The organism is Streptomyces sp. NPDC004134, assembly GCF_042874195.1.
Lineage (GTDB): Bacteria > Actinomycetota > Actinomycetes > Streptomycetales > Streptomycetaceae > Streptomyces.
Genome location: NZ_JBIAMS010000002.1, coordinates 1 through 115343 on the forward strand (window position 1 = coordinate 1; position 115343 = coordinate 115343).

The following is a 115343-nucleotide window of genomic DNA, read 5'->3' on the forward strand; positions in this document are numbered from 1 at the left end:
ACCGCCACCAACGACGGCACAACCACGCTGCCCATCACACACCACCCCAAAATCACCCCGGGTCAACAACCCGACCAACCCACAAAAACCACTGCCCGACGAACGTCTCGCCACCGGCGCCGAACTGGAGAACCTGATTCCGCCAGGCACGATGGTGCGCGTCTTGTAAAGTCGCGGCCATGACTCCAGATCCCGGAATTCCGGCTGCGGTTGCCCAACTCGACGCCTACCTCGATGCGGCGCCACGCCCCGACTGCGACGCGGTGGAAGTCGGGCCGTTCACCCTGTTCGTATCCCGGTCGCCGTGGCCGTACTACGCGCGGCCGACCGTGGGTCGCAGTGCTCCGGTCACCGGCGGCGATCTCGACGCGCTCGCCGCCGCCTGCGCCGAGCACGGCGTCGCCACCGAGATCGAGTGGGTGCACGAGGTCCGCCCCGAACTTGCCGGACTCGTCGGGCGCCACGGGCTGGCCCTCAGCTCGCACGCGCTCATGAGGGCGCAGGCCGGGGACGTGACCGCACCGGAGGTCGACGGGGCCACCCTCCGCGTGGTGGAGGCCGGTGACCCGGCTCTGCTGGCCGGGCGCGCGACGGCCGATGTGGCCTTCACCGCCGGGGGCACCGAGACAGGGCCGGAGGGCGCCGCGGAGCGGGACTCCTTCCTGAGCAAGCTCGACCCCGAGATGGCCGCCCATCTGAACGACCGCGCGCGGCGCGGGCTGACGGTCACCGCCGTCGCGGAGGATCCCGCGGGGGGCGTCCTCGCGGCCGGCAGCTACCAGCCGGTGGGTGAGTGCGCCGAGATCATGGCTGTCGCCACCCTGCCGTCGGCCAGGCGCCGGGGGCTGGCCGGTGCCCTCACCGCGCTGCTGGCGCGGCACGCGCACGACGCGGCCGGGGTGCGGACCGTTCTGCTCTCCGCCCAGGACGACGCGGTCGCGCGCGTCTATGCACGGGTGGGCTTCCGGCAGGTCGGTACGGCGCACGCCGCCGAGGCCGCGGGCTGACCTGGGCTGTGGCATCGGTCAGCCCGCCGTTTCCGCCGCCTGCCCCAGGCCCTCGGCGACCAGGGCGGCGAGTTCACCCACGGTGTGTACGGCCATGAAGCGACGTAGGTCGAGCTTGATCGGCAGATCCTGTTCCAGGTTGACCATCAGGGACAGGGCCTTGAGGCTCGACCACTCGTCGATTTCCTCGAACCTGGACTCCGCGGTCAGCCCGTCCGGGTCCAGGCCGGTGATCGGCGCGATCATCTCGGTGATCTGAGTCATCAGCTCGGACATCTGTGCCTTCTTTCTGAGGACGCCTCCCGCCTCGGCCCGCGGGACTACGGTGGGCGGGTTCATCGGGACCGGGTGGTCTCCCCCTCCAGGTCGATCCATGCGGGTGCCGGCCGGGGCGGCGGTTCGAGGGGAAGTTCGTGGGTCTGCCCCGGCTCGTCCACGGGGGTGAAGCCGGCCTCCCGGATGAAGGCCGCCGCCGGGCCGTTGCGCGCGGTGGGGATGAAGTCGGCGACCAGGCGCTGCGCTCCCCGGCTCGTCGCGCGTTCGGCCACGTGGTGCAGGACCGCGAACTCGATGCCGCGGGAGAACACCCGGCAGCTCATGACGAAGTTGTCGATGGTCCACTGCTCCGGTGCGGTCGAGAGCAGGACGGCTCCGACCGCGTCCTCCGAGCCGAAGCGGTCGGCGACGTCGAAGACGAGGACCGTGCGGCGGTCCGACGCCACGGCCTCCTCGATCTGCGCTTCCGTCCAGCGCAGGTTGGTGGTGTTGAACTGGTTGGTGCGGTGCAGGAGTTGGTGGACGCGCGGCACCGCGTACGGGTCGGCGGGGCGGACCCGTACGCGCAGCTCCAGGCTTTCGAGGAAGTCCCGGGTGCCGCCGGCCGCGGCGAAGCCGTCGCGGCGCCGGACCTCGGCCCGGTAACGCCCGGTGCGCTCCAGGTCCGTGTCGGTCAGCCGCACGACGTCGAAGAGACCGGTGCCGAGCAGCCGGGCGGCGTGGTCGGCGGGGTCGCCGTTCGCCCGTACGACGCGGACGTCGGGCAGCGCCTCGCGGACCAGCTCGCATTCGAAGGCGCTGTCGTCGAAGAACACCATGCTGTCGAGTCCCAGGTTGAGGGAGTGGGCCAGCTCCCGCAGGTTCTCGTCCTTGGGCGACCAGTTCACCGCCTGCGCCACGAAGTCGTCGGCCCGCAGCACCATCGCCGGGTGTTCGGCGAAGACCCGGTCGACGGGCTCCGGGCTGTTCTTGCTGCACACTGCGAGGAGCACACCCTGCCGGCGGAGCATCCTCGCGCGCCGCTGGACTTCGAGGTAGGCGTTGCCCGGGTAGAGCGGGCCCAGCTCGATACCCGTGGGCCCGTCGTCGCCGACGACGCCGCCCCAGAGCGTCTGGTCCAAATCCAGGGCGAGGACCTTGCGGGACAGGCCGGTCAGGGCGCGGCAGAACGCCGCCGCCTCGGTCGCGTACAGGTCCTCCACGCCGGGCGACCAGGCCATACGGGCGAAGCGGTAGCGGCGTTCGTCGCGCAGCGCGACGGGTTCGTTCGCGACGAGGGTTTCGAGGTCGAGGACGTGGACCTGCTGTGTCCTCTCCGGCAGGTCGAGCAGCACCAGGTTCGCCCGCCGCCAGGCCCGGCCGAGGGCGGCCCGGCTGCGCTGGGCGACCAGCGACCGGTATTCGAGCACCGAGAGCGGCACGGTGTGCAGCAGCATCGTGGCGCCCGTACGCGCCGCAAAGTCCGCCGCCAGGTCGCCGATCTCGACGGCCCGCGCCGCGACGTGCCGGTCCAGCGCCGCGAGGTCGGTGGGGTCCCAGTCGTGCGGCAGCAGGGCTTCGTCGTGCAGGAGACACAGGACGACGTCGGGCTCGAAACCGGCCAGCGGCGACGCGGGGTCGCCGAGGTCGAGGGTCAGCCGGCCGTAGCCCGTCAGCAGGATCTCGGCGTCGATCCCGGCCGACAGCAGCGCGGTGCGCAGCAGCGGCAGGAGGCCGTCCGCCGTGAAGGTGCCGGTGAGTCCGACCCGTAGCGGTCGGAGCGGCCGGCCCTCGCCGGCGAGGAGCCGGGCGGGGACGCCGGCCAGCAGGCCGCCGACCTTCGCCCGCTCGACCATCCCGGTCAGCTCCCGGATCGCGGGCAGCAGCCCGGGGTCCGGGGCCGCGCCGTCCGCGGTGAGACGGCGCAGCCGGGCGAGCAGGTCCGCCGTGGGTGTGCCGCTCATATGCGGAGCAGGGTGACGGCCCAGTGCATGCCGCCGCCGAGGGTCGTCAGGGCGACGATGTCGCCGTCCTGCAGCTCTCCGGCCTGCGTCAGCCGGTGCAGGCCGAGCATCTGGTCGGCGGAGCCGAAGTGGCCGAGGTCGAGGGCGAGGTCGCCGTTGAAGCGCTCCAGGGGGACGTCCAGCACCTTGGCGATGTCGGCCATGGCCTGCTGGTTGTCGTTGAGGTGGAGGAACCGCTTGATCTCGCCGGGCGCGATGCCCGTACGGGCGCAGACGCGGTCGACCGCCACCCGCATGTTCCCGCCGAACTTGTTGAAGAACTCCAGCATCCGGCGGGCGTCGTTGCCGAGGATCTCCGCGACGCGGCCGAGCGGGTTGGCCTGCTTCTGCAGGTCGTCCTTGTCGCCCGCGCCGTCGACGCCGAAGGGGTGGGCGGTGCCACCGACGTCCATCCGGAAGAAGTTGGCGTACCGGCCGTCACTGATGGTCTCGGTGGCCAGCCACCGGCCCCGGTCGTGGCCGCGCCGTACCAGCGCGGCCACCGCGCCGTCCGACAGGACGCTCGTGCTCGTCTCCATCCGGTTCTGGTACGTGTCGCAGATCCGGTTGGACGCGACGATGAGCGCGTGGCGGTAGTTCTCGTGGGTCGCGAACCGGCCGGCGGCGGTGTCGAAGGCCATCACCCCGGAGCAGCACGCCTGGTTGACCAGGATCGCCTCGGCGTTGACGGCCCCGATCCGGCCCTGCACCGCGGCGGCGGCGTCCCAGCACAGGTACTCGGCGAAGTCCGCGATGGCCAGGACCACCAGGTCGACCTCGGCGGCGTCCACCGCGGCTTCCTTCAGGGCCTGTTCACACGCCTGCACCGCCAGGTCCGTGAGCAGCACCCCGTCCTCGGCCCGGCGGAAGCGCCGGTAGCCCCACGAGCGCACCGTCTCGTGGTTGGTCGTGTACTCCTCGATCACCGAGTCGGTGACCTCCACCGACTCACCGAGAGACTCGCCGATGGCGACGATCCCGTACGACATCTCACTCCCCTGCGATTCTGTTCGAACGAGCCGGTCACATGGACGCGGTCGGGGCGGGCGCCGCCGGTTCGGCGGACCCGGGTTCGGCGGCATCGGCCCCGGAAGCCCCGGTCCCGGTGGGCCCGGCCTCGGGGGACTCGGCCTTCGCGTCCTCCCCCTCGCTGGGCGTGTCCCTCTCGCTGCCGAGCCGCTTGCGCAGCACCGCGGTGGGGATCAGCATGAGCAGACAGCCCACCGCCAGGCCCGCCACCAGCGGTACGCCCTTCCCGACCGGCAGCATGGCGGCGGCCATCGCCGGGCCGAGGATCGAGCCGCCGGTGATCGCGAAGGCGAACAGGGCGTTGGCCCGGCCCCGGACGCGGTCGTCGACGACGTCGTTGAGGAGCGCGGCGAGGACCGGCGTCACCATCACCTCGGCCGCCGCGAAGGGCACGCTCGATACGAAGAGCAGGACGAGCGCCGCCGTCCCGTCGGTCCGCCCGGCCAGCAGCACCAGGAGCCAACTGACGCCCCACAGCAGCCCGGCCGCCCCCAGCCAGGTGGTCCTGCGGACCTTGCCCAGGCGGGGCATCACCACGAACTGGGCGAGCACGACGACCACGACGTTGATGACGAACGCGCCCGAGACCCCGCGCGCGGAGACGGCGTCGTTGATCGTCAGGTATCCCGGCAGCACCGACTCGAACAGCCCGTAGTAGAAGACCGCGGCCAGGCTCATCGTCGCGATGATCAGCATCACCACGGGAGTGCGTAGCACCGTGCGGTACGACGGCTTGGGCACCTCTTCCCCGCCGTCCTCGTCCTTCGCCTGCCGCTTGCCCGAGTCGCTCGTCGCGATCAGCAGGACGACGGCCATGAGGAGGAAGGTGATGCCGTCGATGATGTACAGCGTCTGGTACCGCTCGACGCTGCCGTTCACGAGCGCACCGCCGAGCAGGACGCCGAGCCCGACGGCGCCGTTGAAGATGCCGAACTGGAGCCCGAAGAACACGGTGCGCTCGTGCGCCGGGACCGCCGTGGCGAACATCGTCCGGATGACCGGGCCGATGCCGCCCTGCGCGAGGCCGACGATCAGCGCGGCGGTGATCGCGATCCAGGGCCGGTCGGCGAACGCGTAGAGGCCGGTGCCGACGGCGGCCAGCACCATCACCGTGGGCATGATGATCCGGTGCCGGTACCGGTCGAGCGCCGCGCCCCAGGCCAGGCCCGAGGCGAACGCGGCGACCGCGGAGACCGCGAGCGCTCCAGCGGCGATCCGGATGTTGATGTCGCGTACTTCGCTCAGGTAGATGACGAGGAAGGGCATCACCACGCCGATGCCGAAGGCGTTGACGACATCGGCGAGGAGCAGGACGCGGGCCCGGGCGGGCAGCCGTCTGAGTACGGCGAACACGTTGTTCCCGGGCGGGGTGCCGTCGGATTTCGCGCTCGGAGGCGCGGTGTCGGGGGTCTCGCTCATGGCCGCGGGTCCACTTCGGCGAACCAGATGGTGCGGCCGGCGACCGGGAGGAACCCCGAGGCGGGCAGGGTCCCGGCGAGTTCGCGCTGGCCGTCCTCTTCGGCGACGGCCGTGACCGAAGCCGCGCCCGCCTCGTCGGCCAGGCGGGCCACCGCGGCGAGCAGCGCCGCCGGGACTCCCTCCCCGGCCGCCGCCGCCACGACCTGGGCGGCGAGCACCGAGGCATCCTCGCCGTCGGCGAGCGGGGTGAGTGCCAGCCAGCCGAGGGGCGGGCCCGAGGCACGGCAGACCAGCAGCGCGCCGTCGTGCTCCTCGACCAGGTCCCTGCGGATCTCGTCCGCGTCGGCGGTCATCCGGGCGCCGCCGGGCATCGCGGCCTCGGCTACCGTACGGGTCGCCAGGTCGACGAACTCCTCGACCGCGGCGCTGTCGGCCCGGTCGACCGCGTCGACCGTGAACCCCCCGGGCGCCTCCACGGGAGCGGCGCCCTTGTCGCGCCGGGTGATCAGGTGGTGGCCGAGAGGCCGGAAGCCGTGCTTGCGCACCCAGGCGACCGACGGGTGGTCGTCGTCCGGCGTGCCGGTCACCATGCCGGTCTTGCCGTGCGCCCGGGCGTGCTCGCGGACCTCGCAGAGCAGCCGCTCGCCGAGGCCGCGCCGGGCGACGGCCGGGTGGACGACGATGAACATCAGATGGTTGGTGGGGTCCTCCACGCCCTCCTTGTCGCCGGACTGCGCGTAGGCAAGGAGCTTCTTGCCGTCGCGCACGACGCGGCGCAGCGGGTCGGAGCCGGCCACGAACGCGAGGTCGTCGCCGCCGGCCTTGCGGACCTTCCCGAGCTTGGAGAGCGCGGCGCGCTCCTCCTCGTCGTCGCGCATCGGCTCCGACGCCGGCAGGCCGGGCGCCAGTTCCCGCGCGTAGTGGAGGACGTTCTCCTCCGTACGCTCCAGCAGGAAGCCGGCGCGGCCGAGGACGCCTTGCGCGCCGGCGTTGTCCTCCGTGGTCTTGGCGACGACGCGGCGCACGCCGGACTGGGTGAAGGCCCAGCGGGTCAGCTCGGCCACCGCCTCGGTGGCGTAGCCCTGGCCCCGGGCCGACTCGGCCAGGCTGAAGCCGATCTCCGCGACGCCGTCCGCCGGCGGCCGGTGGAACCCGATGTCGCCGAAGGCGGGCCCGTCCGGCTGCGCCGAAACGAGGTACATGCCGAACCCGAAACGCAGTTCGTCCGGGGTGCGCGTCTGGAAGTTCCTGGCCCCGAAACCGGTGCCGACGAGAGGGTAGTTCTCGACGTATCCGTCGGAGACCGCCTCACCGTCCAGCACCTCCAGCAGGCCGGCCACCTGGGCCGGGGACAGCTCACGCAGGCGGATCCGCTCGGTGGTGAGCACGTTGGCCGCCGCCCCGCCCGGAGCCCGGACGGTCCGCGGTCCTGGCCCGTCCCAGACCCGGGCGATGTGGTCGAGGCACTCCTCCTGGGAGCCCACGAAACCGGTGGTCTCCCACCCGTCGGGCAGCTCCTTCTGGTCCGGCCACGTCGAGTGCCGGCCGCTGTCGTTCGTGACTACCTGGTAGGGCATCGTGGCGCTGTCTCCTAGGCACTGGTGGGAACTGCCGACCGGGATACGAAGTCCCATAGCCGCGACTTGGGGAAGAAACCGGTCTCGACGCCGTGGCCGATCACGACCCGCAGGAGCGCGAGGTCGGGTGCGGGACACGTGAGGCCGGCCAGGGCCGCCGTCGTCATCCGGGTGTCGTGCGAGACCACGGTGCCGGCGGGCGCCGTGAACTGCCGGAGGAACGGTGCCGCCTCCGCGTCCGCCTCGTCGGCGCCCTCCCGGGTGAGCCAGTCGGCGACGCTCTGCGGGTCGGTGAGGATGGCCGGGTAGCCCAGGTCGCGCAGGATCCCGGTCAGCGCGGGCATGGTGAGCTGTTCGGGGTTGAGGACGTGGAACGTACGGCCGGAGTGGGACGGGTTGTCCGACAGCCGGAGTACCGCCGCGGCGGCGAAGTCCACCGGGGTGACGTTCATCGTGAAGCCCGGCGCGTCCGGCACCAGCCCGCAGCGCATGATGGCCCGCACCAACTGGTACAGCAGGTTCGCCCGGGGGTCGGGGAGGAAGGTCCCCGACGTGCTGTCCCCGATCAGCCCGCCGACCCGGTGCACCGTCGCGTCGAGCCCGTCCTTCACGGCCGCCCTGATCACCTGTTCGGCTTCGAACTTCGAGCGCGAGTACGGGTTGTCGAAGTTCTCGCCGCGGTCGAAGTCCTCCTCGCGGACGGTGACCGCCGGGCCGTCGCCGGGTGCGGCGCCCACGGCGGAGGCGGTCGACACGTGGGCCATGCGCCAGCCGTGCGCCAGCGCCAGTTCGGCGAGGAGCCTGGTGGGCGCCACGTTGGCGGTCCGCAGATCCTCGATCCGGCCGAACATCTTCGACTCGGCCGCGGAGTGGACGACGGTCCCGATCCCGGCGATCGAGGTGCCCAGCGTCCGGGCGGTCAGCTCACGCAGGTCGGCTTCGACGACCGTGACCCTGCCGGGCAGTCGGGGCAGGACGTCCGGGGCGTAGCGCGCGACGGCCTCTTCGAGCCGGCTCGTCCCGCCGACGCCGTCGCGCGGCCGGATGGGGCAGACGACCGCGCCGCCGGGTTCGCGCAGGAGCGTGGCGAGCAGGTGCGCGCCGAGGTAGCCGGCCGCGCCGGTGAGCAGGACGTCCCCCCGGGCCGCCGGGGAGCCGGCGGACGAGGTGGCGGTCACGCTCACCGCCGTCACTCGCTCCGCGGTGGCGGCGGTGGACCGGGCGGCGGGCTCCGGTTCCTTCTGCGGCCCGGTCGCGGCGGGCGCCGCTTCCGGTTCGGCCGCCGTACCGCCACCGGCGAGCAGGTCGAGGTGGGCGGCGAAGGCTCCGACGGTGCGGTGGGCGAAGAAGTCCTGGATGGTGGCCTCGGGGAAGCGGTCCTGGATCTCGGCCAGACACGCCAGGACCAGCATGGAGTGGCCGCCGGCGTCGAAGAAGTCGTCGGCTGCGCCGGCGATGTCCACACCGAGCGTCTCCGACCACAGCCCGGCGACGTAGCGCTCCATCTCCGTCATGGCCCTCTCCCCGGCCTCCTCCCCTTCCGCTTGCGGGTCCGCGGCCGGCCGGCCGCCCACCGGGTCGCCCGGCTCGGGGACGGCCGACTCCGGCGCCGCGGCGAGGGCGGCGAGGAGCGCGTCGTAGTCGTCCGCGAGGCCGCGCACCGTCGACTCGTCGAACAGCGCGGGATCGTATTCGAGGTCCAGGCGCAGGCGTCCGTCGTCGGCGGGAGTGACGTACAGCGTGAGGTCGTACTTCGCCCCGAGCCCCGGCAACTCCACCGCGCCGGCCGGCAGGCCGTCGAAGTCGGGCAGGGCGAACTGGTCCGGCATGGTGAACATGACCGAGAACAGCGGGGTCCTGTCCGGCTCGCGGCGCGGGTTGAGCGCGGCGACCAGCCGGTCGAAGGGGAGGTCCGAGTGCCGGATCGCGTCGAGCACCGTCGTCTGCAGGTCCAGGGCGAGCGCGTCGAAGCCCTGCCCGGGCGTGATCCGCGCCCGGAGCACCAGGGTGTTCAGGAACGGTCCGAAGACACGCTGGGCGCGCTCGGAGGTGCGCCCGGTGGCCGGTGTGGCGATGGACAGGTCCTCGGCGCCGCTGCGCACGCGCAGCAGGACCGCGTACGTCGCGAGCATCGTGCTGAAGAGGGTGACGTTGAGCCGGGCCGCCAGCTCCCGGGCCTGGGCGGACTGCTCTCCGCTCAGCGTCCACGTCCACTGCGCTCCCGTTCCCTCGCGCACCTTGGGCCGCGGCCGGTCGGTGGGCAGCGGCACCAGGTCCGGGGCCCCGGCAAGCTGCTCCAGCCAGTAGGCCCGGCTGGCCGAGTCGTCCGTGCGGTCGGCGAGCACGTCGTGGTACTGGACCGGCGCCGGTGCCACCGGGCCGGGAAGCCCGGCGCGGTGCCGGCTGTAGTCCTCGGCGAGTTCGCCGGCCAGCACGCCCATTGACGTGGCGTCGCAGACCGCGTGGTGGGCGGTGAGCACGAGGAGGCTCCTCCGCGGACCGCGTACCAGCGTGCCGCGCAGCGGTGTGCCGGCCCCGAGGCACCGCACCGGCGGGTCGCTCACCTCCCGGGTCCACTCCCGGACGTCGGCGTCGTCGGCGAGCGGGCGGCGGTCCGCCGCGCCTGCCTCGACGACCTCCAGCGCGGCGCCCGGCTCGGGGCGGATCTCGGGTACGAACCGGCCGCCGTCCCGGGTGAACACGGTGCGCAGCGCGCTGTGCCGGACCTGGGCGTCGCGGAACGCGGCGGCCATGGCCGTCTCGTCCACCCGCCCGGGGACCTCGAACGCCAGGGTGACGTTGTGCTGGTTCGAGTCCGGCTGCATCAGGTCGATCATCAGCATGCCCTGCTGGACCGCGGACGCCTGGTACGTGGTGACCTGCTCGGCCGGCTCCGCGGCCGGACCGGGCGCCGGGGCGGGCCAGTGGGCGGCGGCGTCCGGCAGGAGGTTCGCCATCGCCTCGAACGTGCCCGCGTCGAGCAGGTCCGCCAGGCTGGGCGCAGTGCCGAGCCGGGCCTGGATCCGCTGCTGGAAGCGGAGCAGGGTCAGCGAATCGCCGCCGCTCTGGAGGAAGTTGGTCTCCGGCTCGGGCGCCACGCCCAGCAGGTCGGTCCAGAGCGCGGCCAGCGCCTCGCGCGGCGGCAGGGCGGGACCTGCGGGTCCGGCCGGGCCGAGCGCGGCGGCGGCAGCGGGTGCGGCCGGTTCGGCGGCGTGCTGCGCGGGGGCGGGGCGGACGGAGTGCACGCGGCGGTTGAAGCCGTATCCCGGCAGGTGCCGGCGGCGCCCCGGGATGCCTCCGGTGAGGTCGGCGGGGACTCCGTGGCACCACGCCTCGGCGGCGGCGCCGGCCACGGCCGCGGCGGCGTCCTGGTCACGGTCCAGTACGGGGACGAGCGCCGGCGGCGTCGGCAGCCGGCCGGCCAGCGGCAGCAGCACCGGGTGCGGCCCGACCTCGATCAGCACGGTGGCCCGGTCGTCGGCGCACGCGAGCGTGAGGGCGTCCCAGAAGCGGACCGGCTCGGTCAGGTGCTCGCGCCAGTAGCTCGCGTCGGGCGCCTGCGTCATCACGCCGTGCGAGCAACTGATCCACTGCGCCCGGGTGGGCGCCGACCACGTGACGAGTTCCGCCGCCGCGGCGAAGTCGTCGGCCATGGGCGCGAGGAGCCCGCTGTGGAACGCGTGGGAAGTGCGCAGCCGGCGGCACTTCAGCCCGGCGGCCTCCAGGCGCGTCTCCAGTCCGGCGACGGTGCCGGCGGCTCCGCTCAGCACCAGGTCGCGCGGGCTGTTGTGGACGGCGACGCACACGTCAGGGGTCTCGTCGGCCAGCGCGGCCACGGCGTCGGCGCCCCACCCGTCCGCCGGGTCGGCGGCGCACCGTACCGCGAGCATGGCCCCGGGCCGGGTCCGCTCCGCCATGAGCACGCCGCGCCGCGCCACCAGCCGCAAGGCGTCCTCGTCCGAGACCGCCCCGGCCGCGGCGGCCGCGCAGAACTCGCCCACGCTGTGGCCGAACACGGTGTCCGGCGTGATGCCGTACCGGCGGAGCACGCGCAGCAGACCGAGTTGTACGGCGACGATGGCCGCCGCCGCGACGTCCGTACGGTCGAGGGTGCCCGCCAGCTCCGGCCTGAACATGCAGTCGAGCAGTCCGGTCGGCAGCTCGTCCCGGAGCAGTGCGTCTGCCTGGTCGAGCCAGGCGCGGAACTCGGGGTACGCCCGGTACGCGCCGGCCGCCATGCCGGTGTACTGGCTGCCCTGGCCGGTGAAGACCAGGACGGTGCGAGGCGTGGCCGGGGGTGCGGCTCCGCGGCGGTTCGCCGGGCCGATGCCGGGCTCGCGCAGGGCTCGTACCGCGGCGGCGGGATCGCCGGCCACGACGGCGAGGCGGTGCTCGAACCGTTCACGGCCGTGCGCCAGCGTGGTCACGGTGTCGTCGAGGGACAGGTCCGGGCGGTCGTCCAGGAATGCCGCCAGCGCGTCGGCGGTGCCGCGGAGGGCCGTCTCGCTCCGGGCCGAGAGCGGAAGGATCCGGGGCGGCCGCGCCGCGTCGTCCCGCATGCCGTTCTCCGGCGGGTATTCGTCGGTCACCGGCCGGCCTCCGCCCGCTGAGTGGTGGGTTCGTCCTGCTCGGTGAACTCCCTGAGCACGACGTGGGCGTTGGTGCCGCCGACGCCGAAGGAGCTCACCCCGGCGAGCCGTGCGCGGCCCGTGTCCTCCCACTGCTCGGTCTCCGTGAGCAGGCGGAGCCGGTCGCCCGAGGCGATCTCCTCGATCGGCTCGACCGAGTTGGCCGTCCCGGGCAGGACGCGGTCGCGGACCGCGTGTACCGCCTTGAGGAACCCGGCGATGCCGGCCGCCGTGTTGCAGTGCCCGATCGACGCCTTGACCGAGCCGATCGGCAGCGGCGCGTCCCGCTCGCCGACGGCTTCGGCCAGCGCCGTGGCCTCGACCGCGTCGCCCAGCCGGGTGCCGGTCCCGTGGGTCTCGACGAAGCCGAGGTCGCGGCCTTCGACCCTCGCCGATGCCAGGGCGCGCCGGATGACGGAGACCTGGCCGTCGAATCCCGGGGCGGCGTAGCCGGCCCGGGCGCGGCCGTCGTTGTTCACGGCCGAGCCGAGGACGACGGCGTGGACCGGGTCGCCGTCGCGGAGCGCGTCCGAGAGCCGGCGGAGCAGGACGACGCCCGCGCCGTCGCCGCCGACGGTGCCGGTGGCCGACTCGTCGAACGGCCGGCAGACGCCGTCGTCGGCGTAGATCATGCCGGGCTCGTGGACGTAGCCGCCGTCGGCGGGGTCGAACACCGAGACGCCGCCTGCGAAGGCGTAGTCGCTCTCGCCCGACCGGAGGCTCGCGCAGGCCAGGTGGACGGCGACGAGGGACGTCGAGCAGGCGGTGTCGATCACGACGCTCTCGCCGCGCAGGTCGTGCCGGTAGGCGTAGCGCGAGGCGACGAACGCGGGTTGCGACAGGAACGCCGCGGTCAGGTCCTCGTCCAGGCCCGCGGCGGCGGGCGCGGGCGTGTTCGCGCAGCCGACGTAGATGCTGGTGCGATCGCGCAGCCGGTCGAGCGTCACGGCGGCGTCCTCCATGGCCGCCCAGAGGCATTCGTGGAGCATCCCGTGCTGCGGGTCGGTGGCCCGCGCCTCGTCCGGGGTCAGGCCGAACAACTCGGCGTCGAACGCCCGCGGTTCGTCGAGCCGTCCCCACCGGGCTATACGGCGGCGGCCGCCGCCGACCTCGACGATCGCCGCGTCGGCGCCGGCCACGCAGTCGCCGGACAGGTTCCGCCAGAAGGCGCGGACGTCGGCGGCGCCGGCGAAGCGGCCGGCGGTGCCGACGACGGCGATGGGCTCGCAGGACGCCACGGCCGCCGGGGCTGCGGCGCCGTACGGCCGGTCGGCGGACGAGGCCGCCAGGAACTCCGCCTGCGCCCTGATGGACGGGAAGCGGAAGAGGTCTGCGATGCGGAGTTCCGCTCCGGCGTGCCGCTGGAGCGCCGACTGCAGCCGGGCGAGAAGCAGCGAGTGGCCGCCGGCATCGAAGAAGTTGACGTCGTCTCCGGGCGGAACGTCGTCGAGCACCTCGCCCCAGGCGGCGCGCACCGCGTCCAGCGCGCGGGGGGTGGCGGTCGCCCGGGCGGCGGCCGGCGGCGCGGCGCCGGCCGTGTCGGTCGCGTCCGCACCCAGCAGCGCCGGGGCCGGCAACTGCTTCGCGTCCACCTTGCCGTTGGCGTTGAGCGGGAGCGCGCCGACGGGCGCCCAGCGGGTCGGGATCGCGGCGGCGGGCAGGACCCGGGCCAGGCGGTCGCGCACCTGCGTCGGCGTGGCGCCGGGCAGGAGGACGACGTAGGCCGCGATCTCCTTCTCACCGCGCGGGTTCCGCCAGCCGGCGGCGTGGGCCTCGCGGACGGCCTCGTCGGCGAGCAGCGCGGCGCGGACCTCGCCCAGCTCGATCCGCTGGCTGCGGACCTTCAGTTGGTCGTCCCGGCGGCCGATGAACTCCAGCTCGCCGTTCGGGAGCCGCCGTACGCGGTCGCCGGTGCGATAGAGGGTGGCTCCCGGCCGGTCGCCGAAGGGATCCGGCACGAAGCTCGCGGCCGTACGGCGTGGGTCGCCCAGGTAGCCGGCGGCCAGGCCCGTACCGCCGAGGAGCAGTTCACCGGGGGCGCCGACCGGGAGAAGGTCGAACGTGCCTTCACGCACCACGTACGCCTCGGTCCCAGGCACGCAGCGCCCGAGCGGGAGCGCCCGGCTGCCTTCCTCGACCCGGTCGACCGGCGCGAGGACGGAGGTGAAGGAGTTCTCCGTCGGCCCGTACGTGTGCACCAGCACACCCGGTCCGCACCAGGCGAGCGCCCGCGCCACATGCGGGACGGAGGCGACGTCGCCGCCAAGGGACAGCAGGGTGAGGGACTGCAGCAGCTCGGGTGCCTCGGTGACGAGGGAGTGGAAGACCGGGGTGGTGATGATCAGCGCCGTCACCCCGAACCGGTTGACGGCGTCGCGGAGTTCGACCGGGGCGAGCAGCAGGTCCCGGTCGAGGACGACGAGCCGCGCACCGTGGGTCAGGGCGCCCCAGATCTCGAACGTGGCGCCGTCGAAGTTCAGCGGGCACACCTGCGCCACCCGGTCGTTCTCGTCGATCCGCAGCCGGCCGTCGTGGCGCATCAGCCGGGCGACACCGCGGTGCGGGAGCAGAACGCCCTTCGGACGCCCGGTGGAGCCGGACGTGTAGAGCACGTTGAACAGGGTGTCCGGGGTCAGCGTCACGTCCGGCGGCTCGTCGCCCCCGGCTCCGGACTCGGCCTCGGTGCACACCTCCGCCAGGATGTGCGCCGCACAGCCGAGGCGGGCGGCACCGTCGGCCAGCTCGGCCGTGGTGAGGATGCGGTGCATGCCCGAGTCGTCGATGATGCCGGCGAGCCGGGCGGCGGGGTGGCCGGGGTCCATCGGCACGTACGCCTTGCCGGCCAGGGTGATCCCGAGGAAGGCGACGACGGCGTCCGTGCCGCCGGGCATGAGTACGCCGACGGTCGGGGCCGGCTCGTCGCCGTCCGCCGCCAGCAGCCAGTTCGCCACGCGCGAGGCGGCGGCGACCAGTTGGGCGTAGGTCAGTTCCTCCTCGCCGTGGACGACCGCGATCCGGTCGGGGTGGGACCCCGCCACGTCGAGGACCAGGTGCGGCGGCGGCACCGAGACGTCGGCGGGGGTGCCGTTCCGGAGGGCCGTCGCGGTGGTGCCGCCGCCGGCTCTGCGCAACAGGTCGGCCAGCGCGGCGTCGGGCTCCGCGGCCGCGGCCGTCAGCAGCCCGTGCAACTGCGCGAGCAGTGCGCGGACGGTCGCCGGGCGGTAGACGGCGGCGTCGTACTCCAGCTCCAGGACCAGCCGGTCGGGGCCTTCGAGGACCGCCGCCGAGAGGTCGTACTTGACGGCCCCGAGGTCGATGTCCAGACGGGACACCTCGATCTCCGGCAGGACGCGCGCGGGCCGGGGCGCGCTCTCGTGGGCGTACAGGCTGCGGAAGGCCGGGTAGCGGCGGCCCTGCGCGGCTAACGCGGCGCGCAGGGCGGCGGTGTCGACCGCGGACTGCTCGAACGACTCCAGCACCTGGAGGTGGAGCGAGGCCAGATGGTCGCTCCACCGTGTCGCGGGGGCGAAGGACGTACGGACCGGCAGCACCCGGCTCAGCATCCCGAGCGTGTGGTGGGTGCCGGGATCGACGCGGGCGCTGAAGGGCGTGGCCAGCAGTCCCTCGTCCAGGCCGCTCCACTCGTGCAGCATCACCGACCAGCCGGCGAGCCCCACGGTGGACATCGACACCCGGTCCCGCTCGACCATCTCCCGCAGGGCGGCGAGTTCCGCGCCTTCGACGACCACTTCCTCGCGGGCCGCGCGCGGCTCCAGCGCCCCGCGGACGAAGTCCGGAACCGGCTCCAGCGTCTCCGCGTCGGAGCCGAGCAGGTCCAGCCAGTAGTCGACGGCGTCGGGATCCGCGGGGGCGGCCGGCGTCTCCTCCGCCGTGCCGGCGGGCGCCAGGGATGTGCCGTCGACCGCCGCGTCGTAGAGCGCCAGGAAGTCCTCGACGGCCAGCTCGACGGACCAGCCGTCCATGACCAGGTGGTGCACGGTGAGGACCAGTACCGCACCCCCGGGGTGCAGCAGCAGGTCGGCCCGTGCGACGCCGGCGGAACCTAGTGGGATCGGCCGCCGGCCGACCTGCGCGGCCCATGCGGCCCGCGCCCTTCTGTCCCACTCCTCCGGGATACGGACCACGCGCAGCGGGGGCTCGACGGCGTCGGGGATCGTCTGGCGCAGTTGCCCGGCATCGTCGAGGTGGAACGACGACCGCAGGGCGGGGTGCCGGTCGAACAGGCCGTGCAGCGCCGCCCTGATCGCGTCCTCGTCCGGCCGGGCGTGGAAGTCGAGGGCGGTCGGGACGTTGTAGCGCGGGGACTCGAGGTCCTGGCCGGCGGCCAGCCACAGGTCGAGTTGTTCGGATGTGGCGATGCGGGTGGCGTCGCTCATGTCCGGGATCCAGACGGCCGCGGTGCTGTGTTGTGGTGTGCCATCAGTTCGCGCCCTCCGCGGCCAGGCGGGAGGTCCGCTGGTACGTCTCGTCCACGGCCCGCCAGAGGCCGGGGAAGAGCGAGTGCTCGGCAAGGCGCTCCAGCCCGCTGATCGGCGCACCGCGCATGCTCAGCGGCTCGGCGGGGTTCGCCGACCCGTCGCCGGGCCGGGCCGCCGGGTGGCCTCCGATGAGGCTGCGGACCAGGCGCAGGTGGAGCTGGTTCCACTCCATGGTCTTGCAGTCGAGCAGGTGTATGCCGTTGCGGACCTCCGCGAGGGCGGCCAGCCGCTCGCCGGGGGCCGGCGCCTCCAGCCGGCCCAGCTCCTCGATCAGGTCGCGCTGGCCGACGCCGTGCCGCTCCAGCGCGGCTTCGAACGCGCGCCACACGGCCGTGCAGACCCGGCGCAGGTTGCGGCGGCCGGGCGAGTCGAGGCCGGTGGACTCGGGCATCAGCACGTCGCGCATGCTCAGGAAGCTGGCCTGCGAAAAGGACTCCTGGAGTAACCGCACGGTCTGCACGGGGAATTCCCCGAGCCCGACGGTCCGGTTGAGCAGCCGGCCGGCGAGGACGAAGTCGTCCTCGTCCAGGGCGGTACAGACGCGGCAGAGTTCGTGGTGCATGGAACACCACGAGTATTCGCTGATCAGGTGGACCATCTGGAACATCCGATGGTCCGGGTTCAGCAGCTTGGCCTGGGGCACGAGTGCCTGTAAGGCTAACGTGATGCCGATTTCGGCTTCGTAGTCGCTGTCCCGGTCGTACTCGAATCGAAGGAGACGGTCCGGTTCTTCCGGGTTGAGTACCGCCCGTGCTTCGCCGGGTCTCCCGGTTTCACCGCGCGCAACAGCCACCAGCGATCGCCCTCCCCCGTTTGCCGAGACAAGCTGGCCGGAGGAAGCGTATGCCAATCTCCGCCACAGGTGAAGGGCCGGTCTCGTTTACGCACCTTACAGGCGCGCCCCGGAACCCCTTCGACGCTTCGATGCTTTCACATGCATTCAGCGGCCCGACATGCTGGACTTGCAGGTCAGACGGGTCGCGGACGTCCCGATCCCGGTTGCGGAACGGCGGGCGGACAGGGGTACATGACCTCTAAACGGAACAAACACCGGCGTCACCTCCACACCGGTCGATAATCTCCGCACAACCGACTCGGGCAGGTCGCATGAAAGCGAAACCGGTCGTTCCGCCCCCGGTTCTCGCCCACTCCGGCAAGGCTTCGTCCGGCGCGTACTCCGGGCCGCGAACAAGCAGGTCAGTGCGGCACCCGCACGGTGCCCCACGGCATCCGCCCGAAATCGCCGTCAACTGAGGGCCTTCACCTGCAGCGGAGATTGACATAGGCTCCGTCCCACCATCGGGGGAGGGAGATCTCCGAAGTGCTGTTGCGCGCAGTGAATCCGGAAGATCCGGCGGCGAGCCCGCGGCAGGAACCGGGACGCGCACCCTCCGGCCCGATCGAGTACGTTGACTATTTCCGCTGCCCACAAGGCACTCCAGGCAAGGATTTACCAGTCAATGAGCAATGGCAACGGGGAAGCCCAGATCCGCGAAGTACTGTCGACCTTCCACCCGGAGCTCGTGAACATTCCGGCCGACGTGGACTTAATCGATTCCCGGCTGATCAACTCGCTGGCATTCATCACGTTCATGCAGAACCTGATCGACGCCACGGGCCATGAGCCCGACCTCGACTCGGTCCCGATCGGCAAGCTCCGTACCATCGAAGGGCTTACGGAGATCTTCTTCCGCTCGGACGCGCCCTCGGCGCAGGTGGCGGAGTGACACCCGGGCAGGCGGTCACCGCCGGACGGGGACTGGGCTCACTGTCCGCCGAGGAGTTCCGGATCCTCGAGTCCGTGGACGCAATGGTGCTGGAGTGGGCGGCGCGGATCGGCGCGCCCGCCGAGCGGCACGCCGAACTGCTGACCGTCGCGGACCTGTCCCGCATCGACTACTTCGACAGCTTCCCGCAGCTCGCACACCGCGTCACGCCCTGGCTGGACAATCCCGGCGACGACGATCTCGTACTCACCTCCGCGTCCTGCTACGGCGCCTACTTCTCCCGTGCCTGGTCCACCGTCGGGGACCGGACGCTGCTCACCGTGCGGCAGACGTGCCGCCGGCGGGAGCGCGCGTACACGCCGCTGCGCCGGCAGCGGGAGTTCCAGATGCGCGAAGTGGTGATGATCGGCGGCCAGGCCGAGGTCCGGGCGTTCCTGGACGAGGGCCGGGAGGCGATCGGCGACATCGCCGCTTCGCTCGGCACCACCGGTGACTTCCTGATCGCCACCGATCCGTTCTTCAAGAAGGACGACGAGCGGCTGCTGCACCAGAAGCTGTTCCCCACGAAGCAGGAGTTCACAGACGCGAGCGGCCTGGCCATCGCCTCCGTGAACTCGCACCGCAACTTCTTCGGTGAGCGCTGCGACATCAGGCTCGCGGACGGGACGCACGCCTTCACCGGCTGCATCGCCTTCGGTCTGGAACGCTGGGTCGACGCGCTGATCCGCAGTCGGCACGAGTCGGCGTAGGCAAGAGGAAAGGAGTCACATGACCACCACGACCGAATCGTCGGACCGCTTCTCCGCAGTGCTCGCGCGGCTCACCGAGAAGTCCGTCACCGACCACTACAACCCGTACACCCATTTCGACTGGCCGGACTCCCTGCCGGAGAACGCCTACTGGATGTCGCCGTCTCTGCTCAGCATCCACGGTACCGAACTCGAGAACGAGTTGACCGAGTCGCAGAAGATGACGCTCAGCAAGTGGGAGAGCATCAACTTCTACAGCATGAACGTGCACGGCATCCGTGAGCTTCTCAACGAGGTCATCGACCGGATCCACACGCGCGGGTTCGAGGAGACGTCCGAGTTCTTCCACCACTTCATCGGCGAAGAGAACGAGCACATGTGGTTCTTCGCCGAGTTCTGCCTGCGCTACGGCGGCAAGCTCTACTCGACGCTCCGGATCAAGGGCGATTCTGAGAACGAGACCGACCTCGCCAACTTCCTGGTGTTCAGCCGGATCCTGATTTTCGAGGAGCTGGTGGACCACTACAACATGACCATGGCGGGCGACAAACTGCTCCACGAGACCATCCGCGAGATCAACCGGGTCCACCACCGCGACGAGTCCCGGCACATCGCGTTCGGCCGCGAACTGGTGAGCATGCTCTACGAGCGTGCCCGCCCGTCGATGACGGAAGAGCAGCGGGGCGAGGTCGAGTCCTACCTCAAGGACTACATAGCCGTGATCCTGAATTCCTTCTGCAGCTCCGTCGTCTATCGCGACGCCGGGCTCGGCGACATGGCGGGGCTTCGCACCCGGGTGCTCGCCCACCCCGGGCGCAAGGAAGCGGTGCGGCGGGCGGTGCGTAAGCCGATGGGTTTCTTCGTCAAGCAGGGCATTTTCTCCGACAACGCCATTCCCGGGCTGTGACCGCTTCACGCGAGAGGACGGCGGTGCCGTTCAGCGAGATCCGCGACCGGCTCGGCGAACGGCACGCCCCGGCGGAGGTCGCCCTCGCCGAACTCGAGGCCGACCCCAACCCGGTGCTGCGGCGCCTGCGGGAGGAGAGCCCGGTGGCGGTGTGCACCGAACTCGAAGCGCTGCTCGCGCTGCGCTGGGCCGACGTGCAGACGGTGGTCTCCACCGCGGAGTCGTTCCGCTCGGACCAGCCGGACAGCTATCTGACCCGGTTCGTCGGGCCCAACATGCTCCACAGCGAGGGGCAGGAGCACCGCGCCGCGCGGTCGGCGATGCTGCCCGCGTTCCGGGCCGCCGACCCCCGGATGCCGGCCGAGGTCGCCGGGCGTTACGCGGAGCTGCGCGAGTCGTATGCGGACGGCACGCCGTGCGACCTCGCGGCCGAGTTCTGCGTCCCGCTGGTCGCCCGGGCCACCATCGACCTGCTCGGCTGCGAGGACACCGTGACGCCGGCGCAGATGGACCGCTGGGCCCCGCTGGTGAGCGAGGGCGCCTTCGACTTCCGCGAGTTCGGCACCCCCCGGGACGACGTCGACGGTGTCCGCGCCGAGATCCTGGCGATGGTCGCGGAGTACGTCGCGGGCAGACGGCGTGCGCGCCCGGACACGGTGCTGGGCTGTCTGGCGAAAGCGTCGAGTTCGCGGGACGAGACGCGCCGGATGGTCGAGTTCATGATCATCGGGGCGGACGCGGGACCGCGGGAAGGGCTGAGCACGGTGCTGGCGTGCGTGCTCACCGCGGACGGCGAGATGCGCCGGCGGCTGGCGGCGTCGCCGGCCCTGCGCCAGAGCTTCGTGGACGAGGCGTTGCGCTGGGAGTCGCCGATCGGCGGCATCACCCGCGAGGCGCGGGTCGGCACCGAACTCTCGGGCGTCGCGATCGAGGCCGGTACCCGGGTCATCGGGGTGCTGCCGAGTGCGAACCGGGACCCGCGGCGCTGGCCGGACGGCGACTCCTTCGTACCGGACCGCGGCGACCGGGCGCATCTGTCGTTCGGGGCCGGCGCACACGGCTGCATAGGCGCCGCGCTGAGCCGCCGGCTCGCGGACGCGATGGTCCTGGCCGTGGCGTCGGACCCGGCGGTGCGGCCGTACGCCGTCCCCGAGTACCGCGGCTGGTGGTACCGCGGTCCGTCTGCCGTACTCGCGTCCTGGAACTGAGCCCGGGGCTCTCAGGGGCGCGGTTTGCCCGACTCCGCCTTCATGAGCTTCCACCGGTGCTTCCCCTGGCGCGCTCGCTCGGCGGCGAGCCGGGCATCGGAGCGAGCCGCGATCCGCTCGTTCTCGCGTAGCAGTTTGTTGTAGCTCACCAGGCGCCGCGCGGGGAGCAGCCCGTCCTCGATGGCGGCCTTCACCGCGCACTGCGGTTCCGCGTCGTGCGCGCAGTCGTGGTACCGGCATTCGGCGGCGAGCGCTTCGACGTCCGCGAACGTCCGCTCCAGCCCGTCGCCGCCGTACAGGCCGACGCTGCGCAGCCCCGGCGTGTCGATGATGACGCCGCCCGGGACCGCGATCAGCTCACGGGCCGTCGTGGTGTGACGGCCCTTCTCGTCCCGTTCCCTCGTCTCCCCCACGGCCATCACCTCGGTCCCGGCCAGGGCGTTGGTCAGGGTCGACTTCCCGGCGCCGGACGGCCCGATCAGCGCGGTCGTACCGGGCAGGCACGCGCGGAGCAGGTCCATGCCCTCCCCGCTCACCGCACTGACGACAAGGACCGTCACACCGGGCGCCGCGGCCTGCACGTCGTCGGCGTGGCTCCGGTCGTGGGCGACGTCGGCCTTGGTCAGTACGACGACCGGCTGCGCCCCGCTCTCCCAGGCCAGCGCCAGACAGCGCTCGATGCGCCCGAGGTCCGGCTTCGCGGCGAGCGAGGACGCGATCAGCACGGCGTCGACGTTGACGGCGAGCGCCTGCCCGTCCGACGCGGCCCCGGCGCTGTTCCGGACGAGCGCGGTGCTGCGCGGCAGGAGTGCGGCGAGCGCGACCGGGCCCGGCGTACCGGGATCGACCGCGGCCCAGTCGCCGGTGCAGGGGCAGTTGACCGGGTCGGGATCCAGCACGGGCGCCGTCTCGGCTCGGACGGTGTGCACCCCGGCGCCGGAGGGGTCCGGAACGACGACGTCGCAGCGGCCGAGATCGACCCGTGCCACGCGCCCCGGGACGAGCCCGGCCGCGGTGAACGGGGCGAAGTCCGCCTCCCGTTCCCCGGTCCAGCCGTAGGCGGCGAGCGGGTGGCCGGTCCCCTGCGGGGCGTGGTTCTGGTGCGATGTCACGCGTGGGCCTTTCCGGGCGGACACGGCGACGAGCCGGTCTCAGGCGGACGCACTTGCTCGGGTTTCGCAGCGAGCAAGAGTAGTGCAGACGGCAGCCGGTGTGTGCTGATCGGCCGCGGCTCTCCCGCAAGCCGCGCGGGGCGAGCGCGGTGCGTACGCCTGCGCGCGACCAGGCCGCCCACCTGACTCAACTCTTCTCCGGCGGCTCCGCGTTCGTCTGCGGCACGCCGTCCAGATCATCGGCGTAGTGCTCGATCGCCTGCCGGTAGTCCCGCACCCGACGGTCACTGCTGGTGACGGCCAGCGTCTTCAGCAGCAGCCGCACCGCCTCGCGGCCTTCGCCCTCGTTGTACAGCGCCATGGCCAGGAAAGCATGCAGCGCAGGATCGTGCGGGAACTCCTCGAGCCCGTGCCGCAGAGTCCGCACGGCCTCCCCGTAGGAACCCAGGACCCGGTGGGTGCTTCCCAACCCGAGAAAAGCCCCGTGACGATCCTCCACAGACAAGCCCGCACCGCCCAGGGCCCGTTCATAGAACGGGACGGCTTCGTGCTCCAGGCCGAGCACATCATGTGCCCAAGCGGTCTGATAGGCGATCTCGGCATCCTCGGGATACCGCTCGGCCAGCTCCATCAGTCGTTCTCGGGCCGGCCCAGCCCGGCCCTGTTCCCTCAGCCGAACCGCTCGCGCCAGCGCCGCGGTCCTCTCGTGATCACCGCTCATGCCGCCCTACGGTGACACACCGAGGTTCCGTAACCTCCTCCCCAGGAGCTTCCGGGCCGCGCGGATTCCCGGACCCCCAGGAGTTGACGCTGCTGCCTCCTTCGGGACCGGTGTCCGACTTCCTTCTGCACATCGACATGCTGCGGAGGTCACGCGTCGAAGTCGTGGTCGCCGTACTCGACGTAGCCCCGGTCGATCAGCTCGTCCTCCAGCTCGTCCTCGTCCAGGTCCGCAAGGTCGTCCAGGTTGTCGACGGGGCCTTCGCCGAGCAGGACGTAGTCCTCGATGCCGGCGATCTCGCCGACGAGTGACGGGACGGGGACGTTCGCCCAGTCCACGGCGACCTCGAACGCGCCGTCGTACTTGTCCTCGAACAGCCCGTCGGCAAGCGCCATCTGCACCGAGGCGGGGTCGTCCGAGCCCGCGGCGTAGCCGGTCGGCTTGCCCCGCCCCAGGAAGGTGATGTCCGGGTAGCCGTCGATCCGGAGTGTCATGAACGGGTGCAGGTCTATCGACTCCGCCATTGCCCCCTGTTGGTACACGTCCAAGGCCACGTCGGCACCGCTGCTGTAGGCGAAGAGCAGCCAGACGTTGATGGACGCCTCAAGTTCGAAGTCCAGAGCCGACTTGACCTCGTCGAGGCTGCCGCAGATGTGGTGTGCGTCCTTCCTGGCCGCTCCGGGAGACACGCCGAACCTCAGGTCGTAGAAGCTCTTGGGAATCATGCGCGGGAGCGTACCTGTGGGGACCGGCAGCATCCGCGCCGACGTCGAGACGGCGGCCCGCGGTCCCGGAAGGCTAGGCGTCGAGCACCGCCTCCATGACCGCCTTCGCGATGGGCGCGCCCAGTCGTCCGCCGCCGATGTCGGCGCGGGAGATGTCCATGTCCTCGGGGTCGACGAAGACGGCGACCGCGACCGGTGACGTGCCGTCCGGCTGCTTGGCGTACGAGACGAACCAGGCGTACGGGTTCTCGTCGCGGACATCCGCGCCGTGCTGGGCAGTGCCGGGTTTGCCGCCGACCGTCACCCCGTCGATCGCGGCCCCGTCGGCGGTGCCGGCCGTGACAGCGTGCTCCATCATCTCCTGCACCTTGCGCGCGGTGCCGGGTGAGACCGCCTGGTTCAGCCGCTCGGGTTCGGTCTTCTCGACCGTGGTCAGGTCCTGGTCGCGCAGTTCTGCGACCAGGTGCGGCTGCATGAGCGTGCCGTCGTTGGCGAGCGCGGCGGTGACCATGGCCATCTGCAGCGGCGTCGTGGTGAGGCTGCCCTGTCCCATGCCGGTCAGGGCGGTCTGCGGCTCGTCCAGCCGCTGCGGGTAGGTGGAGGCGGAGGCGCGTACGGGCATGAAGTGCTCGCTGTTGAAGCCGAACTTCTCCGCCGTTTCCCTCAGCTTCCCCGCGCCCGTCCGCAGGGCCGTATCCAGGAAGACGTTGTTGCAGGACCACTGCAGGGCGGTCTTGAGCGAGGCGTCCTCGCACTGGCTGTCGGGGACGACGCTGCCGACTTCCGTCCTGCTGAGCGGCAGGGGGTATGGCGACGGGACGTCCGTGGCCGCGTCGATGTCGGTGACGGTGCCGTGCTCCAGTGCCGCGGCCGCGGTGAGGATCTTGAAGGTGGAGCCCGGTGGATACGTCTCCCGTATCGCCCGGTTGCGGAGGGGCTTGTCCTTGCGCTCGTCGAGCCGGGTGAAAGCCTCGCCCTCCGCCTCCGAGAGACCGGAGAAGGCGCCCGGGTCGTACGAAGGTGTGCTGGCCAGCGCGAGGACGGCTCCGGTCCGGGGGTCGAGGGCGACCACCGCGCCCTTGACTCCGAGGTCGGTCAGGCCCCGGTACGCCGCCCGCTGCGCGGCCGGGTCGATCGTCGTGACGACGTCGCCGCCGCGCGGCTGCCTGCCGGTGAGCAGGTCGGCGGGGCTGCGTGCCAGCCGCGGATCGGAGCCGGTGAGCAGGTCGTCGTGGACGCCCTCGAGCAGGGTCGCGCCCTGGGCCTGGGAGAAGAAGCCGGTGACCGGGGCGTACATCGGGCCGTCCCGGTACGTCCGCGCGTAGCGCAGGTCGGATCCCTTGACCGGCTTCGAGCCGGTGATCGCTCTGTCGCCGACGATGATGTTGCCGCGCGGCTCGGCAAAGGCGGCTATCAGCGTACGGCGGTTGTCCGGGTGGGTGGCCAGGCTCTCGCGCTGCGCGCTCTGCATCCAGGTCACCCGGGCGAGTATCACCAGTATGAGGAGCCCGCAGAAGACGGCGACGTGGCGGATCGTCCGGTTCACGGCGTGGCCATCGCGTCCGAGACCACGGCGGCGGCCTTGGCGATGAGCTTGTCGTCGGGCTCGGCGTCCCGGTCGGTGCCGTTGGAGAGCACCGCCATGACCAGCGGCGCGGCGTCCGGCCGCCAGACGACGGCGATGTCGTTGCGGCCGCCGAAGGTGGCCGCGGTGCCGGTCTTGTCGCCGACCTCCCAGCCCTTCGGCACCCCGGCCCGGATGGTCTCGTCCCCGGTGGTGTTGGTGCGGAGCCAGGTGGCCAGCCGCGCCCGCTCCGGCATGTCGAGTACGTCCCCCAGCACGAAGGCGCGCAGGTTCCCGGCGAGCGCTCGCGGGGTGCTGGTGTCCCGTTCCGAATCCGGGTCCCAGTCGCTGAGCGCGGGCTCGATCCGCTCCATCCGCGTGGTGTCGTCACCGGTGGTCTCCCGCAGGAACGACTCCAGCGCCTTCGGCCCGCCGAGTTCCTCGAAGAGGAGGTTGGCGGCGGCGTTGTCGCTGTAGCGCACGGCGGCGTCGCAGAGTTCGCCCAGCGTCATCCCGTCGTCCACGTGCTTCTCGGTGATGGGGGAGTTCGCGACGAGGTCGCTCCTGTCGTACGTGATCTCCTTCTCCAGGCCGGCCAGCTTCCGCTGCCGCAGCACCGCCCCGGCCTCGAACGCCTTGACCGTGGACGCGAACGGGAACCGCTCCCCGTCGCGGTACGCCACCTCCCGGCCGGTCTGCGTGTCCACGGCGTACACCCCGAGGCGGGCGTCGTGGGCACGCTCCAGTTCCTTGAACTCCCGCGTCGCGCGCTGCTGCGCGGCCGCCGCGGCGGGGGCGGACAGTGCGGCCCGGTGGTCCGGGGCGGTCGTCGTACGGCTGCCGTCGGAGCACGCCGCCGACGTCATCGCCACGAGGGTCGCCGCCGTGAGGCCCAGCAATCGGTTCGTGAGTCGCTGCATACCGAGTCATCCTCATCACCAGCGCTCATACCGTCCAATACGTGCGTGCACTGTTTGATGCGCTTTTCACATACGATCTGGTCATGGACTTGGTCGGAGCCTGCCGCGCCTTCGTCAGTGTCGGCACGCGGGAGAGCTTCACGGTCGGCGCGGCGGCCGCCGGCCTGTCCCAGCCCGTGGCCAGCCGCCGCATCGCCGCCCTGGAGAAGCACCTGGGGCAGCCGCTCTTCGAGCGCGCCGCCCGCCGCACCGAACTCTCCGCCTTCGGCCGCGACCTCCTGCCCGCCGCCCGCCGGCTCCTGGAGGCCGCCGACGCGTTGGAGCACGAGGCCCGGACCGCCGGTCTGCGCCCCTGGCGGCTCGCGGTGCCCGCGACACTGCCGACCCTCGCCCTGGCCCGCCTGGTCACCGAGGCCCGGGCGCTGGGCATCACCCTGGAGGTGCACCCCGCTGAGCCCGCGGGCCGTACCGAACTGCTGCGCACCCAGCAGGTACGCGCAGCTCTGCAGGCGGTACCGCCCGACGAGGCCGCTTGGACACTCCCGCTCGGCCTCGCCGGCCACCACGACCCGGGCGTCAGGCGCGTCCACCTCGACGCCCTACGCCCGGGGCGCGGCAGCACCGGAACGCCGCGGCGCATCTGGCTGCAGCCCGAGGACGACGTGCCGCACGTCCGCAACCCGCTGACCCGGCTGCGCGACGCCGCGGGGCTGCTGCCCGCGCAGCTCGCCGCCGCCCCCGACCTTGCGACCGCAGCCGCCGAGGCGCTCGACTCCGGCGACCTGCTGCTCTGCTCCCCGGTCCAGGCCGGCGAACTGGGCCTGGACTGGCGCCCGCTCGGCGACCACCCGCTCGCTCGCGGCTACGCCCTGACCACCGCGGACCACAGCAATCCACAGTCCCTGCAGACCCGCCTGTACGACGTCATCGCCCGCTGCCTGGGAGCCACCCCCGCGCCCGTACCGGCGCCCGCACCGGCATCCGCGCCCGCCCCCGCCCAGGAGCCCGCGTGAACACCCCGGCCCTGCTGCACGGCCTGCGCGAGCAACTGCGCGACGGCGGCCTGCACGGCTGCTTCCTCGTCCGCGACCTGCGCTCCGGCGAGGAACTGGGCATCGATCCCGACACCCAGCTTCCCGCCGCCTCCCTCGTCAAGGTGCCGCTGGCCCTGGCCACCGCCGAACGGATCCGCCGCGGCGAACTCGACGGCGCCACCGCCGTCGACGTACCGCCCGGCCGCACCAGTACCCCGGGCCCCACCGGCCTGGCCCGCTTCCGCCACCCGGCCCGTATCGCGATCGACGACCTGCTCTACCTGAGCACCTGCATCAGCGACGGCACCGCGGCCGACGCCCTCTTCGCCCTCACCCCGACCGCCCGGGTCAACGAGCTGCTGCGGGAGTACGGCCTGCACGGCATCACCCTGCGCCACACCATGGCCGACCTCACCGACACCCCAGCCGAACACCTCGGCCCGCACGACACCGAGGGCCGCCTCGCGCTCTCCCTCGCCATCGACGCCGCCACCGACGGCCACGGCCACCCGGTACGCCAGCTCGACAACTCCCGTACCAACACCGGCAGCGCCCGCGCCTGGACCGACCTCCTCCAGGCCCTGTGGACCCCGTCGGCCATCCATCCCGAGACGGCGGAACGCGTCCGGGCCCTGATGGCCCACAACGTCCTCCGCCACCGCCTCGCCCCGGACTTCGCCTCGGACGCCACCACCTGGTCCTCCAAGACCGGCACCCTGCTGAACCTCCGCCACGAAACCGGCGTCGTCGAACACCCCGACGGTCAGGTCTTCGCCGTCACGGCCCTTACCGAATCCCGCGTCCCCGCCACCGCCCAGCCCGCCGCGGAGGCCCTCATGGGCCACGTCGCCCGCACCCTCTGCAACCACCTGCGGCAGCGTTGACACGGATCGCGGCTGACGCCCTCGGGTTCCTACGGCGATCTCTACGGCAAGGTGCCGAGGTCACCGCCGACGACGGTCCCGGGGATCGGGGGGCGGTCCCAGAGGGCGAGGATCTCGTTCGCCAGGGCGACGGTCGCGCGCGGATCCCAGTCGGCGTAGACCATGATGGCGGCGGCCGACAGGCTGCGCGGGACAGCAGCGGCATCGAGAAGGACACGCCAGTACTCCGGCGCGAGTTCCAGGAACTCCAGCCCCGTCAGCCCGGCGATCTCCAGTGGATCGGCCAGGGTCCCGGGGCGGCAGGAGAGGCTGCGCAGGCGTGGCAGCCCGGCAACGGGTGCCAGACTGATCGGCTCGCCGTCCCAGACACCGAGGCTCAGCACTTCCAGTTCGGGATGGACCGCGGCCTCAATGCTCCTCACGCGCGCGTGGTTGACCCACGCCGCGTGGGGAAGGTCGTCGCCTTGACGCCCGGAATACCAGTCCCGTTCCGGATCCTGCACCAGGTCGGTGAGGGACTCGGCCAACAGCCCGGCACCGACGCTCTGCTCGTGGCTGAGCACGATGATCTGCCCGGAGTGGCCGCCCGGGCCCGGCGTCAGGTCGACGGCGACCTGATCCCCACCGCCGGTGTCGCCGATGACGATCCATCCGGGCGAGCCGACCAGATCCTGCACGGCGGCGTCCGGCCCGGTGACAGCCGTCTCCATGGCCGCCTGCTCCCACTGGAAGCGACGGCGTGATCTGTCGGCGATGGAAAGGCCGTCCAGGCTGTTCAGCTCGAAGCCGACCGTGTCGAAGACGCGTTCCGCCGCTTCTTCATCCTCACCCCAGTCGGCAAACCGTGCGCGTGTCACCCGGTAGAGGACCTTGATCTCCTCGGGCAGTGCCACTCCCAGCCGGGCCTCTGCCGCGCCGATCTCAGCCTCGGTGGCGCCGATCGCCTCGGGTATCCGCTCACGCAGCGTCCGTTCCAGCAGCGCCAGATCCACGGACGGAGCGGGCCGCACCCCGGGCACGGCCTCGGGCAGGCGGCGCCATGGCTCGGGCACTGCCCCCTCGACCAGGAGCAGCGCCCCCGGGTGAGCGCTTGCGCGGGTATCCGCAGCGGGGCTGGGATCGAACAGGTGAAGCACAGCTTTCCCGCTCGGCGGGATCTCCACGGCGAACGCGATGTCGGCGACATCTGCCGCTGTGAGCGCGTTCTGCACCCTCTCGACGGTGTCGAACTTCTCCAAGAGCGCGTTCCGCACCCGATCGATTGCGCCGAACTCCTTCTGCATGTCCCACGCCAGCAGGGCACGGCCCGCCTGCGGGCGCCGTTGTGGCAGAGGCACACTCCATGAGTCCTGGCCGACTCTCCCCACCACGGAGCCGCCGGGCGCCGCGAGGGTCTGGGCATGGACTGTCCGCAGGAGGCGCAGCAAGGGCTCCCAGGTGGCGAAGTCATGCAGCGAGGACACCGGTGGCCTCCAGCCGATTCGGTGATCAGGACGGCGGAGATTATGCCGTCTGCCACCGACAATCCCTTTTCCCCTTACGCCGATTCCGCGGCCCGCCGCACACCGCCGGACTCTCGTACTGCCGACACAGTGTGGCCCCGCCCGGGAACCGCCTTGCCGCCCCGCCGCCCAGCAGTTCTGCAGCCGTCCAGGTTCCGCTCAAGAGGCGCGGAGATCCGCTGTCGCCGCGGCGGCGGAAACTGCGCGGTCGCCTCGGGGTTCAGTGGCCGTAGTTCCACTCGCACAGGTCGACCACCGCCGGGTCGACCTGGCCGCGTGCCGAGCGGCACTGTGCCGCCATGTCGACGCTCGGGGAAGCCGAGTGCTTCGGGAGGCCGTGCGGCGTGCGGGGGCGCGGTAGCGGGGGCCTCGGGGCGGCCGTCGACTTCGGCCTCGGACGGGGGCGGGGAGCTGCGGAGCGTGGTGCTTCGACAGGGCCCGCCCCGGCGGCAGGTGCCGGTCGGGGTGGGGCCGCTCGCCGGGTCGGCGGTGGCTTCTGGCCGCCCTCGGGAGCCTTCGGTGGTCCGGGGTCGGCCCGTCTCGTCGCGGACTTCCCCGTCGGCGTGGTCGCGTCCGGGGCGGGCTCGTCGTCCGGGGTGTGCGCCGCGTTGGCGGGCTGTGCCCGCTCTCGCTGCGCGTCCGGATCCGGCGAGCCCGACACCGACATACAGCCCGAGGTGAGAACCGCCATCGCGGCGGCGCTCCCGATCACGTTCCAGCGCATCCGCCTACCCTGGCGGACTCCTTGCCTCCGCTCGCGCGCCACGCCGAGGTGCGGTTGCCCGACTTGGCGCGGATTGTCTCCGGCGGGCGTCACACGTCGAACAGTCCGTGCGAACAGTCGCCTTCTGTGCGAGAGGACCGGAGCCCGGGGCGGTGGCGGCCCGGGCTCCGGTCGGCGTCGCATCCGTTACGGGCGTTCGCGGATGGCGATGGCGTCGTAGACCAGCCAGGAACCGGCGGCGTTGGTGAGCGTGAGGGTGTTCCGGCCGGTACGCAGCCGGTCGGCCGGGAGCGTGACGTCGAGCGTGCTCGGGCGGATCGCTCCGTCCTTTCCGTCACCCCAGTGGTAGCCCTGGCCGCCGCCCTTGGCAGCGGTGACGTTCGTGGCCGGCCCGTCGTTGAGGGAGAGCTGCAGGGTCGGCGGTCCGGATTCGTGGGTGTCGATGAGCCAGGCGGTGAAGGCCAGATCGGCGGCGGGTGCCTCGTCGAGGTCGAAGCGCAGGGTGAAGGTGTGCGGCTTGGCCCCCGCCCAGCCGTCGCTGGGGCCGGGGTGGATGTAGCTCCAGGCGGTCGCCGGGTCGCTGCTGCCGATCGTGAAGTCGACGCCGTCGGGGAACGTCTTGGGGTAGTCGCCGTAGCGGGCCGGCGACAGCGCGAACTCCCCCGTGGCCAGGTCGATGTTGCCGACCAGGGCCACCTTGCGGCTCACGGTCGCGGACAGTTCGCTGTCGACGCCGCCCTCCCCCCATGCGGCGGTGAGCGTCAGGGACTGCTCGCCCGACGCATCCGCCGGCGGGGTGAGGGTGAACGTGGTCGTGGCCTTTCCGCCGGCCGCGACGTCGAGCGATCGCTTCGCGGGCTCGACCGTCCAGCCGTCCGGCGCCTTCAGGCCGACGTCGACGGCGTGTGCCCGGTCGACGTCGTTGCTGTTGACCTGCACCCGTACGGTCGACGGCGTGTCCTGCAGCAGGATCAGCCGCTCCGGCACGGCCTCGATCGCCAGTACCGGTGCGATGTGGACGTACGTGATGGCGTCCGGTAGTTCGGTGCCGTCGGCGTCCTTTCCGCTGATCACGACGCGGTGCAGTCCCGGCGCCGCGTCGGGGCCGACGCGGAGGGTGAGGTCCAGTTCGGCCGTGGCGTCCCCGGGGGACGTGAGGGTTCCGCTCGCGGGCTGGAGGGTGATGCCGCTCGGGGTCTGGGCACGCCAGGTGGCTTTGACCGGCCGGTTCGTGAGGTTGCGGGCGGCCAGCGTGAGGGTGCCGCTTTCGCCCGCGTCGAGGCGTACGGTGTCGCGCGTGGTGTGGAGCACCGCGGGCGCTTCCGGCGACTTCGAGGGCGGCAGTTCCGCTACGCCCCACTTCTTGTTGGGCTCCGGGCCCATCCACAGCTCCAGCGTGCCGCCCTCGGCGAGCCGGTCGTGGTGGAACCAGGCGTTGTCCTGCCGCCGGCCGTTCAGGGCCGCCCGCTGGATGTACATGTGCTCGGCCGAATTGTCGTGGGTGACGATCCGGAACCGGCCGCCCGCATAGTAATCCGGGTGCAGTTGGATCGTGACCGCGTCGAACACCGGTGAGGTGATGTCGTACACCGGCCGGGACAGGCTCGCCCCCGTCACCTCGAACAGCCCCATCGCCATCAGCGCACTCATCGACCCCATCTGGCCCTGGTCCTCGTCGAAGTGGCCGTAGCCGTCGGTGGTCGAGACCGCGCCGTAGGTCTTCTCCTTCACCTGCCGCACCCAGTACTGGGTCAGCCACGGATGTCCCACGTAGTTGAAGAGGTGCGCCACCTGCAGTCCGGGCTGGTTGCCGTAGCTGACGTGCCCCTTCCCGTACTCGGCGATGAAGTTCGCGTCCGCGGACTGCTCGAAGGCGTAGTTGAGCTTGTCCGCGTACGCCTTCCGGCCGCCGAGCCTGTTGGCCAGGGCGATCACGTCGTGCGAGGTGAACCAGGTCGCCTGCCATGAATTCGCCTCGACGAAGTCGTCGTGCGACAGCGGGTCGAACGGGTCCTGCCAGCGGCCGTTCATGGCACGCGGCCGGATGAATCCGGTGGACCGGTCGAAGAGGTTGCGCCAGCTCCCCGACCGTTCGATGAGGTAGGCGCCCATGTCGGTGTCGTCCCACACCTCGAACTCGCCCAGCCCCACGTTCTCCCCGGTGCCGCCGGTCGCCTCGAACCGCACCCAGCTCACGCGCTTGGGCCGGAACTCCACCACCTTGTTCCGGCCGTCACCGGGAATGCCGTCCACCTTGACCGACGACCCGTCGCTGAACGACAGCACACCGGAGTTCACCCGTGAGTCGCCCTCGGTGCGGTCGCCGAGCACCACCTTGTGGACGCGCTTCTTCTCCGCCCAGCTCAGCTTGATCCACGGCTTCCGCTCTTTCGACGCCCACTCCACGTTCACCGGCTCGGTCACGCTGGACCTCGGCGGCCGCCCGTCGACCGCCCGCACACCCGCCTGCGTCGAGTCGTTCACCTGCGACGACACGGACACCTCGGCGAACTGCGCCACGTTCAGGCCCGACTTCCCCAGCCGCCGCGCCAACTGCCCCAGCGTCCAGTCCTGGAACGCGTACTCCAGGGTCTGCCCGGCACCGCCTTCCAGCGGTCCGCCGCAGATCTCGTTCGGTACGTATCCGAGGTCGAAGTAGTAGCGGGCGCCGCCGCAGCTCCCCCAGCGCCCGTATTCGAACGAGCCGGCCTCGAAGAGGCCGCCGAGGGAGTGGGCGTCGAGCATGGCCTCGTAGGCGAGGTCGATGTCGAAGTCCCGGATCCCCTTGTTCCAGGCGCCGCTGATGAACGACGTCACGGGCGATCCGGTCATCACCCACGAGTAGTCGCCGGCCACGGGGCCTCGCGGGAGCAGCCCCCCGTCCTGGTACATCCGGAGCTGCGACTTCACGATGCTGGAGTAGATCTCCGGATAGGCCAGCCCCAGCACGGTGTTGAGGTTCCACTGCGTCAGCCACAGCGCGTCGTAGTTGTACATCGCGTACCGCGGCAGACCGCGGGCGTCCGACGGAATCTTCTGGACCTTGCGGTGCTGCCAGGTGTTGTCGAGGTACGTGCCGTCGGCGTCGCTGATCACGCTGCGGCCGCAGAGAACGTGGAACAGGTCGGTATAGAACTTCACCTGCTGCTGGTCGCTGCCCCCTTCGACGTCGATACGGCCCAGCAGCCGGTTCCAGTGCTCCTGCGACGCCGCCTTGACCGCGTCGAAGTCCCACCCCGGCAGTTCGGCGTCCAGGTTCTTGCGCGCCCCTGCGACCGACGTGAAGGACAAGGCGACCTTCACCTGGACCTGCTCCCCCGCGTCGAGACGGCCGTAACGGACATAGAAGCCCGCGCTGTCACCCTCGACCTCGTCGACCGCGGCACCGCCGTCGGCAAGCTCGCCGTCCGCCCAGCCGTGCATGGAGTCGAAGGCCCGGTCGAACCGGATGCTGAAGAAGAGCTGGTTGTTGTGGTCGGGATAACTGGTGCCGCGCTGGAATACGTAGCCTTCCACCTCGCGGTCGCCGCGCCTGGTGACGCGGGCGTTCTTCATGATCGCCTCGCCCAGGGTCCCGCCGAGGTTGACGACGATCTCGCTCCCGCCGGCCTCGTCGTACGTGTAGCGGTGCAGGCCGACGCGATCGGTGCAGGTCAGCTCGGCGGTGATGCCGTACCGGTCCAAGTGCAGCCGGTGGTAGCCGGGTTCCGCCACCTCACCGACATCGTGATTCACGTACGACTGCCAGCCGGTGTCACCCTCCAGCTTCGGCACCCCCTCTCCGGTCGTGGGCATCACCTGCACCCCGGAGATCTGCCAGCAGTGCAGGTGGCTGAAGCCCTTGACCTGGTTCTCCTTGCGCATGTAGCCCGTCCCCCACGTCGCGTGGGTGCTGGTGTCCGGGCGCAGCTTGACCAGGCCGAAGGGGTTGCTCGCCGACTGGAAGAAGAAGAACCGGCCCCGGTCAGCCTCCACCCAGGGGTTCACGAGCTTCACGTAGTCCCGGCCCGCCTCCCCCGCGGCTTCCCCGGCCCCCGGCGCCGCCGCCCAGGCGCTCCCCGGGCCGTACGCGCCCACCACGCCGGCGCCGAGCACGCCGCCGGTGGACAGGAGGAGGCGGCGGCGAGACATTCCACCGATGGCTTTCCGTGCAGGCATGGGCAATCCCCTGTCGATTCGTTGGGACACGGATGACGAGCTCGATGCGCGGTCGTGCACGGTGGACGGCGGCTACGGCGTCTCGCGGATGGCGAGGGCGTCGTAGACGATCCAGGAGCCGGCCGAGTTGGTGAGCGTGACGGTGTTCCGGCCGGCGCGGAGCCGGGCGGCGGGGAGGGTGACGTCGAGGATGGCGGGGCGGATGGCTCCGCCGGTGCCGTCGCCCCAGTGGAAGCCGTCACCGCCGCCGCCGGGGAGGCTGACGGTGGTGGCCGGTCCGTCGTTGAGGGCGACCCGTATGGACGGTCCGGACTGCTGGGTGTCGACGAGCCAGGCGGTGAGGGCCAGGTCGGCGGCGGGTGCCTTGTCCAGGTCGAAGCGGAGGGTGAAGGTGTGGGTCTTGGCGCCGGCCCAGGCGTCGCTGGGGCCGGGGTGGATGTAGCTCCACGCGGTCGCCGGGTCGCTGCTGCCGATGGTGAAGTCGACGCCGTCGGGGAAGGCGGCGGGGTAGTCGCCGTAGCGGTTCGGTGCCAGCGCGAACTCCCGCGTGGCCAGGTCGGCGTCGCCGAGACGCGCGACGACCCGGTGGACGGTGGCGGCGGGCTGGTGCTCGGCGCTGCCCCAGCCGCGTTCGGCGAGCAGGGTGAGGGTCTGCGGTCCGGCGGCGCCCTGCGGCGGGGTGACGGTGAAGGTGGTGGTGGCGCTCGCGCCCGCGGCGACCTGCACGGTGCGGACCGGCGGCTCGACGCGCCAGCCCTCGGGGGTCCGCAGGGAGACGTCGGCGCCGAGATCCTGGTCATCGTTGCCGGTCAGCCGCACCTGGAAGGTGACGGGGGCGGATTCCAGCAGATGCAGCTCCGCGGGCTCGGTCTCGATGGAGAGCGCGGGTGCGACGTGGACGTACGTGATGGCGTCGGGTAGTTCGGTGCCGTCGGCGGCCCGGCCGGTGATCACGACGCGGTGCAGTCCTGGCGCGGTGCCGCCGGCGACTCGCAGGGTGAGGTCGTGCTCGCCGGTGCCGTCGGCGGGTGCGGTGAGGGTTCCGCTCGCGGGCTGGATCGTGATGCCGGTGGGGGTCTGGGCGCGCCAGGTGGCTTTGACCGGGCGGCGGGTGAGGTTGCGGGCGGCCAGCGTGAGGGTGCCGCTCTCCCCCGAGTCGACCCGTACGGTGTCACGCGTGGTGTGGAGGACGGCGGGTGCCTCGGGCGACTTCGAGGGCGGCAGTTCCGCTACGCCCCACTTCTTGTTGGGCTCCGGGCCCATCCACAGCTCCAGCGTGCCGCCCTCGGCGAGCCGGTCGTGGTGGAACCAGGCGTTGTCCTGCCGCCGGCCGTTGAGAGCAGCGCGCTGGATGTACATGTGCTCGGCGGAATTGTCGTGGGTGACGATCCGGAACCGGCCGCCCGCGTAGTAGTCCGGGTGCAACTGAATGGTCACCGCGTCGAACACGGGCGAGGTGATGTCGTACACCGGCCGGGACAGGCTCGCCCCCGTCACCTCGAACAGCCCCATCGCCATCAGCGCACTGATCGACCCCATCTGGCCCTGGTCCTCGTCGTGCCCCCCGTATCCCTTCGTCGTGGTCGTACCGCCGTACGTGATCTCCTTGACCTTGCGCACCCAGTACTGGCTCAGCCAGGGATGGCCCACGTAGTTGAAGAGGTGCGCCATCTGCAGGCCGGGCTGGTTGCCGTAGTTGACGTACGCGTCCTCGTCGCCGTTCTGCCCCGCCCCCGTGAACTCGGCCTCCTCGGACCGCTCGAAGGCGCCGTTGAGCTTGTCGGCGTACGCGCTCCTGCCGCCCAGCCTGTTGGCAAGACCGAGGACGTCGTACGAGGCGTACCAGGTGGCCTGCCAGGAGCTGGCCTCGACGAAGTCGTCGGGGGACAGCGGGTCGAAGGGGTCCTTCCAGCGGCCGTTGGCGTCCCTGGGCCGGATGAACCCGGTGGCGCGGTCGAAGAGGTTGCGCCAGCTCCCCGACCTCTCGATCAGGAAGGCACCGGCATCGGTGTCGTCCCACACCTCGAACTCGTCGAGCCCCACGTTCTCGCCGGTGCCGCCGGTCGCCTCGAACCGCACCCAGTTCGTCCGCCGGGGCCGGAACTCCACGACCTTCTTCCGGCCGTCACCGGGAATGCCGTCCACCTTGACCGACGACCCGTCGCCGAACCACAGCACACCGGAGTTCACCCGCGAGTGACCCTCGGTGCGGTCGCCGAGCACCACCCTGCGGACGCGCTTCTTCTCCGCCCAGTCCAGCCTGATCCACGGCTTCCGCTCCGTCGACGCCCACCCGGCGCTCCCCGGCCCGGTCATGCTGGACCGCGGCGGCCGCCCGTCGACCGCCCGCGCGCCCGCCTGCGTCGAGTCGTTCACCTCCGAGGACACCGACACCTCGGCGAACTGCGCCACGTTCAGCCCGGACTTGCCCAGCCGCCGCGCCAACTGCCCCAGCGTCCAGTCCTGGTACGCGTACTCGACGGTCTCCCCCGAGCCGCGGCTGCGCCATCCGGCGTGCAGGTCGTGGGGTACGTACCCGATGTCGAGGTAGGCGCGGCCGCCGCCGTGGTTCTCGCCCCAGGTGGCGTATTCGTACGGGGCCTTGTCGAAGAGGCCCCCGAGGGAGTGGGCGTCGAGCATGGCCTCGTAGGCGAGGTCGATGTCGAAGTCCCGGATCCCCTTGTTCCAGGCGCCGCTGATGAACGACGTGGCCGGGGAGCCGGTCATGACGAACGAGTAGTTGCCGGCCACCGGGCCTCGCGGCAGCAGCCCCCCGTCCTCGTACATCCGGAGCTGGGACTTCACGATGCTGGAGTAGATCTCCGGATAGGCCAGCCCCAGCACGGTGTTGAGGTTCCACTGCGTCAGCCACAAGGCGTCGTAGTTGTACATCGCGAACCGCGGGCGGCCCGAGCTGTCGAGCGGCAGCCGGCCGATCCGGCCGCGGCTCCAGGTGTCGTCGAGGTACGTGCCGTCGGCGTCGCTGATGACGCTGCGGCCGCACAGGACATGGAACAGGTCGGTATAGAACTTCACCTGCTGCCGCTCGGTGCCGCCTTCGGCGTCGATGCGGCCCAGCAGGCGGTTCCAGTGCTCCTGCGACGCCGCCTTGACCGCGTCGAAGTCCCACCCCGGCAGCTCCGCCACCAGGTTCTTCCGCGCCCCGGCCACCCCGGTGAAGGACAGCGCGACCTTCACCTGCACCTGCTCCCCGGCGTCGAGACGGCCGTACCGGACGTAGAAGCCCGCGCCGTCGCCCTCGACCTCGTCGACCGCGGCGCCGCCGTCGGCAAGCTCACCGTCCGCCCAGCCGTGCATGGAGTCGAAGGCCCGGTCGAACCGGATGCTGAAGTAGAGCTTCGTGCGCTTGTTGTCGCTCTGGCCGTAGTAGTAGCCGTTGGTGATCGCGCCGGCCTGGGCGACGTATCCCTCGACGACCCGGTCGCTCACCCTGGTGACGTGGGCGTCCTGCATCTCGGCCTCACCGAGTACGCCGCCGAGGTTGACGACGATCTCGCCGGGACCCTGTTCGTCGTACGTGTAGCGGTGCAGACCGACGCGATCGGTGCAGGTCAGCTCGGCGGTGATGCCGTACCGGTCCAAGTGCAGCCGGTGGTAGCCGGGTTCCGCAACCTCGCCGGCATCGTGATTCACGTACGACTGCCAGCCGGTGTCACCCTCCAGCTTCGGCACCCCCTCCCCCGACGTGGGCATCACCTGCACTCCGGCGATCTGCCAGCAGTGCAGGTGGCTGAAGCCCTTCACGTGGGATTCGCTCCTGCGGTAGCCGGTGCCCCAGACCGAGTGGGTGCTGGTGTCCGGGCGCAGCTTGACCATGCCGAAGGGGTTGCTCGCCGACTGGAAGAAGAAGAACCGGGCGACGTCGGCCTCCACCCACGGGTCGACGAGGCGTACGTAGTCGCGGGCGGGCCCGGCCGCGGGCGCGTCGCCCGGCGCCGCCGCGGCGGCCGTGCCTCCGACGACACCTGCGCCCAGGGTGCTCACGGCGAGCAGCCCGCTGGTGGAGGCCAGGAAGCGGCGGCGGGACGTGGCCGGAGTGGACGGATCGGGCTGCGACATGTCTCTGCCTTGTCTTTGAAGCGGCGCGCGGGACCGTTCGGTGCCGTGCGCCTGCGTTGTCGATGACCCTGGTGGTGCCGGTGCTCAAGCACCCCTGGCAGTCCGGCCGACCGGCTCGCGACCCGGCACGGCGCCTCACCGGAGAGCGGACTGCAAGCACGGGCTGGGGCCGAGGGGCCCGGTGCGCCGGTCCTTCAAGTGACGGAATGTCTGGGCGAGTTATCGTTACCATGTGGCAGTGCGGTTGGAACGTAAGGGCCGGATGGGCCCGCGTCAAGGGGGTGCGTTCCTCCGAGTTGAGTCGCACCCTCCTGAGCTGGTACGCAAGAAGATCACCGCGCTGCAGCGGGGAACTCCCCGTCGGCGAGCGGGCTTTAGGCTGCACCGGCATCGCGCTCGACGCGAAGATAGCGTTACCATCGCCCTGCCGAACTCGGATCGATACGCTTCCCCACACGTTCCGTGCTCCCGGCGTCGCTCTCCGGCCTCACGTCATGGCGTTCGGTGCTAGCGTGGTGCCGCTCGGCAGGTCGGCGGCAGGGATCGCGGAATCTCCTCGTCCGTCGCCGTTCGGCGGGCCGGGCGCGGGGGCGCCTCGACGTGACACAACGGGGAGAAGACGGTGACCGAGGACTCGCCATCTCGCCGCCCTCCGACGATGCGGGACGTCGCCGAGCACGCCTCGGTGAGTCCCATGACGGTGTCCCGGGTGCTGCACGACGACCCCGGGGTGAGCAAGGCAACCCGGGAGCGCGTGCTCGCCGCGGTCGACTCCCTCGGCTACCGGCGCAACGAGGTCGCCCGCAACCTCCGGCTGGGGCGGACCAGCGGGCTGATCGGCCTCGTGGTCACGAACCTCGCGAACCCCTTCTACTCCCAGTTCGCCCTCGGCGTGGAAGCGGGCGTCAGCCCGCACGGCCTGAAGGTCGTCCTCACGAACACCGACGAGGACGTGGAACGCGAGCGGCGGCTCGTGGAGGAGCTGACCGCCCGCCGCGTCGACGGCATGATCGTCGTGCCGGCCGGCAACGACCACTCCCACCTCGCCGCGCAGCCGGGCTCCGTGCCCATCGTCCTGGGCGCCCGGCCCCCGTCCGGCGTGCCGCTGGACTGCGTGCTGGTGGACGACTTCGGTGGCGCGCGCGAGGCGACGGCCGGTCTCCTGGCGGCCGGCCACACCCGGCTGGGCTTCCTCGGCCTGCCCCCGTCCGTCTGGACCAGCTCCGAACGGTTCCGCGGCTTCTGCGTCGCGCTGGAGGAGGCGGGCGTCGCACTGGACGAGCGGTACGTGCGGCTGCGGCAGCGCACCATCCCGGCCGCCGAGGCCGCCGCCCGGGAGCTGCTGGAACTCCCCGGGCCCCCCACGGCGCTCTTCTGCGCCAACAGCCGCAACACCCTCGGTGCCTTCCGCGCCGCGAGCCGGCTGGGGCGCCCCGTCAGCCTGGCGGGTTTCGACGACTTCGAGTTGGCCGACGTACTCGGCGTGCCGCTGATCGTGGCGTACGACCCGCGCGAACTCGGCCGGCGCGCGGCGGAACTGCTGCTGCGCCGCATGAACGAACCGGATGCCGATCCGGACGATGCCGCGCCGCTGCGGATCGTCGTTCCCACGAAGGTCGTGCGCTACGGCGACCCCGGTTCCGGCCCTCACTGACGGGCTGCGGATCCCACCGCGATTTCCGGTGATGGCCGGACATACGGCCTCGTGACCCGATCCGGATATCGCGGTCCACATTGCTTCGCGACGGGCCAGGGAAGCCATAACCGCGGCTGATACCCCTATCGCGGATCTCCGCCTTCCGCCCCCGTGACCACCGTGTTTCCATCTCATGCACTCACACCGTGGTGAGAGGAACTCCCTTGACAGCACTGCATACAGCGATAGCCATCCTCGTGGTCATCCTGCTCATTCTGGTACCGAAGGTCGAACCGGTGATCGCCCTGGTCATCGGGTCCCTCTATCTCGGTATCGCGTCCGGCCTCGGCTTCGAAGGCACCATCCACACGATCGTGGACGGATTCGGCGACATCATGGCGGAAGTCGGTCTGCTGATCGGCTTCGGCGTACTTCTCGGTTCGCTGCTGAACTCCATGGGTTCGCTGCAGAAACTGGTCGAGAAACTGCTGCGCGCCCTCGGCCCCGGAAAGCTCCCCTATGCGCTCGCCGGGGCCCTGAGCGCGGTCTTCCCGTCCATTTACGTGGACGTCCAGCTCGTCCTCGCCGCCCCGCTGGCCAAGTCCGCGGCGCCGCGCATGGGGCGCTACGGGCTGCCGATGATGAGCGGCGCGCTGAGCGCGGGCATCCTCGTCGGCTACGTGTTCGTCGTGCCCGGCCTCGGCACCCTGGCGATCGCCGGGCTGCTGCACGTACCGCTCAGCACGATGCTGGTGTACGGGTTCGTCCTCGGCCCGCTGGCCGCGCTGCTCACCACGTTCCTCTACGGCCGGCTGCTGCGCCACGGCCTGTGGAACCCCGAGACCGACGAGGTGCCCGACGCCGAGGGCACGCAGGAAGAACGGGACGAGCGGGCCGACCGCGACGCCCCGGCCGCCGACGCGGGCGGCTCGGGCGGCGCGAAGTCCGTACCCCCGCGCGGCCCCCGCGGGAACGCCGCGGCGCCCGGCTCCGGCCGCCGCCCGGCGGGCGGCTCCGGCGCGGTCACGACCGCCGAGGCACCGGCCGCGGCCACCACCGTGGCGGCGGACGTCACCGAGGCCGACGTACCCGGAGCCCGCCGGCCGATGCCGCCGCTGTACCTCGCGCTGCTGCCGATCGCCGTCCCGCTGCTGCTCATCGCGACCGGCGCGATCAGCGACGCCGCCGGGGTGAAGTCCGATCTGCTCACCTTCCTCGGCGATCCCGCGTTCGCCCTGTTCGCCGGCCTGGTCGGCGCGTACGCCCTGGCGAAGTGGGTGCTCACCGACGAGCGGGTGGGCGAGGCGATGACCGAGGGCTTCCACAGCACGGGGCAGATCCTGCTCGTCACCGGCGTCGGCGGCTCGCTCGGTGCGGTGATCGGCGAGACGGGTCTCGACGACGTGCTCGCCGGCGTCTTCTCTGCCGACGCGGGCATGTCCACCGTCGTGACGATCCTGCTGGTCTGGCTGGTCGCGGCCCTCCTGCACCTGGCCATCGGGTCGATCGGCGTCGCCGCCATCGCCGCGGCCGGGATCATCGCCCCGATCATGGGGGAACTCGCCGTGCCGCCGGCCGTGCTGGCGCTGGCGATCGGCTCGGGATCGCTCTTCGCCCTCCAGGTGAACAGCAACTTCTTCTGGATGTTCCAGCCGCTCCTCGGGGTGACCACGCGGGGCGCGCTCAAGGCGCTCACCTTCGTCACCGCGCTGGCCTCCGTCGTCTCGCTCGCCCTCGTCATCGCCGTGAGCTTCGTGGTCTGAGGTCCGCCGCCGGTCCCCAGAGAGCAAGCCCGAGAGAAAGAAGCGCATGCAACCCCTCCGCGGAATCACCGTCGTCTCGCTCGAACAGGCCGTCGCCGCGCCGTACGCCACCCGCCAGCTCGCCGACCTCGGCGCCCGCGTGATCAAGGTGGAGCGGCCCGGCAGCGGTGACTTCGCCCGCGCGTACGACGGCCGCGTGCGCGGGCTCAGCTCGCACTTCGTGTGGGCCAACCGCAACAAGGAGTCGCTGACCCTCGACATCAAGGACCCGCGCGGCAGCGACGTGCTGCGCCGGCTGCTCGCGCGCGCCGACGTCTTCGTGCAGAACCTGGCACCGGGCGCGGCCGGGCGCGCCGGGCTCGGCTGGGCGGAACTGCACGCCGCGCACCCCCGGATGATCGTCTGCGACATCTCCGGCTACGGCGCCCCGGGCCCGTACGCCACCGCGAAGGCGTACGACCTGATGGTGCAGAGCGAGTCCGGGCTGCTGTCGGTGACCGGCACGGCCGCGGAGATGGCGAAGGTGGGCATCTCGGTGTCCGACATCGCGGCGGGGATGTACGCCTACAGCTCGGTCCTCGCCGCCCTGATCGAGCGCGGCAGGACCGGCGAGGGGGCGCACGTCGAGGTGTCGATGCTGGAGGCCACGGTGGAGTGGCTGGGCTTCCCGCTCTACTACGCCTTCGACGGCGCCGAGCCGCCGCCGCGGGCCGGTGCGGCGCACGCCACGATCTATCCGTACGGCCCCTTCACCGCCGGGGACGGCAAGGTCGTCATGATGTGCGTCCAGAACGAGCGCGAGTGGGCGGCGTTCTGCGAGCGCTTCCTGCGGCGGCCCGAGCTGGCGGAGCATCCGGACTACGCGGGCAACGCGGCCCGTAACGCGCACCGCGAAGCCCTCGGCGCGCTCATCGCGGCACGCTTCGCCGAGCTGACCGGCGCCGAGGCCGTCGAACTGCTGGCGGCGGTCCCGGTGGCGCACGCCCGGGTCAACTCGCTCGCCGATGTATGGCGGCACCCGCAGTTGGCCGCCCGCAACCGCTGGCACGAGGTGCAGACCCCGGCGGGTCCGATACCGGCGCTGGCCCCGCCGGGCCCGGTCGACGACGCCCCGCGGATGGATCCCGTGCCCGGGCTCGGCGAGCACACCCGGGACATCCTCGCCGAGGTGGGTCTCGCGGCCGACGAGATCGACGCGCTGGCCGCGGAGGGCACCGTATGACCGGGCACGCGGTGGCGCTCGGCACGGCGGTGAGCTGGCTGTTCGTGCCCGCCACCCGGCCCGACCGGTTCGCGAAGGCCGTCGGGAGCGGCGCCGACGCCGTGATCGTCGACCTGGAGGACGCCGTGGCCGCCGCCGACAAGGCGGCCGCCCGGGACAGCCTGACCGCCGGCTGGCCGCGGGACGCCGCCGTGCCGGTGGCGGTACGGGTCAACGGTCCCCTGACCGCCGAGTCCGCCGACGACCTCGCCGCCTGCCGGGCGCTGTCCCCCGCGGCCGTCGTGCTGCCCAAGGCGGAGTCCGCGGCACAGGTGCGGCAGGCCGCACGGGCGAGCGGCGCCCCCGTACTCCCCCTGATCGAGTCGGCGCGCGGGCTGGTCGGTCTCGACGGCATCGCGGCGGAGCCCGACTGCCTGCGGCTGCTGTTCGGCAGCGTCGACCTCGCACTCGATCTGGGCGTACGGGACGACCTGGCGCTCGACTCCGCGCGGGCGGATCTGGTCCGCTGGTCGGCCGCGCACGGACTGCCCGCGCCCGTCGACGGCGTCACCACGGCGGTACGCGACGCGCCGGCCGTGACCCGGGCCGCCCGCCGCGGCCGCGCCTGGGGCTTCGGCGGCAAGCTGTGCATCCACCCGGCGCAGGTGGCGCAGGTGCACGCCGCCTACGCGCCCGACGAGGACGAGCTGGCCTGGGCCCGGCGGGTGCTGGCCGCGGGTCACGACGGTGCGGCGGCGGTGGCCGGTGAGATGATCGACCGGCCGGTCGTCGAACGCGCCCGCCGCATCGCCGCGCAGGCCGGGCGGCGCACCTCCGCGTAGGCGCCGGGCGGGACACGTCCCGTCGGCGAGACCTCAGTGGGAAGGCGGTGCGGAGAGGCCCGTGGACATCGCTCAACTGCGTGACTTCATCGCCGTCGTCGACGCCGGCAGCCTGTCCCGGGCCACCCGGGCGCTGCACGTCTCCCAGCCCGCGATCAGCCAGCGCATGGCGCAGCTCGAAGCCCATCTCGGGGTGCGGCTCCTGGACCGCGGCCCGCGCGGCGTGCGGCCCACCTCCGCGGGCCGGTCGCTGTACCGGGACGCCCAGCAGTTGGTGCGCCAGTTCGACCGGCTCGCGCAGGACATCACCGGCAGCCGGCCGCCGGTGCACGGACCGGTCGCGATCGGGCTGCCCACCACGGTGGCCGCGCCGCTCGCGCCCGCCCTGTTCACCTGGGTACGGGCCCACTACCCGGGCATCCACCTGCAGGTGTTCGAGTCGATGAGCGGTTACGTGCACGAACTGCTGCTCGCCGGACGGCTGGACCTGGCCGCCGTCTTCCGCGAGGACGCCGCGCCGCGCCCGGCGGAGCTGCCGCTGTACTCGGAGAGCCTGTATCTGATCGGTCAACCGGATCCCGCCCCCGCGACGCTTGCCGACGTGCCCCTGACCGACCTGCGGGACGTGCCGCTGGTGACGCCCGGCGCGCGCAGCAACCTGCGGATCCTGGTGGACCGGGCGTTCGCCGCGTACGGGATGGTGCCCGTGAACGTCGGCGACGTGGAGTCGCTCGGCACGCTCATCCGCATCGCGGAGAGCGGCGAGGCGTGCACGATCCTGCCGCGCTCGGTGGTCGCGGACCACGACCCGCGCCGGCTCGGCGTGCGCCGCATCGTCGCCCCGGCGCTCCGCCGGCACGTCGCCGTTCTCACGGCCACGGACCGCTACGAGCCGCGGGACAGCGTCGAGGCGGTCCGCCGGGGCATCGTCGAGGTCACCCGGGAGCTGGCCGCCGCGGACCGCTGGCCGGGCATCCGGCCGGCGGAGCTCCCCGGGGCGGCGGACCCGGGGCACGAGGCGCCGTAGCAGCAGGGCGGACCGCGCGCCGCGCCCGGCCGCAGGTCAGGACGCGAAGCGGGCGCGCAGCGCCTTCTTGTCGAACTTGCCGGTGCCGGTGCGGGGCACCGCGTCCACGAGTTCGACGCGGTCCGGCAGTTGCCAGCGCGCGAAGCCGCTCCGCTCCAGGTGCGCACGCACCTCGTCCAGGGTCACCGTCGCGCCGTCGCGCAGGACCACGGCCACCAGCGGCCGCTCCGACCACTTCTCGTCCGGCACCGCGACCACGGCCGCCTCGGTGACGGCGTCCATCGCCATCACCGCCGACTCCATGTCGACCGAGGAGATCCATTCCCCGCCCGACTTGACGAGGTCCTTGGCGCGGTCGGTGATGACGAAGTAGCCGTCGGGCGAGCCGGTCGCGATGTCGCCGGTGACGAACCAGCCGTCCTCGGTGAACTGCCCGCCGCCCTCCTCCCCGAGGTACGCGTCGGCCACCCAGGGCCCGCGCACCAGCAGTTCGCCCATCGACGTGCCGTCCCAGGGCAGCGGGTGCCCGTCCCCGTCGCGGATCTGCGTCTGCACCCCCGGCAGGGGCAGCCCCGCCATGTCGCGGACGGCATCCGCGAGCCGTTCCTCGTCCCAGCCGCGCATGCGCTCCTTCGGCCAGGCGAAGCTGGCGAGGGGTGACGTCTCCGTCATGCCCCAGATCTGCACCAGATGGATGCCGAACTCGGTGCGGTAGCGGTCGATGAGTGCGCGCGCCGGCCGCGCCCCGCCGCACAGCAGGTGCCGTACGTCCGGCAGGCCGCCGCCGCGGGCGGCGAGGGCGTCCGCCACGGCCATCCACACGGTCGGCACCCCGGCGGCGACGGTCACGCGCTCCTCCGCCATGAGCTCCACGAGCGCCGCCTCGTCCAGCGGCCCGCCGAAGAACACCTGCTTGGCGCCGTGCGGGGTGGCGGTGTAGGGCAGGCCCCACGCGTTGGCGTGGAACATCGGCACCACCGGAAGCACCGCGTCGCCCGGGCCGATGGACATCGCGGCCCCGGAGGAGCCGGCGAGGGCGTGCAGCATGGTCGAGCGGTGGGTGTAGACCACGCCCTTGGGCCGGCCCGTGGTGCCGGAGGTGTAGCAGAGGCCGAGCGGCGACCGCTCGTCGATCTCGCGCGGCTCGTACGTCACGGGCTGCGCGGCGATGAGCTCTTCGTAGGCCAGGGTGTCGGGCAGCGTCGTGCCGGGCGGCACCCGGTCGGCGAGGACCACCACGTGGTCGACGCCCGCGAGGCCGCCGCGCTCCGCGACCTGCTCCAGCAGCGGCAGCAGGTCGGCGTCCACGAGCACGACCCGGTCGTCGGCGTGCTTGACGATGTAGGCGAGTTCGTCGGCGGACAGCCGTACGTTCAGGGTGTGCAGCACCCGGCCGGTGCAGGGCACGGCCCAGTACGCCTCCAGGTGCCGGTAGCCGTTCCAGGCCAGCGTGGCCACCCGCGCGCCGGACGGCAGCGCCAGCGCGTCGAGCGCGTGCATGAGCTGCTGCGCCCGGCGCCCGAAGTCCGCGTAGGTGTAGCGGTGCCGGCTGCCGTCCGGGAAGCGGGTGACGACCTCGGTGTCGTGGAAGTAGCGCGGCCCGTGGTCGAACAGCAGCCAACTGTTGAGCGGGATGTCCATCATCGCCATGGCGGACATGTTGACCGTGGTCCGGGACCCGGACCACGGAGGAAGACCACACTCCGGACCGCCTTCTTGTGGAGACCTCCTCTGTAGTCGCGCGTGCCGTCCGCTTCTACGTTCTCCCCGACGCCGACGCCCTGTCGGCACCCACCCCGCGGCATCCGAGGTCGGCATGACGAGCACGACGAGAACGACGAGCGGTGACACCACCGCACTCCCGCGCGCCATCCTGTCCACCCGTGGCCTGACGAAGGCGTTCCAGGGCTTCCGCGCCGTCGACGACGTGGACCTGGACGTCAGGGAAGGCACCGTCCACGCCCTTGTCGGCCCCAACGGGGCCGGGAAGACCACCCTGTTCAACCTGCTGACCGGCTTCCTGCCGCCCTCGGCGGGGCGGATCGAGCTGGCGGAGCAGGACATCACCGGGCTGCCGCCGGAGCGGGTGGCGCGTCTCGGGGTGGCCCGCTCCTTCCAGGTCACCAGCCTCTTCCCCGGCGTGACCGCACGCGCGCACCTGGAACTCGCGCTCCAGGCGGGCACCGACCTGGGCCGCCGGCTCTGGCGGTCGGACAAGCTGCTGGCGCGGTTCACCGGGCGCGCGCGGGAACTGCTGGACGAGGTCGGCCTCGCGGAGCGGGCCGAGTCGCCGGCGGGCAGCCTGCCGTACGGGCAGAAGCGCGCGCTGGAGCTGGCGCTCGCCCTCGCCCTCGACCCGCGGGTGCTGCTGCTCGACGAGCCCACGGCCGGCATGGGACTGGAGGACGTCGACCGCACCGTCGCGCTGGTGGACCGCATCCGCGGCGGCCGCACGGTGGTGCTGGTCGAGCACAACATGAGCGTCGTCGGCTCACTGGCCGACACCGTCACGGTGCTGCAGCGCGGCCGGGTACTCGTCGAGGGCCCGTACGGCACCGTCCGCTCCGACCCGCGGGTCGTCGAGGCGTACCTGGGGGCCGGCGTTGCTTGAGGTGCGGGGCGTGACCGCCCACTACGACGAGGCCGAGGTGCTGCGCGAGGTGTCGCTGACGGTCGGCGCCGGCGAGGTCGTGACCCTCGTGGGCCGCAACGGCGCGGGGAAGACCACGCTCCTGCGCTGTGTGATGGGCCTGCACAAGCGCACCGCGGGGACGATCCTCCTGGCGGGCCGGGACCTGGGCGCGGTGCCGCCGCACCGCAGGGCCCGCCGCGGCCTCGGGTACGTCCCCGACGACCGCGGCATCTACGCGGGTCTCAGCGTCGAGGAGAACCTCACCCTGCCCCCGGCGAAAGCGGATTCGGCCTGGCCGCTGACGCGCGTCTACGAGGAGTTCCCGGCGCTCGCCGAGCGCCGCCGCAGCGCGGGCGGCAAGCTCTCCGGCGGCGAGCAGCAGATGCTCGCCCTCGCCCGGGTCCTGCGCACCGGCGCCGGGGTGCTGCTGTGCGACGAGCCGACCGAGGGGCTGGCGCCGATCGTCGTCGAGCGCATCGGCGAGATCCTGCGCGAGGCCAAGCGGCACGGCACCGCGGTGCTGCTGGTGGAGCAGAACCTGCGCTTCGCCACCACCGTCGCCGACCGGCACTACCTGCTGGACCGCGGCCGGATCGCCGAGTCGCTGGCCAACGACGACGTGCGCGAGCGCGAGCACGAACTCCTGGACTACCTGGGCCTGTAGCCCGGCCATCGCAGGGGCCCTAACGGCAACGTCGACCACTTCAAGGAGGAAGCATGGGACACCCATGGTCGAAAGCCGCGGTCGCCACGGCCACGGTGGTGGCGGGATCGCTGCTGGCGGGCTGCGGCGGCGGCGGACCGGGGTCCGGCGGCGGGAAGATCAGCGACGGCGGGATCACCCTGGGCGTGCTCACCGACCTCTCCGGCGTCTACGCGGAACTGGCCGGCGAGGACGCGGTCACGGCGGTGGAGATGGCCGTGGCGGACTTCGAGAAGAAGCACGGCGGCGACGCGGTCACCGACGACATCGAGGTCATCTCGGCGGACCACCAGAACAAGCCGGACGTCGCCAACACCCAGGCGCGGGACATGTACGAGCGGGAGAAGGCCGACGCCGTCTTCGACGTGCCGACGTCGTCCGCGGCGCTCGCCGTGGCGAACGTCGCCGCGCAGTCGAAGAAGCTGTACTTCAACATCGGCGCCGCGACCACGGAGCTGGCCGGCGAGTCCTGCAACCCGTACACGTACGCCTGGGCCTACGACACCTACATGCTGGCCAACGGGACCGGCACCGAGGTGACGAAGCAGGGCGGCGAGAGCTGGTACCTCATCTATCCGGACTACGCCTTCGGCCAGGACATGGAGAAGCAGTTCAGCGCCGCCATCGAGGCGGCAGGCGGTGAGGTGGTCGGCAAGGACCCGACACCGTTCCCCAACGACAACTTCTCCACGTTCCTGCTCAAGGCGTCCGCGAAGAAGCCCGTCCCGGACGTGCTCGGCACCCTCCAGGCGGGCGGCGACCTGGTCAACGTCGTGAAGCAGTACCAGCAGTTCAAGCTCAAGGACAAGGACATCCAGCTCGCCATCGGCCTGATGTTCGACACCGACATCAAGGCGATCGGGCAGGACAAGCTCGCCGGGACGATGTTCACCTCCCCCTGGTTCTGGAACGTCGACGAGGAGTCGAGGAAGTGGGCCGAGCGGTTCAGGGAGAAGGCGGGCACGTGGCCGACGTTCGACCACGCCGCCAACTACTCCGCCGCCACGCACTACCTCGAGGCCGTACAGCGGGCCGGGACCGATGACCCGGAAGAGGTCAACAAGGAGCTGGAGGGCATGAAGTTCGACGACTTCTTCGCCCGCAACGCCGAGGTGCGCGCGGCCGACCACCGCGTCGTGCACGACGCCTTTCTGGCCCGGGTCAAGGACCCCGCCGACAGCGAGACCGACGGCGACTTCACCGAGAAGGTGGAGACCATCCCCGCCGCCGAGGCGTTCGGCCCGCCCTCACCCGACTGCTCGATGAACTGACCGGCGCACCCACGGCCGCGGCCCGCGGAACTCCCGCCGCGGGCCGCGGCGGACGGACGGAACCACGATGACCTCCTTCCTGCAACAGGCGTTCAACGGCCTGGTCTCCGGCGGCTTCTACGCGCTGCTCGCCCTCGGCCTCGCCGTCATCTTCGGCATGCTCCACGTCGTCAACTTCGCGCACGGCGCCGTCTACATGCTCGGCGCGTTCGGCGCGGTGGCCCTGCAGGACTCCGCGGGTCTCGGGTTCTGGTGGGCGCTGCTGCTGGTGCCGCTCGCCGCCGCGCTGGCCGGCATGCTGCTGGAGCGGCTGCTGGTCCACCGGCTCGCGGCCCTCGACCCGCTCTACAACTTCCTGCTCACCTTCGGCATCGCGCTGGTCTGCCAGGACCTGCTGCGCATGAAATACGGCGCCCAGTCCACCCCGTACGACGAGGGCCCCTTCCCGGGCACCGTCGACCTGGGGCTCTTCGACTATCCCGCGTACCAGGTCTTCGTCCTCGGCGCGGCGGCCGTCGTCTGCCTCGCCGTCTGGCTGCTGCTGACCCGCACCCGCGTCGGCACGGTGGTGCGCGCCGCCACCGAACGGCCCGAGCTGACCCGGGCGCTGGGCATCGACACCGCCCGCTGGGTCATGCCGGTGTTCGGCTTCGGCGTCGCGCTCGCCGCGCTGGCCGGGGTGCTCGCCGCGCCCATGCGCGCGGTCAACTCGGGCATGGGCGCGGACCTGATCATCGTGGTCTTCGCGGTCGTCGTCATCGGCGGCCTCGGCTCCATCCCCGGCGCGGTGTTCGCCGGCTTCGCCATCGGGATGCTCCAGGCCCTCGGCAACCTCTACGTCCCCGTCCTCTCGCAGACGTCGGTCTTCCTGCTGATGGCCGTGGTGCTGCTGGTCCGGCCGGCCGGACTCTTCGGCAAGGAGGAGCACGCCATATGATCCTCGCCCTGCTCGACCGGCTCGGCACCAGGCCCGCCTGGCTGCGCTGGGGGCTGCTGGCCGCCGGCCTCGTCTCCGTCCTCGGACTGCCGTGGGTCCTCTATCCCCCGGTGGCCGCGGACATCCTGTGCTGGGGCCTCTTCGCCGTCGCGTTCGACCTGCTGCTGGGGCACGCCGGGCTGCTGTCCTTCGGCCACGCCGCGTTCTGGGGCACCTCGGCGTACACCACGGGGCTCATCGCCATCCACGCCGGCGTGCCGTTCCCGCTCGCGGTGGCCGGCGGCGCGGTGGCCGCGGCGCTCGTCGCCGTGCCCATCGGGCTGCTCGCGGTCCGCCGCAGCGGCATCTACTTCGCCATGGTCACCCTGGCCTTCGCGCAGATGATCTACTTCATCGCCAACCAGTGGGGCGACCTCACGGGCGGCGAGAACGGGCTGCAGGGCATCCCGCGCGAACTGGGCGGCCTCGACCTGTCGGACTCCTTCGTCTACTACTACGCGGCGCTGCCCCTGGTCCTCGCCGGCCTGGCCGCCGCCTGGCGCATCGTGCACTCGCCGTTCGGCCGCGTCGTCGCCGCGGTACGGGACAACCCGGCCCGCGCCCGCGCGCTCGGCTACTCCGTCGACCGCTACAAGGTGGTCGTCTTCACCGTCTCCGCGTTCCTCTCCGGGCTCGCCGGCGGGCTGTACGCCGTCAACCACGGGTTCGCCTCGCTGCAGGAGGTGTACTGGACGACCTCCGGGAAGGTCGTCGTGATGACGGTGCTCGGCGGCATCGGCACCCTGTGGGGCAGCCTGCTGGGCGCGGCGGCCATCGTACGGCTGGAGGACTGGCTTTCCACCTCCGGGTTCGACGAGGTCGGGATCGTCACCGGCAGCCTGTTCATCCTCGTCGTCCTCCTGTTCCGCCGCGGCATCTGGGGCACCGTGGCGCACCTGCTCCGGCCCCGCGGCGACACCGCGGGCATGCGGTCCGCCGACTCCGGGAACGGTACGGTGCGTGACCCCGCCGCCGGCGACCGGCCGGAGCGCTCCCTGGTAAGGGAGCCGTGAGGGAGGAGGCCGCGATGGGCACGGACCTGCCGACCACCGCCCACGCCGCAGGCACGGCGGGCATGGCTGCCGAGCGCCTGCTGCGGCTCCTGCGCGACGGCGCGTCCAGGCGGGAGTACGAGGAACTGCTCGCCGGCGCGCAGGGCGAGGCCGCCGCGGTGCTGCGCCCGCTGGTCGACGACGCGCTGGCGGTGCGCGCGCAGTTGGAGGAGCGCCGCCGGCGCGAGGCGGAGCTGGCCGCGCTGTACGAGACGGCGGGCGACCTGTCCTCGCTGCGCGACCTGGAGGCCGTGCTGCAGGCGATCGTCCGCCGCGTACGCCAGCTCATCGGCACCGACGCCGCGTACCTCATGCTCAACGACGACGACCGCGGCGACACGTACATGCGGGTCACCGACGGCATCCGCACCGACTCCTTCAAGCAGGTGCGGCTCGCGATGGGCGCGGGGCTCGGCGGCCTCGTCGCCAAGACGGGCGTGCCGTACCACACCCCGGACTACCTCAACGACCCGCGATTCGACCACACCATCGACGACGCCGTGGGCGGCGAGGGGGTCACCGCGATCCAGGGCGTGCCCCTGTCCCTGGGCGACCGGGTCATCGGCGTGCTCTTCGCCGCCAACCGCAGGGCCCGCCCCTTCTCGCAGGCCGAGGTGGCGCTGCTGGTGTCCCTCGCCAACCACGCGGCCATCGCCATCGAGAACGCCACCCTCTTCCAGGACGTACGCCGCACCGTCGACGAGCTGACCGAGGCCAACGCGGTCATCCAGGCGCACAGCCGGTCCATCGAACGGGCCGCGGCCCTGCACGAGCGGCTGACCACGATCGTCCTGGACGGCGGGGGCCTCGCCGACGTGGCCGACACCCTGGCCGAAGTGCTCGGCGGCGGCCTCCTGGTCCTCGACCCGCGCGGCCGCACCATGGCGGCGGCCGGCACCGACCCGGTGGTCGAGCAGGCCCGCGCGGAAGGCGCGCTGCCCGACTCCTGCCCCGCTGCCCGCGCCGTCCGCGAGGCGCGCGTACTGAGCACCGACGCGCGCAGGACGCGCCGGGTGGCGGCCGCGGACGGCGGCGGTGCCGCCTGCGCCACCCCCGTGGTCGCCGGCGGCGAGGTGCAGGGCGTCCTGCTGCTGCTCTGCCGCCGCATCGGCGCCGACGACGTACGGCTGCTGGAGCGCGCGGCGATGGTCACCGCGCTGCTGCTGCTCGGCGAGCGGACGGTGGCCGAGGCGGAGCACCGGCTGCGCGGCGAGTTCCTCGACGACCTGCTGTCCTCCCCCCACCGCGACCCGGAGGGGCTGCACCGCAGGGCCGCCCTGATGGGCATCGCCCACGGCCGTCCGCACACCGTGCTCACCGCCCGTTCCCGGGACGGCGCGTCCCGCCGGCGCATCGCGGACGCGGCCGCCCCCTACGCGGTCCGCCACGGCGGCCTGGCGGGGGAGCACCACGGCGACGTCGTGGTGCTGCTGTCCGGCGACACGGACCCGGGGGCGCAGGCCCGTGCCCTGGCCGAGCATCTGCGGCGCACCCTGGACGCGGCGGTGACCGTCGGCGCCGCGGCCGCGTCCGCCGGGCTCGAGGCCATCGTCGAGGCGCACCCGGACGCGGTGCGCTGCCTGGACGTCCTGCTCGCCCTGGACCGCGACGGCGAGGGCGCGTCACCCGAGGAACTCGGCGTCTACGGCCTGCTGTTCCACCAGACGGGCCGCGACGAGCTGCGCCGCTTCGTACGCCGGACGCTCGGCCCGGTACTGGACTACGACGAGCGCCGCAGCGGCGACCTGGCCCGTACCATGACGACCTACTTCGCCTGCGACGCCAACCTCACCCGCACCGCCGCCGCCCTCTACGTCCACGTCAACACCCTCTACCAGCGCATCGACCGCATCACCTCGCTGCTCGGCCCGCAGTGGCGGCACGGTGACCACAGGCTGCAGACGCACCTCGCGGTGAAGGTGCACGCCATCCTTTCCGCCTCCGCGGAACCCGGTTGAGGCGGCCGGCCTGCGCCCCTCACGACAGCAGCCCGCGGTTCCCGTCGCCCCACAGGGCGGTCATGACGATCCCGTGGATCCGCCAGCCGGCCGCGGTGCGGACGAGGTCGAAGCGGTAGCTGCCGCCCAGCGTCCACAGCGAGCCGCCGTACGCCTCCGACTTGCGGTGCGTCGCCTGGAAGGACGCGGTGCACACGGCCGACGCGCCGGTGACGGTGACGAGGTGGTTGCCGAGCAGGTGCTGGGTCGTCTCGTACGCGCCGAGCAGCTCCCGCCAGCCGTCGGCGATCTGGCCGGGGGTCATGACGGCGGGCTCGCCGCCGTTGAGGCTGGTGTAGTCGAGGGTGACGCTGTCGGCGAAGACGCCGGCCAGGCGGTCCCAGTCACGCTGGTCGGCGTACCAGGCCATACGGGTGCAGGTGTCGATGACATCCAGTCGGTCCATGCCGACGATCATGTCCGCGCCGCGGCGCCGCCGGCCGCCGGACTCGCTGCGCGGGCGGGTGCAGCATCGCGCACGGCGCGCGAAGCCTACAGCCGACCGCGCTCCCCGGGGGCCGCCCGGGCGAAAGCCGTCACTCTGTGGTGATCGGTCCGGCACACTGAGGTACATGCCCGACAACGCCGAGCGCGAGCCCCAGCGGGTGACCATCCGCCTCCCCGACCCGGACGACCCGGTCGCCCGCGTCACCGAAACGGACGCCGCCCAGTACGCGATGCGCTACCCGTACATGGTGGTACGCGGCCCGCTGTTCGGCGTCGCCGAGCAGCGCCCCGGCGACGCGCCGCGCTGGCGGCTGTGCTCGGACATGGACGCCGGCATGCCGCAGGACGCCCGCGACGCGCTCAACTCGCAGTTGTGGTTCACCGCCAGGGACAAGGTCCGCGACCGCGAGCAGCGCCGCCGGCTGCTGGCCGCGGTGGCGGTGCTGGAGCGGGAGCCGGTCGACGAGGTGACGGTCGGCGACGTCCGCCACCGCATCGTGCGCGCCGACGAGTTCACCCGCACCGACGGCCGGCGCCCCGAGCCGCCGCGCCCGACGGACCCGGACTCGGACGGCTGGGAGGACCAGGACGTCCCCTCGCGCACCGAGGGCTTCGTCATCGACCCCGACGCGGCGACGGGCCCGGCGGAAGCGCTGCTGCGGATGGCGCTGAAGGAGTACGCGTACTCGTCCCCCCGCTTTCCCCGCCAGGTGCTCGAGGACTCCGCGGCGGCCGTCGTCTCCCACCCCGACGTGGTCATGCTGCCCCCGGCGTTCCGGGTGCTGGAGCAGCACGAGAAGTCGTGGGAGATGGTCGGCTGCCAGCACGCCACGCCGCAGCAGGCGCGGCGGCTGCTGGCCGACTTCCTCACCAACGAGCACGGCTTCCCCCCGCCGATCGGCCCGCCCAAGGCGGACGCGGCGGCCTGCCGGCGGGCCGCGGACGCCTACCGCCGGCGCCGCCGGGGCAACGAAGTCGAGGTGTGCGGGCGGAAGTTCGTGATCGTCCGGGTGGAGCGGACGATGCGTATCGGAGCCGACGGTCCTGAGACCCCGCGCCCCTCGGACGTGGACGACTACGGACCGAGTCAGATCCATCCGGCCATGGACGCGGACGGCACCGTCACCCCCAACTGAAGGCGGGCGACCGCGCGCACGCCGTCAGCCCAGCGGCACGAACGGCCGGTTCAGGTGTGCCGTGGCGAGCACCGCGCCGCGCTCGCGGGCCCGTTCCAGGAGCCGGTGCCGGGTGCGGCGGGCCAGGCCGGGGTCTTCTTCGAAGAAGTAGCGTACGGCCGGATCGGCGAGCTGCACCGCGTGCACGAGGACGTCGCCGGCGATGACGATCTGCCGGCGGCCGCCGTCCACGATCACCGACTGGTGCCCGGGGGTGTGTCCCGGCGTCGGTACGAGCGTCACGGCGCCGCCGCGGCCGCCGGCCAGCCGGGTGCCGCCGTCGACGACGTGGAGCCGCCCGGCGGCGCGCAGCGGGTCGACGGCGTACCTCACCGCGGCGTCACCGGGGTCGAGGGCGGCGAGTTCCGCGGCCTGGACGACGTAGCGGGCCCGGGGGAAGGCGGGCCGGCCGTCGGGGGTGACGGACCAGCCGTAGTGGTCCTCGTGCAGATGGCTGAGGACGACGGCGTCCACGTCGCCGGGCGCGATGCCGGCGGCGGCCAGCCGCCCGGGCAGCAGTCCCGGCACCGGCGCCCAGCTCGCGGCGGGGCTGCCGGCCGGCCCCACGCCGGAGTCGACGAGCACGACCCGGCCGCCGGGCCGCCGCACGGCGAAGCAGCGGAAGTCCAGTTCCCAGGCGTCGCCGGGCCCGAACGCCCGCGGGTCGACGCGCCGCGAGTCAGCCCACGCGCCGGCGGAGGCGCCGGGGAAGGCGTCCGTACGGGACAGGGGGAACGTCCCGTGTGCGTCCAGCAGCGCCACCACCTCGAACCGCCCGGCCCGGCACACGGCCACCCCGGCGACCTCCGGCCAGGCGGGCGCCGCACCGGAGGCGTCCGCGCGGGACCAACCCGGCTCTGACGCCGCGGGGCCGTCCGCCGCGGACCCGGCGGCCGGGCCGCCCGCCGGCACGCGGCGCGACCGGGGTGCGGCGGCAGCCGGGGCCCCGGTCGCCGACGCGGCGACCGCCCCCGCGGCCACCGCCCCCATCCCCCGCAGCATCCGCCGGCGCCCCCACTCGCCGGCGGCGGCCGCTCCCGCCCGCGGGTCCCCCGCCCCGCGGGTCACGTCGCCGGTCGGCTCCCCCGCGCCACCGGCCGCCTCACCGCCCGTTACGGCCCTCTCACCTCTGGCCGCCGCCCTCTCCCCACCGGCCGCCGCGCCCGCCCCGGCCGCCGGCTCCGCGCCCCCGTCGTACGTCCGTCCCATCTCCGCTCCCCTCTCCGCCGGCCGCCGCGCGGCCCCCGTGTGGCAGCAACACTCCCGCCCATCGCCCCGCCCGCGCTTGTAAGTTCGTGCGCGATCCCCGTTCCCGTGTGCAAGGCTCGATCGCATGGCCGTGATGCGGCACCCGCTCCTCACCGCCGACGACCTCTTCGTCGCCGACGTGCGCTGCGGCGATCCGCCCGCCGGGTGGACGCCCCTGCGCGCCGCGGAGGTCTTCGGGCTCGTCCTCGTACGCGACGGTGTCGTACGGGCGCGGGTGGACGGGGTGGAGCAGACGATGGACCCGGCGTCGGTGTACGTCGAACGGCTCGGCAGCGAGCAGCAGTTCGCGCATCCCCGCGGCGCCGACCGGTACACGGAACTCGTGCCCTCGGAGCCGCTGCTCGCCTCGCTGCTGGGCGGCGATCCCGCCGTACCCGAGGGGCTGGTCTTCACCACGCCCGCGATGGCCCTGCGGCACCGCCTGCTGTGCGCGTCCGCGGGCCGCGGGCCCGGGGACGCCTTCGGCGCCGCCGAGTCGGCCGTCGCCCTGACCGCGGCGGCGCTCGCGCAGCTCGACGCGCGCCGGGTGGCGAGCGGCGCACCGGCCACGGCCGCGGCCCGGCGGCGGCTCGCCGACGGCGCCCGGGAGGCGCTGGCCGCGGACCCGCGGCTGGGGCTGCTCGCCCTCGCCGCCGAGCTGGGCTGTTCGCCGCACCACCTGAGCCGGGTGTTCCGGGCGGTGACCGGCGCCACGCTGAGCCGCTACCGCAACCGGCTGCGCGTCGCGCGGGCGCTGGAGTGCCTGGCCGCGGGCGAGCGCGACCTCGGCGGCCTCGCGGCCGCGCTCGGCTTCGCCGACCAGGCCCACATGACACACGTCGTACGCGCCGAATCCGGACTCCCCCCGGGCCGGCTCCGCGCCCTCCTCGCACCCGCCGCCCCGCCCCGGGGGGCCTGAGGGCCGTACGGCCGGCACCGCCGTCCGCCCCGCGGGAGCCCGTCGGACCCCCTGCGAAGTGCGGCCGCAAAGGGCAAACCCCTGGTGGCGTCGGCCGATCTATGGGCATGGTCTCGGCATGAACGCAAACCCCACGCCCGAGTTCCCCCGCCACCTCGCCCGCACCCGCAAGTTCACCCTCGGCCTGCCGCACGGCGTGACCGTCTCGCCGGACGGCGAGCGCGTGCTGTTCCTGCGCACCGGGAGCGGCACGGATGCCGTGGCGCGGCTGTGGCTGTACGAGGGGGGTGCGGAGCGGGAGTTGGCGGATCCGGGCGGGCTGGTGCCGGGCGGGGCGGAGCCCGCGGCGGAGCGGGTGCGGCGGGAGCGGGCGCGGACGCGCACGTCGGGGGTCACCTCGTACACCACGGACGCCGCCGTGCGGCTCGCGGTGTTCGCGCTGGGCGGCGAGCTGTGGGGGGTACGGACCGAAGGATCCGCGCCGTTCCGGATCCCGGCCGCCGGGCCCGCCGTGGACCCGCGCCTGTCCCCCGACGGCACGCACGTCGCGTACGTCACCGGTGGCGCGCTGCACGTCGCCGCCGTCGCGGACGGCACCGGCCGGCTGCTCGCGGCGCCGGAGGGGCCGGACGTGACGTACGGGCTGCCCGAACACGTCGCCGCCGAGTCGATGCACCGCGACCGCGGCCACTGGTGGGCCCCGGACGGCGGCGCGCTGCTCGTCGCGCGCGTGGACGAGTCCGGGGTGCGGCGTTGGCACCTCGCCGACCCCGCGGACCCGGCGGCCGAGCCGCGCACCGTGCGCTATCCCGTCGCCGGCACGGCCAACGCGGACGTCTCGCTGCACGTGGTCACGCTCGACGGCCGCCGCACGGAGGTGCGGTGGGACCGGGCGGCGTACGAGTATCTGGCCACCGTCCGCTGGGACGCCCACGGCCCGCTCCTCGGTGTGCAGAGCCGCGACCAGCGCACCCTGCTCACGCTCGCCGCCGACCCGGACAAGGGCGGCACCCGCGTGCTCGCCGAGACGCGCGACGCGCACTGGACCCGGCTGGTGCCGGGGACCCCGGCCAGGACCGCGTCCGGCGCGCTGCTCCAGGTCGCGAACGACACCGCCACGGACACGTACCGCCTCCTGCGCGACGGCGAGCCCGTCTCGCCCGCCGGGCTCCAGGTGCGCGCGGTGCTGGGGGTCGCGGGCGAGCGGGTGCTGTTCACGGCGGCCGAGGACCCGGCGGAGCGGCACGTGTGGTCGTACGAACCGGGGCCGGGCTGCGCGCCGCTGACCGAGGAGCCGGGTCACCACACCGCGGCCGCGGGCGGCGGGACGACGGTGCTGGAGAGCGTGACGCCCGCGGGTCCCGCGACGCGGGTGCTGGCCGCGGGCCGCCCGGCCGCGGCGCTCGCCTCCCGCGCCGAGGAGCCGGAGATCCGGCCCGGCCCGCAGCGCCTCGACGGGCCGGAGGGGCTGCGCAGCAACCTGTTCCTGCCGTCGTGGCACAGCCCCGGCGACGGCCCGCTGCCGGTGCTGTGCGACCCGTACGGCGGGCCGGGGCTGCGGCTGGCGGTGCCGGCGCGCGGGTGGTGGACGCTGGTCTCGCAGTGGTTCGCGGAGCAGGGCTTCGCGGTGCTGGTCACCGACGGGCGGGCCACGCCAGGCGCGCCGTCGTGGGAGCGGATGAACACCGGGGACAAACGGGACAAGGCCGTCGCGGACCAGGTGCGCGGGCTGCAGGCGGCGGCGGCCGGCAATCCGGACCTCGACCTGGACCGGGTCGGCATCCGCGGCTGGTCGTTCGGCGGCTTCCTCGCCGCGGCGGCGGTCCTCACCCGGCCCGACGTCTTCCACGCGGCCATCGCGGGCGCGCCCGTCACCGACGCCCGGCTGTACGACACCCATTACCAGGAGCGCTTCCTCGGCCACCCGGAGAAGTACCCCGAGCACTACGACCGTTCGTCCCTCGTGGGGCTCGGCGACCGGCTGCGCCGGCCCCTGCTCTTCGTCCACGGCCTCGCGGACGACAACGTCGTCGCGGCCCACACTCTCCGGCTGTCCGGCGAGCTGCTGGCCGCGGGCAAGCCGCACAGCGTCCTTCCGGTGCCCGGCGCGTCGCACATGATCTCCGACGACGCGATCGCCGAGAATCTCCTCTGGTTCGAGCTGGCGTTCCTGCGCCGCGAGCTGAACGCCGACCCCCCGGCGTACGTATGACGGGCCTGAGGCACACGAACAGAACGCCGGGCCCGCCGGCCCAAGGCGGGCGACCGGCGCACCAGGAAAGGGCCCCACCATGACGCGATCCCCCAACCCGGCCCGGCTCACCGCCCGCCGCACCGTCGTGGCCGCCGTCGGCGCCGGCGGCCTCGCCGCCGCGCTCGCCGCCTGCGGCGACGACGCGGGCGACGGCGGCGGTTCCGGCGACGCCGGCAGCACGGAAGTGCGGCCGCAGGAAGGCGGCGACGACGGCGCGCAGCTCGGCACCACCGGCGAGGTGCCCGAGGGCGGCGGCAAGATCTTCAAGGACCGCAAGGTGGTCGTGACCCAGCCGGAGCCGGGCGAGTTCAAGGCGTTCTCGGCGGTCTGCACGCACCAGGGCTGCCTGGTCAGCAGCGTCGAGGACGGCACGATCAACTGCGCGTGTCACGGCAGCAAGTTCGCCATCGCGGACGGCAGCGTCGCGCAGGGGCCGGCCACGCAGCCGCTGCCGGCGGAGGACGTACGGGTCGACGGGGACGTCCTGCGCCAGGGCTGACGGCGCACGCGGCAGAAGGCGGGGAGCGTACGGGGACGGGCGGCCGCGGGTGGGGCGGCCACCGGTCCCGGCGCCCCGGCTCCCGGCGCCCCGGCTCCCGGCCCTCCTGCTCCCGGCGCCCCGCGGGCCGCGCTCAGAGGGCGCGGCCCGCCGCCTGCAGCGCGCGTACCGCCTCCCTGATGGACGGCCGGCGGTCGGCGTCGGAGCGCCAGATCGCGTAGATGTGCCGCCGCATCGCGCCGCGTACGGGCAGGATCCGTACGCCCGCGGGCACCGCCCCGCGGCCCAGCCGCGGCGCGACGGCCACGCCGAGCCCGGCGGCGATGAGCGCGAGCTGCGTGTGGTGCTCCTCCGCGGTGTGCGCGATGTGCGGTTCGATGCCCTTGGCGCGGAGGGTGAACACCAGCCAGTCGTGGCAGAACTCGCTCTCCGGCCAGGAGATCCAGTCGTCGGCCGCGAAGTCCTCCAGGACCACGTCCGCGCGGTCCGCCAGTGGGTGCCCCGCGGGCACGGCGACGTCCGCGAGGTCGTCGAGCAGCGGCGCCCGGGACAGCCCCGGCGGCAGCGGCAGGGGCTTGTTGTACCAGTCCAGGACGACGCCGAGGTCGTGGTCGCCGCGCATGACGCCGGGCACCGTCTCGTCCGGCTCCTGCTCCCGCAGCCGTACGCGCAGCTCGGGATGGTCGCGGCGCAGCGCCGCGAGCGCGGCGGGGAACAGGCCGCGGGCGGCGGTCGGGAACGCCGCGAGCGCCAGCTCGCCGACGGGCCGCCCGCGGTGTGCCTCCAGCTCGGACTGCGCGGCCTCAACCTGCGAGAGGATCCGGGTGGCGTGCTCGGCGAGCAGCCGTCCCGCGTCGGTGAGGCGGATGCCGCGGCCGTTCTTGGCGAGCAACTGCTGCCCGGTCTCCCGCTCCAGCTTGGCGAGTTGCTGGGAGACGGCGGAGGTGGTGATGTGCAGCCCCCCGGCCGCCGCGCTCACGGAGCCGTGCCGGGCGACGGCCGCGAGGGTGCGCAGGCGTTCCAGGTTCAACATGTAAGTGATGCTACGAGATAGGGGCCATAAAGTCTCGCTTGTGCTACGAGGAACGCGTGGCTCACCGTAGCTCCATGACCCCGGCACCGGCAGCAGCCACGGACACCGACACAGCCACTCCCCCGGCCGCCACGTCCCGGCGGCCCCTCCTCGACTGGCGCGTCCGCTTCACCGCCCTGTCGGTCGTCTGGGGCTTCAGCTTCCTGCTCATCAAGGTCGGCACCGACGGCTTCGCCCCGCTGCAAGTGACGCTCGGCCGGATGGCCTTCGGCTCCGCCGTCCTCGTCGCCGCGCTCGTGATCCGCCGGGAGCGGCTGCCGCGCGGCGCCCGCACGTGGGGGCACATCGCGGTCGCCGCGTTCTTCATCAACGCGCTGCCCTTCTCCCTCTTCGCCTACGCCGAGCTGCACATCAGCTCCTCGCTCGCCGGGATCTGCAACGCCACCTCGCCGCTGTGGGCGATGCTGCTCGCCCTCGTCGCGCTGCGGGAGGACCGGCCGACGCGCCGCCGGGTCGCGGGGCTCGGGCTCGGGTTCGCCGGGGTGCTGACCGTCCTCGGCGCGTGGCGGGGCTTCACCGGCCAGGACCCGCTGGGCACCGTGCTCGCGCTGCTCGCCGCCGCCAGCTACGCCGTGGGCTGGATCTACGTCCGCCGCACGCTCGCCGGCCTCGGGCACTCCCACCTGTCCGTCGCCGGTACGCAACTGCTCCTCGGCACCGCCCAGTTGGCCGTGGCCACCGCGCTGTTCACCTCGGTGCCGACCGCCCTGCCGGCCGGGCCGCTGCTGGCGGTCGTCACGCTGGGGGTGCTGGGCACGGGGCTCGCGGTGCTCGTGCAGCACGGGCTGGTGGCGGACGTGGGGCCGACGACGGCGCACACGGTCACGTACGTCATCCCCGTCATCGCCACGGCCGCGGGGGTGGCGCTGCTGGGCGAGGAGCTGACGTGGAACACGCCGGTGGGCGCGGCGGTGGTGCTGGCGGGCGCGGCGCTCTCGCGCAGCCGCCCGCGGGAGGAGCGGACGTAGCGGCCGGGCCCGGGCCTTCTCCTTACGGGCGTTCCGTCCGCCGGTACGCAGGGACGGCCCGTACGCCCCTCAGACCCACCGCCGTCCGGGCGCGGGCCGTACCGCCGCCGCCACCGCGTCCGCCAGCGGCTCCACGTCCTCGCCCGCCAGCGGCGAGACGGTCAGCCGGATGCCGGGCGGCGAGGCGAGGCGGAAGCGGGCGCCGGGCGCCGCCGCCCAGCCGGACCGCAGGAGCTGGGTGACGGCGGAGGTCTCGTCGGGGACGGGCAGCCAGACGTTCATGCCGCTGCGCCCGGCGGCCTCGACCCCGCGCCGCCTCAGCGCCGTCAGCAGCGCCTCGCGCCGCTCGCCGTACGAGCGGGCGACCGCCGCCGGGTCAAGGATCCCGCTGCGGCGCAGGTGGACGACCGTGTCCTGGAGCAGCCGGCTGACCCAGCCGGGACCGAGGCGCTGGCGGCCCTCCACGCGGTCCACGGTCACCCGGTCCCCGGTGAGCACCGCGAGCCGCAGGTCGGGCCCGTACGCCTTGGCGGCGGAGCGCACCGCGAGCCAGTGCCGCGCGGCGCCGGCCAGCGGCTGGAACGGCAGGTCGGCGATCGCGTGGCCGTGGTCGTCCTCAACGAGCAGCACGTCCGGGTGCCGGGCCAGGACGGCGCGCAGGTCGGCGGCGCGCTCCGGGGTGAGCGCGGCACCGGTCGGGTTCTGCGCGCGGGAGGTCACGACGAGGGCGCGCGCGCCGGAGGCGAGCGCCGCCGCGGTGCGCTCCGGGAGGGGCCCTTCGTCGTCCAGCTCGACCGGTACCGGCCGCAGACCGAGCGCGGGCACGAGGTCGAGCAGGCTGCCCCAGGCGGGGTCCTCGACCGCGACCGCGTCGCCGGGGCGCAGATGGGCGGCGAGTGCGCGCTCGATCGCGTCCAGCGAGCCGGAGGTGACGGCGACGGGCCCCGGGGGCACGCCGTCGGCATCGAAGTCGGCGCGGGCGAGGCGGGCCAGTTCGGGGGCGACGCCCTCGTCGCCGTAGAGCACGGGGGACGTGGCGTGCCGGGCGGCCGCGGCGGCGAGGGCGCCGGCGAGCGGGGGCAGCAGGGCGGGGTCGGGGTTGCCGGTGGACAGGTCGCGGGCGCCGGGCGGCACGGCGACGCTGATCTGCTCGCGGGGCGCGGTGGCGGGGCGGGCGCGCACGCGGGTGCCGCGCCGGCCCGCGGTCTCGACGACGCCGCGCTCGCGCAGCATGCGGTACGCGGCGGCCACCGTGTTCGGGTTGACCGCCAGCTCCGCGGCCAGCGCGCGCAGCGGCGGCAGCGGGGCGCCGGGCTGGAGCGCGCCGGCGCCGATCCCGCGCTCGATGCTGGCGGAGATCTCTGCTGCGCCCCGGCCTTCGATCCGATACTCTCCTAGCACAAACCATATATTGCACTAGTGCAATAGGAATCGCAACTCGACACCGCCGCCGCCGCGCTGCGGACGGCACGTACCACCGAGCACCGCCGAGCACAGAGGGAGCCGCCCGTGTCCACCACGCCCCCCGCCGCCTACCGCCCCACCGACCGCACCGTGCCGACGCGCTCCCGCGAGCGCGCGTCGTACGACCGCGACGTGGTGCACTCCGTGCTCGACGCCGGCTACGTCTGCCACCTCGGCTTCGTCCGGGACGGCCGCCCCGTCGTCCTGCCCACGCTCTACGCGCGCGTCGGCGAGCAGGTGTACGTGCACGGCTCCACCGGCTCCCGCCCGCTGCGCACCGCCGGCCGGGCCGAGGACACCGGACTGCCGGTGTGCCTGACGGTCACGCACGTCGACGGGCTGGTGCTGGCCCGCTCCGCGTTCCACCACTCGATCAACTACCGCTCCGCGGTGCTGCACGGCGACGCCTACGCCGTGACCGACCACGACGAGCGGACGATGGCCCTCGACGCGATCGTCGACCACGTCGTCCCCGGCCGGGCCGACGACTCCCGGCGCGCGAACGCCAAGGAGCTGGCCAAGACGGCGGTGCTCCGGCTCGCCATCGGGGAGGTCTCGGTCAAGACGCGCACCGGCGGCCCGGAGGACGAGCCGGAGGACCTGGAACTGCCGTACTGGACGGGCGTGGTGCCGGTCGCCCCCGTGTACGGAGCGCCCGTACCGGCCGACGACCTCGCCCCGGGCGTCGAGCCGCCCGGCTACCTGCCCGCGGGCTGACCCGGCGGCGACGCGTCGGCGGTGGGTGCCGCGGGCGCGTCGCCGGACGGCTCCCCGCCGCCCTCGCGCGGCCGCGGCACGTTCCCGGCCACCGGCTCGCCCCGCTCGCCGGAACCGGACGCGGGCGCCGCCAGTTGCGCGGTGAACGCGCCGATCAGCACCAGCGCGCCGCCCACGATCTGCGCCGCGCCCAGGTGCTCCGCGAGCAGCACCCACGCCAGCACCGACGCGACGACCGCCTCCAGACACGCGACGACCCCCGCCACCGGCGGCGAGAGCCGGCGCACGGCGAGGACACCGAACAGATACGCCAGCACGGTCGTGACCAGGACGATCCAGACGATCAGCGTCCAGGCGGGCGGCCGCATGTCGCCGAGTTCGGCGCGCTCGCCGAGCAGCGACCACTCCAGGTTCCAGGGCCGGGAGACGAGGGTGAGCACGACGGCGCCGACGATCAGCCCGTACGCGATGACGCCCAGCGGGTTCGGCGCCTTGCCGTCGGCGGAGTCGGCGCCGTGCCCGGCGAGGACGAAGTATGCGCACTGGCAGCAGGCCGCGCCGAAGGCGAGGAGCAGCCCGAGCGCGTCGAAGCCGAGGCCGGCCCAGACCTCGACCACGCACGCCAGCCCGGTGACCGCGAACAGCACGCCGACCGCCGCCTGCCGGGTGACCGGCCGCCGCTGGACGAACCGCACCCAGCCCAGCACCAGCGCGGGACCGAAGAACTCGATGAGCAGCCCCACCCCGACCGGGATCCTGGCGATGGCCGCGAAGTAGAACGCCTGCACGCCGGCGACCGCGAGCACGCCGAACCCGGCGAGCAGCGCCGGCCGCTCCCGTACCAGCGTGCGGTGCCGCCAGGCGAGCGGCAGCAGCACCAGCGCGGCCCCCGCGATACGCAGCCACACCACGTGCAGCGAGTCCATGCCCTGCTCGATGAGCGGCTTGGCCGCCACCCCGGAACCGCCGAACGCGAGCGCGGAGGCCAGCGCGAGCCCGAGCCCGGCGCGCCTGTCGAATGACTGCTGCATGCGGGCGATTATGTCAGCGCCGTACATGAGTGTCATTCTTCGTTGCTGCTGACATGAGGCGCGCGGGCGCAGACCGCGCATCCTCCCCTCCGCACGCGGGCATCCACTCGGTGGAACCGATCGCTCCCCGGACGGGTCCAACGACCGACACCCCACGATCTGGTCACTCCGAGCAGCCAGGGGGAAGACATGACACGACAGCCCGGCCGCGCCCGCACCCGCATCGCCCTCGCCGCCCTCGCGGCGGCAGGGCTGCTGGCCGCAGGCTGCGGCGCGAGTTCCGGCGGCGGGTCCGCGGACGGCACGGACAACGCGGGCAACTCCAAGCCCCTGCCGGCACGGAGTGCCGACGGGAACGACAGTGCGCAGAACGGGGACGGGGCGCAGCAGGACGCGCCCGCGAAGGACGGCGCCGAACCGGAGCAGGCGCCCGGCGACGCGGTGGACGGCAAGACGGACGGGGGCGCGGCCGTGGAGCCGCTGAAGGCGGAGCCGAAGACGGAACCGAAGACGGCGGCCGGCGATTCGGCGGCGGCCCCGTGGTGCCGTACGGGCGACCTGGCGGCCTCCGTACGCCCGCTCAACCCGGCGGCGGGCAACCGCTACGCGGCGCTCGTCCTCACCAACGACTCGGACGCCACCTGCCGCACCCGCGGCTGGACCGGCCTGCAACTGGTCAGGGCCGACGGCACGAAGGTCCCGACCAGGGTGGTACGGGACGGCAGCCGCACCCCGGCCATGCAGACGCTCGCCCCCGGCGCCTCGGCGTGGAGCCGGCTGCACTGGACGGTGGTCGCCAGCGGCTCGGACGACGCGAGCGGCGCCTGCCGCCCGAAGCCGGCGGAGCTGCAGGTCATCCCGCCGGACACGTACCACCACACGGACACCGCGTGGCCGCTCGGCGAGGTCTGCGACGCGGGCCGCATCGAGTCCCTGCCACTGGCGAAGGGAGCGGGCCCGGCGCGCTGACGGCTCCCGCGCGCGGCTGAGCCGCGGCGCCCGGCCGGCCGAACCGGGCGCCGGGGCTCAGTTCTCCTCGGCGAGGATCAGGTAGAGCTTCTTCCGGGCGTCGTTGACGACGGCCAGCGCCTCCTGGCGCTGCTCGGGAGTGCCAGTGGTGTACACCTGCCGAAACGCCTCGGCAAGCGCGAAGCCCGACTGCCGGACCTCCTGCAGCGCCTCCCAGTCGACCCCGCGCCCGGCGTCCTCCCAGGGCGCCTCGGGCCCGGACTCGGCCTCCTCCCGCCCGGCGTCGGTGAGCGAGAACAGCTTCTTTCCGCCCTCCGTGGCGCTGACGATCAGGCCCTCGTCCTCCAGCAGTTGCAGCGTCGGATACACCGAGCCGGGACTGGGTTTCCAGGCCCCGCCACTGCGCTCGGAGATCTCCTGGATCATCTCGTACCCGTGCATGCCCCGGTCCTTGAGCAGGGCCAGAATCGACGCCCGCACATCCCCCCGCCGAGCCCGCCCCCGCGGCCCGCCACGCCCCCGCCCGAAGGGCGGCCCGAACGGCGGGCCGAACCCCCCGAACGCCGAGCGCCGCCCGCCGCGCGGGCCGTATCCGTGTCCATGGGATCCCATGGCCATCACCTCTTCCGGTTTCCTTCTACGATCGATTGCGACACGTCAACGATATATCGCCGACACTCGCAAAGCAACCCGCCCGGAGAAGTTGAGGTGTCCGGCCGCCAGCGCGTGGACCTTGGTCCGGGGCAGTCCGCACCCCTGTCAGCGTGGCGGCACCTCGAACTGCCACCACCGGACCGGATCCTTTGAGATTTCCTGCTACGACGCGTCTCACTTGAACTAGTCGCATCAGGTCGCAGCCACGGCCTCGGACCGGATCATCTGAGACGGGACAGCGGAATCTTCGCTGAGACAGGTCACCTGCGTGTCCCTCCATCGAACTGGCCCTGCCTGAGATGACCTGGCCTTGCCCCATGCACGGCGCGCGGGCCCGCCAGCCGGGACATCAGCGACGCCGTCGAGTCCGGTACGCCGGCATCCGGGCAGTGGCAGGCTCCGGGAGCCCGCCCCGGGCATCTCCCCGGCCCTCGTGTCGCCATGGCCGGGGAGTGATCGAAAAGAATTTGCGCACCGGGCCGCACTTGGATAGACGTTGCGGCTTGAGCTCCTTCCAGCAAGGCGGGGAGCACGACAGCGAGAGGAGGGGTAAGCCCATGATCGCCATGATCACTGCGCTTGTGTCCTCCCGGGGCGCGGACCGCGTCTGACCCCGGAGCGGACGGGCGCCTTCACCGGAGCGTGCCTTGACCGTGGAACAGAACGACCTGATCATGCGTCCGATCAATGGACGCGAAGAACTCGACCTCTTCTCCCAACTGCCCTATGTCCTCAACGACGAACTGGCAGACGACCTTGCCGTCGGCCGGCGGCGTCCGGAATGGATGTGGGTTGCCCTGCGCGGTGACCGCCTGGCGGCCAGGGCCGCCTGGTGGAGTCGGCCAGGTAGCGGCTCGCCCCTCATCCTGGATGTCCTCGACATCGACGACAGCGCCTCGAATCCCGAGCACATGGACATCGGGGTGCGGCTTCTCCGGACCGCCATGGCCGCTACCCTGCCGGATGGGTCGCGCCCCCCTGAGTACAGCCGTTTCATCCCGCCGGACTGGCGTGAGGACACGCCTGCCAGACAGGCCGTAGAGAGCCGCATGGCGGTACTGGAACGTACGGGTGCCCGGCTCCTCGTCGAACGACTGCGCCTGGAATGGCGTCCGGAATCATCAGTTCCCGAGTCCAGCGGGCGTCTGGTGTTCCGGCCACTCGGTGACGCCGAGGAACTCATGGCTCTGATGGCCTTGGTCCTGGATGGCACGCTGGACGCGCACAGCCGTGAGGACCAGACCCGGATGTCCGCCCAAGAGGCGGTCTTGAAGCACTACGAGGGCGAACTCGCGCGCTACACCAGTCCACGGGACTGGTGGCGGATCGCCACTCTTCCCCACGGCCAACCAGTCGGGTTCGTCCTGCCCGCCCACAACGGTTACAACGCGATCATCGCCTACATCGCGGTCCTTCCCTCCCACCGCGGCAATGGCTACATCAACGACCTTCTCGCCGAGGGCACCCGTGTCCTTGCGCAGCAGAACGTCCCCCGCATCCGTGCGTCCACAGACCTCGGCAACGTCCCGATGGCGAACGCCTTCCGACGTGCCGGATACGTCAATTTCGAGCGCGAGATCAATATGACCTGGAGCTGATCGGGCACTGTGCGGGGGCATCGCAGGCAGTGCCCCCGCGGAGTTGTGTCCTATCACTCCGAGCGCGCCCCTGCAGTGCAGCTCAGTCGGACACGCTGGCAGAACCCCGCCATGACGTACCGATTCACCGCCCGCGCCGCCAGAACCGGGGTCGACCCGGACGGCTACTTCACCGGGGCCGCCCTTGCCGGGATGCCGTGCCCGGATGCCGTGCCCGGCCGCCTCGCGGTCTGAGATACGGGTGCCGCAGTCGTCCACGAACCGGGCCGCCGCCGGCAACGGTGAGCCCGGTGGCGGGCCGGGTTCCGGGTGGGGTGGCCCGGGCACACCGAACCCCCGGGGGCCGGCTGGTCCCCGGGGGTCTGTTGCTGCCGTTACGGGCGGGTCGGCGTCAGCGGATGTTGACGTCGATGCAGGCGTAGAAGGCGTTTCCCGTGTCGTACACGTTCCACACGGCCAGGACCTTCTGCCGGCCGGTGATGTTGCCGAAGTTGACCGTGTGGCTGAACTGCGAGGGCGGCTGCGCGCCGCCGTCGTTGAACTCCGCGACCTTCTGGCCGCCGACGAAGTACTGCCACGTGCTCGTGCGGTGGTTGGCGGTGATCTGCCAGTTGAACGACTGGGTCCTGTTGATGTTGGTGACCGCCCAGCCCTTGCTGTCGTCGTTGAGCTCGGCGAAGCGGCTGTTGCCGCCGTGACAGCTCGTCAGGCCCTTGGGGCCCTCGACGCTCTGCGGCTCCCACTGGATCTGACCACACGAGACCGTGCCCGCTTTGCACTGCTGCTGCCGGCTCGGGGGCGAGGTGATCCAGCCGTGTGCGCTCGCCTGCGGGGCCGGGAGGGCGAGCACGACCAGCGGGGTCACGGTCGCGGCGACGATCGCTGCACGCTTTTTGAGACTGCGCATCTTGTCTCTCCCTGCATGGGGGGCATTGGTCTAGACTTTATCTATTGTCAGACCACCGTCAAGACTGTGGAACAGGGAGAATTGACCGCCGGCACCGGCCCACCGGGCCGGAGTCGTTTATTCCGTAGGCAGCCACCCCACCTTCCCCGCCAGCAGCGCGTACCCCACGAACGCCACGATGTCGATGAAGGCGTGCGCCGCCACCAGCGGCCCGACCCGCCCCCACCGCCGGTACAGCAGGACGAACAGCACGCCCATCACCGCGTTGCCGATGAAGCCGCCGATCCCCTGGTACAGGTGGTACGTCCCGCGCAGCAGCGAGCTGGCCGCCAGCGACGCCTTCGGGGTCCAGCCCAGTTGGTCCAGCCGGCGCAGCAGATAGCCGACGACGATGACCTCCTCCACCACGGAGTTCTGCACCGCGGAGAGGATCAGCACCGGGATCTTCCACCACACGTCGGGCAGCGACTCCGGTACGACGGTCAGATTGAACCCCGCCGCCCGCGCGCCCAGGTAGAACGCCAGCCCCGTGCCGCCGACCACCGCCGCCACGGCCGCGCCCCAGCCCAGGTCGAAACGCGGCCGCCGGTGGTCGAAGCCCACCGCGCTCAGCCCGCCCGCGCGCTCGCGCACCAGCAGGTACGCCACGAGCGCCACCGGCACCAGCGCGGTCGTGATCCCGAAGAGCTGCCACGCGAGATCCAGCCACGGGCGCCCGGGCGCGGCAGAGGAGTTGAGGTTGGCCGACTGCTCCTTCAGCCCTTCTGACCGGGTCACCGAGCCGATGAAGCTGATCAGGGCCGAGACCGCGCTCGCCCCCAGGGACAGCGCCAGCACCAGCAGCGTTTCGCTGCTCAGCATCCGGCGGGACTGGTCCTGCACGCGCTCCTCCAATTGGTCAATCCCTCCCCATGGGCCCCACCGTGTCGCTAGGGTCGCGGAAAAAACACGTGACCAATATGCGGCTGTCCGGGGGGACGACCATGGGACGACACAGCTTGCCCGATGCGTACGGAACGGACGAAGCCCCGCTGCGGCGCAGCGTACGGGGCCGCACGGTGGTCATCGCGACCGCCCTCGTCCTGGCGATCGGCGCCGGAGCGCTGGTCGCCGTGCAGGCCGGGCTGCTGCCGCAGGACGACCCGTGCGCCGGCGCGGACCTCGAACTGGCCGTCGTCGCCTCGCCCGACATCGCCCCCGTCGTCCGCAAGACCGCCGAGCGCGCCCGCGCCGCCGAGCTGAAGTCGGACGGCCGCTGCCTGGACATCGAGGTGCGCGCGCGGCCCGCCGCCGAGGTCGCCCAGGCGCTGCGCAGCAAGGACACCCGGCCCGACTTCCAGGTCTGGATACCGGACTCCAGCATCTGGACGGGCATGGTCACCGCCGGCGGCGGGGGTGCGAGCATCGACGAGGTGACCCGGCTGGCCAGCTCACCCGTCGGCATGGCCGCCCTCCGGGACGGCGCCCGCAAACTCGGCTGGCCGGAGAAGACGTACGGCTGGGCCGAACTGACGGACGCCGCGCTGGGCGACGGCGCCGGCCTGCGCCTCGGCACCGCCGACCCGGCCGTGAGCGCCACCGGCGCGCTCGCGCTCACGGCGATGCACCGCGCCGGCGGCAAGGACGCGGACACCCGTACCGCCGCGACCGCCAAGCTGCTCTCCGAGCGCGTCGAGCCCGGCGACACGGCGGTGCTGGCGTCCCTCCCCGACTCCGGTCTCGACGACCCGAAGGACAACGACGCGCTGTTCCTCTCCGAGCAGGCCGCGTTCCGCCACAACGCGGGCGCGAACACGGGCGGGCGGCTCGACATGTTCTACCCGGAGGGCGGCACGGTCGCGCTCGACTACCCGTACACGATCGTCGACAACGACGCCATGGCGATGGACCGGGTCCGCGCCGCCAGCCGCTTCCAGCGGCTCCTGACCGACGCCAAGACGACCGGCCTGCTGCGCCGCCAGGGCTTCCGCTCCCCCGAGGGGCGCCTCGACGCGGACCTGGCGATGGCCGCCGGCGGCGCGGCCCCGCAGCCCTTCGACGCGCAGCCCGCGGAACCGCCGGCCCCCGACGAGGTCGCCTCGGTCCTCGGCATGTGGACCGTCACGGTGCAGAGCGCCCGGCTGACGACGGTGGTCGACGTCTCCGGCTCGATGGGCGAGCTGGTTCCCGGCGAGGCGGGCCAGACCCGGATGGACGTCACCAAGAACGCGCTCATCCAGGCGCTCTCCCAGTTCACCGGCGAGGACGAGATCGGCCTGTGGCGGTTCTCCACCCGGCTTGCGGGCGAGCAGGACTACGAGGAGGTCACCGGCACCACGCGGCTGGCCCAGCGCACCGACGACGGCACCAGCCACCGCGAGCTGCTCGCGAGCGCCTTCGGCGGCCTCCAGCCGGTGCCGGACGGTGCGACGGGCCTGTACGACACGGCGCTTGCGGCGTACGAGCGGCAGGTCAAGGAGTACGCGCCGGGCCGCTTCAACGCGGTCGTGCTGCTCACCGACGGCGCCAACGAGGACCCGGGCAGCGTCTCCGCCGCGGACCTCGCCGCGCGGCTGCGCGAGATCGCCGACCCGGAGCGGCCGGTGGGCCTGATCGCGATCGGCATCGGACCGGACGCGGACATCGAGGCGTGCGGGCGGATCGCGGAGGCGGTCGGGGGCGAGTCGTACCGGGTGACGGACCCGAAGGAGATCCACGCGGTGCTGCTGCGGGCGGTGACCGACGCCGGCGCGAAGGCGGCGCTGTCCTGAGCCGTACGGGCCGGGGCGCAGCCCGCAGACGCCGGGACGCTGCCCGTACGCCCCGAAGCCCGGGCCGAAACGGCCCGCAGCACCGCCCGTACGCCCCGGGGCGCAGGCCGTACGCGCACCGGCACCGGCGCCGCGCGCCCGGCCAGCCGCCTGCCCGCCGCCGCGCCCCGCGTCAGTCCACCGGCCAGCGGTGCACCGGCTCCTCCGTGCGCGTCAGCTCCACGTAGCGCCGCGTCATCTCCGCGAGCGCCGCCCCCCGGTCCAGCCCGCGCCCCAGCGCCCGGTGGAACGCCGCCGACTGCCACGACGCCCCGTTGACCCGCCGCCGGCAGCGCTCCTCGATGACCCCGAGGTAGCGGTCGCGATCGGCCGGGTCGACGCCCCAGGCGTCCAGCCCGGAGGCGGCCATGGGCAGCAGTTCGTCCCGTACGAGCTTCGCCACCGGCACCCGCGCCACCCCGCCGAGCCGCCGCCGTCCCGGCCACACGAGCGTGGCGTCGATGCCGTCCCGGCAGGCGGCGGCGAAGTTGGCCGCCGCGCCGTCGAAGGGCAGCCGGCCCCAGACGGGCCGCTGCTCGTCGGCGAGGGTGCGTACGAGGCCGTAGTAGAACGCCGCGTTGGCGACGACGTCGGTCACGGTCGGGCCCGCGGGCAGCACCCGGTTCTCGACCCGCAGGTGCGGGACGCCGCCGGCGATGTCGTACACGGGCCGGTTCCAGCGGTAGACGGTGCCGTTGTGCAGCACCAGTTCCGACAGCTCCGGCACCCCGCCCTCGTCCAGGAGGCGCAGCGGGTCCTCCGCGGCGCAGAGCGGCAGCAGCGAGGGGAAGTAGCGGAGGTTCTCCTCGAACAGCTCCAGCGGCTCGGTGATCCAGCGCTCGCCGAACCAGACGCGCGGGCGCACGCCCTGCGCGCGGTACTCCGGCGGCCGGGTGTCGGTGGCCTGGAGGAACAGCTCGGGCCGCGACTCGCTGAGCAGCTCCCGGCCGAAGACGAACGGCGCGTTGGCGCCGAGCGCGACCTGCACGGCCGCCGCCGCCTGCGAGGCGTTCCAGACGTCGGCGAACCGGTTGGGCGTGACCTGGAGATGCATCTGCACGGAGGTGCACGCGGCCTCGGAGGCGATGGAGCCGGTGGTGTACGTCAGCTCCTCCACACCGTGCATGTCCAGGTGGATCTCCTCGCCGCGGGCCGCGAGGATCTGCTCGTTGAGCCGGTGGAAGCGGTCGACCTCGGAGAGGTTGGCGGAGACCAGGTCGGCGGCGGTGAGCGTCGGCAGGATGCCGATCATCACGATCCCCGCGCCCACTTCGCGCGCCTGCCGGTCGGCGTACCACAGCCCGGTGCGCAGCTCCTCCGCGAGCTGGTCGAACACCCGGTCGGCGAGCCGGTGGGGCGCGATGTTGACTTCCAGGTTGAACTGGGCCAGCTCGGTCTGGAAGTCGGGGCTGGCGATGCGCTCCAGCACTTCCGTGTTCATCATGCGCGGCATGCCGTCCGCACCGACGAGATTCAATTCGATCTCCAGCCCCATCAGATTCTGCGGGCGGTCGAATCTCTTCTCCTCCAGCAGGCGCTCCAGCCCCACGAGACACTCGCGGAGCCGCTGCCGATAGCGGTGGCGGTCGGACAGGTCGAACCCGCCGGCCACGACCTTCTCGCCCATCGAGGTTCCTCCTCGGCTCGGCTGCCAGGGATGATGCCCAGGCGCGGGTACCCTGACGCCCGCAGCCGCCGTATCGTCGGCTACGCTGGCCGCCCGCGCCGGACGGCATCGTTCCGACTGCACACCGCCGGCGCGCGGCGCACGGACCGCCGACTGGTCGCAATCACCGGCGAGATCCGGCCGACCCCGGGTGCCGGCCGTTACCGCGCCCGTCAGGCGATTCTCGCTGATGTTCCGGAAAGACCAGCGGATATTCGACCGAGAATCCTCTTGCGGAATTCACCCGGACGGCCAGGCGGAAGGACTTCCACCGGTAGTCGTATAAAATTCGCGAACGAGGCAGAGAGTTGGCGCCCCCTTGCACGGATGCGGTCCCCTCTGGCCCCGCTAGCAGACAGCGCCGTCCGCATCTTGCCCCCTGCTCTGCTCCACGTCTGTCGAAGGTAGGCGACCCCTATGCCGATCAGCGTCCTTACGCCCCCCTCCCCGGCTCTGCGCAGCGTCAACGCCGCGCTGAAGTCCCCGACGGCGGTGCGCGGGACCCGTGCGCTCGCACCGGCGTCGGGGAGCCCGGCGGACGCGACGGACGCGCTGCCCGTCCACGTACTGGACGAGGTCGGCGCCGCGGCCGGCACACCGCACGCGGCGCTCACCGGCTGGCGGTTCCACCTCGCCGCCGAGGGCCGGGTCGTCGCCGCCGCGGAGGCGCGGATCACCCCGGACGGCTGGGCGTTCTCGCACTTCTCCGAGGGCCCGTACGTCGCCTCCACCCAACGCGCCCTGCGCCAGGCCGAGTCGCTGCCCACCCTGCTGCAGCCCCGGCTGCTGTCCGTCCCCGAGCTGTACATGGTGACGCTCTGGCTGCGCGCCGACGCCACCGCGCCGGCCGAGTCGGGCACGGTCGACCCGGCGGACCTGCTGGTGCCGCTGGCGCCCGCGCCGCCCGGCATCAGGGCCCACCGCGCGGTCCGCGCCGGCGACCTGCTCCCTGCGCTGCGCGACCGGCTGGCGGGCGCGCGGCTCCTCGGCTCCTCCGCCTGATCACGGCGAGGTCACGGTCTGATCACCGCTGTGGACTAGTCCACTCCCGGCCGGTGCACCCCCCGAAAGGATGGTCTGGCACCGAGCAACCGCCCGCGAGGGTGATGCGTCTTCTGCCCCGGAGACCACCTGCCGGTAAATCCCTGCGAATTGACGCGCGCAGGGGAACACTGGTTGCGGAACGAGTCGACACGGGGGCGGCGATGACATCTGCAGACCGCAGGACCGAGACCACGAAACGGCGAGAGTACCCAGCCATGTGCCAGCACCAGCCACCCTGTCCCACCGCCCAGTCCACCGACCGGGAGGCGGCGCGCCCGGTGGCGAACCACCCGGAGCAGGGCTGGAGCCTGCTCTGCAACGGCGTTCTGCTGTTCGAGGACACCGGCGAGCTGCTGCCCGACGGCCGGATCATCGCGCCGCACCGGCCGCCGAACGCCGACGACGTGACCGCCGCGGCCTGACCTGCCCGGGCGGCGGCCAGGGCCGCCGTCCGCCGGTCGCCGCGGCCGTCCACCGGCCCCGCACGCCACCGGCCCGGCGCGGGGGCGCCGGGCCGGGTGCGTGACGCGCGCGGGCGTACGTCAGGCGTCGTACTCGTCCAACGGGGGGCACGAGCACACCAGGTTCCGATCGCCGTAGGCGCCGTCGATCCGGCGCACCGGCGGCCAGTACTTGTCCGCGGGCGTCACCCCGGCCGGGAAGACGGCCTCCTCGCGCCCGTACGGGTGCTTCCACTCCCCCGCGAGCTGCGCCGCGGTGTGCGGCGCACCGACCAGCGGGTTGTCGTCCTTGTCCCACTCCCCTGTACCGACCCGCTCGATCTCCCGCCGGATCGCGATCATGGCCTCGCAGAACCGGTCGAGTTCGCTCAGGTTCTCGCTCTCGGTCGGCTCGATCATCAGCGTCCCGGCCACCGGGAACGACATCGTCGGGGCGTGGAAGCCGTAGTCGATCAGCCGCTTGGCGACGTCGTCGATGGACACGCCGGTCGCCTTGGTCAGCGGCCGTACGTCGACGATGCACTCGTGCGCGACGAGCCCGCCGGGACCCGCGTACAGCACCGGGAAGTGCGGCTCCAGCCGCTTGGCCACGTAATTGGCGCCCAGCACCGCGACCTGGCTGGCGCGGCGCAGCCCGTCCTCGCCCATGAGCTTCATGTACGCCCACGAGATCGGCAGGATCCCGGCCGAGCCCCACGGCGCCGCCGAGACCGGGCCCACGCCCGTCTCGGGGCCCGCGGCGGGCTGCAGCGGGTGGTTCGGCAGGTACGGGGCCAGGTGCTCCCGGACCGCGACCGGGCCGACACCGGGACCGCCGCCGCCGTGCGGGATGCAGAACGTCTTGTGCAGGTTGAGGTGCGAGACGTCGCCGCCGAACTTCCCGGGGCCCGCGAGACCGACGAGCGCGTTGAGGTTGGCGCCGTCCACGTACACCTGGCCGCCGGCGGCGTGCACGGCGTCGCAGATCTCCGTGATGTGCTCCTCGAACACGCCGTGCGTCGAGGGGTAGGTGACCATGAGCACGGCCAGCTCGTCGCCGTGCTGCCCGATCTTCGCGCGCAGGTCCTCCGCGTCGACCTCGCCGTTCTCGGCGGTCTTCACGACCACGACCTTCATGCCGGCCATCACCGCGGAGGCGGCGTTGGTGCCGTGGGCGGAGGACGGGATGAGGCAGACGGTGCGGCGCTCGTCGCCGTTGGCGCGGTGGTACGCCCGTACGGCCAGCAGGCCCGCCAGTTCGCCCTGCGATCCGGCGTTGGGCTGCAGGGAGACCTTGTCGTAGCCGGTGACGGCGGCCAGGCCCTCCTCCAGCTCGCGGATGAGGGTCAGATAGCCCGCGGCCTGGTCGGCGGGCGCGAAGGGGTGCAGCCCGGCGAACTCGGGCCAGGTGACGGCCTCCATCTCGGCGGTCGCGTTCAGCTTCATCGTGCAGGAACCGAGCGGGATCATGCCGCGGTCCAGCGCGTAGTCCCGGTCGGCGAGCGTGCGCAGGTAGCGCAGCAGGGCGGTCTCGGAGCGGTGCCGGTGGAAGACCGGGTGGGTCAGGTACTCGTCCGTGCGCAGCAGCCCGGCGGGCAGCGCGTCGTCGGTGGCGGCGTCCAGCTCACCGACGTCCCGGCCGGTGACGCCGAAGGCGTCCCAGACGACGGCCAGGTGGTCGCGGACGGTGGTCTCGTCACAGGAGATGCCGACGTGGTCGGCGTCGGCGAGGCGGAGGTTGACGCCGGCGTTGCGGGCGCGGGCGGTCACCTCGGCGGCCCGGCCGGGGACGCGGACGGTGACGGTGTCGAAGAACGCGTCGTGCACCACGTCGGCGCCGCCGGCCCGCAGCCCCGCGGCGAGTATCGAGGCGAAGCGGTGGGTGCGCCGGGCGATGGCCGCCAGGCCCTCGGGGCCGTGGTAGACGGCGTACATCGAGGCCATCACCGCGAGCAGCACCTGCGCGGTACAGATGTTGCTGGTGGCCCTCTCGCGGCGGATGTGCTGCTCGCGCGTCTGGAGGGCCAGCCGGTACGCCTGCGCGCCGTCCGCGTCCTTGGAGACGCCGACGAGCCGCCCCGGCAGGCTGCGCGCGAACTTCTCGCGTACGGACATGTAGCCGGCGTGCGGCCCGCCGAAGCCCATCGGGACCCCGAACCGCTGGCTGGAGCCGACCGCGATGTCGGCGCCGAGCGCCCCGGGCGAGGTCAGCAGGGTGAGCGCGAGGAGGTCGGCGGCGACGGTGACGACGGCGCCCAGCTCGTGCGCCCGCTCGATGACGGGCGCGAGGTCCCGTACGGCACCGGAGGCACCCGGGTACTGCAGCAGCACGCCGAAGACGCCGCGCTCTGCCGCCTCCGCGGGGATGCCGCCGGCGAGGTCCGCGACGACGACCTCGACGCCGGTCGGCTCGGCGCGGGTGCGCAGCACGGCGACGGTCTGCGGCAGGGTGTCGGCGTCGACCAGGAAGACGCCGTCCTTGACCTTGCCGACGCGCCGGGACAGGGCCATCGCCTCGGCGGCGGCCGTGCCCTCGTCGAGCAGCGAGGCGCCGGCGGTGGGCAGCCCGGTGAGGTCGGAGACGACGGTCTGGAAGTTGAGCAGCGCCTCCAGCCGGCCCTGGGAGATCTCGGGCTGGTACGGGGTGTACGCCGTGTACCAGGCGGGGTTCTCCATGACGTTGCGCAGGATGACGGGCGGCGTGTGGGTGCCGTGGTAGCCGAGTCCGATCATGGAGGTGAGCACCTCGTTGCGCGCCGCCAGCCCGCGCAGCTCGGCAAGCACCCCGGCCTCGGAGCGGGCCGGGGGCAGCGCGAACGCGCCGGTGCCCTTGATCGGGCCGGGTACGGCGGCCTCCGTCAGCTCGTCCAGCGAGCCGTAGCCGACCTGGGCGAGCATCTTGGCCCGGTCACCCGCGTCCGGTCCTATGTGGCGCTGCTCGAAGGGCGTGCCGCGCTCCAGGTCGGACAGCGGGATGCGGTGGGCGTTCGTCTCGGACAAAGGGGCCTCCTGGTCGCGCGGACCTTCGCGGATGCCCCTGGGCCGGGCACCCGTACGGCCTCCCCCTCTGTCATCCGGACCTGAGAGCTTCACCGGCACGCCCTGACCGGGCGCGGCGCGGCTTGCACCGTCGGTGAGGAAGGGCCGCACTGCGGCCCGCCCTGCTTTCCAGAGTGACCTCGTCCGTGCGGTACGGGGGCCTGAGAGATTCCGGGGAGGAGTTGCTCCTTCGGCGCCTCCGGCTGGCGGGCGGAGGACTCTCCCGCACGGGGTCTGCAGCCACGATCAGCGTACCAGCGCGCGCCCCCGCGCATCCCGGCGCGGGCACCCGCTCCCCTGCGCCCCGGGCGGCGCCTGCCGAGTGGCCGCGGGGCCTGTTGTGCCGTTACGTGGAGGCAGCGGAGCTGTGACGAGAAGTGGGAGGCACCGTGCAGACCGACATCGACCCCCGGAGCCTGATCGGCGTGCGCGCGTACGACAGCAACGGCGACAAGCTCGGGACCGTCGACGAGGTGTACCTCGACGACGCCACCGGCGCCCCGCAGTGGGCGGCGCTGCGCACGGGCCTGTTCCACCGGGACGCGTTCGTGCCGCTGGGGCCGAGCGAGCTGGCGGACGAGGGGCTGCGGGTGCCGTTCGAACGGGAGCTGATCAAGGACGCGCCGGACTTCGGCGTGGGCCGGCACCTCTCCCCCGCGCAGGAGCTCCAGCTCTACCACCACTACGGCATGACGCTGCCGCCGGACGTCGCCAAGACCCATCCGCAGCAGCGGCCGCCGCGGGACCGGGACTTCGGCGAGGTCGCCGGCTCCGACGACTGACCGGCTGCCGCCGGCCGCCGCCGGGCGTCGGGCCTCAGCCGCGCGGCACCAGCGGCAGCGGGTCCGCCGGCTCCAGCGCCGGGTCGTCCGCGGCGAACGTACGCACCCGCCCGGGCTTCGAGCCCGGCACCTCGAACCGCACCGTGACCCGCCCGACGCCGCTGCCCTGCACCCAGCCGGGGCCGTGGTCCGCGTGCCGCACGTCCAGCCCCGGCAGCCACCGCGGCGCGGCCGGCTCCGGCTCCGCGGGGGCGGGCGGCGGGGGCGGGCCTGAAGGCGGCAGCGCCACCGGGCCGTCGGCGTCCACCGGCCCGTGCCGCGCCTCCGGCGCCTGGCCGGCCTGCGCGAACAGGTCTTCCTGTGTGAAGTCCGCGAGCCCGCTCACGCCGACACCCAGCAGCCGCACGCCCGCGGTCGTCTCCACGCCGTCCAGCAGCCGCAGCGCCGCCTCGGTGACCACGGCGGGGTCGTCGGTGGGCCCGCGCAGGGTCTCGGAGCGGGTGAGGGTGGAGAAGTCGTACCGCCGGACCTTGAGGACCACCGTGCGGCCGGAGCGCCCCGCCCCGCGCAGCCGCGTCACGCACCGCCGCGCCAGCCGCTCGACCTCGGTGCGGATGCGGACCCGGTCGGTGAGGTCGACGTCGAAGGTGTCCTCGACGGAGACGGACTTGGTGTCCCGGTCCGCGACCACCGGCCGCTCGTCCAGGCCCAGCGCCATCACGTGGATCCCGGTGCCGTGCGCCTTGCCCAGCAGCCGCACCATCTCGTCCTCGCCGGCGTCCGTGACCTCACCGACCGTGGTGATCCCGGCCCTGCGCAAGGTGTCCGCCGTCGCCGGGCCCACGCCCGGCAGCGTGCGCACGTTCATCGGCCCCAGCAGCGCCCGCTCGCCGCCCGGCGGGACCACGACGAGCCCGTCCGGCTTGGCCAGCTCCGAGGCGACCTTGGCGAGCATCTTGGACGCGGCGAGCCCGACGGACCCGGTGAGGCTCGTGGCGGCACGGATGTCGGCGCGGAGCCGGCGCGCCACGCCCCGTAGCGCCGCCTCCTGCGCGGGCGTGCCGCCGGCTTCCAGGTCGACGAACGCCTCGTCCAGGCTCAGCGGCTCCACCAGCGGCGACAGCTCCCCGAGCAGCGCCATGACCTGACCGCTGACCTGCTGGTAGAGCCGGAAGCGGGGGATGAGGAACGCGGCGTTCGGGCAGAGCCGGCGGGCCATGCCCATCGCCATCGCCGAGTGCACCCCGAAGACCCGGGCCTCGTACGACGCGGTGGCCACCACGCCGCGCGGCCCGAGGCCGCCGACGATCACTGCCTTGCCCTTGAGGCTCGGCTTGGCGGCCTGCTCGACGGCGGCGTAGAACGCGTCCATGTCCAGGTGCAGGACTGACGGCGCGCTTCTCACACGGTGATGGTCCCCCATGGGTACGACATCGGCCCCGCAACGGCCGTCAGGCGGCCGTGACGGGGCGGTACGGGCCGGAGCACGGGCGCTGCCGGCGAGGGGCCGTACGAGGGCGTCAGCCGGCGCGGCTGCGGCGGCGCGCCAGCTCGTCGGCGGCGTTGTGCCCGACCAGCGTCTCGCCGGTGTCGACGCGCTCCGCGTGCAACTGCGCGAGGGCCGCCTGCACGTCGCTCCAGACGACGCCGACGGCGATGCCGAAGATCCCCTGGCCGCCCTGGAGCAGCTCGACGACCTCGTCGGGTGACGTGCACTCGTAGACCGTGGCGCCGTCGCTGATGAGGGTCATCCGCCGCAGCTCGGCCGGATCCGTGGCGCGCAGGTGGCCGACGGCCGTCCTGATGCTCTGCAGCGAGACCCCGGCGTCCAGCAGCCGCTTGACGATCTTGAGGACGACGACGTCGTGGGAGCCGTAGAGCCGCTGGGCGCCCGAGCCGCTCGCGGGGCGGACGCTCGGCTCGACCAGGCCCGTACGGGCCCAGTAATCGAGCTGGCGGTACGTGATGCCGGCCGCGGCGCACGCCGCCGGTCCCCGGTAGCCGACCTCGTCCGGGTCCGCGGACGCGGCCCGTGGCCGCCTCGCGGGCTCCACGCCGTGCCCGTACAGCGGAACAGCTCCGCCCCCACCGGCCGATCTCCCGCCGCCCGTGACCACCACGCCGACCTCCCGCTCCCTGACCTGCCTCCCGACGGTAGGCAGTCGCCCCGGGCGCGTCAACGAACGCCACACGGGGCACGCCGGGTGCTCATCACCCTACGGGTGGTTTGCCGACGGCGCCCGGACGGTAGGCCCGGGTGGGCTACCGCTGGGCGGCTCTCACTGGGGATTCGTTCCGAAGTCCTCGGGCGTGATCTGGTCGAGGAACTCGCGGAACTTCTCCACCTCGTCCTCCTGCTCGTCCGGGATCGAGATCCCCGCGTCGTTGAGCACGCCCTCGCTGCCGTAGATCGGCGTGCCGGTGCGCAGCGCGAGCGCGATGGCGTCGGAGGGGCGGGCGCTCACCTCGGCGCCGCCGGAGAACACCAGCTCGGCGTAGAACACGCCCTCCCGCAGATCGGTGATCCGGACCTCGGACAGCTCCTGGCCGACCGCTTCCAGCACGTTCTTGAACAGGTCATGCGTCAGCGGGCGCGCGGGGGTCATGCCCTGCTGCGCGAAGGCGATCGCCGTCGCCTCCCCAGGACCGATCCAGATGGGGAGGTACCGGTCGCCGCCCACTTCACGCAGGAGAACGATCGGTTGGTTCGAGGGCATTTCCACCCGGACACCCACAACGTCGAGCTCGTTCACACAGCAACCCTAGGCCGACCCCGGCGGTTTTGGGTAGTCGAGCACGGGACCGGTCAGTTGCCGGCGACCCGCAGTGAGGACCGTACGAGGGTCGTGTGCAGCCGCGCGGACAGCTCGATCAGCCGTTCGGCGGTGGATTCCGCGTGGGCCCGCGTCTGCGGGCTGCGGTGCCGCCGCAGCGGGCCGATGACCTGTTCGACGAGGCCGGCCTCGCGGTCCGCGGCGGCCTTGAGGCCGCGCAGGTGGCGCGCCTGCAGCCCGTAGCTGCCCAGTTCGGCCACGAGACGGGCGACGGCGGCCGCGTCCGCGTCGTAGAGCCCGTCGGCGTCCGCGGCGACCAGACCGAATTCTTCCCAGGACGCCAGCTCGGCCTCGCCGACGGCGGCGGTGCGCAGCAGCGTCTCCCGGTCGATACGGGGATCGTGCGGGGCCTCCGCGGCGGCGGAGGCCCCGGCGCCGGAGCCGGCCACCGAGTCGGCGTCCAACTGCTCGCGGATGACCTTGAGCGGCAGGTAGTGATCCCGCTGCATGCGCAGGATCCGGGCCAGCCGCTCGACGTCCGCGGCGCCGAACTTGCGGTAGCCGCCCGGCGAGCGCTTCGGCTCCACCAGGCCCTCCGACTCCAGGAAGCGGATCTTGGAGATGGTGACCTCGGGAAACTCCTCGCGGAGCACGGCGAGGACGCCCCCGATGCTCAACTGCCGGTCGCGCGCCCGGCGTCGGTCCGGCCGGTCCGCTTCCGGAGCGGCGGTGCCGCCCCTCGGGGTGTCGCCCATCGCTTCCGTCCCGTGGTCGTGTGCTCCCCGCCGTCAGGCGGCGCGCCGGCTGGCGAAGAACACCAGCCGGAACTTTCCGATCTGCACCTCGTCCCCGCTGGTCAGCTCGAACTCGTCGATCCGCTCGCGGTTGACGTACGTGCCGTTGAGGCTGCCGACGTCGGCGACCGAGAACCGGCCGTCAGGGCTCCGGCGGAACTCCACGTGCCGCCGGGAGACCGTGACGTCGTCCAGGAAGATGTCGCTCTGCGGGTGGCGCCCGACGGTGGTCAGCTCGCTGTCCAGCAGGAAGCGGGCCCCGGAGTTGGGGCCGCGGCGGACGACGAGCAGCGCGGAGCCGGGCGGCAGCGCGTCGACGGCCGCCTGCGCCTCGGGCGACAGCGGCGGCAGCGTCTGCCCGCCGCTGGCGACCTCGGCCTCGTATGCCTCGATGCCCGAGATGGAGATCGTGGTGGTGGTCTCCGAGGGACGCTCGGCCACGCCGGCCCGCAGCGGGGCGCCGCAGTTGGAGCAGAACCGGCTCGCCTGGGCGTTCCGGGCCCCGCACCTGTTGCATACCGGCAGGTCCATGGACTGTGCCTCCTGCTGCGGAGCGCCCGCAGCGGCGTCGGGCGGATGCGAGCCGGGGGCGAACCCTCCACCCGCACTTGAGGTTGATGGTTCCCCGAAACCTATGCGGCCCGATGCGGCAGGGTCAACATAAGACTCGCCCTGACCACCCGAAATGTCGCCGGGCGGCGGAGGCGCCTGATCCCGGTACAAGGCGCGCTCGCCGGCCTCGCCGCCCTGGGACGCGGCGCGGTGCCGGCCCGGCCGATCCGCCGAGCCCCTCCCGAACAACTTAGCGAACAACTTCACGGGCGTTTTCCCCTTGACCGTCGGACAGGCCCGTGCTCGAGCAGGTCACTCGACACGCGCATCAGCGGCACCGGACATTCACTGAACGTCCACAACCCCCGGACAGTTTCCCTTACGCGACCGCAGTCGATACGTCGACCCCCCCGTAACCTCGGGGTCACGACGACGACCGAGCGTAGTCAGGCCGCTTCTCCCGCCGCAAGGCGTCCACGAGGACCGTGTCCCGGGGCTCGATGGACACCGTAGCCTGCTCCTCCTCCATGGTCTGAACCACCCCACCGGGGATGTTCAGCGCGGGCTCCAGATCCTCGGCCCGGCCGATCACGCGGAAGACGTACGGCTGGGAGACGCGGCGGCCGTCGATCGCCACGTCGCTCTCCCCCGCGTCGGCGAAGTGCGTACCCGCGACGACGCGTACGCCGTTGATCTGGATCGCCTCCGCACCGGCGGCGCGCAGCTCCTGGATCGTGTCCAGCAGCATGTCCGCCTCGACGGCCCCCTCGGGGCCACGGACGGTGATCTCGATGCCGGGGCCCTCGGCGGCGACCGTGCCGGCCAGCACGCCGAGCTGGCGCTCCTTGGCCTCCGTCTGGCGGCGCGCCTCCTCCGCCTGGTCGGAGCTGTTCTCCAGCTCCGCCTTCTGGTCCTCCAGCCGCTCCCGCTCGTCCTCCAGCCGCTTGGTGCGGTCGTCGAGCTCGTCGAGGATCCGTACGAGGTCCTCCTGGCGGGCGCCGCGCAGCGCGCTGGACTCGCCGGTGGAGCGGACCTGGATGGCCAGGCCCAGGCCGAGGACGAACAGCAGCAGGGCGACGATCAGTTGCGAGCGGGTCAGCCGGAGCGGCCACACGGCGTCGACCAGGCGGCGCCGTCCCGCGCCGAGCTCCGGCTCGGGCGCGGCGGGCGGCTCGGGCGGCGCGGAGCGCTCGGCGGGGGCCGTGCGCTCGGGCTGCTGAGGGGGCCCGGGGAGCTGCGGCGCGGGCGGCCGCCGCTGCATGGGCGGACGCTGCTGCGGCGCCGGGGGGCGCGGCTGGCCGGAGGGCCGCTGCGGGCCCGGAGGCTGCTGTCGACCCGCGGGAGGCTGCTGTCCCTGGGGCTGCTGCGCCGGGGATTTCCGGGGCGGCTGCTGGCCGGGCGGCCGCTGCGCGGGCGGCTGCGGCCCCTCGGGCCGCTGCTGCGGCGGCTCCGGCCGCTGCTGCGGCGGCTTGCGCGGCGGCTGCTCGCGGGAGGCGTGGCGCGGCGGCTGCGGCGGCTGGTCGCGCGAGTGGCGCGGCGGCGCGTGCTCGCGCGAGGCGTGCCGCGGCGGCTGGTGCCGGGGCGCGGGCGGGCGCGGCGGCGCGGGCTGCGCCGGCGCGGTGGGCGGTGTCGGCGGTACGCCGGGCGTGCCCTGCGGGTACGCGGCGGGCGGGTCGCCCGGGCGCGGGGAGTTCGGCGGAGTCTCGTCGGACACGGGCATCACGCCTGGAAGACGTGCCGCCGGATGGCGGCGGCGTTGGAGAAGATCCGGATCCCGAGGACGACCACGACGCCGGTCGAGAGCTGCGCGCCGACGCCCAGCTTGTCGCCGAGGAAGACGATCAGCGCGGCCACGACGACGTTCGACAGGAACGACACCACGAAGACCTTGTCGTCGAAGATCCCGTCGAGCATGGCCCGCAGCGCTCCGAAGACCGCGTCGAGCGCGGCGACGACGGCGATGGGCAGGTACGGCTCCAGGCCCGCCGGCACCACGGGCTGGACCACGAGGCCCATGACGATGCCCGCGACGAGGCCCAGTACGGCGATCACGAGGGGTTGTTCTCCTTCGGTTCTGCGTGGCGTAGGGACAGGCCGGTGGCGGCCGGCAGCCGGAGGTCGTCGCGTGCGGAGATCCCGGCCCTGATGCCGTAGTTGTCCTGGAGCACGTCCAGGTAGTGGCCGTCGGCGTTCTCCCTGAACCGCTCCAGGAGGTGTTCGCCGTCGCCGATGGCGAGCACCGTGTACGGCGGCGCCAGCGGGCGGTTGTCGACGAGGATGGCGTCGCCGGCGGCGCGGATCGCGGACAGGGCGGTGAGCCGGCGGCCGTTGACGGAGACGGCCTCGGCGCCGGCGAGCCAGAGCCCGTTGACGATGCGCTGCAGGTCGCGGTCGCGTACCCGGCCGTCGTCGGCGAAGCTCGTGGAGCTGCGCGGGCCGCCGGTCGCGCCGGTGCCCGCGTCGGCGGCGTCGTCGACCACGAGGCGTACGCCGGGGCCCCGGGCCTCGGCGGCGCCGGCCAGCAGCGCGAGCAGCGCCGCCCGGTCGCTGCCGTTCTCCTCCAGCGCCTCGCGCTGCCGGTCGGCCACCTCGCCGTGCAGTTGCTCGACCGTGCGGTCGAGGTCGTCAGCCGCGGCGGTCCTGTCCTCGACCCGCTCGATCAGCTCCTCGCGCTCGCGGGCGAGGTCGGGTGCCTCGATCCGCGCCTCGGCGGCGCCGACGGTGAGGACGAGCGCGGTCAGCACCAGGCCGGCGGCGAGCCAGGCCCGCCCGCGCAGGCGCTGCGGAAGCCGCTCGCCGCGCGGGCGGGCGCCGTGGCGCGCGGCGGCCTCGGCGTACCCGTCGTCCAGGCTGTGATCCATCAGCCGGGTCAGCAGCGACATGGAGGCGTCCGGACGGGGGCGTGCCGGTGCGCTGCTCCGTTCGGGGGGCTGCTGCGGCATGCCGGACATCGTTGCACGCCGGGAGCCCTTATGGTGCCGCGACCCCTGGGTTGGGTGAACTCTCGCTCCGCTGTGCGCGCGTCAGTCGCCGCTCCCGTCGACGACCGCCGCCCACTCGTCGAGCAGGGCTTCGGCGGACGCCTGGTCGGGTCCCTCGGCCCAGAGGTGCGTGACCGCCTCGGCGCGGTCCGGCAGCACCAGCACCCAGCGGCCGTCGGCCTCCACGACCCGGACGCCGTCGGTGGTGTCGACGTCGCGGTTGCCCGCGGCTTCCACCACCCGGCGCATGATCATGCCCTTGACGGCCCACGGGGTGGCGAGGTCGCGGCAGAGCACGTACGCCTGGGGGATACGGGCGTCGATCTGGCTGAGGGTGAGCTGAGTGCGTGCGACCAGGCCGGTGAGCCGGGCGAAGGCGGCGGCGCCGTCGAAGACGGAGGAGAACTCCGGGACGATGAAGCCGCCCCGGCCGTCGCCCCCGAAGACGGCGTCGTCCATCCGCGCCACCCGGGCCAGGTCGTCGGGCGAGGTGGTCGTCCACTCCACCTGTGTGCCGTGATACGCGGCCACCTGTTCGGCGATACGCGTCGTCGTCACCGGCATCGCCACCCGGCCGCTGCGCCGCTCGGCCGCGACCAGGTCGAGCAGGACGAGCAGCGCCCGGTCGTCCTCGACGATCCGGCCCTTCTCGTCGACCAGCGAGATGCGCTCGCCGACCGGGTCGAAGCGCACGCCGAAGGCGGCCCGCGCGGAGGACACGATCTCGCCGAGCCGGACGAGGCCGGCGCGGCGCGACTGCGGCGTCTCCGTCGGACGGGACTCGTCCAGGCCGGGGTTGATGGTGAGCGCGTCCACGCCGAGCCGGCCGAGGAGGCTCGGGAGCACCAGTCCTGCGCTGCCGTGCGAGGCGTCCACGACGACTTTGAGGCCGGCCTCGGCGATGCCGCCGGTGTCCACGGCGCGCAGCAGTGAGCCGGTGTAGGAGTCGAAGACGCTGGCGGGGAAGCTCAGGTCGCCGATCTCGCCGGGGAACGCGCGGCGGTACTCCTGGCGGGCGTAGACGCGGTCGAGCTTGCGCTGCGCGGCCTGCGAGAGGTCGGCGCCGCGCTCGTCGAGGAACATGATGTCGACGGAATCCTGTACGCCCGGGGTGGTGCGGATCATGATGCCGCCGGCGCTGCCGCGCGCGGTCTGCTGCCGGGCCACGGGCAGCGGCACGTTCTCCAGGTCGCGTACGTCTATGGCGCTGGCCTGGAGCGCGGAGATCACCGCGCGCTTGAGCGCCCGGGCGCCGCGCGAGTGGTCGCGGGCGGTGGTGACGCTGGAGCCCTTCTTCAGCGTGGTCGCGTACGCCCCGGCCAGCCGGACGGCGAGTTCGGGGGTGATCTCGACGTTGAGGATGCCGGAGACGCCGCGGGCGCCGAAGAGGTGGGCCTGGCCGCGCGACTCCCAGATCACCGAGGTGTTGACGAAGGCGCCCGCTTCGATGGTCTTGAAGGGGTAGACCCGCACATTGCCCTGGATGATCGATTCTTCGCCGATCAGGCACTCGTCGCCGATGACGGCGCCGTCCTCGATCCGCGCGGCGCGCATGACGTCGGTGTTCTTGCCGATGACGCAGCCGCGGAGGTTGGTGTGGCCGCCGACGTAGACGTTGTCGTGGATGACGGCGCGGTGCAGGAACGCGCCCTGCTTGACGACCACGTTGGAGCCGAGGACCGAGTGCTCGCGGACCTCGGCGCCCTGCTCGACCTTGGCGTAGTCGCCGATGTAGAGCGGGCCGCGCAGGACGGCCTCGGGGTGCACCTCGGCGCCCTCGGCGACCCAGACGCCGGGCGAGATCTCGAAGCCGTCCAGATCGAGGTCGACCTTGCCCTCCAGCACGTCGGCCTGGGCCTTGACGTAGCTCTCGTGGGTGCCGACGTCCTCCCAGTAGCCCTCCGCCACGTAGCCGTAGATGGGCTTGCCGTCCTTCATCAACTGCGGGAAGACGTCGCCCGACCAGTCGACGGAGGTGTCGGCCTCGACGTAGTCGAAGACCTCGGGCTCCATCACGTAGATGCCGGTGTTGACGGTGTCGGAGAAGACCTGGCCCCAGGTGGGCTTCTCCAGGAACCGCTCGACCTTGCCCTCCTCGTCGACGATGGTGATGCCGAACTCCAGCGGGTTGGGGACCCGGGTGAGGCAGACGGTGACCAGCGCGCCCTTCTCGCGGTGGAACGCGATCAGGTCGGTGAGGTCGAAGTCGGTGAGCGCGTCGCCGGAGATGACGAGGAACGAGTCGTCCTTCAGGGCTTCCTCGGCGTTCTTCACGCTGCCCGCGGTGCCCAGCGGACGGTCCTCGTTGGCGTACGTGAGCTCCATGCCGAGCTCCTCGCCGTCCCCGAAGTAGTTCCGCACCAGGGAGGCGAGGAACTGGACGGTCACCACCGTCTCCGTCAGCCCGTGGCGTTTGAGCAGCCGCAGGACGTGCTCCATGATCGGCCGGTTCACCACCGGCAGCAGGGGCTTGGGCATGCTCGCGGTCATGGGGCGCAGGCGGGTGCCTTCGCCCCCAGCCATCACGACGGCCTTCATATCGGAAGCGTCCTCCTTGGGCGTGAGACGGCGATGCCGGCTGCCGCCTAGTCGGGGGTGGTGTCCGCGCGGGCGTCCCCTCGGATGAGACGGCGCACCTGGATGAGGTAGAGGCCGCCGGCCCACCAGTACAGCGCTGTACCCCAGCCGGCGAACGCCCATCCGAAAATAGCAGAGAGTGACGAGACCCATCCACTTGCGTCACTGAGGAGGAGCAACGGAAAGGCGTACATCAGGCAGAAGGTGGCGGACTTGCCCAGGAAGTTCACCTGGGGCGGCGGGTAGCCGTGCCGGCCGAGCAGCCAGACGCCCGCCCCGACGATCGCGTCGCGGGAGAGCAGCAGGACGGTGAGCCACAGCGGGAGGATCCCGCGCCAGGTCAGGCCGACGAGGGTGGCCAGGATGTAGAGCCGGTCGGCGGCCGGGTCGAGGATGCGGCCCAGGTTCGAGACCTGGTTCCAGCGACGGGCCAGCTTGCCGTCGAGGTAGTCGCTGATGCCGCTGAACGCCAGGATCGCCAGCGCCCAGCCGTCGGCGTTCGGGCCGCCGAACTCAGGCCAGAGGATGAGCCACAGGAAGACCGGCACCAGGACGAGCCGGGACATGCTCAGGAGATTGGGGACGGTGAAGATCCGGTCCTTCGATTCAGCCGTCTCCTGGACCTCCACCCGCCTGCCTCCCCGTCCGTTCCCGCCGGTGCCGCCAGACGCGCCGACGATGCGCTCTGACCTTACCCGTCGGCGGGAACGGGCCCGCGCCCAGGCCGGTTCGGGGGACGGGGCGGAGGACTGGGCACGGGGCGGCGCCGGGGGTGGTTCCGCGGGCTGGGCAGGGGGCTGCCCGGAGGCCGGGAGGGGGCCGGCCGCGACCGGCTCCCCTCGATACGGAATGACACGTTCCGATTGGTTACGCTTCAGGAGCGGCACGGCCCCCGCGGACGCGGGCGGCGCCGACCCCCCGCTGTCTTCTGGAGGCCCCGGCATGACCCAAGTCTCGTCCCCGCTCAGCGGCCGCGCCATCGGGCTCGCCGCCGTGCCCGACCCGGTCTTCTCCGGGGCGATGGTCGGTCCCGGCACCGCCGTGGACCCCGAGCGCGGGTCCTCCGAGGCGGTCGCGCCGATCGGCGGCCTGGTGGTCTCCCTGCACCCCCACGCCTTCGTCGTCGTGAACGACGAAGGTCGCGGGGTGCTCACCCACCTCGGCATCGACACCGTGCAGCTCAACGGCGAGGGCTTCGAACTGATCGTCGCCAAGGGCGACCGGGTCGAGCGCGGGCAGCCCGTCATCCGCTGGGACACCGTCGCCGTCGAGGAGGCAGGCAAGTCGCCGATCTCGCCGGTGGTGGCGCTGGAGGCGGCCGCGGGCGCGCTGTCCGCGGTGGCGGAGGACGGGGAGATCAAGGCCGGCGAGGCGCTGTTCACCTGGGAGTGACGGGCCGGCGGCGACCGATCGGCGGGCCCCGGTGCTGCGGCCCGTGCGCGTACGACAGCCGCGGCGGGACGCCGCCGCGCACTTGCGGAAGACTGGTGACATGGAGACGACCCTGCAAGGCGTCGGCGTGAGCCACGGGGTGGCGATCGGCGAGGCACGGCACATGGGCACGGCGGTGCTCGAACCGCCGGCGAAGCAGATTCCCGCGGCGGAGGCGCCGCGCGAGCAGGAGCGGGTGCGCAAGGCCGTGGAGGCGGTGGCCGCCGACCTGGTGGCACGCGGCAACCTGGCCGGCGGCGAGGCACAGGCCGTGCTGGAAGCGCAGGCCATGATCGCGCAGGACCCGGAGCTGGCGGCGGACGTGGAGCGGCGGATCGCCGTCGGCTCCTCCGCGGAGCGCGCGGCGTACGACGCCTTCGCGGCGTACCGCGAACTGCTCGCCGGGGCCGGGGAGTACATGGCCGGGCGGGTCGCGGACCTCGATGACGTGCGCAACCGGATCGTCGCCCGGCTGCTGGGCGTGCCGATGCCGGGGGTGCCCGACAGCGACGAGCCGTACGTGCTGATCGCCCGCGACCTCGCCCCCGCCGACACCGCGCTCCTCGACCCGTCGCTCGTCCTCGGCTTCGTCACCGAGGAGGGCGGGCCGACAAGCCACAGCGCGATCCTCGCCCGCGCGCTCGGCGTGCCCGCGGTGGTGGCGCTGCCGGGCGCCGTCGAGCTGGCGGAGGGCACGGTCGTGGCCGTCGACGGCTCGACCGGCGAGGTGTTCGTCCAGCCCGGGCCGGAGAAGCGCGCGGAGATGGAGCAGATGGCGGCCGAGCGCAGGGCCGCGCTGGCGGCGGCCACCGGCCCCGGGGCGACCTCCGACGGGCACAAGGTGCCGCTGCTGGCGAACGTCGGCGGCCCCGCGGACGTGCCGGCGGCCGTCGCGGCGGGCGCGGAGGGCGTGGGGCTGTTCCGCACGGAGTTCCTGTTCCTGGACGACAGCAGGACGGCGCCGTCGGAGGCGGCGCAGATCACCGCGTACCGCAAGGTGCTGGAGGCGTTCCCCGAGGGGCGCGTCGTCGTACGCGTCCTGGACGCGGGCGCCGACAAGCCGCTGGAGTTCCTCACCCCGGCCGACGAGCCGAACCCGGCGCTCGGCGTCCGCGGACTGCGGTCCCTCCTGGCCCACCCCGACGTGCTGCGCACGCAGCTCACCGCGCTGTCCAAGGCGGCGGCCGGGCTGCCGGTGTACCTCGAAGTGATGGCGCCGATGGTGGCGGACCGGCAGGACGCCGCGGACTTCGCGGCGGCGTGCCGCGACGCGGGGCTGGGGGCGAAGGCCGGGGCGATGGTGGAGATCCCGGCGGCGGCGCTGCGGGCGCGGGCGATCCTCCAGGAGGTCGAGTTCCTGTCGCTGGGGACGAACGACCTGGCGCAGTACGCCTTTGCCGCGGACCGGGAGGCCGGGGCGGTGTCGCGGTTCCAGGACCCGTGGCAGCCGGCGCTGCTGGACCTGGTGTCCTTCGCGGCGGAGGGTGCCAAGGCGGAGGGCAAGAGCTGCGGGGTGTGCGGCGAGGCGGCGTCGGACCCGCTGCTGGCGTGCGTGCTGACGGGGCTGGGGGTGACGTCGCTGTCGATGGGCGCGGCGGCGATCCCGTACGTCCGGGCGACGCTGGCGAAGCACACGCTGGCGCAGTGCGAGCGTGCGGCGTCGGCGGCGCGGGCGGCGGACACGGCGGAGGAGGCCAGGGAGGCGGCGCGGGCGGTGCTGTCGGGCGAGTAGCGGGCCGTTCCGGGCCGGGGTGCCGGCCCCGCCCCTTCCCGAAACCGGGGCCGCCGCCCCGGACCCCGCACGGCGCGGCGTCCGAATCCGGGCCGCCCGGCAGGGCCCTTCGGGCCCGCCGGCTCTGCGCCGTGGCACTTGTCCTTTCGGGTCCTCGGCGTCTTGCGAACAGCCGTCGCACCCGTCCCGCCCTCATCGGTGGCAGCCCTTCTCCGGGCGGGGCAGCGGCGTGCCGGCGCCGTAGGTGACGTCGGGTTCCGGGGGCAAGGGGGCGCCTGTTCTCGCGTTCGTGCAGTACGCCGCGTAGACCTCCTTCTCCGTCAACGGGGCCAGCCAGCCGTCCCGTAGCCGCCAGCCCCTGACCCGCTCCCTGCCGTCCGCCCCCGTCGTGCGGGCCACCACCCCGCCCGCGCCCGACGTGGCGATGCCCGCCGCCAGCACCAGCCGCAGCGCCTCGCCGTCCGGCGGGCGGAGGCGCGGCGGGCCCGGCGGAACCTGCGGGTCCGCGCTGCGGGCCACCGCGACCAGCGGGAAGCCCGCCGCGCGGACCGTGGTCACCACGTGCTGCGCGCCCGGGCCCAGGGCCTCCGTCAGGCGGTCGACCAGCAGGCCCGCGCGGGCCAGTGCCGCGTCCGCCCGGTGCTCGCCGCAGTCCTCGCAGCGGCCCGCCGCCGCCAGCAGCGTCGCCGCGCGCTCGCGGGAACGGCTGCGGGCCGCCGCATCGAGGAGTTGGGGCACCAGGCGGTCCATCGGCTGGCCCCCGTACGGCACCGCAGGGCCGCGGGCGGCTGACTCCGCCACGTAGCGGCAGCGGCTCGCCGGGGTGTCCGGCTCCAGGCCCCGTTCCGCGCAGAAGCGGGCGAAGCCCGGTGGGTCGAAGAGCGCCACCGTCGTGTACGCCCCCTGCGTGGCCCGGGCCCGCAGGACGCCCTCGACCTGCCGCAGATACGCCGCGTGGTCGTCGAACAGAAAGCTCCCATACCGCCGCATCGCCGCGAAGTCCGCGGCATCCGCCAGCAGCCCCACCGCACCCGGCATCTCCCGGCGCAGCAGCCGGGCATCCGTCCTCGTACGCGCCATGACTCCCCCTCTACGGAGCGCAACCGATCACTACGCACCGTAATCGAGGGGTCTGACAATCCCGCGGGGTCAGCCTCGCGACCGCGCCATCCGCTCGTAGAACCTCAGCAGGTCCACCCGGTCCACCGACCCCGGATTGACCGCCTTCTCCAGCGGCGTGCCCTGCAGCATCCGCTTCACCGGCACCTCCAGTCGCTTGCCGGTCAGCGTGTGCGGCACGCCCTCCACCTCGATCACCTCGTCCGGCACGTGCCGCGGCGAGAGCTGCTCGCGGAGCGCGGCGCGGATCCGGTCCCGCAGGCCGTCGTCCAGCCGCGCACCCGTGGTCAGTTGGACGAAGAGCGGCATCCAGTAGCCGCCGCCCGGCTCCTCCACGCCGATGACCAGCGACTCCCGCACCTCCGGCAGCCGCTCCACCACCTCGTAGATGTCCGCGGAACCCATCCGCACGCCCTGCCGGTTCAGCGTCGAGTCGGAGCGCCCGTGGATGACGACCGAGCCGCGCGAGGTGAGCGTGATCCAGTCGCCGTGCCGCCACACGCCGGGGTACGTGGAGAAGTAGCTGTCCCGGTAGCGCTCGCCGTCCGGGTCGTTCCAGAACCGCACGGGCATCGACGGCATCGGCTGCGTCACCACCAACTCGCCCACCTCGTCCGTGACCGGCTCGCCCGCCGGATCCCACGCCTGGAGGTCCGTGGCCAGGCAGGCCGCCTGGAGCTCGCCGACGTGCACCGGCAGCGTCGGCACCGCGCCCGCGAAGCAACTGCACACGTCCGTCCCGCCGCTGACCGACGCGATCCACATGTCCGCGGGACCCGCGGGATCCGCGGGGTCCGCCCGGTGGAACTCGTCGTGGATCCAGCGGAATCCGTCGGGCGGCAGCGGCGAGCCCGTCGTGGCCACGCACCGCACTCGCGTCAGGTCCAGGTCGCGGCCCGGGTGCACGTCCGCCTTGCGGCAGGCCATGACGTAGGCCGCCGAGGTGCCGAAGAACGTCGCCTCCGTGCGCTCCGCGACCCGCCACTGCGCACCGACGTCCGGATACCCGGGGCTGCCGTCGTACGTGATCACGGTCGCGCCCACCAGGAGGCCGGAGACGAGGAAGTTCCACATCATCCAGCCGGTGGAGGTGTACCAGAAGAAGCGGTCGCCGGGGCCGAGGTCGCAGTGCAGCGCGAGCTGCTTCAGATGCTCCAGCAGGATGCCGCCCTGGGACTGCACGATCGCCTTGGGCAGGCCGGTGGTGCCGGAGGAGTACAGCACCCACAGCGGGTGGTCGAACGGCACCTGCTCGAAGACCGGTGCCGCGCCCGTGGCCACCAGCGCGTCCCACTCCAGCGCGCCCTCCGGCGGCGGGGTGCCGAGCAGCGGGACGTGCACGACGGCGCGCAGGGTGGGCAGTTCGCGGCGCAGTTCCGCGACGGTCTCGCGGCGGTCGTGCTCCTTGCCGCCGTAGCGGTAGCCGTCGACGGTGACGAGCACCACCGGCTCGACCTGGCGGAAGCGGTCCAGGACGCTGCGGGCGCCGAAGTCCGGGGAGCAGGAGGTCCACACCGCGCCGACCGCGGCGGTCGCCAGCAGGGCGACCACGGCCTGCGGGATGTTCGGCAGGTACGCGCCCACGCGGTCCCCCGGCCGTACGCCGAGCCGGCGCAGCTCCGCCGCCAGCGAGCCGACCTGCGCCCGCAGTTCCGCCCGGCTCACCGGCTGCGGCTCGCCGCCCTCGGCGACGTGCAGCAGCGCGGGCCCCGCGGCGGTGCCGGCGTCGCGCAGCGCGTGCTCCGCGTAGTTGAGCCGGGCGCCGGGGAACCAGCGGCCGCCCGGCATCGCGGCGTCCGCGAGGACCGTCTCGTACGGGCTGGAGAACCGGACGTCGAACCACTCGGCCGCCGCCCGCCAGAAGCGCTCCAGACCGCCGTCCGGCGCCACCGACCAGCGGTGCAGCGCCGCGTAGTTCGCCTCCGGGTCGCCGGCTACGGGCGCCGGCGCGCCGTGGTGCTCCGCGGCCCAGCGGTGGAAGCGGGTGAGCTGCGCCTTCCCGACGCGCTCGGGACCGGGCCGCCACAGCGCTGCGGGCGGCTCGGGCGGCCCGGAGGAAGCGGAGCCCGCGGACGGCGCGGACGGTTCTGTGGGCGGCTGGCTCGGCATGGCGTGACTCCCGTGGTACGGCATCCGCATGAGGGCTGCGCCGCCGCCGGCCCGGTGGGGCGGCCGCGGCGCGCATGGAGCGCCCGGCGAGGGTGGCCGGTGCTCCGGTGAGACGATGCCACGTGATCGAAAGCGGCACCAGTACGACCCGTCCGTGCCGGCGTACGGCGTGCACAGGCGGCGCACGACCGCACTCCCGGTGAACAGCGGTTGAACTCTCTCGCCCGCCGTGGTGTGCGGTGGCAGGCTGATCAGCATGGATCCCTCCGCCCTCACCCGGCGTGCCCGCGCCCTGCGCGCCGCCGTGCGGAACCGGCGGGCCGACGCCGCCGCGCTCCCCCGCCCCCGTGTGGAGCGGGCCCGGGTGCCGGGGCTCGCGGTCGGGGCCGAGCCGGCGCCCGGCGGGGGCCTGATCCGCTTCGCCCGCTCCGCGCTGCAACTGCGGGTGACGACGACCGGCGCGGTGTTCTGCGGCTGGGACGGCGCGGAGCCGGAGCCGTCGTACGCGCTCGCCCGCGGCCCGGAGACGGACGCGCGGGTGGAGCTCGAACCGGACGCGGCGGGCGGCGGCTGGCGGGTGGTGTCGGAGCGGGTCACGGTGGCGGTGTCGCGGCGCGGGGCGGTGGAGGTGCGTACGCCCGCGGGCGTCGTGCTGCGCCGGGAGCAGCCGCCGCGATGGTGGGAGTCGCCGGCATCCCCGGAGGACGACGCGCACGAGGAGGTGCGGCGCTGGGTGCAGCGCGCCCACGTCGCCCCGGACGCCCGGTTCTTCGGCCTCGGCGGCCGCTCCGCGGGCCCCTCCCTGCCGGACGGCCGCTACCGGCTGTGGAACACCGACCCCGGCGGCGCCTTCGCGCCGGGCGACGACCCGCTGTCCCTGACGATGCCCGTGCAGTTCGTCGTCTCCGACGCAAGCTGCCATCTGCTCTTCCACGACAACTCCTGGGACGGCACCGTCGAGCTGTGCCGCGGCGCGGAGGGCGCGGGCTCCGGCCACGACCGGCCGGGCCGCGTCGAGGTGCGCATGTCCGGCGGGCCGCTGCGCTACTGGGTGATGGCCGGTACCCCCGCCCGCGTCCTGCAGAGCTGGACGGCGCTCACCGGCGCCCCCGCCGTCCCGCCGGCCTGGGCGCTGGGCTACCAGCACGCGCGCTGGGACTTCGGCGGCGCCGAGGGCGTACGCCGCGTGGTGCGCGGCTACCGCGAGCGCGGCCTGCCGCTGGCCGCGGTGCACCTGGACATCGACCACTACGACGGCCACCGGGTCTTCACCGCCGACCCGCACCGCTTCCCCGACCTCCCCCGGCTGGCCCGCGAGCTGGCCGCCGACGGCGTGCGCATGGTCTCGATCGTCGACCCGGGCGTGAAGGCCGAGCCGGGCTATCCGGTGTACGACGCGGGCGTGGCCGCCGACGCCTTCGTACGGGACGCGCGCGGCCGCCCCGTACGCGGCGTGGTGTGGCCGGGCGACGCGGTCTTCCCCGACTTCACGGAACCGCGGGCGCGCAAGTGGTGGGGCGGGCTGTACGCGGAGCGGCTGCAGCAGGGCTTCACCGGCTTCTGGCACGACATGAACGAGCCCGCGTCCTTCGCCGCCTTCGGCGAGAAGACCCTGCCCCGCTCGGCCCGGCACGCCCTGGAGGGCCGCGGCGGCGACCACCGCGAGGCGCACAACGTCTACGCCCTGCAGATGGCCCGTGCCGCGTACGGGGCGCTGACCGGACTGCAGCCCGACCGCCGCCCGTTCCTCTTCTCCCGCTCCGGCTGGGCGGGCCTCCAGCGCTACGGCGGCACCTGGTCCGGCGACGTGGCCACCGGCTGGCCCGGCCTGTCCGCGTCGCTGGCGCTCGTCGTCGGCCTGGGCCTGTGCGGGGTGCCCTACTCGGGCCCGGACGTCGGCGGGTTCAGCGGGCGGCCGGATCCGGAGCTGTATCTGCGCTGGCTCCAGCTCGGCTCGTACCTGCCGCTGTTCCGCACCCACTGCGCGTTCGACGCCGGGCGACGCGAGCCGTGGGAGTTCGGGCCCGAGGTGCTGGAGCACGCGGGCGCGGCGCTGCGCGAGCGGGAGCGCCTGCGCCCGTACCTCGCGACGCTCGCCCGGCTCGCGGAGCGCACGGGCGCGCCCTTCGTCCGTCCTCTGTGGTGGTACGACCCCGCGGACCGGGCGCTGCGCGAGACGGAGGACGCCTTCCTGCTGGGCGACGCGCTGCTGGTGGCCCCGGTGCTGGCCGCGGGAGCCCGCCGCCGCGCGGTGCGGCTGCCGCTGGGGCGGTGGTACGAGACGGCGACGGGCCGCGCCCTGACCGGCCCGGGCACCGTGGAGCTGGAAGCGCCGCTCGCCCGGGTGCCGGTGCTGGCCCGCGCGGGCGCGGTGCTGCCGGTGGCGGGCGCGGAGGGCGGTACGGAGCTGGAGGTCTGGGCGCCGCCGCCCGGCGTCACGGGCGGCGGCCTGGTCGTACGGGACGACGGCGACGGCTGGGAGGCGCCGCGGCTGGAGCGGTACGTGACGCGGTGGACCGGCCGTACGACGGTGCGGCGCGAGGACGGCGCCGAGCCCGACCTGCCGGTGCGGGTACGGGGCGAGTAGCCGCCCGTACGGGCAGTCCGGTCCGATCCGTGCACCCGGACGGCCCCGTGCCGTCCCCTTCCCCGCGCGCCCCCGCTGCGATAGTGAAAGGGCCATGCCAATGAACGCCGCCCTCGCGCGCCCCCTGTCCCGGCTCGCCGTCCTGGCCGCCGCCGCGGCCCTCGCCGTCACGGCCACCGCGGCACCCCCGGCCGCCGCGAAGCCGGAGCCGAAGGCTCCGAAGGAGTTCGTCGCGCTCTCCGACGTGGACCCGACGATCCTGCACGACATCCGCTACGTCACCCCGCACAACTTCACCGGCGAGCGCATCGACGGCTACCGCAAGCCGATGTGCATCCTCACCGAGGACGCCGCCCGGGCGCTGAAGAAGGCGCAGCGGGCCTTCCTCCGGGACGGCTACACCCTGAAGGTCTACGACTGCTACCGCCCGCAGCGCGCCGTGGACCAGTTCGTCACCTGGGCCGAGGACCTGGACGACCAGCGGATGAAGGACGAGTTCTACCCGCGCGTCGACAAGTCCCGGCTCTTCGAGGACGGCTACATCGCCGCCCGCTCCGGCCACAGCCGCGGCAGCGTCGTCGACCTCACCCTGGTGAAGCTGCCGGCCGGCAGCACGCGCCCGTACGAGCCGGGTGAACCGCTCGTCGACTGCGCGGCCCCGCGCAAGGAGCGCTTCCCCGACAACTCGATCGACATGGGCACGGGCTACGACTGCTTCGACACCCTCAGCCACACGCTGGACGAGCGGGTCACGGGCGAGCAGCGCGCGAACCGGCTGCGGCTCAAGGACGGCCTGGAGGCGGCGGGCTTCGTGAACTACGCGTACGAGTGGTGGCACTTCGCTCTCGCGGGCGAGCCGTTCCCTGACACGTACTTCGACTTCCCGGTCCACCGCCGCTCGCTGTCCGGTAACGGACGCTGACGGAGCGCGGCCGGCGGCCCTGCGACCCGGTCCGCCCTTGTAGACTGGGCCGATTATGTTCGACCACATTCGGCATCGGCCGCCGGCCACGCTCACCAGAGAACGCGAAATCGTCGTGGCCTGTGCTCCTCTCCGCACCCGCGCCAATCTGTCCAGCATCGTCCGCACCGCGGGATGCTGCGGAATCACCAGGGTCATCGCGTGCGGAAACGCGAAAGTCGACCCCGATGTCGCCCGGGACAGCACGGACCACGTCACGATCGAGGTCCGCAGGACGCTTCCGCCGGTGCTGAAGGACCTCCGCGCGGCCGGCTACCGGGTCGTCGGCCTGGAGCAGACGACCAACTCCCACGATCTGCACACCTTTTCCTTCCCCCGGAAAACGGCCCTCGCCGTCGGAAACGAGCGACTCGGCCTCACAGAGGAGGAGTTGAAGTTCGTGGACGACTGCGTCGAGATTCCCGTCTGGGGAATGCCGCACAGCTACAATGTCGCGACCGCGACGGCCATGGCGCTGTACGAGTACTGCAAGCAGTACCCGGAAGGCTGATCCGGAATCCGCCCGAATTCGATGAGAGACATGCAGATGACCGTGCCCGGCTGGCGGGAAGTCCGCGACGCTTCCGTACTCCTGGAGGACGAGTCGGTTCTGGTGCTGAACAAACCCGCCGGGATTTCCGTGATGGGCGAGCGGCACGGCACCGATCTCGTGGAACTCGCCGCGGAGGCGGGAGAGCAGCTTTATCCGGCCCACCGCGTCGACAAGGTCACCTCCGGCGTCGTCCTCTTCGCCAAGGACCTGGCCACGCACGGCGGCCTGACCCGGCAGTTCAACAAGCGGACCGTCGACAAGGCGTACCTGGTCGTCACCGCGACCACGGGACTGCCCGACCGGGGCACGATCGAACTGCCCCTCGGCGTCGGGCGGAAGAACAGGGTGCGTATCGCCGCGGCGCGCGAGGCGATCCGGGCCGACGAGGCGGACGGCCGCTGGTGGGTGGCGGAGGAGGACGTGCTCGACGGGAAGAACTACCCGTCGACCACCCGTTTCCATACGCTCTGGAGCGACGGCGGGCATTCGGTGCTCCTCGCCCGGCCGGTCACCGGCCGGCGGCACCAGATCCGCGTCCACCTGGCCTGGATCGGCCACCCGATCCTGGGCGACCCCCTCTTCGACAAGGCCGCCGCGGCGGCGGGCCTGCGGACCCATCTGCACTCCTGGCGGCTGGGCTTCGACGCCTCCTGGCGCGACGGCAGCCGCGTCGACGTCGTGGCCGACCCGGACGAGGGCTTCTGGGAGCCGCTGTCCAGCGCCCTGTCCGCCGACGCGGTCGACCGCCTGCTGCACGACGGCGCGAGGCTCCTCCGCCCGGCCTGAGGCGCGCGGTCCGGCCCCCGACCAGCGGTGTCGAAAATACATTTGAGGCCGTCGTGTCCAGTGTCTTGACGGTCCATCAGTGCAGGTGAACACTGCCGGATGTCAGTCGGGCATCGCCGCACGACGGCACCCGCCGCCCTGTCTCCCACCGGCGATACGCCTCGCTGACGCGCGCTCGCAGCGACGCCGGTCGGGGTGTGGACCTCTCGCCCCTGCCGGCGCTCGACGTCATGGCAACAGCCAGGGAAGAACGCACCCTTCGTCTCGGCCGGGACGGTGATCCCGGTGGTTGATCGAGGAGCCGCAGTGGACTATCCCAATGGGGACATCTTCGCCGGTGAAGTGATCGGCACCGCCATTCTGATCCTGTTCGGCGCGGGCGTCTGCGCCGCCGTCACCCTGGAGAAATCGAAGGCCAAAGCATCCGGCTGGGTCGTCATCGCCTTCGGGTGGGGCTTCGCCGTGCTGGCCGGCGCGTACACCGCCGCGCCGCTGTCCGGCGGGCACATCAACCCGGCCGTGACCCTCGGCGTCGCCGTCGAGAGCAACGAGAACTGGGGGAAGGTGCCGCTGTACATCGTCTCGCAGATGCTCGGAGCGCTCATCGGCGCCGTGCTCGCCTGGCTCGTCTACTACGGCCAGTTCGCCCGCAACGCGAACCGCGAGACGTCCATCGAGACGCTCGGCATCTTCTCCACCCGCCCGGAGATCTACCACCCGTGGCAGAACCTCGTCACCGAGATCATCGCCACCGTCGGGCTCGTACTGCCGATCCTCGCCTTCGGCCTCACCGAGGGGCTGGCCGAGTCCGGCACCCAGGTGCTCGTCGTCGCGCTGCTCGTCGTCGGGATCGGCCTGTCGCTCGGCGGCCCCACGGGCTACGCCATCAACCCGGCCCGCGACCTGGGTCCCCGTATCGCCCACGCGCTGCTGCCGATACCCAACAAGGGCACCAGCGAGTGGAACTACGCCTGGATACCCGTGGCCGGCCCGCTGATCGGCGGCGTGCTGAGCGCGCTGATCTACAAACTCGCCTTCTAGCAGCAAGGGGACGTCATGACGGACAAGTACGTCGCCGCCATCGACCAGGGCACCACATCGAGCCGCTGCATCGTCTTCGACCAGAACGGCGGCATCGTCGCCGTCGACCAGCGCGAGCACCGCCAGATCTTCCCCAGGCCCGGCTGGGTGGAGCACGACGCCACCGAGATCTGGGCCAAGACCCAGGCCGTGGTCGCCGGGGCGCTGGCCAAGGCGGGGCTGCGGGCCGACGAGCTGAGCGCCGTGGGCATCACCAACCAGCGCGAGACGACCGTGCTGTGGGACCGGGCCACCGGCAAGCCGGTGCACAACGCCATCGTCTGGCAGGACACCCGTACCGCCGCGCTGTGCACGGAACTCGGCGGCGAGGACGGCCAGGACCGCTTCCGCGACCGTACCGGGCTGCCGCTCGCCAGCTACTTCTCCGGGCCCAAGGCCGCCTGGCTGCTCGACAACGTGCCAGGACTGCGCCGCCGGGCCGAGAACGGCGAGATCGCCTTCGGCACCGTCGACTCCTGGCTGATCTACAACCTCACCGGCGGCGTGGACGGCGGCGTCCACGTCACCGACGTCACCAACGCCTCCCGCACCATGCTGATGAACATCGAGACCCACCAGTGGGACGAGTCCATCCTGTCGGCCATGGACCTCCCGGCCGCCATGCTGCCGGAGATCCGCTCCTCCGCCGAGGTCTACGGCACCTGCACGGGACAGCTCGGCGGCGTACCCGTGGCCTCCGCGCTCGGCGACCAGCAGGCGGCGATCTTCGGCCAGACCTGCTACGGCGTCGGCGAGGCCAAGAACACGTACGGCACGGGCAGCTTCCTGCTGCTCAACACCGGGACCCGGCCGGTGCCGTCGAAGAACGGGCTGCTGACCACCATGGGCTACCAGATCGGCGGCGAGGCGCCCGTCTACTGCCTGGAGGGGTCCATCGCCATCACCGGGGCGCTGGTGCAGTGGTTCCGCGACCAGCTCGGCATCATCTCCGCCGCCGAGGAGATCGAGACGCTGGCGGCGAGCGTCGACGACAACGGCGGGGCGTACATCGTCCCGGCGTTCTCCGGGCTGTTCGCCCCGTACTGGCGCGGCGACGCACGCGGCGTCGTCACCGGCCTGACCCGGTACGTCACCAAGGCGCACCTGGCGCGCGCCGTACTGGAGGCGACGAGCTGGCAGACGCGCGAGGTCGTCGACGCGATGTACCAGGACTCGGGGGTACGGCTGACGGATCTGAAGGTGGACGGAGGGATGACCGCAAACAATCTGCTGATGCAGCACCAGGCGGATGTCCTGGGCGTCCCCGTGATGCGGCCGGTGATCTCCGAGACCACCTGCCTCGGCGCCGCGTACGCCGCGGGCCTGGCCACGGGCGTGTGGCGGGACCAGGACGAGCTGCGCTCCCACTGGAAGCGCGACACCGAGTGGACGCCGCGCATGGACGAGGGCACGCGGGAGCGCGAGTACCGCAACTGGCGCAAGGCCGTCGAGCGCAGCTTCGGCTGGCAGGACGACCAGGAGGACGGCGCAGGCTGACGCCGCGGCGCCGCGGCGCGGCCGTCCGACGTCAGGACCTGCTGCCCCGCGGCGCCGCCGCCAGATGCTCGCCGACCCGCTTGACCAGCAGCGTCATCTCGTACGCGATCTGCCCGATGTCGGCGTCCGACGCCGCCATCACCGCGAGGCAACTGCCGTCGCCCGCCGCGGTGACGAAGAGGAACGCGTCGTCCAGCTCCACGAGCGTCTGCCGTACGGAACCCGCCTCGAAGTGCGTGCCCACGCCCTTGGCCAGGCCGTGGATGCCGGAGGCCACCGCCGCCAGATGCTCGGAGTCTTCCCTGCTCACGTCCTCGGAGACGCTCATCGGCAGCCCGTCGGAGGACAGCACCAGCGCCATCCGCACGCTCGCCAGCCGCCCCACCAGATCGTCGAGCAGCCAGTTCAACCGGCTCCCCGCCGGGTGCCGTCTGTTCCCACCCTGCACAACCATGCCCGCGTCCCTTCCCCAGTCGGCGCAGCCTACTACCGTCGCCCCGGCAACTCGTAGCCCCCTTCGAACGTTGACACATCGGAACGTGTGAACATGGGTACCCCGGGCTTTCGTCACCCCGCGTGCGGGGCAGTGACCCTGGGCACCCGGCAGTCGAGCGGGAGAGGGAACTGATGGCTGCGGAGGAGGAGCTGCGACGCCCCGAATCGCCGCTCTGGGTCGAGGAGCCCGTCGGCACACCGAGGCTTCCTGACCCGGTGCGGACGGCGGCCGTACGCGCCGTGATCATCGTGGCCGTGACCCTGAGCCAGGCGATGGCGGCGCTGCTGTTCACCGTCAGCGGGTCGTGGCCGGCCTTTCCGCTGCTGCTGAGCACGGTCGTGAGCACCGTGGCCGCGACCTGGGGCGTGCTGGACGTGTGGGTGACGCGGCAGGTCTGGAAGCAGCGGTACGGGGTGGAGTCGCGGCCCAGCAGCGCCGCCCGCCGCGCCCGCAGGGAGCGCCGCGGCGGCCGCCGTACGCAGCGCGACCGGCCGCCCGGAGCGGTGCCCGCCGGAGTCTGACCGGGCCCGCCGGCGGCTGCGCGCCGCCGCGCCCGTGCGGTGACCGAACCCGAGCGCATCCGGGCGGTTTCGGCTTGTTGTCGTTGCATCCGCCAACTACGGTTCTACCAGCAGGAGTCGGAACTTATTCATAGGGCGGCCGTTTCGTATGACCACAGGCAGCAGGGGGCTTCACCGCCTTGAGGCCGCACTGTCCGGGTGGGACTCCCCCTGGTCCCTCTGCGTGGTCGGCGAGGACCAGTCGCAGAAGTTCTCCCAGATGAGCAGCGCACTGCGGGAGCCGTACTCCGAGACGGGCGACGGGAAGTACATCGCGTCCGGATTCTCGTACTGGGGCGTCGCGTCGACCATGGCGTGGGTGCACGCCTGTTCCGACCTGTTCTATCCGGTGATGCGGGAGAGCATCGAGTCCTTCGCGCAGCGCTGGCGGCAGATCGCCGGCGAACTCGACGGCACGCCCCGCCACTACGTGAGCCTCGGCACCGGCACCGGGCAGAAGGACCAGACGATCCTGGACCGGCTGCGCCAGGGCCGGGAGCCCGGCTCGCTGACCTACGTCCCCGTCGACGTCAGCCCCGAGATGCTGCGGCTGGGGCAGCGGGAAGCGCTGCGCCACCTCGATCTGCCGATGGGCGGGGTCGTACCGGTGCAGCTCGACTTCGCGAACGTGCGCAGCGTGCGCGAACTGCGCCGGCTGGTGGAGCGCCTCGTCGGCGACGAGCCGGTGCTGTACTCGCTGCTGGGCAACACGCTGGCCAACTTCACCGACGACACCGGGCTGCTGACGATGCTCACCGGCAGCCTGCTGCGGCCACAGGACCGGTTCCTGCTGGAGGTCGCCCGCTCCGCCTCGCTGGACGAGGACGCCGCGCACGAGGCGGCCCGCGAGTACCGGTCGAGCCCGCGCTTCGCCGAGTTCGTCACCAGCGCGATCATGGAGTACACCGACCTGCACATCGACATGGCCAGCGTCACGTACGAGCCGTCGGTCGAGGACGACCGGGCGCTGAAGGTCAAGGTCGTCTACCGCAACCGCACCGGCGGGCAGGTGCTCCTGACCCTGCCCGACCGCAGCGGCGTCGAGTTCCCCGACGGGGACACCATCCGCCTCCTGACCACCCGCAAGTACTCGGCGGCCGGGCTCGGCAAGCTGCTCGCCGACGCCGGGGCCGCGGAGGTGACCCGGACCAGCTCCGGTCTGCACTCCGGGTTCGGCGAGACGGGCTTCGGCATGGACCTGGTGCTGCTGCGCCCCGCGGCGGAGGCGGCCGACGAGGCGCCGGCCGAGGTCCCGGCCCCGAACCCGTTCGGCTGAGCCGGGCGCGCGGGGAATGGTGCGTCCGTCACGGAGCGCGTTCTACGGGGTGTTCACGGCCACCGCGCTCGTCGTCGCCCTCGGGCTGTGCGTCGCCTGGCTGGTGCGCGCCTCGGACGACGGCCGGTGGGAGCCGGCGATCCAGGTGCCGGCGATCCTCGCGGCGATGAGCGGGGTGATCGCGGAGCGGCGGGCGGCGGCCCGGGAGCGGGAGAAGCAGACGCTGCGCGCGCTCGCCGAGGAGCTGGTGAAGAACACCGCGGTGCTCGACGACCCGCGCTTCGCGCCCCTCGACCCGGCCCGCCCGGTGCACCGGGTCTTCCCGCGGCCGGTGCTGTCCGCGACGGACGCGACGCTGGTCTCCGGAGTGCTGGCCGGGCGCGAGCACCAGGAGCTGCTGGCGCTGCTGCACAAGTGGCGCGACGCGGTACGGGAGTTCAACCGCCGCCTGGACCTGGCGGAGCTGCGCAGCTTCGTCGTGGAGGCGGACGGCCCGGAGCTGCTGCGCATCGACCGCGACCTGCACCGCGACGGCGGCCACCTGGACGAGACCCGCCGCCTGCGGGACGCGATCGAGGAACTGCTGCGCACTCGGTACCGGGACAAGCCCGAGGTGGTCGAGGCGCTGGCCGGGGCCCGGGGGCCGGGGCGGGCGGTGGAGCCGGGCCGCTGAGCGCGGCCCGCCGGCTCCGTACCCGATCCGGACCCGATGGGGCCGCCGCTAGCTCGCCGCGGGCGGGCGGCGGAAGATGCGGGTCGCCGTCACCTCGCCGACCGAGGGCTCCGCTCCGTCCCGCTGGGCCGGCAGCCCGGGGCGCAGGTGTTCCTCGACGGTGATGTACTTCAGGCCCGCGCGCAGGTCCGCGTCGTTGCGCAGCCGGATCACCAGGGGGAACTCCGCGAGCGCCGTGGTGTCGAACAGGCCCGTGGTGTAGAGGAGCTGCACGCCGAGGGCGTCGGCGACGGCGCGTTGCAGCTCCAGCAGATACGTGGCGTTGGCGCGGCCGATAGGGTTGTCGAGGAAGAGCGTGCCCGCGTGGTGGTGCCGGTCGTCGCCGCGGTCGTTGCCGCGGAGGGCGGCCATCGTGCAGTACAGCGCGATGGCAGCGGTGAGCAGTTGGCCGCCGGAGAACACGTCGCCCATCTGCCCGACCGGCACCCGCTCGGCGCGCAGCACCGCGTCCGGCTTGAGGATCTCCACCGCCACGCCCTTGGGCTCCATCGCCGCGTCCACGCCGCGCAGCAGCAGGGTCGTGCCGTCGCGGCGCAGGTCGCTGTTCTTGCGTACGGCCGCGCGCGTGGCCTCGTCGATGGTCTCGCCCAGGCGCTCGGCCAGGGTCGCCTGGTCCGGGTCCTCGAAGCGGATGCGCAGGAACTCCTGCCCCGACCACTCCCCCAGCCCCTCCGGCAGCCGGGACAGCCGCTGCGCGGCGCGCAGCGTGGCCAGGCCGGACTCGACCAGGCCGCGGAGCCGGTCGACGATGCCGTCGCGGTTGCGCTCCAACTGCGCCAGCTCGTCGGTGAGGACGCGCAGCCGGGGGGCGAAGGCCGCGGCCCAGGCGGCGGCGTGCTCGGGGAGGGCGGCCGCGGGCAGTTCCCGGATCTGCTGCCGGGCGGGGGTGCGGACCTGCTCGTAGCGGGTGGAGTTGGCGTGCCGTACGAGGACGTCGCACGCCTCGCGCAGGGCGGACTCGGCGGTGCCGAGGTCCGCGGCGCAGCCGCGCAGCGAGCGGCGGGACTCGGCGGCGGCCTGCCGGGCGCCGTCCAGCCCGCCGGGGAACGGCTCCGCCTCGCCCGCGTCGTCCTGCTCCTCGCCGGCGACGGGACCGCGGAGCAGGTCGCGCAGCATGGCGGCGGTCTCGCCGAAGGCGCCGGCGGCGTCCTCGGCGGCGGCGCAAGCGCGGCGCAGCCCGGCGTGCGCCTCGGTGGCGGCGGCGAGTTCGTCGGCGCGCCCGGCGGCGGTGGCGGCGGCGGACCGCAGCAGCGCCTGGGCCTGCTCGGCGCCGTCGGGCACGAGGTCGGCGGGTAGTTCCGTGTGCGCCTCGCCGGCCGCGGGCGCGAGCCGTTCCGCGTCGCCGCGCAGCCGGCCCAGGGTCTCGCTGGCGGCGGCGGAGCGGGACTCCAGCAGGTGCACGACGGACTCGGCACGGGCGGCGGCGGCCTGCCGCGACGGCGCGTCGGCGCCGTCGGGCCCGGCGAGGAGGGTGGCGGCGCGGGTACGGACCTTGTTGCTGAGCCGGTTCAGCTCAGCCAGCGCGGCGGACTCCTCGCTCTCGGCCCGCGCCTGCTCGGCGCGCAGATCGGCGCCGACGCCGACCTTCTCGTAGACCTGCGAGGCGGCCCGGTACGCCTCCCGCAGCGCGGGCAGCGAGGCGCGGGCGGCGTCCGCGGCGGCGGCCTGGGCGAGCCGGGCCCGGCGCCGGGCGCCCCCCTCGGGGCGCGGGGCGGGGTCGGCGTCGCCGTCCTCCTCCGCGGGGTCCGGCTCCTGGAGCGTCCCGGGTGGCGGGCTGCCACCCGCCTCCGCCGCCTCGTCCGCCGCCTCGGCCTCCAGTTCCTCGGCCACGCCCGCGATCTCCGCGCGCTCCGAGCGCAGGGCGCGCGACGTGCGGCGGGCGTCGTCCGCGGCACGCTGGGCGTCGCGGCGGTCCTCGTCTGCGGCGCGGGCGCGGGTGGTGCAGTCGGCGGCCCGGGCCTCGTACTCCAGGGCCTCGTCGGCGAGTTCGCGAAGGCGGGCCTGCCAGCCGGAGCGTTCGCGGAGGCGGTGGGCCAGGCCGGCGAGGGCGTCGGCGCTGCGGCGGGCGCGCTGGGCCCGCTCCTGGCGCTCCTCGCGGGCCCGGGTGGTCTCCTCGGCAGCGGCCGCGGCGTCCTCGGCCTCGGCGCGGGCGCGGGTCAGCGCCTCGTCCGCCGCGGCCGACGCCGTACGGGCCGACTCCGCGGCGGCGGCCAGCTCCGCCAGCCGTCCTGCGGGGCAGCCCGTACGCCACGAAGCCAGCCGGGCCGCCAGCGTCCGGTCGGCCGCCAGGCGGGCGGCCAGGCCGCGGATCTGCTCGTCGCGGTCGGCGGTGCGGGCGCGGAGGGCGTGGCGTTCGTCGTCCGCGGCGCGCTCGTCGTGCATGGCCGGGTTGGGCGGCACGAGGAACACGCCGCCGTCGCGCTCCCCGGTGGGCGGCGGCGGTGCGAGGAGCGCGGCGGCCGTGCCCACGGCGAGGGCCGAGCGGGGCAGCAGCGCCGCTTCGCGCAGCACCTCGCGGGCGCGGGCGTGCGTGTCCGGATCGGTGATGACCACGCCGTCGACCAGCTCCGGGCGGGCGTCGAGCACGGCGGCGTGGTCGGCCGGGTCGACGGCCTGGGCGAGGTAACGCCAGCCGGGCAGCGCGGGAATGCCGTGCTCGCCGAGGCAGTCCACGACGGCCAGCACGTCGGGACCGGGCGGCAGCAGCCCGCCGTCGCCGAGCGCGGCGAGGATCCGGGCGTCGTCCCCGGCGGCGGTACGCAGGTCGAACAGCCGGCGCTCGTCCTCCGTGACCCGGGTGTCGAGGAGCGCCCGCAGCTCGTCGGCGGCGCGGTCGAACTCCACGGCGCTCAGCGCCCGTTGTCCTCCGCCCTCGCCCGCCGGCTCCGGCAGGCCCAGCAGCTCCACCAGCCGCCGCTCCTCCGCCAGCGACTCCGCCGCGCGGCGCTCCGTGCCGTACGCCGCCTCGGCCGCCTCCGCCGCGTCCGTGGCGCGGGCCGCGGCCAGCTCCGCGCGAGTCAGGGCCGCCGCCGTCTCGCGGGCGCGGTCCGTCGCCGTACGGGCCGCCTCGCGGGCCTCGTCCCAGGCGGCGACCGCCGCCTTCTCGGCGTCCCCGGCGACGAGGGCCGCGCGGGCCGGGTCCGTGTCGGGGGCGGCGGGGTCGGTGTCGAGCCAGCCGGCCCGTACCGCCTCCGCCGTCTCCTGCTCGACCTCCGTGAGCCGCTGACGCAGGTGGTCCGTCTCGCTGCGGGCGCGCTGGGCCCGCGTGGCGGCGGCGACCGCGTCGGCGTGCGCCGTCTCCGACTCCTGCTGGAGGGCGGCCGAGCGCTCCTCCTGCTCCGCCGCCAGCGTCTCGCCGTCCCGGGCGGCGGCGTGCAGCGCGCGTACGAGCCCGGTGGCCGCCGTCGCGCGGGCGGCGAGCGCCGGGGCGGCGTCGCGCTCGGCCTCGCGGATGGCGACGGAGACGCGCGCCGCGCGGTCGGCGGCGGCGCGGTGCCGCAGCACCGCCTCCGCGGCCTGCCAGGCGGCGTGCAGCGTACGGGCGTCGGTCAGCTCGCGGCGCTTGCCCGCGGCGCTCTTCTCCGCGGCTGCCAGCGCCAGCGACGCGTGCCGGTAGGCCAGCTCCGCGGCGATCAGCTCGCTGCTGCGCCGGGACGACTCCGCCGCCGTCACCCGCTCCGCGGCCGTCCGCTCCTGCCCGGCGAGCTCCGCCGCCCGGGCGCGCTCCGCGTCGGCCCGCGCCGTGAGCCGTGCGGCCAGGGCCCGGGCCCGGCGCTCGGCGCCGCCGAGGATGTCGCGGGCGCGGGCGCGCTGCTCCGCGCCCGTGACGATGTGCTCCAGGAGGTCGAGGGAGCCGGCGGTGAAGTCGCGTTCCGCGGTCAGTTCCGCGCGGCGGCCCAGCTTGTGCGCGAACCCGTGGACGAGGTCGGCGAGGCCGTCGGTGTCGCGGGTGTCGGTGACGGCGCGCAGCAGCAGGTGGGTGAAGTCGGAGTCGTTCTTCACCGCGAACAGCCCTGCGGCCTCGCCCTCGTCGGCGTTCATCTCCCGCTGGTAGCGGAAGAGTTCCGGGTCGAGGCCGAGGCGCGTCAGGTGCTCGTTCCACCGCTCGTGGATCTCCTCCCACGCCACGTCCAGGTGGGGGTACGCCTTGCCGGCCTCGGTCAGTACGTCCCGGAAGCCCTTCATCGTGCGGCGCCGCCCGCGCGCGCCGGAGGCGCCCTCGGCGGCGGGGCGCACCGCCGCGGACTCGGCCACCGGCAGCGCGTCCAGGCCCATCCCGGGTCCGGGACGGAACGAATACCACGCCTCGGCGAACTTCCGCGGGTCGCCGGAGACCTGGCGGCCGCGCCACTCGCTCACCTTGCCGACGACGATCTGCTCGCCGGTGACGGTGTGCTGCCACTCCAGCGCGACGTGCCCGGTGTCGTCGGCGAGCAAGAACTTGCGCAGCACGCCGGAGCTGGCGCCGCCCAGGGTGTTGCGGTGGCCGGGCAGCATCACGGAGAAGATCAGCTTCAGCAGGACGGACTTGCCGCCGCCGTTCTCCAGGAAGAGCACGCCCGCGGGCGCGGGCCGGCGGGGCGGCCCGGTGGGCTCGGCGGCGAAGAAGTCGCCCTGGGCGGGCGCGGGATGGGGCACCTCGGCGCCGACGCCGCGCAGGTCGAGCACGGTGTCGGCGTACCGCGCACCGGCGGGTCCGATGGAGTAGAGGCGGATGCGGGACAGCTCGTACATGCGATTGCGGCCTTCGCTCGTGACGTCTCGACCGGCCGTCAGGCCCGCTCGTGCTGGCTGGGGAAGAACGGCAGCGCACCGCCGGCGATCTCGCCGTCGTCGGCGGCGGGCACCAGGGTCGCGCTGCCGTCGGCGACGGGCACGACGCCCAGCTCCAGCAGCTCGGACATGGCCGCGCTGCCGGCCATGTCCCGCACCTGCAACTGGTAGCGGGCGGTGGTGCGGTACGTGCCGCCGGCGTCGTCCGACGTGCGCTGGAGGAAGCCGGAGTCGGTGAGGAACGCCATGGCCTTGCCGATGATGCCGGTGGTGGAGCCGGCGAGCCGGCGGGCGTCCTTCGTGGCGCCGGTGGCGCTGCGGCGCGCGTACACCCGCCAGGCGGCCTCCAGGCCGCGCTCGCCCTCGGCCGGGTCGGTGTTCTCGCCGGCCTCCTCGGCGCGCTCCTCCAGGCGGCGGCACGCCTGGCGGACGAAGGCGTCGACGCCGTTGACGCTGACGCGGCCGATGTAGCCGTCGTCCGCCAGGTCCTCGGGGCGCGGGAACGCCATGGCGGCGACGGCGAGATGGGCCAGGCCGTGCAGGAAGCGGTCGGCGGAGTCGGTGGCGGCACGGCGGGCGTAGTCGCCCATGCGGACGGCGAAGACGGAGTCCTCGGCGGCGGTGACGGCCATGCCCGTACGGGTCGAGACCTCCAGCACGACCAGGCCGAGGCCGGTGGCGACGGCGTCGGCGAGGCGGGCGAAAGGCGGCTCTTCGCGGTAGCGCCTGAGCAGTTCCGCGTACTCCAGGTCGCGGGCGGGCAGCAGCTTGGGCTGGAGCCCGAAGGAGACCAGGCGGGCGGCGTCGGCTGCGTCGGCCGGGGTGACCGCGGGCGGGTGCCCGTCGGCGCTCCCGGTCGCGGCGGGCGCCCCGGGGGAGGTCGCGGGGTCGGGGGTCACGAGGCGGCCTCCGTCCGACCGGCCGCCATCCCGGCGGCGTCCAGCAGTGCCGTGCCGACGATGAGGTCCGCGCCGCCGAACTCGGCGTCCTCCATCTGCGTCCCGTCGTCCACGGCGAACAGCAGCCGTTCGTCACCCTGCCGGTACGCCGTCCCCACCGCGGGGCCCGCGGCGTGCACCGCGAGGAGCGCGACCAGATACGGCAGCTCGGGGTCGCGGCGGCGGGCGTCGGCGAGCAGCCCCGACAGCCGGCGCGGCGCGTCCGGCGGCAGGTCCAGCAACTCGCCCGCGGCGGCGAGCTGCTCCTCGCTGAACCGGCTGTCGTCCGGGGTGGCGACGAGGTCGGGCTCGGGCATCTCGGCGCCCAGGTGGGCCCGTTCCAGCGGGGGCGTCAGCAGCAGCTCGGTGAGGTCGGCGAGGCGTACGGCGTGCGGGGCGCGCAGCCCGGTGCCGCGGGCGAAGAAGGCGTCGGTGACCCGGTGGGCGGCGGAGACCGGCAGGGGCAGCACGGGGGCGAGGAGCTGGCCGTAGAGGTCGACGCCGGTGCGGGCGGCGGGCGGGGCGAACGCCTGTCTGTCCTGCTCGGCGCGGAACAGCGGGCCGGCGTCGAGCAGCCGGGTCTGGAGCTGGGTGTGGCGGCGGATGCAGTCCTTGACGATGTCGACCAGCTCGGCTGCGCGGCGCTTGTGGTCGGGGTCCTCCGCCTCGTCGCGGGCGCGGCGGATGTTGGTGAGGATGGCGTTCTCGTGCCGGTAGCGGTCGGCGACGTGGTCCAGCGCCTCGTCGATCATCGCGGGCACGGTCTGGAGCCAGTCGACCGCGCGCACGTTGCGCCGGGTGGCCTCCAGGGCGCGGCGCAGCGTCTCGGCGTACTGCACGGTGCGGTAGCGGGCCTGCTCGGCGGCGAGCTGGGCGTCGGCGAGCCGGCCGCGGCTGATGAGGACTTCGAGCTTGACCTCGGCGGCGATCTGCGCGCTGGTGACGTCGGTGTCGAGCGCGCCCACGAGCACGTTGACCGCCTCGTCCGTGGTACGGAGATAGACGGCGCCGCCGGGTCCCGGGACCTCTTCGAGGAGCTTGAAGTCGTACTCCCTGCGCACGTAGGCCCCGTCGTGGCCGAAGGTGCCGTACACCGCGCGGAAGCCGCGGTCGACGCTGCCCACGTTGACGAGGCTGTCCAGCACCCAGTGCGCCACCCGCTCGTGCTCGGCGCGGGGTCGCAGCGGCGCCTGGGCGGCGACGCGCGGCAGCAGCCGGGCGATGACCTCGTCCGGCTCGGCGCCGGTGTCGAAGTCCATCTGGAGCGTGACCAGGTCGATGGCGGAGAGGGCCACCTCCGCCATCGCGTACACCCCGAACTCGCCGGCGAGCATGCCCTTGCGGGCGTCCAGGTCGTGCAGCGGGGCCGTGCACGCCAGGGCGCGCAGCCGGCGGGCCAGCCCCTCGTCGGCGGCAGGACCCGGAGCGGGGCGCGGCGCGCCGGGCGCGGGCGTCGCGGTGGTCGGAGCAGTCACGACGGACAGATTAGGCGGTGCCACCGACATCGGCCGAAACGGCACGACCGGCTTGCGACCCGGAAGGCGGTCAGGGGCGGCGACCCGCATCCGGCGACCGGCGAAGGGCCGGCGACGCAGGCGAAAACCCGGACACGTGCGGACGAACCGGACCCGCTGGACGCGGACCCCGCGGCCGCTCAGTCCGGTTCGCCGTACCCGCCGCCGCCCGGGGTCTCGACCACCAGCGTGTCCCCCGCGTCCACCGCCACCGTGTCGCAGCCCTTCAGCGGCTCCACCGTGCCGTCCGCGCGCTCCATGGCGTTGTGGCCGAGCGCGCCCGGCGCGCCGCCGGCCATGCCGTACGGGGCCACCCGGCGGTGGCCGGTCAGCAGAGTCACCGTCATCGGCTCCAGGAACCGGATGCGCCGCACCGCGCCGCGGCCGCCCTCCCAGCGGCCCCGGCCGCCGCTGCCGTCCCGTACGGCGAACTCCTCGACGCGCACCGGGTAGCGCCACTCCAGCACCTCGGGGTCGGTGAGGCGGGAGTTGGTCATGTGGGTCTGCACGACGTCCGCGCCGGCGAAGCCGTCGCCCGCGCCGGAGCCGGAGGCGATGGTTTCGTAGTACTGCGCCTTGTCGTTGCCGAAGGTGAGGTTGTTCATCGTCCCGGAGCCCTCGGCCTGTACGCCGAGCGCCGCGTACAGCGCGCCCGTCACGGCCTGGGAGGTCTCGACGTTCCCGGCGACGGTGGCCGCGGGGAATTCCGGCGCCAGCATCGAGCCGGGCGGGATGCGCACGTCCAGGGGCTTCAGGCAGCCGCTGTTGAGGGGGATGTCCTCGGCGACCAGGGTGCGGAAGACGTAGAGCACGGCGGCCATGACGACCGAGCTGGGCGCGTTGGCGTTGCCGGGCTGCTGCGGCGAGGTGCCGGTGAAGTCGACCACCGCCCCGCGCGCGTCGCGGTCGACGCGCACGGCGACCTCGATGACCGCGCCGGCGTCCGTCTCGTAGCGGTACGCGCCGTCCCCGAGCGCGGCGATGACGCGCCGCACGGACTCCTCCGCGTTGTCCTGCACGTGCCCCATGTACGCCTGCACGACGTCCAGGCCGAACATGCCGATCATGCGGCGAAGTTCGTCGATGCCCTTGTTGTTCGCGGCGATCTGGGCGCGCAGGTCGGCGAGGTTCGCGTCGGGCGCGCGCGAGGGGTACGGGCCGGAGGTCAGCAGCCGGCGCGTCTCGGCCTCGCGCAGCTCGCCGTCGCGGACGAGCAGCCAGTTGTCGAAGAGGACGCCCTCCTCCTGGATCGTCCGGCTGAACGCGGGCATCGACCCGGGTGTGATGCCGCCGATCTCGGCGTGGTGGCCGCGGGACGCGACGAGGAACAGCAGTTGTCCCCCGTCCGCGGCGCCGGCCGCTGATTTCACGGTGTCGAAGACGGGGGTGACGACGGTGACGTCCGGCAGATGGGTGCCGCCGTGGTAAGGGTCGTTGATCGCGTAGACGTCGCCCGGCCGCAGCCCGTGGCCGCCGTCCCGGTTGCGGCGGAGCACCTCTTTGATGGACTCCCCCATCGACCCCAGGTGCACGGGCATGTGGGGCGCGTTGGAGATCAGGTTGCCCTCGGCGTCGAACAGGGCGCAGGAGAAGTCGAGCCGTTCCTTGATGTTGACGGAGTGGGCGGTGCTTTCCAGCCGTACGCCCATCTGCTCGGCGATCGCCATGAAGAGGCTGTTGAAGACCTCCAGCATCACCGGGTCCACGCCCGTGCCGACCGCCTGCGTCGCGGGCCGCGGCCGGACGCGGGTGAGCGTGACGTGGCCGCGGTGGTGCACGGCGGCCTGCCAGCCGGGGTCGACGACGGTGGTGGAACCCTCCTCGGCGATGATCGCGGGTCCGGTGACGGTGTCGTCCGCGCGCAGCTCCGCGCGCTGGAACAGCCCGGCCTCGCGCCACTGCCCGTCGGTGAAGATCCGTACGCAGTCGGCGGGTTGCGGCGCGCCCCCGGTGCGTGCTGCCTCGCCGACCTCCTCCCGCGTGGTGGGGGCCTGCTCGGCGGCGGCCTCGACGGACGCGGCCTCGGCGACGAGCGGCTTGTCCATCGTGAACGCGAACCGCCTGCGGTGCACGGCGGTGAACTCCGCCCGCATCTCCGCCTCCGCCGCCAGCGGCACCGCGATCGCCGAGTCGGTGCCCGCGTACCGCAGGTGCACCCGCGCCGCGGTGTCCACCGCGGCGGCCGGAATGCCCTCGTCCGTGAGGTCCGCCGCGGCCCGCTCCGCCAGCTCCGCGCAGACCTGCCGGATCCGCGGCATCGACTCCCCGGTCAGCTCCGCCTCCAC

At 73.3% G+C, this 115343-nt stretch carries 86 protein-coding genes and 1 riboswitch (1 of these 87 running past the window's edge); of the genes, 42 read left to right on the top strand and 44 right to left on the bottom strand.

What is annotated here, in order from left to right:
- Positions 1–179 precede the first annotated feature (179 nt).
- Complete coding sequence (locus ACFYVJ_RS03320; RefSeq protein ID WP_388886170.1) at positions 180–1007, top strand: GNAT family N-acetyltransferase; 828 nt, start codon at positions 180–182, stop codon at positions 1005–1007.
- Between the two features lie 18 nt (positions 1008–1025).
- Here ACFYVJ_RS03320 and ACFYVJ_RS03325 read toward each other — a convergent pair whose 3' ends face one another.
- The 8 genes from ACFYVJ_RS03325 to ACFYVJ_RS03360 are packed head-to-tail and all read right to left on the bottom strand — an operon-like array spanning position 1026 to position 17060.
- Positions 1026–1283: an acyl carrier protein gene (locus ACFYVJ_RS03325; protein WP_159072421.1), complete on the bottom strand. Its 258-nt coding sequence runs from the start codon at positions 1281–1283 to the stop codon at positions 1026–1028.
- A gap of 59 nt (positions 1284–1342) precedes the next feature.
- Positions 1343–3226, bottom strand: coding sequence for an HAD-IIIC family phosphatase (locus tag ACFYVJ_RS03330; protein ID WP_388886172.1), 1884 nt, complete (start codon positions 3224–3226; stop codon positions 1343–1345).
- Positions 3223–4254 (bottom strand): 3-oxoacyl-ACP synthase III family protein, encoded by a 1032-nt coding sequence (locus ACFYVJ_RS03335; RefSeq protein ID WP_388886174.1) that lies wholly within the window; start codon positions 4252–4254, stop codon positions 3223–3225. The genes ACFYVJ_RS03330 and ACFYVJ_RS03335 overlap by 4 nt, the downstream gene beginning before the upstream one ends.
- Positions 4255–4288: 34 nt before the next feature.
- Positions 4289–5713 (bottom strand): MFS transporter, encoded by a 1425-nt coding sequence (locus ACFYVJ_RS03340; RefSeq protein WP_388886175.1) that lies wholly within the window; start codon positions 5711–5713, stop codon positions 4289–4291.
- Positions 5710–7290: a GNAT family N-acetyltransferase gene (locus tag ACFYVJ_RS03345; protein ID WP_388886176.1), complete on the bottom strand. Its 1581-nt coding sequence runs from the start codon at positions 7288–7290 to the stop codon at positions 5710–5712. Before ACFYVJ_RS03345 ends, ACFYVJ_RS03340 begins: the two co-directional genes overlap by 4 nt.
- Positions 7291–7304: 14 nt before the next feature.
- A complete protein-coding gene (locus ACFYVJ_RS03350) occupies positions 7305–11879 on the bottom strand; it encodes a condensation domain-containing protein (protein WP_388886178.1) in 4575 nt (1524 codons plus the stop codon).
- Positions 11876–16315, bottom strand: a complete 4440-nt coding sequence (locus tag ACFYVJ_RS03355) for an amino acid adenylation domain-containing protein (protein WP_388886180.1) — start codon at positions 16313–16315, stop codon at positions 11876–11878. Before ACFYVJ_RS03355 ends, ACFYVJ_RS03350 begins: the two co-directional genes overlap by 4 nt.
- 43 nt (positions 16316–16358) lie before the next feature.
- The gene (locus tag ACFYVJ_RS03360; RefSeq protein ID WP_388886181.1) at positions 16359–17060 is read right to left on the bottom strand and encodes a hypothetical protein; all 702 of its coding nucleotides are present in this window, start codon (positions 17058–17060) and stop codon (positions 16359–16361) included.
- A gap of 817 nt (positions 17061–17877) precedes the next feature.
- Here ACFYVJ_RS03360 and ACFYVJ_RS03365 point away from each other — a divergent pair.
- The 4 genes from ACFYVJ_RS03365 to ACFYVJ_RS03380 all read left to right on the top strand — a co-directional run bounded on the left by ACFYVJ_RS03365 (position 17878) and on the right by ACFYVJ_RS03380 (position 21008).
- On the top strand, positions 17878–18144 hold the full coding sequence (locus ACFYVJ_RS03365; protein ID WP_388886182.1) for an acyl carrier protein: 267 nt from the start codon (positions 17878–17880) through the stop codon (positions 18142–18144).
- Positions 18145–18218: 74 nt separating this feature from the next.
- On the top strand, positions 18219–18893 hold the full coding sequence (locus tag ACFYVJ_RS03370) for a hypothetical protein (RefSeq protein ID WP_388886183.1): 675 nt from the start codon (positions 18219–18221) through the stop codon (positions 18891–18893).
- 19 nt (positions 18894–18912) lie between these two features.
- Positions 18913–19800 (top strand): diiron oxygenase, encoded by an 888-nt coding sequence (locus ACFYVJ_RS03375; protein ID WP_388886184.1) that lies wholly within the window; start codon positions 18913–18915, stop codon positions 19798–19800.
- The gene (locus tag ACFYVJ_RS03380; RefSeq protein WP_388886185.1) at positions 19797–21008 is read left to right on the top strand and encodes a cytochrome P450; all 1212 of its coding nucleotides are present in this window, start codon (positions 19797–19799) and stop codon (positions 21006–21008) included. The genes ACFYVJ_RS03375 and ACFYVJ_RS03380 overlap by 4 nt, the downstream gene beginning before the upstream one ends.
- An 11-nt stretch (positions 21009–21019) precedes the next feature.
- Here ACFYVJ_RS03380 and rsgA read toward each other — a convergent pair whose 3' ends face one another.
- From rsgA to bla, 5 genes are all read right to left on the bottom strand, one after another.
- Entirely contained in the window at positions 21020–22120 is a 1101-nt protein-coding gene (gene rsgA, locus ACFYVJ_RS03385; protein ID WP_388886186.1) for a ribosome small subunit-dependent GTPase A, read from the bottom strand.
- Between the two features lie 187 nt (positions 22121–22307).
- Positions 22308–22841, bottom strand: coding sequence for a tetratricopeptide repeat protein (locus ACFYVJ_RS03390; protein WP_388886187.1), 534 nt, complete (start codon positions 22839–22841; stop codon positions 22308–22310).
- 149 nt (positions 22842–22990) lie between these two features.
- The gene (locus ACFYVJ_RS03395) at positions 22991–23566 is read right to left on the bottom strand and encodes a hypothetical protein (protein WP_388886189.1); all 576 of its coding nucleotides are present in this window, start codon (positions 23564–23566) and stop codon (positions 22991–22993) included.
- A 73-nt stretch (positions 23567–23639) separates the two neighbouring features.
- Entirely contained in the window at positions 23640–25112 is a 1473-nt protein-coding gene (locus ACFYVJ_RS03400; RefSeq protein ID WP_388886191.1) for a peptidoglycan D,D-transpeptidase FtsI family protein, read from the bottom strand.
- Positions 25109–26050 (bottom strand): class A beta-lactamase, encoded by a 942-nt coding sequence (gene bla / locus ACFYVJ_RS03405; RefSeq protein ID WP_388886193.1) that lies wholly within the window; start codon positions 26048–26050, stop codon positions 25109–25111. The genes ACFYVJ_RS03400 and bla overlap by 4 nt, the downstream gene beginning before the upstream one ends.
- An 83-nt stretch (positions 26051–26133) precedes the next feature.
- Here bla and ACFYVJ_RS03410 point away from each other — a divergent pair, with 83 nt between their 5' ends.
- Both ACFYVJ_RS03410 and ACFYVJ_RS03415 read left to right on the top strand, forming a co-directional pair.
- Positions 26134–27063 (top strand): LysR family transcriptional regulator, encoded by a 930-nt coding sequence (locus tag ACFYVJ_RS03410; protein ID WP_388886195.1) that lies wholly within the window; start codon positions 26134–26136, stop codon positions 27061–27063.
- Positions 27060–27968 (top strand): serine hydrolase, encoded by a 909-nt coding sequence (locus ACFYVJ_RS03415; RefSeq protein ID WP_388886197.1) that lies wholly within the window; start codon positions 27060–27062, stop codon positions 27966–27968. Before ACFYVJ_RS03410 ends, ACFYVJ_RS03415 begins: the two co-directional genes overlap by 4 nt.
- Before the next feature lie 41 nt (positions 27969–28009).
- Here ACFYVJ_RS03415 and ACFYVJ_RS03420 read toward each other — a convergent pair whose 3' ends face one another.
- From ACFYVJ_RS03420 to ACFYVJ_RS03430, 3 genes are all read right to left on the bottom strand, one after another.
- Positions 28010–29431 carry an SMI1/KNR4 family protein gene (locus ACFYVJ_RS03420; protein WP_388886199.1) on the bottom strand — a complete coding sequence of 474 codons (1422 nt, stop codon included), beginning with the start codon at positions 29429–29431 and terminating at the stop codon, positions 28010–28012.
- Between the two features lie 949 nt (positions 29432–30380).
- Positions 30381–34325, bottom strand: a complete 3945-nt coding sequence (locus ACFYVJ_RS03425; protein ID WP_388886201.1) for a glycoside hydrolase domain-containing protein — start codon at positions 34323–34325, stop codon at positions 30381–30383.
- Between the two features lie 99 nt (positions 34326–34424).
- Positions 34425–38432: a glycoside hydrolase domain-containing protein gene (locus ACFYVJ_RS03430; protein ID WP_388886203.1), complete on the bottom strand. Its 4008-nt coding sequence runs from the start codon at positions 38430–38432 to the stop codon at positions 34425–34427.
- 658 nt (positions 38433–39090) lie between these two features.
- On the opposite strand from ACFYVJ_RS03430, the gene ACFYVJ_RS03435 reads away from it, so the two are divergent.
- The 5 genes from ACFYVJ_RS03435 to ACFYVJ_RS03455 all read left to right on the top strand — a co-directional run bounded on the left by ACFYVJ_RS03435 (position 39091) and on the right by ACFYVJ_RS03455 (position 44901).
- The gene (locus ACFYVJ_RS03435) at positions 39091–40086 is read left to right on the top strand and encodes a LacI family DNA-binding transcriptional regulator (RefSeq protein WP_388886205.1); all 996 of its coding nucleotides are present in this window, start codon (positions 39091–39093) and stop codon (positions 40084–40086) included.
- Positions 40087–40292: 206 nt separating this feature from the next.
- Complete coding sequence (locus ACFYVJ_RS03440; protein ID WP_388886207.1) at positions 40293–41831, top strand: GntP family permease; 1539 nt, start codon at positions 40293–40295, stop codon at positions 41829–41831.
- Positions 41832–41877: 46 nt separating this feature from the next.
- A complete protein-coding gene (locus tag ACFYVJ_RS03445) occupies positions 41878–43053 on the top strand; it encodes a CaiB/BaiF CoA transferase family protein (RefSeq protein ID WP_388886209.1) in 1176 nt (391 codons plus the stop codon).
- Positions 43050–43874, top strand: coding sequence for an HpcH/HpaI aldolase/citrate lyase family protein (locus ACFYVJ_RS03450; protein ID WP_388886211.1), 825 nt, complete (start codon positions 43050–43052; stop codon positions 43872–43874). Before ACFYVJ_RS03445 ends, ACFYVJ_RS03450 begins: the two co-directional genes overlap by 4 nt.
- 61 nt (positions 43875–43935) lie before the next feature.
- Positions 43936–44901, top strand: a complete 966-nt coding sequence (locus ACFYVJ_RS03455; protein ID WP_388886213.1) for a LysR substrate-binding domain-containing protein — start codon at positions 43936–43938, stop codon at positions 44899–44901.
- A 36-nt stretch (positions 44902–44937) separates the two neighbouring features.
- Here the strand turns inward: ACFYVJ_RS03455 and ACFYVJ_RS03460 are convergent, their stop codons facing one another.
- Positions 44938–46551 carry a long-chain fatty acid--CoA ligase gene (locus tag ACFYVJ_RS03460; protein ID WP_388886215.1) on the bottom strand — a complete coding sequence of 538 codons (1614 nt, stop codon included), beginning with the start codon at positions 46549–46551 and terminating at the stop codon, positions 44938–44940.
- A gap of 166 nt (positions 46552–46717) precedes the next feature.
- On the opposite strand from ACFYVJ_RS03460, the gene ACFYVJ_RS03465 reads away from it, so the two are divergent.
- From ACFYVJ_RS03465 to ACFYVJ_RS03490, 6 genes are all read left to right on the top strand, one after another.
- Entirely contained in the window at positions 46718–47512 is a 795-nt protein-coding gene (locus ACFYVJ_RS03465) for an ABC transporter ATP-binding protein (protein WP_388886216.1), read from the top strand.
- A gap of 10 nt (positions 47513–47522) precedes the next feature.
- Positions 47523–48197 carry an ABC transporter ATP-binding protein gene (locus tag ACFYVJ_RS03470; RefSeq protein ID WP_388886217.1) on the top strand — a complete coding sequence of 225 codons (675 nt, stop codon included), beginning with the start codon at positions 47523–47525 and terminating at the stop codon, positions 48195–48197.
- A gap of 53 nt (positions 48198–48250) precedes the next feature.
- Positions 48251–49507, top strand: a complete 1257-nt coding sequence (locus ACFYVJ_RS03475; protein WP_388886219.1) for an ABC transporter substrate-binding protein — start codon at positions 48251–48253, stop codon at positions 49505–49507.
- A gap of 67 nt (positions 49508–49574) precedes the next feature.
- Positions 49575–50444 (top strand): branched-chain amino acid ABC transporter permease, encoded by an 870-nt coding sequence (locus ACFYVJ_RS03480; protein ID WP_388886220.1) that lies wholly within the window; start codon positions 49575–49577, stop codon positions 50442–50444.
- Positions 50441–51496: a branched-chain amino acid ABC transporter permease gene (locus ACFYVJ_RS03485; protein WP_388886222.1), complete on the top strand. Its 1056-nt coding sequence runs from the start codon at positions 50441–50443 to the stop codon at positions 51494–51496. The genes ACFYVJ_RS03480 and ACFYVJ_RS03485 overlap by 4 nt, the downstream gene beginning before the upstream one ends.
- Positions 51497–51510: 14 nt before the next feature.
- Positions 51511–53493, top strand: coding sequence for a helix-turn-helix domain-containing protein (locus tag ACFYVJ_RS03490; protein ID WP_388886223.1), 1983 nt, complete (start codon positions 51511–51513; stop codon positions 53491–53493).
- Between the two features lie 19 nt (positions 53494–53512).
- Here the strand turns inward: ACFYVJ_RS03490 and ACFYVJ_RS03495 are convergent, their stop codons facing one another.
- Positions 53513–53938: a nuclear transport factor 2 family protein gene (locus ACFYVJ_RS03495; RefSeq protein WP_388886225.1), complete on the bottom strand. Its 426-nt coding sequence runs from the start codon at positions 53936–53938 to the stop codon at positions 53513–53515.
- Positions 53939–54104: 166 nt separating this feature from the next.
- Here ACFYVJ_RS03495 and ACFYVJ_RS03500 point away from each other — a divergent pair, with 166 nt between their 5' ends.
- Positions 54105–55115 (top strand): DUF5954 family protein, encoded by a 1011-nt coding sequence (locus ACFYVJ_RS03500; RefSeq protein WP_388886227.1) that lies wholly within the window; start codon positions 54105–54107, stop codon positions 55113–55115.
- Positions 55116–55139: 24 nt separating this feature from the next.
- Here ACFYVJ_RS03500 and ACFYVJ_RS03505 read toward each other — a convergent pair whose 3' ends face one another.
- Positions 55140–56363: an MBL fold metallo-hydrolase gene (locus tag ACFYVJ_RS03505; protein WP_388886229.1), complete on the bottom strand. Its 1224-nt coding sequence runs from the start codon at positions 56361–56363 to the stop codon at positions 55140–55142.
- Between the two features lie 124 nt (positions 56364–56487).
- Here ACFYVJ_RS03505 and ACFYVJ_RS03510 point away from each other — a divergent pair, with 124 nt between their 5' ends.
- From ACFYVJ_RS03510 to ACFYVJ_RS03520, 3 genes are all read left to right on the top strand, one after another.
- The gene (locus tag ACFYVJ_RS03510; protein WP_388886230.1) at positions 56488–57321 is read left to right on the top strand and encodes a helix-turn-helix domain-containing protein; all 834 of its coding nucleotides are present in this window, start codon (positions 56488–56490) and stop codon (positions 57319–57321) included.
- A gap of 118 nt (positions 57322–57439) precedes the next feature.
- Positions 57440–59533 carry a prolyl oligopeptidase family serine peptidase gene (locus tag ACFYVJ_RS03515; protein ID WP_388886232.1) on the top strand — a complete coding sequence of 698 codons (2094 nt, stop codon included), beginning with the start codon at positions 57440–57442 and terminating at the stop codon, positions 59531–59533.
- 79 nt (positions 59534–59612) lie between these two features.
- On the top strand, positions 59613–60074 hold the full coding sequence (locus tag ACFYVJ_RS03520) for a Rieske (2Fe-2S) protein (RefSeq protein WP_388886234.1): 462 nt from the start codon (positions 59613–59615) through the stop codon (positions 60072–60074).
- A gap of 133 nt (positions 60075–60207) precedes the next feature.
- On the opposite strand, the gene ACFYVJ_RS03525 is transcribed toward ACFYVJ_RS03520, so the two are convergent.
- Complete coding sequence (locus tag ACFYVJ_RS03525; protein ID WP_388886236.1) at positions 60208–61107, bottom strand: LysR family transcriptional regulator; 900 nt, start codon at positions 61105–61107, stop codon at positions 60208–60210.
- A 74-nt stretch (positions 61108–61181) separates the two neighbouring features.
- On the opposite strand from ACFYVJ_RS03525, the gene ACFYVJ_RS03530 reads away from it, so the two are divergent.
- Positions 61182–62135, top strand: a complete 954-nt coding sequence (locus ACFYVJ_RS03530; protein WP_388886238.1) for a DMT family transporter — start codon at positions 61182–61184, stop codon at positions 62133–62135.
- 69 nt (positions 62136–62204) lie between these two features.
- Here the strand turns inward: ACFYVJ_RS03530 and ACFYVJ_RS03535 are convergent, their stop codons facing one another.
- Positions 62205–63536, bottom strand: coding sequence for an aminotransferase class I/II-fold pyridoxal phosphate-dependent enzyme (locus ACFYVJ_RS03535; protein ID WP_388886240.1), 1332 nt, complete (start codon positions 63534–63536; stop codon positions 62205–62207).
- A 108-nt stretch (positions 63537–63644) separates the two neighbouring features.
- Between ACFYVJ_RS03535 and ACFYVJ_RS03540 the strand changes: the two genes are divergently transcribed.
- The gene (locus tag ACFYVJ_RS03540; RefSeq protein WP_388886241.1) at positions 63645–64316 is read left to right on the top strand and encodes a pyridoxamine 5'-phosphate oxidase family protein; all 672 of its coding nucleotides are present in this window, start codon (positions 63645–63647) and stop codon (positions 64314–64316) included.
- On the opposite strand, the gene ACFYVJ_RS03545 is transcribed toward ACFYVJ_RS03540, so the two are convergent.
- A complete protein-coding gene (locus ACFYVJ_RS03545; RefSeq protein WP_388886243.1) occupies positions 64298–65374 on the bottom strand; it encodes a DMT family transporter in 1077 nt (358 codons plus the stop codon). The two genes, ACFYVJ_RS03540 and ACFYVJ_RS03545, sit on opposite strands and share 19 nt — an antisense overlap.
- Before the next feature lie 162 nt (positions 65375–65536).
- Between ACFYVJ_RS03545 and ACFYVJ_RS03550 the strand changes: the two genes are divergently transcribed.
- A complete protein-coding gene (locus ACFYVJ_RS03550; RefSeq protein ID WP_388886245.1) occupies positions 65537–66316 on the top strand; it encodes a DUF4232 domain-containing protein in 780 nt (259 codons plus the stop codon).
- Between the two features lie 57 nt (positions 66317–66373).
- Here ACFYVJ_RS03550 and ACFYVJ_RS03555 read toward each other — a convergent pair whose 3' ends face one another.
- Positions 66374–66928 (bottom strand): PadR family transcriptional regulator, encoded by a 555-nt coding sequence (locus ACFYVJ_RS03555; RefSeq protein ID WP_388886247.1) that lies wholly within the window; start codon positions 66926–66928, stop codon positions 66374–66376.
- 716 nt (positions 66929–67644) lie between these two features.
- On the opposite strand from ACFYVJ_RS03555, the gene ACFYVJ_RS03560 reads away from it, so the two are divergent.
- Both ACFYVJ_RS03560 and ACFYVJ_RS03565 read left to right on the top strand, forming a co-directional pair.
- Complete coding sequence (locus tag ACFYVJ_RS03560) at positions 67645–68568, top strand: GNAT family N-acetyltransferase (RefSeq protein WP_388886793.1); 924 nt, start codon at positions 67645–67647, stop codon at positions 68566–68568.
- Positions 68569–68679: 111 nt separating this feature from the next.
- On the top strand, positions 68680–68802 hold the full coding sequence (locus ACFYVJ_RS03565) for a hypothetical protein (protein ID WP_388886249.1): 123 nt from the start codon (positions 68680–68682) through the stop codon (positions 68800–68802).
- Between the two features lie 157 nt (positions 68803–68959).
- Here the strand turns inward: ACFYVJ_RS03565 and ACFYVJ_RS03570 are convergent, their stop codons facing one another.
- Together ACFYVJ_RS03570 and ACFYVJ_RS03575 are read right to left on the bottom strand one after the other, a co-directional pair.
- Positions 68960–69475, bottom strand: coding sequence for a lytic polysaccharide monooxygenase auxiliary activity family 9 protein (locus ACFYVJ_RS03570; protein ID WP_388886250.1), 516 nt, complete (start codon positions 69473–69475; stop codon positions 68960–68962).
- Between the two features lie 117 nt (positions 69476–69592).
- Positions 69593–70357 carry a CPBP family intramembrane glutamic endopeptidase gene (locus tag ACFYVJ_RS03575; protein WP_388886252.1) on the bottom strand — a complete coding sequence of 255 codons (765 nt, stop codon included), beginning with the start codon at positions 70355–70357 and terminating at the stop codon, positions 69593–69595.
- Positions 70358–70458: 101 nt separating this feature from the next.
- Here ACFYVJ_RS03575 and ACFYVJ_RS03580 point away from each other — a divergent pair, with 101 nt between their 5' ends.
- Entirely contained in the window at positions 70459–72225 is a 1767-nt protein-coding gene (locus ACFYVJ_RS03580; RefSeq protein ID WP_388886254.1) for a substrate-binding domain-containing protein, read from the top strand.
- Between the two features lie 172 nt (positions 72226–72397).
- Here the strand turns inward: ACFYVJ_RS03580 and ACFYVJ_RS03585 are convergent, their stop codons facing one another.
- The gene (locus tag ACFYVJ_RS03585; RefSeq protein WP_388886256.1) at positions 72398–73891 is read right to left on the bottom strand and encodes a glutamate--cysteine ligase; all 1494 of its coding nucleotides are present in this window, start codon (positions 73889–73891) and stop codon (positions 72398–72400) included.
- A gap of 456 nt (positions 73892–74347) precedes the next feature.
- On the opposite strand from ACFYVJ_RS03585, the gene ACFYVJ_RS03590 reads away from it, so the two are divergent.
- Together ACFYVJ_RS03590 and ACFYVJ_RS03595 are read left to right on the top strand one after the other, a co-directional pair.
- Positions 74348–74932, top strand: coding sequence for a hypothetical protein (locus ACFYVJ_RS03590; RefSeq protein ID WP_388886258.1), 585 nt, complete (start codon positions 74348–74350; stop codon positions 74930–74932).
- 257 nt (positions 74933–75189) lie between these two features.
- Positions 75190–75396 (top strand): DUF5999 family protein, encoded by a 207-nt coding sequence (locus ACFYVJ_RS03595; RefSeq protein WP_101425852.1) that lies wholly within the window; start codon positions 75190–75192, stop codon positions 75394–75396.
- A gap of 120 nt (positions 75397–75516) precedes the next feature.
- Here ACFYVJ_RS03595 and gcvP read toward each other — a convergent pair whose 3' ends face one another.
- Positions 75517–78414: an aminomethyl-transferring glycine dehydrogenase gene (gene gcvP, locus ACFYVJ_RS03600; protein WP_388886260.1), complete on the bottom strand. Its 2898-nt coding sequence runs from the start codon at positions 78412–78414 to the stop codon at positions 75517–75519.
- A gap of 178 nt (positions 78415–78592) precedes the next feature.
- A riboswitch (glycine riboswitch) is annotated at positions 78593–78689 on the bottom strand.
- 153 nt (positions 78690–78842) lie between these two features.
- Between gcvP and ACFYVJ_RS03605 the strand changes: the two genes are divergently transcribed.
- Positions 78843–79235, top strand: coding sequence for a PRC-barrel domain-containing protein (locus tag ACFYVJ_RS03605; RefSeq protein ID WP_388886262.1), 393 nt, complete (start codon positions 78843–78845; stop codon positions 79233–79235).
- 34 nt (positions 79236–79269) lie between these two features.
- On the opposite strand, the gene ACFYVJ_RS03610 is transcribed toward ACFYVJ_RS03605, so the two are convergent.
- The 10 genes from ACFYVJ_RS03610 to ACFYVJ_RS03655 form a co-directional block, all read right to left on the bottom strand.
- A complete protein-coding gene (locus ACFYVJ_RS03610; protein WP_388886264.1) occupies positions 79270–80640 on the bottom strand; it encodes a DNA polymerase IV in 1371 nt (456 codons plus the stop codon).
- Positions 80641–80755: 115 nt separating this feature from the next.
- A complete protein-coding gene (locus ACFYVJ_RS03615; protein ID WP_388886795.1) occupies positions 80756–81304 on the bottom strand; it encodes a MerR family transcriptional regulator in 549 nt (182 codons plus the stop codon).
- 210 nt (positions 81305–81514) lie between these two features.
- Complete coding sequence (locus tag ACFYVJ_RS03620; RefSeq protein ID WP_027769953.1) at positions 81515–81988, bottom strand: bifunctional nuclease family protein; 474 nt, start codon at positions 81986–81988, stop codon at positions 81515–81517.
- Between the two features lie 53 nt (positions 81989–82041).
- Complete coding sequence (locus ACFYVJ_RS03625) at positions 82042–82764, bottom strand: MerR family transcriptional regulator (RefSeq protein WP_388886266.1); 723 nt, start codon at positions 82762–82764, stop codon at positions 82042–82044.
- Between the two features lie 33 nt (positions 82765–82797).
- Complete coding sequence (locus ACFYVJ_RS03630) at positions 82798–83622, bottom strand: FHA domain-containing protein (RefSeq protein ID WP_388886268.1); 825 nt, start codon at positions 83620–83622, stop codon at positions 82798–82800.
- 157 nt (positions 83623–83779) lie between these two features.
- Positions 83780–84616 (bottom strand): DUF881 domain-containing protein, encoded by an 837-nt coding sequence (locus tag ACFYVJ_RS03635; RefSeq protein WP_388886796.1) that lies wholly within the window; start codon positions 84614–84616, stop codon positions 83780–83782.
- 458 nt (positions 84617–85074) lie between these two features.
- Positions 85075–85407 carry a small basic family protein gene (locus tag ACFYVJ_RS03640; RefSeq protein ID WP_027744874.1) on the bottom strand — a complete coding sequence of 111 codons (333 nt, stop codon included), beginning with the start codon at positions 85405–85407 and terminating at the stop codon, positions 85075–85077.
- Complete coding sequence (locus tag ACFYVJ_RS03645; RefSeq protein ID WP_388886270.1) at positions 85404–86297, bottom strand: DUF881 domain-containing protein; 894 nt, start codon at positions 86295–86297, stop codon at positions 85404–85406. The genes ACFYVJ_RS03640 and ACFYVJ_RS03645 overlap by 4 nt, the downstream gene beginning before the upstream one ends.
- Before the next feature lie 81 nt (positions 86298–86378).
- A complete protein-coding gene (locus ACFYVJ_RS03650) occupies positions 86379–88874 on the bottom strand; it encodes a sugar phosphate nucleotidyltransferase (RefSeq protein ID WP_388886272.1) in 2496 nt (831 codons plus the stop codon).
- Between the two features lie 47 nt (positions 88875–88921).
- Positions 88922–89542, bottom strand: coding sequence for a CDP-alcohol phosphatidyltransferase family protein (locus tag ACFYVJ_RS03655; RefSeq protein ID WP_388886274.1), 621 nt, complete (start codon positions 89540–89542; stop codon positions 88922–88924).
- 313 nt (positions 89543–89855) lie between these two features.
- On the opposite strand from ACFYVJ_RS03655, the gene ACFYVJ_RS03660 reads away from it, so the two are divergent.
- Entirely contained in the window at positions 89856–90305 is a 450-nt protein-coding gene (locus tag ACFYVJ_RS03660) for a PTS glucose transporter subunit IIA (RefSeq protein WP_388886276.1), read from the top strand.
- Positions 90306–90405: 100 nt separating this feature from the next.
- Entirely contained in the window at positions 90406–92076 is a 1671-nt protein-coding gene (ptsP, locus tag ACFYVJ_RS03665) for a phosphoenolpyruvate--protein phosphotransferase (RefSeq protein ID WP_388886278.1), read from the top strand.
- Between the two features lie 192 nt (positions 92077–92268).
- Here ptsP and ACFYVJ_RS03670 read toward each other — a convergent pair whose 3' ends face one another.
- Together ACFYVJ_RS03670 and ACFYVJ_RS03675 are read right to left on the bottom strand one after the other, a co-directional pair.
- On the bottom strand, positions 92269–93156 hold the full coding sequence (locus tag ACFYVJ_RS03670; RefSeq protein ID WP_388886280.1) for a hypothetical protein: 888 nt from the start codon (positions 93154–93156) through the stop codon (positions 92269–92271).
- A 69-nt stretch (positions 93157–93225) separates the two neighbouring features.
- Positions 93226–95304 carry an acetoacetate--CoA ligase gene (locus ACFYVJ_RS03675; protein ID WP_388886282.1) on the bottom strand — a complete coding sequence of 693 codons (2079 nt, stop codon included), beginning with the start codon at positions 95302–95304 and terminating at the stop codon, positions 93226–93228.
- Between the two features lie 256 nt (positions 95305–95560).
- Between ACFYVJ_RS03675 and ACFYVJ_RS03680 the strand changes: the two genes are divergently transcribed.
- The 6 genes from ACFYVJ_RS03680 to glpK all read left to right on the top strand — a co-directional run bounded on the left by ACFYVJ_RS03680 (position 95561) and on the right by glpK (position 102768).
- The gene (locus ACFYVJ_RS03680) at positions 95561–97891 is read left to right on the top strand and encodes a TIM-barrel domain-containing protein (protein WP_388886284.1); all 2331 of its coding nucleotides are present in this window, start codon (positions 95561–95563) and stop codon (positions 97889–97891) included.
- Positions 97892–97985: 94 nt separating this feature from the next.
- The gene (locus tag ACFYVJ_RS03685) at positions 97986–98813 is read left to right on the top strand and encodes a M15 family metallopeptidase (protein WP_388886286.1); all 828 of its coding nucleotides are present in this window, start codon (positions 97986–97988) and stop codon (positions 98811–98813) included.
- Positions 98814–98868: 55 nt separating this feature from the next.
- Positions 98869–99363, top strand: a complete 495-nt coding sequence (locus ACFYVJ_RS03690; protein WP_388886288.1) for a TrmH family RNA methyltransferase — start codon at positions 98869–98871, stop codon at positions 99361–99363.
- A 30-nt stretch (positions 99364–99393) separates the two neighbouring features.
- The gene (locus ACFYVJ_RS03695) at positions 99394–100191 is read left to right on the top strand and encodes an RluA family pseudouridine synthase (RefSeq protein ID WP_388886290.1); all 798 of its coding nucleotides are present in this window, start codon (positions 99394–99396) and stop codon (positions 100189–100191) included.
- A 306-nt stretch (positions 100192–100497) separates the two neighbouring features.
- Positions 100498–101232, top strand: coding sequence for an MIP/aquaporin family protein (locus ACFYVJ_RS03700; RefSeq protein ID WP_388886292.1), 735 nt, complete (start codon positions 100498–100500; stop codon positions 101230–101232).
- 15 nt (positions 101233–101247) lie between these two features.
- Positions 101248–102768 (top strand): glycerol kinase GlpK, encoded by a 1521-nt coding sequence (gene glpK, locus ACFYVJ_RS03705; RefSeq protein WP_388886294.1) that lies wholly within the window; start codon positions 101248–101250, stop codon positions 102766–102768.
- Positions 102769–102799: 31 nt separating this feature from the next.
- Here glpK and ACFYVJ_RS03710 read toward each other — a convergent pair whose 3' ends face one another.
- Entirely contained in the window at positions 102800–103222 is a 423-nt protein-coding gene (locus tag ACFYVJ_RS03710) for a roadblock/LC7 domain-containing protein (RefSeq protein WP_347579127.1), read from the bottom strand.
- Between the two features lie 173 nt (positions 103223–103395).
- On the opposite strand from ACFYVJ_RS03710, the gene ACFYVJ_RS03715 reads away from it, so the two are divergent.
- From ACFYVJ_RS03715 to ACFYVJ_RS03725, 3 genes are all read left to right on the top strand, one after another.
- Positions 103396–103785: a hypothetical protein gene (locus tag ACFYVJ_RS03715; RefSeq protein WP_388886296.1), complete on the top strand. Its 390-nt coding sequence runs from the start codon at positions 103396–103398 to the stop codon at positions 103783–103785.
- Between the two features lie 259 nt (positions 103786–104044).
- The gene (locus tag ACFYVJ_RS03720) at positions 104045–105100 is read left to right on the top strand and encodes an L-histidine N(alpha)-methyltransferase (RefSeq protein WP_388886298.1); all 1056 of its coding nucleotides are present in this window, start codon (positions 104045–104047) and stop codon (positions 105098–105100) included.
- Between the two features lie 16 nt (positions 105101–105116).
- On the top strand, positions 105117–105773 hold the full coding sequence (locus ACFYVJ_RS03725; RefSeq protein ID WP_388886300.1) for a hypothetical protein: 657 nt from the start codon (positions 105117–105119) through the stop codon (positions 105771–105773).
- 48 nt (positions 105774–105821) lie between these two features.
- Here the strand turns inward: ACFYVJ_RS03725 and ACFYVJ_RS03730 are convergent, their stop codons facing one another.
- The 4 genes from ACFYVJ_RS03730 to ACFYVJ_RS03745 form a co-directional block, all read right to left on the bottom strand.
- A complete protein-coding gene (locus ACFYVJ_RS03730) occupies positions 105822–110567 on the bottom strand; it encodes a hypothetical protein (RefSeq protein WP_388886301.1) in 4746 nt (1581 codons plus the stop codon).
- Positions 110568–110605: 38 nt separating this feature from the next.
- Positions 110606–111505 carry a hypothetical protein gene (locus ACFYVJ_RS03735; protein ID WP_388886303.1) on the bottom strand — a complete coding sequence of 300 codons (900 nt, stop codon included), beginning with the start codon at positions 111503–111505 and terminating at the stop codon, positions 110606–110608.
- The gene (locus tag ACFYVJ_RS03740; protein ID WP_388886305.1) at positions 111502–113019 is read right to left on the bottom strand and encodes a hypothetical protein; all 1518 of its coding nucleotides are present in this window, start codon (positions 113017–113019) and stop codon (positions 111502–111504) included. The genes ACFYVJ_RS03735 and ACFYVJ_RS03740 overlap by 4 nt, the downstream gene beginning before the upstream one ends.
- A gap of 179 nt (positions 113020–113198) precedes the next feature.
- Positions 113199–115343 carry the 3' portion of a hydantoinase B/oxoprolinase family protein gene (locus ACFYVJ_RS03745; protein WP_388886306.1) on the bottom strand. The gene runs 1500 nt beyond the window's last position, so 2145 of the gene's 3645 nt are visible here — the last part of the coding sequence; the start codon falls outside the window, past its right edge; the stop codon is at positions 113199–113201.

Excerpts from the sequence above, each read along its gene's own strand:
- ACFYVJ_RS03320 (WP_388886170.1), top strand. The coding sequence starts at position 180 with ATGACTCCAGATCCCGGAATTCCGGCTGCGGTTGCCCAACTCGACGCC.
- ACFYVJ_RS03325 (WP_159072421.1), bottom strand. The coding sequence starts at position 1,283 with ATGTCCGAGCTGATGACTCAGATCACCGAGATGATCGCGCCGATCACC.
- ACFYVJ_RS03330 (WP_388886172.1), bottom strand. The coding sequence starts at position 3,226 with ATGAGCGGCACACCCACGGCGGACCTGCTCGCCCGGCTGCGCCGTCTC.
- ACFYVJ_RS03335 (WP_388886174.1), bottom strand. The coding sequence starts at position 4,254 with ATGTCGTACGGGATCGTCGCCATCGGCGAGTCTCTCGGTGAGTCGGTG.
- ACFYVJ_RS03340 (WP_388886175.1), bottom strand. The coding sequence starts at position 5,713 with ATGAGCGAGACCCCCGACACCGCGCCTCCGAGCGCGAAATCCGACGGC.
- ACFYVJ_RS03345 (WP_388886176.1), bottom strand. The coding sequence starts at position 7,290 with ATGCCCTACCAGGTAGTCACGAACGACAGCGGCCGGCACTCGACGTGG.
- ACFYVJ_RS03355 (WP_388886180.1), bottom strand. The coding sequence starts at position 16,315 with ATGAGCGACGCCACCCGCATCGCCACATCCGAACAACTCGACCTGTGG.
- ACFYVJ_RS03365 (WP_388886182.1), top strand. The coding sequence starts at position 17,878 with ATGAGCAATGGCAACGGGGAAGCCCAGATCCGCGAAGTACTGTCGACC.
- ACFYVJ_RS03375 (WP_388886184.1), top strand. The coding sequence starts at position 18,913 with ATGACCACCACGACCGAATCGTCGGACCGCTTCTCCGCAGTGCTCGCG.
- ACFYVJ_RS03390 (WP_388886187.1), bottom strand. The coding sequence starts at position 22,841 with ATGAGCGGTGATCACGAGAGGACCGCGGCGCTGGCGCGAGCGGTTCGG.
- ACFYVJ_RS03395 (WP_388886189.1), bottom strand. The coding sequence starts at position 23,566 with ATGATTCCCAAGAGCTTCTACGACCTGAGGTTCGGCGTGTCTCCCGGA.
- bla (WP_388886193.1), bottom strand. The coding sequence starts at position 26,050 with ATGCAGCGACTCACGAACCGATTGCTGGGCCTCACGGCGGCGACCCTC.
- ACFYVJ_RS03410 (WP_388886195.1), top strand. The coding sequence starts at position 26,134 with ATGGACTTGGTCGGAGCCTGCCGCGCCTTCGTCAGTGTCGGCACGCGG.
- ACFYVJ_RS03425 (WP_388886201.1), bottom strand. The coding sequence starts at position 34,325 with ATGTCTCGCCGCCGCCTCCTCCTGTCCACCGGCGGCGTGCTCGGCGCC.
- ACFYVJ_RS03430 (WP_388886203.1), bottom strand. The coding sequence starts at position 38,432 with ATGTCGCAGCCCGATCCGTCCACTCCGGCCACGTCCCGCCGCCGCTTC.
- ACFYVJ_RS03435 (WP_388886205.1), top strand. The coding sequence starts at position 39,091 with ATGCGGGACGTCGCCGAGCACGCCTCGGTGAGTCCCATGACGGTGTCC.
- ACFYVJ_RS03445 (WP_388886209.1), top strand. The coding sequence starts at position 41,878 with ATGCAACCCCTCCGCGGAATCACCGTCGTCTCGCTCGAACAGGCCGTC.
- ACFYVJ_RS03450 (WP_388886211.1), top strand. The coding sequence starts at position 43,050 with ATGACCGGGCACGCGGTGGCGCTCGGCACGGCGGTGAGCTGGCTGTTC.
- ACFYVJ_RS03460 (WP_388886215.1), bottom strand. The coding sequence starts at position 46,551 with ATGGCGATGATGGACATCCCGCTCAACAGTTGGCTGCTGTTCGACCAC.
- ACFYVJ_RS03465 (WP_388886216.1), top strand. The coding sequence starts at position 46,718 with ATGACGAGCACGACGAGAACGACGAGCGGTGACACCACCGCACTCCCG.
- ACFYVJ_RS03475 (WP_388886219.1), top strand. The coding sequence starts at position 48,251 with ATGGGACACCCATGGTCGAAAGCCGCGGTCGCCACGGCCACGGTGGTG.
- ACFYVJ_RS03480 (WP_388886220.1), top strand. The coding sequence starts at position 49,575 with ATGACCTCCTTCCTGCAACAGGCGTTCAACGGCCTGGTCTCCGGCGGC.
- ACFYVJ_RS03485 (WP_388886222.1), top strand. The coding sequence starts at position 50,441 with ATGATCCTCGCCCTGCTCGACCGGCTCGGCACCAGGCCCGCCTGGCTG.
- ACFYVJ_RS03490 (WP_388886223.1), top strand. The coding sequence starts at position 51,511 with ATGGGCACGGACCTGCCGACCACCGCCCACGCCGCAGGCACGGCGGGC.
- ACFYVJ_RS03495 (WP_388886225.1), bottom strand. The coding sequence starts at position 53,938 with ATGGACCGACTGGATGTCATCGACACCTGCACCCGTATGGCCTGGTAC.
- ACFYVJ_RS03500 (WP_388886227.1), top strand. The coding sequence starts at position 54,105 with ATGCCCGACAACGCCGAGCGCGAGCCCCAGCGGGTGACCATCCGCCTC.
- ACFYVJ_RS03505 (WP_388886229.1), bottom strand. The coding sequence starts at position 56,363 with ATGGGACGGACGTACGACGGGGGCGCGGAGCCGGCGGCCGGGGCGGGC.
- ACFYVJ_RS03510 (WP_388886230.1), top strand. The coding sequence starts at position 56,488 with ATGGCCGTGATGCGGCACCCGCTCCTCACCGCCGACGACCTCTTCGTC.
- ACFYVJ_RS03515 (WP_388886232.1), top strand. The coding sequence starts at position 57,440 with ATGAACGCAAACCCCACGCCCGAGTTCCCCCGCCACCTCGCCCGCACC.
- ACFYVJ_RS03520 (WP_388886234.1), top strand. The coding sequence starts at position 59,613 with ATGACGCGATCCCCCAACCCGGCCCGGCTCACCGCCCGCCGCACCGTC.
- ACFYVJ_RS03525 (WP_388886236.1), bottom strand. The coding sequence starts at position 61,107 with ATGTTGAACCTGGAACGCCTGCGCACCCTCGCGGCCGTCGCCCGGCAC.
- ACFYVJ_RS03530 (WP_388886238.1), top strand. The coding sequence starts at position 61,182 with ATGACCCCGGCACCGGCAGCAGCCACGGACACCGACACAGCCACTCCC.
- ACFYVJ_RS03545 (WP_388886243.1), bottom strand. The coding sequence starts at position 65,374 with ATGTACGGCGCTGACATAATCGCCCGCATGCAGCAGTCATTCGACAGG.
- ACFYVJ_RS03550 (WP_388886245.1), top strand. The coding sequence starts at position 65,537 with ATGACACGACAGCCCGGCCGCGCCCGCACCCGCATCGCCCTCGCCGCC.
- ACFYVJ_RS03555 (WP_388886247.1), bottom strand. The coding sequence starts at position 66,928 with ATGGGATCCCATGGACACGGATACGGCCCGCGCGGCGGGCGGCGCTCG.
- ACFYVJ_RS03560 (WP_388886793.1), top strand. The coding sequence starts at position 67,645 with ATGCGTCCGATCAATGGACGCGAAGAACTCGACCTCTTCTCCCAACTG.
- ACFYVJ_RS03565 (WP_388886249.1), top strand. The coding sequence starts at position 68,680 with ATGACGTACCGATTCACCGCCCGCGCCGCCAGAACCGGGGTCGACCCG.
- ACFYVJ_RS03570 (WP_388886250.1), bottom strand. The coding sequence starts at position 69,475 with ATGCGCAGTCTCAAAAAGCGTGCAGCGATCGTCGCCGCGACCGTGACC.
- ACFYVJ_RS03580 (WP_388886254.1), top strand. The coding sequence starts at position 70,459 with ATGGGACGACACAGCTTGCCCGATGCGTACGGAACGGACGAAGCCCCG.
- ACFYVJ_RS03585 (WP_388886256.1), bottom strand. The coding sequence starts at position 73,891 with ATGGGCGAGAAGGTCGTGGCCGGCGGGTTCGACCTGTCCGACCGCCAC.
- ACFYVJ_RS03590 (WP_388886258.1), top strand. The coding sequence starts at position 74,348 with ATGCCGATCAGCGTCCTTACGCCCCCCTCCCCGGCTCTGCGCAGCGTC.
- ACFYVJ_RS03595 (WP_101425852.1), top strand. The coding sequence starts at position 75,190 with ATGTGCCAGCACCAGCCACCCTGTCCCACCGCCCAGTCCACCGACCGG.
- ACFYVJ_RS03625 (WP_388886266.1), bottom strand. The coding sequence starts at position 82,764 with ATGGGCGACACCCCGAGGGGCGGCACCGCCGCTCCGGAAGCGGACCGG.
- ACFYVJ_RS03635 (WP_388886796.1), bottom strand. The coding sequence starts at position 84,616 with ATGCAGCGGCGGCCGCCCGCGCCGCAGCTCCCCGGGCCCCCTCAGCAG.
- ACFYVJ_RS03645 (WP_388886270.1), bottom strand. The coding sequence starts at position 86,297 with ATGCCGCAGCAGCCCCCCGAACGGAGCAGCGCACCGGCACGCCCCCGT.
- ACFYVJ_RS03650 (WP_388886272.1), bottom strand. The coding sequence starts at position 88,874 with ATGAAGGCCGTCGTGATGGCTGGGGGCGAAGGCACCCGCCTGCGCCCC.
- ACFYVJ_RS03660 (WP_388886276.1), top strand. The coding sequence starts at position 89,856 with ATGACCCAAGTCTCGTCCCCGCTCAGCGGCCGCGCCATCGGGCTCGCC.
- ptsP (WP_388886278.1), top strand. The coding sequence starts at position 90,406 with ATGGAGACGACCCTGCAAGGCGTCGGCGTGAGCCACGGGGTGGCGATC.
- ACFYVJ_RS03670 (WP_388886280.1), bottom strand. The coding sequence starts at position 93,156 with ATGGCGCGTACGAGGACGGATGCCCGGCTGCTGCGCCGGGAGATGCCG.
- ACFYVJ_RS03675 (WP_388886282.1), bottom strand. The coding sequence starts at position 95,304 with ATGCCGAGCCAGCCGCCCACAGAACCGTCCGCGCCGTCCGCGGGCTCC.
- ACFYVJ_RS03680 (WP_388886284.1), top strand. The coding sequence starts at position 95,561 with ATGGATCCCTCCGCCCTCACCCGGCGTGCCCGCGCCCTGCGCGCCGCC.
- ACFYVJ_RS03685 (WP_388886286.1), top strand. The coding sequence starts at position 97,986 with ATGCCAATGAACGCCGCCCTCGCGCGCCCCCTGTCCCGGCTCGCCGTC.
- ACFYVJ_RS03690 (WP_388886288.1), top strand. The coding sequence starts at position 98,869 with ATGTTCGACCACATTCGGCATCGGCCGCCGGCCACGCTCACCAGAGAA.
- ACFYVJ_RS03695 (WP_388886290.1), top strand. The coding sequence starts at position 99,394 with ATGCAGATGACCGTGCCCGGCTGGCGGGAAGTCCGCGACGCTTCCGTA.
- glpK (WP_388886294.1), top strand. The coding sequence starts at position 101,248 with ATGACGGACAAGTACGTCGCCGCCATCGACCAGGGCACCACATCGAGC.
- ACFYVJ_RS03710 (WP_347579127.1), bottom strand. The coding sequence starts at position 103,222 with ATGGTTGTGCAGGGTGGGAACAGACGGCACCCGGCGGGGAGCCGGTTG.
- ACFYVJ_RS03715 (WP_388886296.1), top strand. The coding sequence starts at position 103,396 with ATGGCTGCGGAGGAGGAGCTGCGACGCCCCGAATCGCCGCTCTGGGTC.
- ACFYVJ_RS03720 (WP_388886298.1), top strand. The coding sequence starts at position 104,045 with ATGAGCAGCGCACTGCGGGAGCCGTACTCCGAGACGGGCGACGGGAAG.
- ACFYVJ_RS03725 (WP_388886300.1), top strand. The coding sequence starts at position 105,117 with ATGGTGCGTCCGTCACGGAGCGCGTTCTACGGGGTGTTCACGGCCACC.
- ACFYVJ_RS03730 (WP_388886301.1), bottom strand. The coding sequence starts at position 110,567 with ATGTACGAGCTGTCCCGCATCCGCCTCTACTCCATCGGACCCGCCGGT.